Origin of the sequence: Candidatus Brevundimonas phytovorans (assembly GCA_029203145.1) — a bacterium.
Lineage (GTDB): Bacteria > Pseudomonadota > Alphaproteobacteria > Caulobacterales > Caulobacteraceae > Brevundimonas > Brevundimonas phytovorans.
In genome coordinates this window covers 2219236-2328202 of sequence record CP119309.1, presented here as the reverse complement: position 1 = coordinate 2328202, position 108967 = coordinate 2219236, and the positions used below count along the sequence as shown (strand labels likewise).

The 108967-nt window shown below is 68.8% G+C and carries 116 protein-coding genes and 1 other RNA gene (2 of these 117 running past the window's edge); 64 read left to right on the top strand and 53 right to left on the bottom strand.

Annotated features, from left to right (window positions below; translation table 11 throughout):
• Positions 1-1285, top strand: the 3' portion of a protein-coding gene (locus P0Y52_11480) for a TonB-dependent receptor (GenBank protein WEK57157.1). Its footprint begins 1049 nt before the window's first position; 1285 of the gene's 2334 nt are visible here — the last part of the coding sequence; its start codon lies off the left edge, out of view; it ends in the stop codon at positions 1283-1285.
• A 179-nt stretch (positions 1286-1464) separates the two neighbouring features.
• On the opposite strand, the gene P0Y52_11475 is transcribed toward P0Y52_11480, so the two are convergent.
• Positions 1465-1917 (bottom strand): DUF983 domain-containing protein, encoded by a 453-nt coding sequence (locus P0Y52_11475; protein ID WEK57156.1) that lies wholly within the window; start codon positions 1915-1917, stop codon positions 1465-1467.
• Between the two features lie 171 nt (positions 1918-2088).
• On the opposite strand from P0Y52_11475, the gene P0Y52_11470 reads away from it, so the two are divergent.
• Positions 2089-4971, top strand: a complete 2883-nt coding sequence (locus P0Y52_11470) for a hypothetical protein (GenBank protein WEK57155.1) — start codon at positions 2089-2091, stop codon at positions 4969-4971.
• A 106-nt stretch (positions 4972-5077) separates the two neighbouring features.
• Here P0Y52_11470 and P0Y52_11465 read toward each other — a convergent pair whose 3' ends face one another.
• From P0Y52_11465 to P0Y52_11455, 3 genes are all read right to left on the bottom strand, one after another.
• Positions 5078-5356, bottom strand: coding sequence for an HU family DNA-binding protein (locus tag P0Y52_11465; protein WEK57154.1), 279 nt, complete (start codon positions 5354-5356; stop codon positions 5078-5080).
• A gap of 114 nt (positions 5357-5470) precedes the next feature.
• Positions 5471-6262 carry a flagellar type III secretion system pore protein FliP gene (fliP, locus tag P0Y52_11460; GenBank protein WEK59488.1) on the bottom strand — a complete coding sequence of 264 codons (792 nt, stop codon included), beginning with the start codon at positions 6260-6262 and terminating at the stop codon, positions 5471-5473.
• A 203-nt stretch (positions 6263-6465) separates the two neighbouring features.
• On the bottom strand, positions 6466-6741 hold the full coding sequence (locus tag P0Y52_11455) for a flagellar biosynthetic protein FliO (GenBank protein WEK57153.1): 276 nt from the start codon (positions 6739-6741) through the stop codon (positions 6466-6468).
• Between the two features lie 144 nt (positions 6742-6885).
• Between P0Y52_11455 and flgB the strand changes: the two genes are divergently transcribed.
• The 4 genes from flgB (at position 6886) to P0Y52_11435 (ending at position 8656) form a co-directional block, all read left to right on the top strand.
• A complete protein-coding gene (gene flgB / locus P0Y52_11450; protein WEK57152.1) occupies positions 6886-7290 on the top strand; it encodes a flagellar basal body rod protein FlgB in 405 nt (134 codons plus the stop codon).
• A 13-nt stretch (positions 7291-7303) separates the two neighbouring features.
• Positions 7304-7729, top strand: a complete 426-nt coding sequence (flgC, locus tag P0Y52_11445) for a flagellar basal body rod protein FlgC (protein ID WEK57151.1) — start codon at positions 7304-7306, stop codon at positions 7727-7729.
• Between the two features lie 13 nt (positions 7730-7742).
• The gene (gene fliE, locus P0Y52_11440; protein ID WEK57150.1) at positions 7743-8048 is read left to right on the top strand and encodes a flagellar hook-basal body complex protein FliE; all 306 of its coding nucleotides are present in this window, start codon (positions 7743-7745) and stop codon (positions 8046-8048) included.
• A gap of 230 nt (positions 8049-8278) precedes the next feature.
• Positions 8279-8656, top strand: a complete 378-nt coding sequence (locus P0Y52_11435) for a VOC family protein (GenBank protein ID WEK57149.1) — start codon at positions 8279-8281, stop codon at positions 8654-8656.
• A gap of 191 nt (positions 8657-8847) precedes the next feature.
• Here P0Y52_11435 and P0Y52_11430 read toward each other — a convergent pair whose 3' ends face one another.
• Entirely contained in the window at positions 8848-9984 is a 1137-nt protein-coding gene (locus tag P0Y52_11430; protein ID WEK57148.1) for an acyltransferase, read from the bottom strand.
• Positions 9985-10126: 142 nt separating this feature from the next.
• On the opposite strand from P0Y52_11430, the gene P0Y52_11425 reads away from it, so the two are divergent.
• Positions 10127-10987 (top strand): tetratricopeptide repeat protein, encoded by an 861-nt coding sequence (locus P0Y52_11425; GenBank protein ID WEK57147.1) that lies wholly within the window; start codon positions 10127-10129, stop codon positions 10985-10987.
• A 7-nt stretch (positions 10988-10994) separates the two neighbouring features.
• Here P0Y52_11425 and folE read toward each other — a convergent pair whose 3' ends face one another.
• On the bottom strand, positions 10995-11582 hold the full coding sequence (gene folE / locus P0Y52_11420; protein ID WEK57146.1) for a GTP cyclohydrolase I FolE: 588 nt from the start codon (positions 11580-11582) through the stop codon (positions 10995-10997).
• A 153-nt stretch (positions 11583-11735) separates the two neighbouring features.
• Between folE and fliQ the strand changes: the two genes are divergently transcribed.
• From fliQ to P0Y52_11400, 4 genes are all read left to right on the top strand, one after another.
• Positions 11736-11999 carry a flagellar biosynthesis protein FliQ gene (gene fliQ / locus P0Y52_11415; GenBank protein WEK57145.1) on the top strand — a complete coding sequence of 88 codons (264 nt, stop codon included), beginning with the start codon at positions 11736-11738 and terminating at the stop codon, positions 11997-11999.
• A 7-nt stretch (positions 12000-12006) separates the two neighbouring features.
• Positions 12007-12777, top strand: a complete 771-nt coding sequence (gene fliR / locus P0Y52_11410) for a flagellar biosynthetic protein FliR (GenBank protein WEK57144.1) — start codon at positions 12007-12009, stop codon at positions 12775-12777.
• Complete coding sequence (gene flhB / locus P0Y52_11405) at positions 12770-13846, top strand: flagellar biosynthesis protein FlhB (GenBank protein ID WEK57143.1); 1077 nt, start codon at positions 12770-12772, stop codon at positions 13844-13846. The genes fliR and flhB overlap by 8 nt, the downstream gene beginning before the upstream one ends.
• 202 nt (positions 13847-14048) lie before the next feature.
• The gene (locus P0Y52_11400; GenBank protein WEK57142.1) at positions 14049-16142 is read left to right on the top strand and encodes an ATP-binding protein; all 2094 of its coding nucleotides are present in this window, start codon (positions 14049-14051) and stop codon (positions 16140-16142) included.
• A gap of 230 nt (positions 16143-16372) precedes the next feature.
• Here P0Y52_11400 and P0Y52_11395 read toward each other — a convergent pair whose 3' ends face one another.
• A complete protein-coding gene (locus tag P0Y52_11395) occupies positions 16373-16636 on the bottom strand; it encodes a hypothetical protein (GenBank protein ID WEK57141.1) in 264 nt (87 codons plus the stop codon).
• A gap of 107 nt (positions 16637-16743) precedes the next feature.
• Complete coding sequence (locus P0Y52_11390; GenBank protein ID WEK57140.1) at positions 16744-16932, bottom strand: hypothetical protein; 189 nt, start codon at positions 16930-16932, stop codon at positions 16744-16746.
• A gap of 195 nt (positions 16933-17127) precedes the next feature.
• Between P0Y52_11390 and P0Y52_11385 the strand changes: the two genes are divergently transcribed.
• The 4 genes from P0Y52_11385 (at position 17128) to P0Y52_11370 (ending at position 21562) form a co-directional block, all read left to right on the top strand.
• Positions 17128-17739: a superoxide dismutase gene (locus P0Y52_11385; GenBank protein WEK57139.1), complete on the top strand. Its 612-nt coding sequence runs from the start codon at positions 17128-17130 to the stop codon at positions 17737-17739.
• 168 nt (positions 17740-17907) lie between these two features.
• Positions 17908-18525 carry a 30S ribosomal protein S4 gene (rpsD, locus tag P0Y52_11380; GenBank protein WEK57138.1) on the top strand — a complete coding sequence of 206 codons (618 nt, stop codon included), beginning with the start codon at positions 17908-17910 and terminating at the stop codon, positions 18523-18525.
• Between the two features lie 139 nt (positions 18526-18664).
• Positions 18665-19060, top strand: a complete 396-nt coding sequence (locus tag P0Y52_11375; GenBank protein ID WEK57137.1) for a hypothetical protein — start codon at positions 18665-18667, stop codon at positions 19058-19060.
• Between the two features lie 105 nt (positions 19061-19165).
• Positions 19166-21562, top strand: coding sequence for an EAL domain-containing protein (locus tag P0Y52_11370; GenBank protein WEK57136.1), 2397 nt, complete (start codon positions 19166-19168; stop codon positions 21560-21562).
• Here P0Y52_11370 and P0Y52_11365 read toward each other — a convergent pair.
• A complete protein-coding gene (locus P0Y52_11365) occupies positions 21517-22647 on the bottom strand; it encodes an NADH:flavin oxidoreductase/NADH oxidase (GenBank protein ID WEK57135.1) in 1131 nt (376 codons plus the stop codon). The genes P0Y52_11370 and P0Y52_11365 overlap by 46 nt on opposite strands.
• 157 nt (positions 22648-22804) lie before the next feature.
• On the opposite strand from P0Y52_11365, the gene P0Y52_11360 reads away from it, so the two are divergent.
• Both P0Y52_11360 and P0Y52_11355 read left to right on the top strand, forming a co-directional pair.
• Positions 22805-22933, top strand: a complete 129-nt coding sequence (locus tag P0Y52_11360; GenBank protein WEK57134.1) for a hypothetical protein — start codon at positions 22805-22807, stop codon at positions 22931-22933.
• A complete protein-coding gene (locus P0Y52_11355; protein ID WEK57133.1) occupies positions 22933-23328 on the top strand; it encodes a hypothetical protein in 396 nt (131 codons plus the stop codon). Before P0Y52_11360 ends, P0Y52_11355 begins: the two co-directional genes overlap by 1 nt.
• 61 nt (positions 23329-23389) lie before the next feature.
• Here the strand turns inward: P0Y52_11355 and P0Y52_11350 are convergent, their stop codons facing one another.
• The 5 genes from P0Y52_11350 to P0Y52_11330 all read right to left on the bottom strand — a co-directional run bounded on the left by P0Y52_11350 (position 23390) and on the right by P0Y52_11330 (position 26994).
• A complete protein-coding gene (locus P0Y52_11350; protein WEK57132.1) occupies positions 23390-23815 on the bottom strand; it encodes a thioesterase in 426 nt (141 codons plus the stop codon).
• A 5-nt stretch (positions 23816-23820) separates the two neighbouring features.
• Complete coding sequence (gene grxD, locus P0Y52_11345) at positions 23821-24171, bottom strand: Grx4 family monothiol glutaredoxin (protein WEK59487.1); 351 nt, start codon at positions 24169-24171, stop codon at positions 23821-23823.
• An 88-nt stretch (positions 24172-24259) separates the two neighbouring features.
• The gene (locus P0Y52_11340) at positions 24260-25510 is read right to left on the bottom strand and encodes a hypothetical protein (protein ID WEK57131.1); all 1251 of its coding nucleotides are present in this window, start codon (positions 25508-25510) and stop codon (positions 24260-24262) included.
• Positions 25511-25641: 131 nt separating this feature from the next.
• On the bottom strand, positions 25642-25983 hold the full coding sequence (locus tag P0Y52_11335; protein ID WEK57130.1) for a hypothetical protein: 342 nt from the start codon (positions 25981-25983) through the stop codon (positions 25642-25644).
• A 111-nt stretch (positions 25984-26094) separates the two neighbouring features.
• Positions 26095-26994, bottom strand: a complete 900-nt coding sequence (locus tag P0Y52_11330) for a LysR family transcriptional regulator (protein WEK57129.1) — start codon at positions 26992-26994, stop codon at positions 26095-26097.
• Between the two features lie 56 nt (positions 26995-27050).
• Between P0Y52_11330 and P0Y52_11325 the strand changes: the two genes are divergently transcribed.
• Positions 27051-28202 (top strand): MFS transporter, encoded by a 1152-nt coding sequence (locus P0Y52_11325; GenBank protein ID WEK57128.1) that lies wholly within the window; start codon positions 27051-27053, stop codon positions 28200-28202.
• A gap of 30 nt (positions 28203-28232) precedes the next feature.
• Entirely contained in the window at positions 28233-28841 is a 609-nt protein-coding gene (locus P0Y52_11320; GenBank protein WEK57127.1) for a hypothetical protein, read from the top strand.
• A 31-nt stretch (positions 28842-28872) separates the two neighbouring features.
• Here P0Y52_11320 and P0Y52_11315 read toward each other — a convergent pair whose 3' ends face one another.
• A complete protein-coding gene (locus P0Y52_11315) occupies positions 28873-30519 on the bottom strand; it encodes a peptide chain release factor 3 (protein WEK57126.1) in 1647 nt (548 codons plus the stop codon).
• 204 nt (positions 30520-30723) lie between these two features.
• Here P0Y52_11315 and P0Y52_11310 point away from each other — a divergent pair, with 204 nt between their 5' ends.
• Positions 30724-30861 (top strand): hypothetical protein, encoded by a 138-nt coding sequence (locus P0Y52_11310; protein ID WEK57125.1) that lies wholly within the window; start codon positions 30724-30726, stop codon positions 30859-30861.
• Here P0Y52_11310 and P0Y52_11305 read toward each other — a convergent pair.
• From P0Y52_11305 to P0Y52_11295, 3 genes are all read right to left on the bottom strand, one after another.
• Entirely contained in the window at positions 30858-32384 is a 1527-nt protein-coding gene (locus tag P0Y52_11305) for a tetratricopeptide repeat protein (GenBank protein ID WEK57124.1), read from the bottom strand. The two genes, P0Y52_11310 and P0Y52_11305, sit on opposite strands and share 4 nt — an antisense overlap.
• A gap of 71 nt (positions 32385-32455) precedes the next feature.
• The gene (locus P0Y52_11300) at positions 32456-32836 is read right to left on the bottom strand and encodes a hypothetical protein (GenBank protein WEK57123.1); all 381 of its coding nucleotides are present in this window, start codon (positions 32834-32836) and stop codon (positions 32456-32458) included.
• A 324-nt stretch (positions 32837-33160) separates the two neighbouring features.
• Positions 33161-33493, bottom strand: coding sequence for a DUF1491 family protein (locus P0Y52_11295; protein WEK57122.1), 333 nt, complete (start codon positions 33491-33493; stop codon positions 33161-33163).
• A gap of 92 nt (positions 33494-33585) precedes the next feature.
• Here P0Y52_11295 and P0Y52_11290 point away from each other — a divergent pair, with 92 nt between their 5' ends.
• The 3 genes from P0Y52_11290 to P0Y52_11280 all read left to right on the top strand — a co-directional run bounded on the left by P0Y52_11290 (position 33586) and on the right by P0Y52_11280 (position 36322).
• Positions 33586-34425: a hypothetical protein gene (locus tag P0Y52_11290; protein ID WEK57121.1), complete on the top strand. Its 840-nt coding sequence runs from the start codon at positions 33586-33588 to the stop codon at positions 34423-34425.
• Between the two features lie 154 nt (positions 34426-34579).
• Positions 34580-34819 (top strand): hypothetical protein, encoded by a 240-nt coding sequence (locus P0Y52_11285; protein ID WEK57120.1) that lies wholly within the window; start codon positions 34580-34582, stop codon positions 34817-34819.
• Positions 34820-34972: 153 nt separating this feature from the next.
• A complete protein-coding gene (locus P0Y52_11280) occupies positions 34973-36322 on the top strand; it encodes an amidohydrolase family protein (GenBank protein ID WEK57119.1) in 1350 nt (449 codons plus the stop codon).
• A 197-nt stretch (positions 36323-36519) separates the two neighbouring features.
• Here the strand turns inward: P0Y52_11280 and P0Y52_11275 are convergent, their stop codons facing one another.
• From P0Y52_11275 to P0Y52_11265, 3 genes are all read right to left on the bottom strand, one after another.
• Positions 36520-37014, bottom strand: coding sequence for a hypothetical protein (locus tag P0Y52_11275; GenBank protein ID WEK57118.1), 495 nt, complete (start codon positions 37012-37014; stop codon positions 36520-36522).
• A gap of 73 nt (positions 37015-37087) precedes the next feature.
• On the bottom strand, positions 37088-37810 hold the full coding sequence (locus tag P0Y52_11270; protein ID WEK57117.1) for a DUF6456 domain-containing protein: 723 nt from the start codon (positions 37808-37810) through the stop codon (positions 37088-37090).
• The gene (locus tag P0Y52_11265; protein WEK57116.1) at positions 37807-38193 is read right to left on the bottom strand and encodes a chromosomal replication initiator DnaA; all 387 of its coding nucleotides are present in this window, start codon (positions 38191-38193) and stop codon (positions 37807-37809) included. The genes P0Y52_11270 and P0Y52_11265 overlap by 4 nt, the downstream gene beginning before the upstream one ends.
• A 373-nt stretch (positions 38194-38566) precedes the next feature.
• Here P0Y52_11265 and P0Y52_11260 point away from each other — a divergent pair, with 373 nt between their 5' ends.
• The gene (locus P0Y52_11260) at positions 38567-39268 is read left to right on the top strand and encodes a response regulator transcription factor (GenBank protein WEK57115.1); all 702 of its coding nucleotides are present in this window, start codon (positions 38567-38569) and stop codon (positions 39266-39268) included.
• An 87-nt stretch (positions 39269-39355) separates the two neighbouring features.
• Here the strand turns inward: P0Y52_11260 and P0Y52_11255 are convergent, their stop codons facing one another.
• The 3 genes from P0Y52_11255 to fliI are packed head-to-tail and all read right to left on the bottom strand — an operon-like array spanning position 39356 to position 42231.
• Positions 39356-40423: an endo-1,4-beta-xylanase gene (locus P0Y52_11255; protein WEK57114.1), complete on the bottom strand. Its 1068-nt coding sequence runs from the start codon at positions 40421-40423 to the stop codon at positions 39356-39358.
• A 37-nt stretch (positions 40424-40460) separates the two neighbouring features.
• Positions 40461-40874, bottom strand: a complete 414-nt coding sequence (locus P0Y52_11250; GenBank protein ID WEK57113.1) for a flagellar export protein FliJ — start codon at positions 40872-40874, stop codon at positions 40461-40463.
• A gap of 19 nt (positions 40875-40893) precedes the next feature.
• Positions 40894-42231, bottom strand: coding sequence for a flagellar protein export ATPase FliI (fliI, locus tag P0Y52_11245; protein ID WEK57112.1), 1338 nt, complete (start codon positions 42229-42231; stop codon positions 40894-40896).
• Between the two features lie 196 nt (positions 42232-42427).
• Here fliI and P0Y52_11240 point away from each other — a divergent pair, with 196 nt between their 5' ends.
• On the top strand, positions 42428-43837 hold the full coding sequence (locus tag P0Y52_11240; GenBank protein ID WEK57111.1) for a methyl-accepting chemotaxis protein: 1410 nt from the start codon (positions 42428-42430) through the stop codon (positions 43835-43837).
• A gap of 4 nt (positions 43838-43841) precedes the next feature.
• Here the strand turns inward: P0Y52_11240 and P0Y52_11235 are convergent, their stop codons facing one another.
• Entirely contained in the window at positions 43842-44753 is a 912-nt protein-coding gene (locus tag P0Y52_11235; GenBank protein WEK57110.1) for a DMT family transporter, read from the bottom strand.
• Between the two features lie 87 nt (positions 44754-44840).
• Between P0Y52_11235 and P0Y52_11230 the strand changes: the two genes are divergently transcribed.
• The 4 genes from P0Y52_11230 to P0Y52_11215 all read left to right on the top strand — a co-directional run bounded on the left by P0Y52_11230 (position 44841) and on the right by P0Y52_11215 (position 48296).
• A complete protein-coding gene (locus P0Y52_11230) occupies positions 44841-45323 on the top strand; it encodes an Lrp/AsnC family transcriptional regulator (GenBank protein ID WEK57109.1) in 483 nt (160 codons plus the stop codon).
• Positions 45324-45433: 110 nt separating this feature from the next.
• Positions 45434-46414: a cysteine synthase A gene (gene cysK, locus P0Y52_11225; GenBank protein WEK57108.1), complete on the top strand. Its 981-nt coding sequence runs from the start codon at positions 45434-45436 to the stop codon at positions 46412-46414.
• 70 nt (positions 46415-46484) lie between these two features.
• Positions 46485-47702 carry a DUF2336 domain-containing protein gene (locus P0Y52_11220; GenBank protein WEK57107.1) on the top strand — a complete coding sequence of 406 codons (1218 nt, stop codon included), beginning with the start codon at positions 46485-46487 and terminating at the stop codon, positions 47700-47702.
• Between the two features lie 165 nt (positions 47703-47867).
• Positions 47868-48296: a MucR family transcriptional regulator gene (locus tag P0Y52_11215; protein ID WEK57106.1), complete on the top strand. Its 429-nt coding sequence runs from the start codon at positions 47868-47870 to the stop codon at positions 48294-48296.
• Between the two features lie 282 nt (positions 48297-48578).
• On the opposite strand, the gene P0Y52_11210 is transcribed toward P0Y52_11215, so the two are convergent.
• The 3 genes from P0Y52_11210 to P0Y52_11200 all read right to left on the bottom strand — a co-directional run bounded on the left by P0Y52_11210 (position 48579) and on the right by P0Y52_11200 (position 51858).
• Entirely contained in the window at positions 48579-49697 is a 1119-nt protein-coding gene (locus P0Y52_11210; protein ID WEK57105.1) for a DUF2336 domain-containing protein, read from the bottom strand.
• The gene (locus P0Y52_11205; protein ID WEK57104.1) at positions 49694-50740 is read right to left on the bottom strand and encodes a hypothetical protein; all 1047 of its coding nucleotides are present in this window, start codon (positions 50738-50740) and stop codon (positions 49694-49696) included. The genes P0Y52_11210 and P0Y52_11205 overlap by 4 nt, the downstream gene beginning before the upstream one ends.
• A gap of 89 nt (positions 50741-50829) precedes the next feature.
• Positions 50830-51858, bottom strand: a complete 1029-nt coding sequence (locus P0Y52_11200) for an ABC transporter substrate-binding protein (GenBank protein ID WEK57103.1) — start codon at positions 51856-51858, stop codon at positions 50830-50832.
• A 782-nt stretch (positions 51859-52640) separates the two neighbouring features.
• On the opposite strand from P0Y52_11200, the gene rsgA reads away from it, so the two are divergent.
• Both rsgA and P0Y52_11190 read left to right on the top strand, forming a co-directional pair.
• Positions 52641-53726, top strand: coding sequence for a ribosome small subunit-dependent GTPase A (gene rsgA, locus P0Y52_11195; protein ID WEK57102.1), 1086 nt, complete (start codon positions 52641-52643; stop codon positions 53724-53726).
• Between the two features lie 92 nt (positions 53727-53818).
• Positions 53819-54145, top strand: coding sequence for a hypothetical protein (locus tag P0Y52_11190; GenBank protein WEK57101.1), 327 nt, complete (start codon positions 53819-53821; stop codon positions 54143-54145).
• Positions 54146-54223: 78 nt separating this feature from the next.
• Here P0Y52_11190 and P0Y52_11185 read toward each other — a convergent pair whose 3' ends face one another.
• The 4 genes from P0Y52_11185 to P0Y52_11170 all read right to left on the bottom strand — a co-directional run bounded on the left by P0Y52_11185 (position 54224) and on the right by P0Y52_11170 (position 59923).
• The gene (locus tag P0Y52_11185; protein ID WEK57100.1) at positions 54224-54421 is read right to left on the bottom strand and encodes a hypothetical protein; all 198 of its coding nucleotides are present in this window, start codon (positions 54419-54421) and stop codon (positions 54224-54226) included.
• A gap of 139 nt (positions 54422-54560) precedes the next feature.
• A complete protein-coding gene (locus P0Y52_11180; GenBank protein ID WEK57099.1) occupies positions 54561-56393 on the bottom strand; it encodes an ABC-F family ATP-binding cassette domain-containing protein in 1833 nt (610 codons plus the stop codon).
• 42 nt (positions 56394-56435) lie between these two features.
• Positions 56436-58220: a hypothetical protein gene (locus P0Y52_11175; protein ID WEK57098.1), complete on the bottom strand. Its 1785-nt coding sequence runs from the start codon at positions 58218-58220 to the stop codon at positions 56436-56438.
• Positions 58217-59923: a molecular chaperone HscC gene (locus tag P0Y52_11170; protein WEK57097.1), complete on the bottom strand. Its 1707-nt coding sequence runs from the start codon at positions 59921-59923 to the stop codon at positions 58217-58219. Before P0Y52_11170 ends, P0Y52_11175 begins: the two co-directional genes overlap by 4 nt.
• Positions 59924-60043: 120 nt before the next feature.
• On the opposite strand from P0Y52_11170, the gene P0Y52_11165 reads away from it, so the two are divergent.
• Together P0Y52_11165 and P0Y52_11160 are read left to right on the top strand one after the other, a co-directional pair.
• Complete coding sequence (locus P0Y52_11165; GenBank protein WEK57096.1) at positions 60044-60625, top strand: TetR/AcrR family transcriptional regulator; 582 nt, start codon at positions 60044-60046, stop codon at positions 60623-60625.
• A complete protein-coding gene (locus P0Y52_11160; GenBank protein ID WEK57095.1) occupies positions 60622-60960 on the top strand; it encodes an SMR family transporter in 339 nt (112 codons plus the stop codon). Before P0Y52_11165 ends, P0Y52_11160 begins: the two co-directional genes overlap by 4 nt.
• Positions 60961-61134: 174 nt before the next feature.
• Here the strand turns inward: P0Y52_11160 and P0Y52_11155 are convergent, their stop codons facing one another.
• Positions 61135-61494, bottom strand: coding sequence for an endonuclease domain-containing protein (locus P0Y52_11155; protein ID WEK57094.1), 360 nt, complete (start codon positions 61492-61494; stop codon positions 61135-61137).
• 79 nt (positions 61495-61573) lie between these two features.
• Between P0Y52_11155 and P0Y52_11150 the strand changes: the two genes are divergently transcribed.
• The 7 genes from P0Y52_11150 (at position 61574) to P0Y52_11120 (ending at position 68539) form a co-directional block, all read left to right on the top strand.
• Entirely contained in the window at positions 61574-62044 is a 471-nt protein-coding gene (locus tag P0Y52_11150) for a YcgN family cysteine cluster protein (GenBank protein WEK57093.1), read from the top strand.
• Positions 62045-62071: 27 nt separating this feature from the next.
• Positions 62072-64489 carry an ATP-binding protein gene (locus P0Y52_11145; protein WEK57092.1) on the top strand — a complete coding sequence of 806 codons (2418 nt, stop codon included), beginning with the start codon at positions 62072-62074 and terminating at the stop codon, positions 64487-64489.
• 98 nt (positions 64490-64587) lie between these two features.
• Positions 64588-65235, top strand: a complete 648-nt coding sequence (locus tag P0Y52_11140; protein ID WEK57091.1) for a hypothetical protein — start codon at positions 64588-64590, stop codon at positions 65233-65235.
• Positions 65177-66379, top strand: a complete 1203-nt coding sequence (locus P0Y52_11135) for a terminase family protein (protein WEK57090.1) — start codon at positions 65177-65179, stop codon at positions 66377-66379. Before P0Y52_11140 ends, P0Y52_11135 begins: the two co-directional genes overlap by 59 nt.
• 149 nt (positions 66380-66528) lie before the next feature.
• A complete protein-coding gene (locus tag P0Y52_11130; protein ID WEK57089.1) occupies positions 66529-67707 on the top strand; it encodes a phage portal protein in 1179 nt (392 codons plus the stop codon).
• Positions 67707-67931, top strand: coding sequence for a hypothetical protein (locus P0Y52_11125; GenBank protein ID WEK57088.1), 225 nt, complete (start codon positions 67707-67709; stop codon positions 67929-67931). Before P0Y52_11130 ends, P0Y52_11125 begins: the two co-directional genes overlap by 1 nt.
• Positions 67932-68113: 182 nt before the next feature.
• Positions 68114-68539, top strand: a complete 426-nt coding sequence (locus tag P0Y52_11120) for an HK97 family phage prohead protease (GenBank protein ID WEK57087.1) — start codon at positions 68114-68116, stop codon at positions 68537-68539.
• Here P0Y52_11120 and P0Y52_11115 read toward each other — a convergent pair.
• Both P0Y52_11115 and P0Y52_11110 read right to left on the bottom strand, forming a co-directional pair.
• Positions 68502-68837, bottom strand: a complete 336-nt coding sequence (locus P0Y52_11115; GenBank protein WEK57086.1) for a hypothetical protein — start codon at positions 68835-68837, stop codon at positions 68502-68504. The genes P0Y52_11120 and P0Y52_11115 overlap by 38 nt on opposite strands.
• Before the next feature lie 7 nt (positions 68838-68844).
• Positions 68845-69651 carry a hypothetical protein gene (locus P0Y52_11110; protein WEK57085.1) on the bottom strand — a complete coding sequence of 269 codons (807 nt, stop codon included), beginning with the start codon at positions 69649-69651 and terminating at the stop codon, positions 68845-68847.
• A gap of 110 nt (positions 69652-69761) precedes the next feature.
• Here P0Y52_11110 and P0Y52_11105 point away from each other — a divergent pair, with 110 nt between their 5' ends.
• From P0Y52_11105 to P0Y52_11085, 5 genes are all read left to right on the top strand, one after another.
• Complete coding sequence (locus P0Y52_11105; GenBank protein WEK57084.1) at positions 69762-70985, top strand: phage major capsid protein; 1224 nt, start codon at positions 69762-69764, stop codon at positions 70983-70985.
• 194 nt (positions 70986-71179) lie between these two features.
• The gene (locus P0Y52_11100) at positions 71180-71446 is read left to right on the top strand and encodes a head-tail connector protein (GenBank protein ID WEK57083.1); all 267 of its coding nucleotides are present in this window, start codon (positions 71180-71182) and stop codon (positions 71444-71446) included.
• Positions 71443-71745 carry a head-tail adaptor protein gene (locus P0Y52_11095; GenBank protein WEK57082.1) on the top strand — a complete coding sequence of 101 codons (303 nt, stop codon included), beginning with the start codon at positions 71443-71445 and terminating at the stop codon, positions 71743-71745. Before P0Y52_11100 ends, P0Y52_11095 begins: the two co-directional genes overlap by 4 nt.
• Positions 71742-72149 (top strand): DUF3168 domain-containing protein, encoded by a 408-nt coding sequence (locus P0Y52_11090; GenBank protein ID WEK57081.1) that lies wholly within the window; start codon positions 71742-71744, stop codon positions 72147-72149. The genes P0Y52_11095 and P0Y52_11090 overlap by 4 nt, the downstream gene beginning before the upstream one ends.
• Before the next feature lie 151 nt (positions 72150-72300).
• Positions 72301-72711 (top strand): phage major tail protein, TP901-1 family, encoded by a 411-nt coding sequence (locus P0Y52_11085; GenBank protein WEK57080.1) that lies wholly within the window; start codon positions 72301-72303, stop codon positions 72709-72711.
• Here the strand turns inward: P0Y52_11085 and P0Y52_11080 are convergent.
• Positions 72708-72962 carry a hypothetical protein gene (locus tag P0Y52_11080; GenBank protein WEK57079.1) on the bottom strand — a complete coding sequence of 85 codons (255 nt, stop codon included), beginning with the start codon at positions 72960-72962 and terminating at the stop codon, positions 72708-72710. The two genes, P0Y52_11085 and P0Y52_11080, sit on opposite strands and share 4 nt — an antisense overlap.
• 33 nt (positions 72963-72995) lie before the next feature.
• On the opposite strand from P0Y52_11080, the gene P0Y52_11075 reads away from it, so the two are divergent.
• From P0Y52_11075 to P0Y52_11065, 3 genes are all read left to right on the top strand, one after another.
• Positions 72996-73292 carry a GTA-gp10 family protein gene (locus P0Y52_11075; GenBank protein WEK57078.1) on the top strand — a complete coding sequence of 99 codons (297 nt, stop codon included), beginning with the start codon at positions 72996-72998 and terminating at the stop codon, positions 73290-73292.
• Positions 73289-73471, top strand: coding sequence for a phage tail assembly chaperone (locus P0Y52_11070; protein ID WEK57077.1), 183 nt, complete (start codon positions 73289-73291; stop codon positions 73469-73471). The genes P0Y52_11075 and P0Y52_11070 overlap by 4 nt, the downstream gene beginning before the upstream one ends.
• 98 nt (positions 73472-73569) lie before the next feature.
• Complete coding sequence (locus tag P0Y52_11065) at positions 73570-74097, top strand: phage tail tape measure protein (GenBank protein WEK57076.1); 528 nt, start codon at positions 73570-73572, stop codon at positions 74095-74097.
• A gap of 282 nt (positions 74098-74379) precedes the next feature.
• Here P0Y52_11065 and P0Y52_11060 read toward each other — a convergent pair whose 3' ends face one another.
• On the bottom strand, positions 74380-75081 hold the full coding sequence (locus P0Y52_11060) for a DUF805 domain-containing protein (GenBank protein WEK57075.1): 702 nt from the start codon (positions 75079-75081) through the stop codon (positions 74380-74382).
• A 161-nt stretch (positions 75082-75242) separates the two neighbouring features.
• Here P0Y52_11060 and P0Y52_11055 point away from each other — a divergent pair, with 161 nt between their 5' ends.
• The 8 genes from P0Y52_11055 (at position 75243) to P0Y52_11020 (ending at position 85458) form a co-directional block, all read left to right on the top strand.
• Complete coding sequence (locus P0Y52_11055; protein WEK57074.1) at positions 75243-75854, top strand: DUF2460 domain-containing protein; 612 nt, start codon at positions 75243-75245, stop codon at positions 75852-75854.
• 45 nt (positions 75855-75899) lie between these two features.
• Entirely contained in the window at positions 75900-76553 is a 654-nt protein-coding gene (locus P0Y52_11050) for a DUF2163 domain-containing protein (protein ID WEK57073.1), read from the top strand.
• A gap of 230 nt (positions 76554-76783) precedes the next feature.
• On the top strand, positions 76784-77161 hold the full coding sequence (locus tag P0Y52_11045) for a peptidase P60 (protein WEK57072.1): 378 nt from the start codon (positions 76784-76786) through the stop codon (positions 77159-77161).
• Positions 77162-77189: 28 nt separating this feature from the next.
• The gene (locus P0Y52_11040) at positions 77190-80819 is read left to right on the top strand and encodes a glycoside hydrolase/phage tail family protein (protein WEK59486.1); all 3630 of its coding nucleotides are present in this window, start codon (positions 77190-77192) and stop codon (positions 80817-80819) included.
• A 251-nt stretch (positions 80820-81070) separates the two neighbouring features.
• Positions 81071-81985, top strand: coding sequence for a DnaJ C-terminal domain-containing protein (locus tag P0Y52_11035; protein ID WEK57071.1), 915 nt, complete (start codon positions 81071-81073; stop codon positions 81983-81985).
• A 43-nt stretch (positions 81986-82028) separates the two neighbouring features.
• Positions 82029-83189, top strand: a complete 1161-nt coding sequence (locus P0Y52_11030) for a phosphoserine transaminase (GenBank protein WEK57070.1) — start codon at positions 82029-82031, stop codon at positions 83187-83189.
• 78 nt (positions 83190-83267) lie between these two features.
• Positions 83268-84563: an adenylosuccinate synthase gene (locus tag P0Y52_11025; GenBank protein ID WEK57069.1), complete on the top strand. Its 1296-nt coding sequence runs from the start codon at positions 83268-83270 to the stop codon at positions 84561-84563.
• An 88-nt stretch (positions 84564-84651) separates the two neighbouring features.
• On the top strand, positions 84652-85458 hold the full coding sequence (locus tag P0Y52_11020) for a response regulator (GenBank protein ID WEK57068.1): 807 nt from the start codon (positions 84652-84654) through the stop codon (positions 85456-85458).
• A gap of 157 nt (positions 85459-85615) precedes the next feature.
• On the opposite strand, the gene rpoH is transcribed toward P0Y52_11020, so the two are convergent.
• The 3 genes from rpoH to P0Y52_11005 form a co-directional block, all read right to left on the bottom strand.
• Positions 85616-86500: an RNA polymerase sigma factor RpoH gene (gene rpoH / locus P0Y52_11015; GenBank protein ID WEK57067.1), complete on the bottom strand. Its 885-nt coding sequence runs from the start codon at positions 86498-86500 to the stop codon at positions 85616-85618.
• 218 nt (positions 86501-86718) lie between these two features.
• Positions 86719-87393, bottom strand: coding sequence for a hypothetical protein (locus P0Y52_11010; protein ID WEK57066.1), 675 nt, complete (start codon positions 87391-87393; stop codon positions 86719-86721).
• A gap of 26 nt (positions 87394-87419) precedes the next feature.
• The gene (locus P0Y52_11005; protein WEK57065.1) at positions 87420-88421 is read right to left on the bottom strand and encodes an RluA family pseudouridine synthase; all 1002 of its coding nucleotides are present in this window, start codon (positions 88419-88421) and stop codon (positions 87420-87422) included.
• A gap of 79 nt (positions 88422-88500) precedes the next feature.
• On the opposite strand from P0Y52_11005, the gene P0Y52_11000 reads away from it, so the two are divergent.
• Complete coding sequence (locus P0Y52_11000) at positions 88501-89139, top strand: DUF2799 domain-containing protein (protein ID WEK57064.1); 639 nt, start codon at positions 88501-88503, stop codon at positions 89137-89139.
• Between the two features lie 196 nt (positions 89140-89335).
• Here P0Y52_11000 and fba read toward each other — a convergent pair whose 3' ends face one another.
• From fba to tkt, 9 genes are all read right to left on the bottom strand, one after another.
• Positions 89336-90400 carry a fructose-bisphosphate aldolase class II gene (gene fba / locus P0Y52_10995; GenBank protein WEK57063.1) on the bottom strand — a complete coding sequence of 355 codons (1065 nt, stop codon included), beginning with the start codon at positions 90398-90400 and terminating at the stop codon, positions 89336-89338.
• A 393-nt stretch (positions 90401-90793) separates the two neighbouring features.
• The gene (locus tag P0Y52_10990; GenBank protein WEK57062.1) at positions 90794-91987 is read right to left on the bottom strand and encodes a phosphoglycerate kinase; all 1194 of its coding nucleotides are present in this window, start codon (positions 91985-91987) and stop codon (positions 90794-90796) included.
• Between the two features lie 497 nt (positions 91988-92484).
• A complete protein-coding gene (gene gap / locus P0Y52_10985) occupies positions 92485-93492 on the bottom strand; it encodes a type I glyceraldehyde-3-phosphate dehydrogenase (protein ID WEK57061.1) in 1008 nt (335 codons plus the stop codon).
• A 115-nt stretch (positions 93493-93607) separates the two neighbouring features.
• Complete coding sequence (locus P0Y52_10980) at positions 93608-93853, bottom strand: CstA-like transporter-associated (seleno)protein (GenBank protein WEK57060.1); 246 nt, start codon at positions 93851-93853, stop codon at positions 93608-93610.
• Positions 93846-95933, bottom strand: a complete 2088-nt coding sequence (locus tag P0Y52_10975; protein WEK57059.1) for a carbon starvation CstA family protein — start codon at positions 95931-95933, stop codon at positions 93846-93848. The genes P0Y52_10980 and P0Y52_10975 overlap by 8 nt, the downstream gene beginning before the upstream one ends.
• Positions 95934-96068: 135 nt before the next feature.
• Positions 96069-97262 carry a formate-dependent phosphoribosylglycinamide formyltransferase gene (gene purT, locus P0Y52_10970; protein ID WEK57058.1) on the bottom strand — a complete coding sequence of 398 codons (1194 nt, stop codon included), beginning with the start codon at positions 97260-97262 and terminating at the stop codon, positions 96069-96071.
• Positions 97263-97266: 4 nt separating this feature from the next.
• On the bottom strand, positions 97267-97659 hold the full coding sequence (locus tag P0Y52_10965; GenBank protein WEK57057.1) for a VOC family protein: 393 nt from the start codon (positions 97657-97659) through the stop codon (positions 97267-97269).
• Entirely contained in the window at positions 97656-98513 is an 858-nt protein-coding gene (locus P0Y52_10960; protein WEK57056.1) for an alpha/beta hydrolase-fold protein, read from the bottom strand. Before P0Y52_10960 ends, P0Y52_10965 begins: the two co-directional genes overlap by 4 nt.
• 5 nt (positions 98514-98518) lie before the next feature.
• Positions 98519-100468 carry a transketolase gene (tkt, locus tag P0Y52_10955; protein WEK59485.1) on the bottom strand — a complete coding sequence of 650 codons (1950 nt, stop codon included), beginning with the start codon at positions 100466-100468 and terminating at the stop codon, positions 98519-98521.
• 144 nt (positions 100469-100612) lie between these two features.
• Here tkt and P0Y52_10950 point away from each other — a divergent pair, with 144 nt between their 5' ends.
• The 5 genes from P0Y52_10950 (at position 100613) to P0Y52_10930 (ending at position 103155) form a co-directional block, all read left to right on the top strand.
• A complete protein-coding gene (locus P0Y52_10950) occupies positions 100613-100870 on the top strand; it encodes a hypothetical protein (protein WEK57055.1) in 258 nt (85 codons plus the stop codon).
• The gene (locus tag P0Y52_10945) at positions 100870-101208 is read left to right on the top strand and encodes a cell division protein ZapA (protein WEK57054.1); all 339 of its coding nucleotides are present in this window, start codon (positions 100870-100872) and stop codon (positions 101206-101208) included. The genes P0Y52_10950 and P0Y52_10945 overlap by 1 nt, the downstream gene beginning before the upstream one ends.
• A gap of 205 nt (positions 101209-101413) precedes the next feature.
• A non-coding RNA gene (gene ssrS, locus P0Y52_10940) (6S RNA) lies at positions 101414-101574 on the top strand.
• A 217-nt stretch (positions 101575-101791) separates the two neighbouring features.
• A complete protein-coding gene (locus P0Y52_10935) occupies positions 101792-102337 on the top strand; it encodes a 5-formyltetrahydrofolate cyclo-ligase (protein WEK57053.1) in 546 nt (181 codons plus the stop codon).
• Entirely contained in the window at positions 102334-103155 is an 822-nt protein-coding gene (locus P0Y52_10930; GenBank protein WEK57052.1) for a TIGR00282 family metallophosphoesterase, read from the top strand. The genes P0Y52_10935 and P0Y52_10930 overlap by 4 nt, the downstream gene beginning before the upstream one ends.
• On the opposite strand, the gene P0Y52_10925 is transcribed toward P0Y52_10930, so the two are convergent.
• From P0Y52_10925 to P0Y52_10910, 4 genes are all read right to left on the bottom strand, one after another.
• A complete protein-coding gene (locus P0Y52_10925; GenBank protein WEK57051.1) occupies positions 103152-104549 on the bottom strand; it encodes a cytochrome P450 in 1398 nt (465 codons plus the stop codon). The genes P0Y52_10930 and P0Y52_10925 overlap by 4 nt on opposite strands.
• Before the next feature lie 68 nt (positions 104550-104617).
• On the bottom strand, positions 104618-104983 hold the full coding sequence (locus P0Y52_10920; protein ID WEK57050.1) for an indole-3-glycerol-phosphate synthase: 366 nt from the start codon (positions 104981-104983) through the stop codon (positions 104618-104620).
• Positions 104983-107193 (bottom strand): phosphoribosylformylglycinamidine synthase subunit PurL, encoded by a 2211-nt coding sequence (gene purL, locus P0Y52_10915; protein WEK57049.1) that lies wholly within the window; start codon positions 107191-107193, stop codon positions 104983-104985. Before purL ends, P0Y52_10920 begins: the two co-directional genes overlap by 1 nt.
• A 46-nt stretch (positions 107194-107239) precedes the next feature.
• Entirely contained in the window at positions 107240-108037 is a 798-nt protein-coding gene (locus tag P0Y52_10910; protein ID WEK57048.1) for a hypothetical protein, read from the bottom strand.
• A gap of 118 nt (positions 108038-108155) precedes the next feature.
• On the opposite strand from P0Y52_10910, the gene P0Y52_10905 reads away from it, so the two are divergent.
• Both P0Y52_10905 and P0Y52_10900 read left to right on the top strand, forming a co-directional pair.
• A complete protein-coding gene (locus P0Y52_10905) occupies positions 108156-108440 on the top strand; it encodes a hypothetical protein (GenBank protein WEK57047.1) in 285 nt (94 codons plus the stop codon).
• A 46-nt stretch (positions 108441-108486) separates the two neighbouring features.
• Positions 108487-108967, top strand: the 5' portion of a protein-coding gene (locus P0Y52_10900) for an aspartyl/asparaginyl beta-hydroxylase domain-containing protein (protein ID WEK57046.1). The gene runs 602 nt beyond the window's last position; only the first 481 of its 1083 coding nucleotides appear in the window; the start codon lies at positions 108487-108489; its stop codon lies beyond the right edge, outside the window.

The following is a 108967-nucleotide window of genomic DNA, read 5'->3' as shown; positions in this document are numbered from 1 at the left end:
CCGCACCCTGACCCAGGAACTGCGTCTGTCTGGCCAGCGCGACAGGCTGGACTGGTCAGCGGGCCTCTTCCTGTCGGACGAGACCCTGACCCGCCGCGACAGCCTGCTCTATGGCGCCGACTACGAGGCCTATGTCAGCCGTCTGCTGTCGCGCTCCGGCGCCAGTCCGCTGGGCGACCCGACCTATGTCTCGACCCTGACGGGTCTGGCCGTCGGACAGAGCTTCGTCGAGGGTGAGGGCCAACTGGACCGCTATCGCCAGAAGGCGCAGTCGGCGGCCCTGTTCGCCCAGGTCTCCTATGCCGTCACCGACCGCCTGACCCTGACCGGGGGCCTGCGCCGCACGCACGAGACCAAGGACATGAGCGCGGCCTATGAAAACACCGACGGCGGTCGCGCCTGCGCCGCCGCCCTGGCCAACAACGTGACCAACGCCACCCTCTGCCTGCCCTGGTCCAACCCGGCCTTCAATAACCTGAAGACGTCCGAGACGGTCAAGGATCAGGCCTGGACCGGCCTGGCCCGCGCCGAATATCAGGCGGCCGAGGGGCTGCGCCTCTACGCCGGCTGGTCGCGCGGTCGCAAGAACGGCGGCTTCAATCTGGACCGGGGCCAGACCAATCTGGTCCCCGACGCTTCGCGCGCCTTCGGGGCGGAAACCGCCGACGCCTGGGAGGCCGGGGTCAAGAGCGTCCTGCTGGATCGTCGCCTGCTCGTCTCGGCCGCCGCCTTCCGTCAGACCTACGACGACTTCCAGCTCAACACCTTCCTGGGCACCACCTTCCTGGTGCGTTCGATCCCCGAGGTGCGGGCCAAGGGCGTCGAGGCGGACTTCATGCTGACGCCGGTCGAGGGCCTGTCGCTGCAAGGCGGGCTCACCTATGCTCAGACCGAATACGGTCATGACCCCATCGCCGGCCTGCCGCTGCTGGCCGGGCGTCGCCTGAACTTCGCGCCCCTGTGGAGCGGGTCTCTGGCTGGGACCTATGAGCGGCCGGTGGGGGCGGGGCTGACCGGGCGCGTCACGCTCGCGGCCAAGTATTCGTCGGAATACAACACCGGCTCGGATCTCGATCCGGCCAAGAGCCAGCCGGGCTTCTGGCTGGTCGACGGCCGCGTCGCTCTGGCGAAGGATGAAGCCTGGAGCGTCGAGCTCTGGGGCCGCAACCTGTTCGATCAGGATTACCGCCAGGTGGCCTTCGGCGCGCCCTTCCAGTCGGGCACCCTCGGCGCCTTCCTCGGCGCGCCGCGCACCGTGGGCGTGACGCTGCGGGTGACGCGCTAAATCTCTTCCTTCTCCCCTTGAGGGAGAAGGTGGCAGGCAGAGCCTGACGGATGAGGGGTGACGGCGGCGCGGGTTGAAACCCAGCCTCGTCGCCCGTTCTCCGACTTCATGATCTTGCGCTGACACCCCTCATCCGAGCGCCTCCGGCGCCCACCTTCTCCCTCAAGGGGAGAAGGAAGCTAGCTCTTGTCGCGCGCTTCGTCCCGCGCGGCGCGCTCGGCCTGACCGCGCCAGCCATAGCCGTCGCCGTGCTTGCCGACGCTGGAGAAGACGGCTTCCTCGGCCTTGTGGAAATACTGTTCGGCCACCATCCAGCCCTTGAAGGGGCGCAGCACGCCCAGGCACATCAGGGCCAGGATCGGCAGGGTGACGATGAAATGCACCCAGATCGGCGGGTGGACGTTGAACTCGAAGATCATGAAGCCGATCATGCCGACGATCCCCACCGCCGACATGACGAAGAAGGCCGGGCCGTCCGCCGGGTCGGCGAAGCCATAGTCCAGGCCGCAGTTCGAGCAGTCCTTGCGGATGGTCAGATAGCCCTGGAACAGCGGCCCCACGCCGCAGCGCGGGCAGCGGCAACGCACGCCGGTCTTCAGCGGGCTGAGGGGCGGATAGACGGGGTCTGACACAGGAACACCTGACGGAACGGGGTGACGATAACGCCGATACCGCCGATGTCGCCCTTTCGCGCGCGCGTCGCAAGCGGGTGATTTGTCCTACCTGCCGGGCAAGGCCGGGCGGCGGATCGTTTAGCCGGCGTTAACCGCGATGAAAGCCCTTTCGCGCGAGGGTGCGCGCGTATGTCCGGGGCCACCGTCAGCAAGCGTGTTCTGAAGACGACCGTGGCGGCCGCCGCGGCGGGCGTCGTCGTGTTCGCGCCCCTGGCCCCGCATGCCGAGGGCGCCGCCGTCAGCAGCGGCCCGGTCGAGATCCGCGTCGGCGCCAACACCGGCTTCACCAAGATCGAATTCGCCGGGGCTGTCGGCGCGCGCGCCCGAGTGCGCCAGGACGGCCGCGCCGTCATCATCCGCATCGGCACGACCGCCGCCCCGGATGTCAGCCGCCTGCGTGTCGATCCGCCCAAGGGGGTTGAGAAGGTCGAGACCCGCTCGGTGCAGGGCGCGACGGAACTGGTCCTGACCCTGGCCGAGGGGGCGGGCGTCCGCTCCGGCGCCGCCGACGGCGCGGTCTGGCTCAACCTCTATGCGCCCGGCGCCGTGCCCGAGGGCGCCAAGCCCTCGGTCGTGCCCGCCGGCGGGGCCGTGCCTGTCGCCGCCGAGGTCAAGGATCAGGCGACCAGTCTGACCTTCGCCTGGGCCGCGCCGGTCGGGGCCGCCGTCTTCCGTCGCGGCGACGCCGTCTGGGTGGTGTTCGACGCCGCCGCCCGCATGAATATGCCCGCCGCCGCCAAGGCCGGCGACGCGGCCAAGGCGCGCTGGGCCGCCGGGCCTGACTTCACCGCTATCCGCATTCCCGCCGCCGAGGGCCAGACGGTGTCCGCCCGCGCCGACGGGGCGTCGTGGATCGTCACCCTGGGCGGAACCGCGCCGACCGTCAGCGGCGTCGAGATCGGCCGCGACGACAGCGCCCAGACCGCCCTGACCGCGCGCATGGCCGGGGCCACCAAGACTGTCTGGCTGACCGATCCCATGGTCGGCGACCGCTTCGCCGCCGTCACCGCCCTGGCCCCCGGCAAGGGCATGTCGCGGGGCCGCCGCACCGTCGATCTGACCCTGCTGCCCACCGCCCAGGGTCTGGCGGTCGAGACGCCGACCGACGACCTGACCGTCAAGGCCGAGGGCGACATCGTCACCCTGTCGCGGCCCAGGGGCCTGCGCCTGTCGCCGCCGACCGTGGGGCTGGAAGCCGCAGCCGCCGAAACCCACGCTCCGCGCGCCGCCGTCCGCCCGGCCCTGATCATCGCCGACTGGGCCGATCTGGGCGGCGACAGCTTCAGCAACCGTCACCGCATTCTCCAGACCGCCGCCGAACTGGAAAGCGGTCGGGCCGCCGAGGACCCGCGCGCGCCCATCGAATCCCGCCTGGCCTACGCCCGCTTCCTGGTGGGGCAGGGCCTGGGTTATGAGGCCATCGGCGTGCTCAACGCTCTGGTCAAGCAGACCCCGGCCATGCAGGGCGTGGCCGAGGTGCGCGGCCTGCGCGGCGCCGCCCGCGCCGCCATCGGCCGCTATGCCGAGGCCGAGGCCGACTTCTCCGCCGGGGCGCTGGCGGGCGATCCCTCGACCCGCGTCTGGCAGGGCTATATCGCCGCCCAGCGCAGCGACTGGACCACGGCGCGTCAGGCCTTCGCCGCCGGGTCCGGCGTGGTCGACAACTTCACCCCCGAATGGCGCGCCCGTTTCGGCACGGCCCACGCCCTGGCCGCCGTCGAGACCGGCGACCTGGCCGCGGCGACCGAACTGCTGGCCTATGTCTTCAGCCAGCCGGGCATTTCGGCGGCGGATCAACTGACCGCCCGTCTGGTCCAGGCCCGGCTGTTCGAACTGGAACAGAAGCCGGCCCAGGCCCTGGCCGTCTACAAGGCCATAGCACGCGCGCCGCTGGATGGAATTTCCACCCCCGCCCGCCTCGGCGTGGTCCGTCTGGAAATGGCCAAGGGGACGATGAAGCCCGATGCGGCGGCGGCCCAACTCGAAGCCCTGAAGTGGCGCTGGCGCGGCGACGGCACCGAACTGGCCGTGATCCGCAGCCTGGGCGAGCTGTATCTGTCGCAGGGCCGCTATCGCGAGGCCCTGACCACGCTGAAGGCGGCGGGTCGCAAGATCGTGGTCCTGCCCGGCGGCGATAAACTGCAGTCCGATCTGGACAACGCCTTCCGTGCTCTGTTCCTCGACGGCGCCGCCGACGGCCTGCAGCCGGTGCAGGCCCTGGCCCTCTTCTTCGACTTCCGCGAGCTGACCCCGGTCGGCGCCGACGGCGACGAGATGGTTAGGCGTCTGGCCCGGCGTCTGATCGACGTCGATCTGCTGGATCAGGCGGCGGAACTGCTGAAATATCAGGCCGACAACCGCCTCGACGGCGTGGCCAAGGCGCAGGTCTCGACCAACCTGGCCGCCGTCTATCTGATGAACCGTCAGCCGGAACAGGCGCTGCAAGCCCTGTGGTCGTCGCGCACCACGCTTCTGCCCACCGCCATGAACATCGAGCGCCGGGCGCTGGAGGCCCGCGCCCTGATGGAGCTGGGCCGCTACGATCACGCGCTGGAGGTCCTGGGCAAGGACGCCTCGCCCGCCGGCCGCGACGTGCGCGCCGAGATCTTCTGGAAGCAGCAACAGTGGGGCGCGGCCGCCGCCCTCTACGAACAGCGTCTGGGCGACCGCTACAAGGACGGCTCTACGCCGCTGACGGCGGACGAGGAGAACCGGCTGATCCGCGCCGGGGTCGGCTATTCGCTGGCGCGCGACGCGGGCGGCTTGAACCGTCTGTCGCGCAACTATTCAGGCTTTGCTGACAAGGCCCGTTCGGCGGGGGCCATCCGCATCGCCCTGGCTGGACTGGACGGCGCCGACGGCTCGGGCCGTCCGCAGGACTTCGCCGCCCTCAGCGCCGGGGCCGACACCTACGCCGGCTGGATCGCAGCCACCAAGGCGGAGTTCAGACAGAAAACGGGCGGAGACCGCCCTGCGACCCCCGCCCGTGCCCAGGTGGCCGGGGCCACCTGATTTTCTCTTTTAAGAGAGGCCCCTAACGCCTCGCACGCGGTGCGAGGCTACTTGAGGGGCAAAGCCGGACAGTTCGTGAAATCACGACCCCGTCTGGCCTAAAGGCTTAGCCGTTGACGGCGTCCTTCAGGGGCTTGGAGACGCGGAAGCGCACAGCCTTCGAAGCCGCGATCTTGATGGTCGCGCCCGTGGCCGGGTTGCGGCCTTCACGCTCGGCGCGCTCGGCGGTGTCGAACACGCCCAGGTTCGAGATGCGAACGTCCGAACCCGAAACCAGGCTCTTGTGGATGTTCTTGACGATAGCGTCGAGGACGCGCGTGGCGTCGGCCTGCGAGACACCAGCGTCCTTGGCGACGGCGGCGATCAGTTCGGCTTGAGTGGTCATAAGGGCTTTCCCAAAGGTGGTCGTCCGATTCCCGGACGAAGACCTGAGGATCAACACGCGTTTGCCTCAGCTTGGCAAGCCCGCATCACGCTCAAAGCCCCTGAGGCCGGGGACTTATCCCCCGCCGGCGCCTCTCTGGAAGCTCTCGACCAGGCTTCCGGCCACCAGCCGCCAGCCGTCCACCAGCACGAAGAAGATCAGCTTGAACGGCAGGGAGATGACCACCGGCGGCAGCATCATCATCCCCATGGACATCAGCACGCTGGCCACCACCAGATCGATCACAAGGAACGGAACGAAAAGAAGAAATCCGATCGTGAAGGCCTTCTTCAACTCGCTGATCATGAAGGCCGGCGTCACCACCCGCAGGGGCAGTTCCTGCACGTCCTTGGGGGGCTCGATTTTCGACAGTCGGGTGAACAGGGCGAGGTCGCCGCGATCCACCTGAGCCAGCATGAAGGTTTTCACCGGTTCCGACGCCGCATCGAAGGCCTGGGGCAGCTCCATCTGCTGATCCATCAGCGGTCGGATGCCCGAATCATAGGCGTCCTGCCAGGTCGGGGCCATGACGATGGCGCTGAGGAACAGGGCCAGGGACACCAGGACGGCGTTGGGCGGCGACTGCTGCATGCCCAGGGCGGTCCTCAGCAGCGACAGCACCACGATGATCCGCACGAAGCTGGTGGTCATGATGACGATCGAGGGCGCCAGCGACAGCACGGTCATCAGCCCGACCAGCTGCACCACGCGTTGCGTCAGGCCGGCGCCGGTCCCCAGGTCGATATTGATGGCCGACCCGTTCTGCGCCACCTCCTGCGCCAACGCGCCCAGCGGCCAGACCAGACAGAGCAGGGTGGTGATCAGCGACAGCAGGGCGGCGCGCTTCAACTCGGCGCGCGACGGCAGGGCGAAAACGCTCTCCCTCCCCGTCCCGGGGAGGGTGGCTGAGCCCGAAGGGCGAAGCCGGGTGGGGGCGCTTCGGCTATTCAAGCGTAGGCTGCTCAGGTCGAGATTGCTCAGGTGTTGAGTCCAGCATCGCCAGGCCCTCCCCACCCGGTCGCTGCGCGACCACCCTCCCCGGGACGGGGAGGGAGAGGCGTCGTGGCGGCTCATTTCGCATCTCCAGAACCGCGCGGCTCGATCAGCTCGCGGCCTTCGCCCAGCAGGATCAGCCGTTCCTCGGCGTCGACCCGCACCAGGACCAGACGCCTTGCAGGGTCCAGCACCAGGGTCTCGATCACCTGCAGCCGTCGCGCGCCCCGCTCGGCCTGAAGCTTCGCCAGGATCTTGGGCGCATAGCGGCGCGCCGCCCAGGCGGCGAGACCGATCAGGCCCAGGGTGATGGCCAGGCCGAACACCGCCCGGAACAGGTCGAGGAAATTCATGCGAAGTTCGAGCCCACACGGCGCCGGTATGCGCGCCGCTTCGCCCGCAGGTTTCGCGTCTCGTAGTTAACGCCGCGTTTAGGAACACGGAATATTAACCATGGAGGCGGCAAATTCTGCCGATCAACCGTTCGAGGGGCTTTCGTGTCCGTCACCGACATTCCGCTGCTGAACCAGATCAAGGGCCGTCTCGGATGGCTCGACGATCGTCAGCGCGTGATCGCCCAGAACGTCGCCAACTCCGACACCCCCGGCTTCATGGCGCGCGATCTGAAGGCGCCGACCGACTTCGCCGAGGCGATGCGCACCGGCGGCGGCCTGAAGATGGTCGCCACCAACGCCCGCCACATCACCCCGGCGGGGCAGACGGCGCGGTTCGAGTCGCTGAACGCGCCCGATTCCGAGACCACGCTCGACGGCAACTCGGTGGTGGTCGAGGAGCAGATGCTCAAGATGGCCGAGAGCCGCATGGCCTATGACGCCGCCATCGGCTTCTACCAGAAGTCCATGCAGATGATCCGCATGGCCGCCAAGAAGCCCGGCGCCTGAGGGAGACTGAACCATGCCTGATCCCGTCACCGTGACCCCGCGCAACACCGCCATGGGCGTCGCCGCCGGCGCGCTGAAGGCGCAGCAGTCGCGCATGCGCATCATCGCCGAGAACATCGCCAACGCCCAGTCGACGGCCCTGGTCGCGGGCGGCGAGCCCTATCGTCGCCAGACCCCGGTCTTCCAGGCGCGCAAGGTCGACGGCGCCACCGGCGTGGTTCTGGCCGAGGTCCGCCCCGATCAGAGCCCCTTCCGTGTCGAGTACGACCCTTCGCACCCGGCGGCCAACGCCGAGGGCTATGTCCAGCGGCCCAACGTCGACACCCTGGTCGAGGCCATGGACATGCGCGAGGCGCAGCGCGCCTATGAGGCCAATCTCAATGTCATCGAGACGGCGCGGAACATGGAGTCCCGCACCCTCGACATCATCAAGAAGTAAGAGGGCCTAGATCATGAATCCCATGATGGCGGCCAAGGCCTATGCAGCGGTTCAGGGCGGGGCCATGCCCACGGCCCCCAGCGCGGCTGCGGCGACGCAAGGCCCCGGCTTCTCCGAGCTGCTGCAAGGCGTGATGAACTCGACGACGCAGCAGACGCGCGGCGCCGAAACCCAGATGGCCCAGATGGTTCAGGGCCAGGGCAGCCTGATCGACGTCGTCACCGCCGTCTCGTCCGCCGAAGCCTCGCTGGAAACCGTCATGGCCGTCCGCGATCAGGTCATCTCGGCCTATCAGGAAATCATGCGGATGCCGATCTGACGGCTCCTGCCCTTTCCTCCCCATTTCATGGGGAGGGGGACCACGTAGTGGTGGAGGGGGCGACGCGACGCCGGACGTTTAGTCGTCGAACCTGATAACGTGGCGCCGCCCCCTCCGTCTCGGACGCTATCGCGTCCGATCCACCTCCCCATCGTTTCGCGACAGGGAGGAATGATGGTGGGATCGAACCCCCGCCCTCAGCGGTTCTCTCCTGAACAGGGAGAAACCTCATGCTCAAGAACAAGAACTCCTCGGCCATCGTGGCGGTGAAGGATCTGGATCGCGCCAAGGCCTTCTATTCCGACGTGCTGGAGCTGAATCTGGCCGACACCTCCAACGAGGGCATGCTGGGCTATCGCACCGGCTCGACCTGGCTGACGGTTTACAAGTCCGACTTCGCCGGGACCAATCAGGCCAACGCCGTGACCTGGGACGTCGGCGTCGAGCTGGACGACATCGTCGAAGGTCTGAAGGGCAGGGGCGTGACCTTCGAGCACTATGACGACATGGGCCGCCAGGGCGACATCCATGTCTGCGGCTCGATGCGTCTGGCCTGGTTCAAGGATCCCGACGGCAACATCCTGCATCTGGTCGGCTCGACGGGGTGACGGCGATCCTCCCCTGCGCAGCGGGGGAGGGGGACCATGCGGAGCATGGTGGAGGGGGCGGATACAGGCTGAGGCTTCTAGACCGGAGGACGGCGTGTGACGCTCGCCCCCTCCACCGCCTTGGCGGCTGCGCGCCGCCCTTCGGGTCGGCGGTCCCCCTCCCCCGTCGCTTCGCGACAAGGGAGGATCAATCACCCCTCCAGCGAGACCACCGGCGCCTTGATCTCGGCGTGGGCGCGGCCGCGCGCCTTCAGCCAGGCGCGGATGCGCTTCTGGATCGGGTTGTCGACCACGTAGTGGAACAGGAAGGCGAAGACGAAGGCCGCGCCGACGCCCATGACCCACAGACCCCAGCGCCAGATCTCGCCCAGGCTCAGCTTGTCGGCCAGGGCCTCGGCCAGGCCGAACCAGCCGATGCGGACCACTTCGTTGGAGATGAACATGGAGAAGGAGACAACCGCCGCCTGCTCGATCAGCTTCGACGGCTTCGTCACCGGCACGGCGCCCGCCGCCAGGATGATGATCGAGATCAGGGTCAGCGAGATCAGGGCGTGCTTGTCGAAATACTGCACCCCCGCCAGGCCGAGCGCCGCCAGCAACAGGGCCCAGCCGGCCAGACGCGGGTTGATCCAGACGCCTTGCGCAAACCAGGCCAACCCCATGCCGAGCACGAACAGCGGCAGGGCGCGCCAGATGCCGAGGTTCAGCGGCATCTGATAGACGGGATAGTTCAGGATGGCCCAGCACAGCTCATTGGCCGCCAGATAACCAACCACCACCAGCCCCAGCGCCAGCCACGGCCCGACCCGCGTCAGGCCGCGCAGCACCCAGGGGAAGGCCAGATAGCAGCCCAGCAGGGCCGAGATCGACCAGCTGGGCGCGTTCCAGCCCAGACCGCCATAGACGCCGAACGACTGGACCAGCGCCACCTGCGCCGGCAGCTGATCCCAGGCGAACCACTCGGGATGGCTGGGCGGCGCGCCGATGGCCGTGCCCAGCAGGACCATGGCCACCAGCAGGGCCAGCATGATCAGATGGGCCGGAAACACGCGCAAAGAGCGCTTGAGGAAGAAGTCCGTCTTGGACATCCGCCCGCCGCCGACCGCTGCGCCGTAAACCCGCATCAGCACATAGCCGCTGTCGATCAGGAAGAAGTTGGTCAGCAGGAAGCCGCCCCGCTCGAACACCGGATGCACCGCCTCGGCCAGAGGAACCGGCGCCGAGGCCTGGAAGTGATGCAGGATGATCAGTGACGCCACGATGAAACGCAGGGCGTCCAACCACCCGCCCCGCATGATCGGCGGCGGCTCATTATGGGACGAAAACATGCTCCAGCCCATGACGAGGCCTCCTTCAGTCGGGGGACTCGCAAGAAGGGGGCCGGTTTGCGGGTCGATCACCCTTTCAAAGCGTGACTGTAGTACGTTAGGGTAACGCTGTAATTTCTGAGGATGCGCCGCGGGGGCGAGCATGATGGTCTTGATGTTGAAGCGGGCGGCGGCTCTGGCGGCAGCCTCGCTCCTGATGGCGCTGGCTTCGCCAGCGGCGAGCGCTGCGGCGGGGCAGGCGGCCGGCGCCGAGGCGGCGAGCGAGCCCTCGGCGCCCAAGGTGAGCATCAACGTCGTGGATGGAGAGCTGTCGCGTCAGGAACGGCGCGACCTGCAGTTGCTCGAGCGCGCCATGCGCGATGTTCAGGCGCGCGGCTTCGCGGGGCTGGACCGGCATCTGGAGGGGTTGCGCCGTGCTCTCGACGGCGCGCCTGCCGCCTATCCCCAGATGGAGCAGCGCGGCAAGGGCGAGTGGATTCTGCGCTCGGACGACCTCGGCGAGACTATGGTGCTGGCGACCGTCATCCAGTCGATGGCCGGGGGCGAGGGCGTCAATACGGTGACGGTGCGCCGCCAGCCGAACGTCTATCCTCTTATCGCCTTGATCCTGGGCAGCGAAGCGGTGGAGCGGCGGCGTCTGGACGAGGCCGTGAAGGTTCTCGACCGCGGCCTGGCCTTGCAGGACGACGACTGGATGCTGCTGAAGGAGAAGGCGTCCGCGCTTCAGGCCGGCGGGCGTCATGACGAGGCTCTTGCGGTTCTCGATCAGGCCCTGGAGTCGGATTCGCTGCGCATCCTTTTGAATGCCGGGCCGCTGCATCGCGGGCGCGGGTTCAGCCTGATCGAGCAGGGGCGCCTCAAGGACGCCCGCGCAGCCTATGACGAGGCGCTGGAGCTTGACCCGGAAGACGAATACGCCAAGCGCCAGCTCGCCTACATCGACGCTTTGGAGGCCGGTCAGCCCCCTGTCGCGGGAAGCGTCATTCCGCCGCCCGCGACCTAGGGGCGGTTCAGCCCCGCACCAGCCGCAGGAATTCCTCGCGGGTGCGCGGGTCTTCGCGGACGGAGCCCAGCAGGCAGCTGGTGGACAGGCTGGCGCCGGGGACGTCGACGCCGCGCATGGTCATGCAGCTGTGCTCGGCCTCGATGACCACGCCGACGCCGTGGGGGCGCAGCACGTCCTGGATGGCGTGGGCGATGTCCGAGGTCATCTTTTCCTGGATCTGCAGGCGCCGCGCAAAGCCGCGCACCACGCGGGCCAGCTTGGAGATGCCGACCACGCGATCCGTGGGCAGGTAGCCGACGTGGGCCACGCCGACGACCGGCAGCATGTGGTGTTCGCAGAAGCTGACGAAGCGGATATTCTTCAGCACGACCAGTTCGTCGTAGCCGCCGACCTCCTCGAAGGTCTTCTCCAGATATTGGCGCGGCTCGACCTCATAGCCCTGGAACAGCTCGCGATAGGACTTGGCCACCCGCTTGGGCGTTTCCACCAGGCCCTCGCGGTCGGGATTGTCGCCCGCCCACTGGATCAGGGTGCGAACGGCGGCTTCGGCTTCGGCCTGCGAAACGGTGGGTTTGTGCGCGTGGTCAGTCATAGCGTGTCCATATAGCCGGGCGCGGCGATCAATCCAGTCGTCAGATCGCCATGGTCAGAAATGGAATGTACGTCCGGGCGGACAGATTGGGTTTCCTAAACGGCCTGTTAACCATCCTGTCGGCATTTTCTGCCCAGTTCCCGGGAGTGGTCGATGAACGGCGCGGAAGTTCTGGATATTGGCCGCGACGCCATCTGGCTGACGATTCAGCTGTGCGCGCCCGTGCTCGTGGTCGGCCTGGTGGTCGGCGTGACCATCGGTCTGTTTCAGGCCCTGACGCAGATTCAGGAACAGACCCTGATCTATGCGCCCAAGATCATCGCCATCTTCGTGTCGCTGCTGCTGTTCCTGCCGCTGATGGGGGCGCTGCTGGGCGGCTTCATGCGCGAGATCGCCGCCCGCATCGCCGGGATGTAGGCCGCACGTGGAGTCCTACGCCACCGCCGAACAGATCTGGGCCGGCGGGCTGATCTTCGCGCGCGTCGGCGCGATCCTGATGACCATTCCCGGCATTGGCGAATCCTATGTGCCGCCGCGCGTGCGCCTGTCGCTGGCCCTGCTGCTGTCGCTGGTGCTGTGGCCGCTGGTGGCCGGGACCCTGCCGGCCCTGCCGCCGACCCTCGGGGGCATGGTGGGCTGGATCATCCGTGAGGTCCTGACGGGTCTGGCCATCGGCATGATCCTGCGCAGCTTCATGACGGCTCTGGTCACGGCGGGCGAGATCATCTCGGCCCAGACGACCCTGGGCTTCGCCCAGACGGCCAACCCGCTTCAGGCCTCGCCCGGTTCGACCCTGTCGGCCTTTCTGATGCTGCTGGGGGTGACGTTGATCTTCGCCACCAACACCCACCACCTCTTCATCGCCGGCATCCTGGGCTCCTATGAGGCCATCTCTCCGGCCAAGCCGATGATCGCGGCCGACTTCGCCGCCATGGCGGTCAAGACGGTGGGCCAGAGCTTCATGCTGGGGGTCCAGCTGTCGGCGCCGGTCCTGGTCTTCGCCCTGATCTTCAACCTGGCGTCCGGCCTGGTGGCGCGGGTCATGCCGGCGTTTCAGGTCTATTTCGCCGCCGCCCCGCTCAGCGTCCTGCTGGGCCTTTCGATCTTCGCGCTGAGTCTGGGCGTGATGGGGACCATCTTCATCGACCGCTATCGCGCCCTGGCGCGGGTGTTCACGGGAGGGAGCCTTGGCTGAAGGTTCCGATCCCGAGTCGAAAACCGAAGAGGCCACCCCGCGAAAGCTTGAGGAGGCCCGAAAGAAGGGCGACGTCGCCAAGTCGCCGGACGTGGCGGCGGCCATGTCGCTGGCGGGCGCGACGGCGGTCCTGCTGATCGGCGGCGGCTATTTCTCGCGTCAGATGGCCGAGGACATGCTGCCCTTCCTGGCCGAGCCCCACGCCATGATCGGCGGCCTGCAGGCCGGGGCGGGGGTCGAGATCGGCATGCGCGCCGTCTGGGCCGTGACGCCCTTTCTGGCGGTCCTGATGCTGGCGGTCATCCTCGGCGGGGTGGGGGGCAACCTGGCCCAGTCGGGCTTCCTGTTCACCGCCGAGAAGATCAAGCCGAAGTGGTCGGCGGTCAGCCCCCTGTCCGGCTTCAAGCGCATCTTCGGCCCGGACGGCGTCGTCCAGTTCATCAAGACCTTCCTGAAGCTGATCGCCATCGGCGCCGTCTGCTGGATGGTGCTGAAGCCGCACACGCGCGAGCTGGAAAACCTGGCGGCCATGAGCCCGGCCATGATCCTGCCCTTCGCGCGCGACCTGGCGGCGTCGCTGATGATCTCGGCCCTGATCTTCCTGGGCTTTACCGCCGGGGCCGACTTCATCTGGCAGAAGTTCCGCTTCGCCAAGCGGATGCGGATGACCAAGGAAGAGACCAAGGAAGACTACAAGCAGACCGAAGGCGACCCCCATGTCAAAGGCAAGCTGCGTCAGATCCGCATGCAGCGCAGCCGCCAGCGGATGATGCAGGCCGTCCCGACCGCCACCGTCGTCGTCACCAACCCGACCCACTATTCGGTGGCCCTGCGCTATGAGCCGGATCAGGGCGACGCCGCCCCCATCTGCGTCGCCAAGGGCGTGGACGCAGTGGCCTTCCGTATCCGGGAAATGGCGAAGGAAAACGGCGTCCCGGTCGTCGAGAACGTGCCCCTGGCCCGCGCCCTCTATGCCGCGGTCGAGGTGGACGAGGTTATCCCGCGCGAGCATTTCGAGGCGGCGGCCAAGGTGATCGGCTTCGTCATGCAGGGACGGAAGCGGCGGTGAGGCGCGGGATCGAAGCGCTGCGCCTCTCCCTCCCCTTCATGGGGAGGGTGGCTGACGCGCAGCGTCAGACGGGTGGGGGCGGCTTGGCTGTTCAAGCGCTGCGCTTGTCTCGCCCGGCCCTCCCCACCCGGTCGCTGCGCGACCACCCTCCCCGAACGGGGAGGGAGAGGCGTCCCGTTAGGGCGCACGAACGAGCTTCGGTATGCTGATGGTTAATGATTCGCGCGGGCAGGACGCCATGACGATTTCCCGGCCGAAGGCGGCGACCACGCGCCGTCCGACCTTTGATCCCTTGCTGGTGGTGATGGCCCTGGGCTTCGCCCTGGCGGTGGCGGCCATGGTCTATCCGGCGTTCCGCACCAATGCGATGACGGCGCCGGGCCTGATCCTGATCTTTGCGGCGGGAGCCACGGCCCTGATCTGGCTGTTCGCCTTTGGCCGGGCCGAGGTGCGTCGCGCTCACGGCGACACCGCGGTCGAGATGCTGGACGCCATGGCCGAGCCCGCCGCCCTGGTCTGGCCGTCCGGTCAGGTCCTGGCCTACAACGCCGCCTGGGCCGAGGAGAACGGCGCCGTCACCGCCCTGCCGCGCGGCAAGTCGGCGCAGGCCCTCTACATGGCCTTCGCCCAGGCCCGCGAAGGCCATCAGGGCCGCGCCATCGTCCAGATCGGCGCCCGCGAGATCGAGGTCCTGATCGGTCAGGCGGGGCAGGGGCGTTTCCTGGTCCGCGCCGCCCCCGACGCCGTCCTGCCCGTGCCGCAGACCGCCCCCGTCGCCGCCCCCGCCAAGGTCAGCGGCGAGGCCCGCGCCATGGCCGCCGGCGCGCCCTTCGGCTCGACGGTCATCGCCGGCGACGACCTGTTCGCGGGCAAGGCCGAGGATTCCAACGCGGCCCTGGCCGTCCTGACCGGCCCGGCCGCCTCGGGCGACGCCGCCTTCGGCCATCTGTTCGACCTGGCGGGCGTGACCGAGGCCAGGACCAAGCTGGCGGCCGGGTCTTCCGGCCCGATCGAGCTGGTGGCCCGCGCCTATCCCGACCGCCACCTGCACCTCTATGTCGCCCCGGAAGGCGACAAGCGCCGCGTCTGGCTGTTCGACGTCTCGGCCCAGAAGTCGATGGAGCTGCAGCTGTCGCAGGCCCAGAAGATGCAGGCCGTGGGCCAGCTGGCCGGCGGCGTGGCGCACGACTTCAACAACCTGCTGACCGCCATACAGATGCAACTGTCCGAGCTGCTGGAGCGCCACCCGGTCGGCGACCCCTCCTATGACGGGCTGAACCAGATCCGCCAGACCGGCATCCGCGCCGCCGATCTGGTGCGCAAGCTGCTGGCCTTCTCGCGCAAGTCGACGGTGCGGCGCGAGCGTCTGGACCTGGGCGAACTGGTCGGCGAGTTCGCCGTCCTGCTGCGCCGCCTGCTGCGCGAGGACGTCCGTCTGGAGACCGACTATGGTCGCGACATGCCTCTGGTCCTGGCGGACAAGAGCCAGCTGGAAACCGCCGTCATGAACCTGGCGGTCAACGCCCGGGACGCCATGCGCGGCGTGGTCGAGCCGGGCGCGGGCGTGGTGACCATCAAGACCCGCCGCCTGACCGAAGCTCAGGCCCGCGACATGGGCTGGCGCGAGGCCGCCGGCGAGATCGCCCTGATCGAGGTCTCTGACACCGGCCCCGGCGTGCCGCCCGAACTGGTCGACAAGATCTTCGAGCCCTTCTTCACCACCAAGGCGGTCAACGAAGGCACCGGCATGGGGCTGGCCACCGTCTATGGCATCGTCCAGCAGGCGGGCGGCCACATCAGCGTCTCGAACCTCGACGGGGCCGGCGCCGCCTTCCGCATCTTCCTGCCCGCCGCCTCGGCCGAGGAACTGGTCGCCGCCCCGGTGGTGGAGAAGGCGGTCAAGGCCGCGCCGCGCGACCTGTCGGGCGCGGGCCGCATCCTGTTCGTCGAGGACGAAGCCGCCGTGCGCGGCATCGCCGCCCGCCTGCTGCGTCAGCGCGGCTATGAGGTGATCGAGGCCTGCGACGGCGAGGAGGCCCTGATCCTGGCCGAGGAATGGGCGGGTCAGATCGACATGATGATCTCCGACGTCATCATGCCGGGGCTGGACGGCCCGTCCCTGCTGAGGAAGGCGCGTCCCTTCCTCGGCGACGCCCCGGTCATGTTCATCTCGGGCTATGCCGAGAGCGACTTCTCGGACCTGCTGCAGGACGAGACCGGCGTCTCCTTCCTGCCCAAGCCCCTGGACATCAAGACCCTGGCCGAACGCGTGAAACAGGAACTCCACGCGGGCTGATCGCCGCTTCTTTCCTCCCCACTCGTGGGGAGGGGGACCGCCCTCGGGTCTTGCCTTCGGCAAGCCCAAGGACAGGCTGAGCGGTGGAGGGGGCGGCGCAGAGGCTTGCCGATCTGAGCATCCCTCGGACAAGGCGGCGCCGCCCCCTCCGTCTCGGCCGCTATGCGTCCGATCCACCTCCCCATCGCTGCGCGACAGGGAGGAAAGCGGTCGTCTCGCCCGAGATTTGGCTAGGCGTCGCCGCCGCTCCGGGATCGCTCGACCGTCGTGGTGGTTTCGCCATTGGGCCGGGTGGTCGTCGTTGTGGTTGTCGTGGTGGTTCGCTCCCACAGGGTGCAGTCCATCGACGAGCCGCCGCCGGGTTGCGATGTGGTTCGGCACTGGGCCTCGGCGGCGTCCGCTGAACGCACCGCCTCCGCCGGACCGGCGGCGCAGGCGGACAAGGTCAACCCGGTCGCCAGGACGGCGGCCATCATGGCGCAAGATTTCAGCATGGCGATGCTCCCCACAATTCCCGTTCTGGCCAGTCTGCCCGACCCGGCGCGCCGCGCAAGCGTCAGCCGTTCTTCCTTCCCCCTATGTCATGGGCAGGCAGGCCACCTCACACCCTCACATCGAAATGGCGCGGTTCGCCGTCGCGGCGTTCGCGGGCGGCGTCGTGCAGGGTGTCGGCCAGGTCGAGCAGGTGGTGACGGCGCAGGCGCGGGATGATCTCCAGCAATTGCAGCCTCAGGGTCTCGGCTTCGGCGTCGGTCAGGGGGGCGGGCCGATGGAGGGAACGAGCGGGCATGGCGATCCTCCTTTCGGGAGGGCTCTGGACGGTGTCAGGGCGACCCTTGGGAAACAGGTGTTTTGCCGGTCCGGTTCCCTATTCGGCGCTCGAGGGGCGAAAAACTGAACAAAGGCCGCGGTTAAGGCTTGGGTCTTTCGTGCGCGGCCCTAGATAGGGGCCAGACGAATTCAAACGCCGAAGAGGACGCTCCCCATGGCCTTCACCCTGCCCCCGCTGCCCTATGCCCACGACGCGCTGGAGCCCGTCATCGACAAGGAGACGATGAGCTTCCACTACGACAAGCATCATCAGACCTATGTCGACAACCTGAACAAGGCCGTGGCCGCCGCGGGCGTCGAAGGCCAGTCGTTCGACGAACTGTTCGCCAAGATGTCGACCCTGCCGGTCGCCGTGCGCAACAACGCCGGCGGCGTGTGGAACCACACCTTCTTCTGGGAAGGCCTGGCCCCGGTCGGCACGGGCGGCGCGCCCTCGGCTGAGCTGGCCGCCGCCATCGACGCCGACCTGGGCGGCATGGACGCCTTTAAGGAGGCCTTCAACGCGGCCGGCTTGGGCCGCTTCGGTTCGGGCTGGGCCTGGCTGATCGTGCAGGACGGCAAGCTGAAGATCATTTCGACGCCGAACCAGGACAACTCCCTGATGGACTTCGCCGAGGAGAAGGGCGCGCCCCTGCTCGTCGCCGACGTCTGGGAACACGCCTACTACCTGAAGTATCAGAACCGCCGCGCCGAGTTCCTGGCCGCCTTCTGGTCCATTGTGAACTGGAACAAGGTCAACGACCTGTTCGCCGCCGCCAAGGGCTGAAACGCCCGTCTGGCTTGACTCTGGAGGGGCGGGCCTTCATAAGCTCGCCCTTCTCGCATCGGGTTCCGGCCCGAGGCGCGGATTGACTACGGACGATGCGTGGACCGCCGTTGAGATCGCCGCTCCAATCGGGGAGGGGCCGGGCCGCATCAGCATGAAGAGTGACTTATGTCCAAGCGCCATAGCGCCAAGTACAAACTCGATCGGGTCATGGGTGAAAACCTGTGGGGCCGCGCCAAGTCTCCGGTTAACAAGCGCTCGTACGGCCCCGGCCAGCACGGTCAGCGCCGCAAGTCGAAAGTCTCGGACTTCGGCCTGCAACTGAAGGCCAAGCAGAAGCTCAAGGGCTACTACGGCAACATCACCGAGAAGCAATTCTCGGCCATCTACGATGAAGCCGGCCGCCGCAAGGGCAACACCTCGGAAAACCTGATCGGTCTGCTGGAATCGCGTCTGGACGCCATCGTCTACCGCGCCAAGTTCGTCCCGACCGTCTGGGCCGCTCGCCAGTTCGTCAGCCACGGCCACGTGACTGTCGACGGCAAAAAGGTCGACATCGGTTCGTACCGCGTCAAGCCGGGCCAGGTTGTCGAGATCAAGGAAAAGTCGCGCGCCATGGCTCTGGTGCTCGAAGCCCAGCAGTCGTCGGAACGCGACGTGCCGGACTACCTGGAACAGGGTGATCGCGGCTTCTCGGTCCGTTACGTCCGCGTGCCGGAACTGTCCGACGTGCCGTACCCGGTCAAGATGGAACCGAACCTGGTCGTCGAATACTACTCGTCCTGATTTCAGGCGTTCGACGATAGAGTTGATGGAAGCCCCGGTGCGAACCGGGGCTTCTTTCTTATTCAGGATCCGCTGTTCCCTTGCGGAGAGAAGCAGCGCATTCTGACCGGGTGGACAGGGTCCGCCCCGGAAGGCCGAGATGAGACGAATTCCCGCCCTTGGCGTTGTCGCCGCCGCCGTCGCTGTCGCCGCGCTCTCGGCCTGCGTCTCCACGCCGGTCGTCCAGACCGCCGACATGCCGGGTCAGCTGGAACCGGTTCACGCTGCGGCCTTCACCCAGGACATGGCGGTCTTCTGGGTCAGTTCGAACGGCTGCACCGGAAAGGACGACGTCAAACCCTTCGTCACCCGGCTGCGCGACAGCGCGGTCATCACCCTGCGTCGTCTGGATGAGGACCGCTGCCAGGACGTCAAGCCCGAGGGGGTGCAGTTGCAGTGGTCGTTCGAGGAACTGGGCCTGGAGCCCGGCGCCCAGGTCTCGGTCAACAACCCCTATATGCTGCGGCAGGACGTCAAGACGAACGCGGCGTCCTGAGCCCGATTGGCGCGGCTAAGGCTTCGTTAGCCATGCCGGACGACGCTGGATTAAGGTTTACGCCCCTAGGAAGGGGGCAGTATCTTTCCCTTCCCCCCGGGTTTCATGCGTATCGTCGATTGTCTGACCACCGCCCATAACCTGGCGCTGGTCGCCCTGGCCGCGCTTGTCTGCGTGCTGGGCAGCTGGATCACCATCAGCCTGTTGAAGCGGGTCCGCAGCACGCGGGCCGGGGCGCGCGCCGCCTGGGTCTTCCTGGGCGCGGTCGCGGGCGGGGCCACCGTCTGGTGCACCCACTTCGTCGCCATGATCGCCTATGAGCCGGGGACCCAGATCGCCTATGAGCCGGGTCTCACGGGCCTGTCGCTGCTGGTCGCCATCCTCGGCTCCGGGGCGGCGCAGCTGCTGGCCGCGCAACGCTTCCCCGGTTCCGGCCTGGCGGGCGGGGTCCTGTTCGGCCTGAGCGTGGCCGCCATGCACTTTATCGGCATGGCCGCCCTGGCCGTCGACGCGGTGATCCAGTGGTCGGTCCCCTATGTCGTCGCGGCCGTGGTCGGATCCGTGGCCTTCAGCGCCCTGGCCTTCAAGGCGGACAAGCTGCGGCCGACGACCGGCGGGCGCTGGCTGGCGATCCTGAGCCTGGTTCTGGGCATTGTGGTGCTGCACTTCACGGCCATGTCGGCCATGACCATCCTGCCCTTCGTGCCGCTGGACGGGGCGCTGACGGGGGATGACGCCAAGCACATCCTGGCCATCGGCGTGGCGGGCGTCGGCCTGCTGGTCCTCGGCGCCGGCGCGGCCAGCTACGCCCTGGACAGCCAGTCGCGGGTCCAGGCCGAGGTCCGGCTGCAACACCTGATCGAAGGCAGCGTGGACGGCATGGCGGTCGAGCGCGACGGCGTGATCATCGCTCTGAACGCCGCCCTCCTGACCCTGCTCGGCGCCGAGCGTGAGGCCGTGGTCGGTCAGAGCCTGTCGCGCTGGGCCGAGGACGCCGCCCGCGTGAATGACGGCGACATGGTCCAGTCGTCCCTGACCACCATTTCAGGCGAGGTTCTGCCGGTCGAGCTGGCGGCCAAGCGCGATCACGCCAGCGAGGGCGAGGTCATGCTCTATTCGGTGCGCGACCTGCGCGCCCGCCAGGCCCAGGAGCGTCGCATCGCTCACCTGGCGCGCAACGACAGCCTGACCGGCCTGCCCAACCGCGCCTCCTTCCTGGAACGCCTGAACCGGCAGACGGCGACGATCCGGCCGGGACAGACCCTGGCCCTGTTCGCCCTGGACCTGAACCGCTTCAAGGAGGTCAACGACCTCTATGGCCACGCCGTCGGCGACCAACTGCTGTGCCGTATCTCCGACCACCTGCGCGACGCCTTGCGGGACGGGGAGTTCGTGGCGCGTCAGGGCGGCGACGAGTTCGTGGCCATGGCGCCCGTGGCCTCGCGCGCCGAGGCTCAGGCCGTGGCTGAACGCCTGCGCGCCGCCGTCATCCGCCCCGTCACCATCGACCACGCCGACCTGTCGTGCGGCGCCAGCATCGGGGTCTCGCTGTGGCCTCAGGACGCTGACGACCTGTCGACCCTGATCAACAACGCCGACCTGGCCATGTATCGCGCCAAGGGCTCGCTGACGGTCGATATCTGCTTCTATGAGGCGGACATGGATCAGGCCGTCCGTGCGCGCCGCCGCGTCACCCAGGCCCTGCGCGAGGCCCTGGATAACGAACAGTTCGAGCTGCACTATCAGGTCCAGGCCTCGGTCGAGACCGGCAAGGCCACCGGCTACGAGGTCCTGCTGCGCTGGAAGGACGAGAGCGGCCGCAACATCCCCCCGTCCGACTTCATCCCGGTGGCCGAGGAGACCGGCCTGATCCTGCCGATCGGCGAATGGGTGCTGCGTCAGGCCTGCAAGCAGGCCGCCGCCTGGGCTGAGCCGCACCGCATCGCGGTCAACCTGTCGCCGGTGCAACTGGGCCACGTCGACCTGCCGCGACTGGTGCATCAGGTCCTGCTGGAGACCGGCCTGGCCGCCTCGCGGCTGGAGCTGGAGATTACTGAAACAGCCATGATCAGCGACATGGAGCGCACCACCCATGTCCTGCGTCAGCTGAAGGCGCTCGGCGTCACCATCGCCATGGACGACTTCGGCACCGGCTATTCGTCGCTTTCGACGCTGCGGGCCTTCCCCTTCGACAAGATCAAGCTGGACCGCTCCTTCATGACCGAGCTGGAGGGCGCGGCGCCCCAGTCGCGGGCCATCATTCGCGCCGTTCTGACGATCGGTGAAAGCCTGTCGATCCCGGTGCTGGCCGAGGGCGTGGAGACCGCCGAACAGCTGGCCTTCCTGCGGGCCCAGGGCTGCGACGAGGTGCAGGGCTATCTGCTGGGCCGACCCCAGCCGGAGGCCGACGCCCTGGCGAACGGCGCCGCCCTCGTGGCGACGCCGTCCGGCGCGGATCAGGCCGCCATCGACCCGTCAGCCAGGGCGCGCGCCATCGCATAGCCGGGCCAGTAGGTAGCGCCGGCCCGCTCATAGGGGTGGGGAAGGCCTTCCGGTTGGCTCAGGGCCACGGCGGCGTGGTGGCCCCAGTTGGGGTCGTCCAGCACGGCGCGGGCGATCGCGATCAGGTCGGCCTTGCCCTGAACCAGCAGGTCCTCGGCCTGTTGCGGGGTGACGATCATGCCCACCGCCATGACATTGGCCTCGGGCGCCGCCGCCTTGACCGCCTCGGCGAAGGCGACCTGATAGTTGGGCTGGTCGCCAGGGATGCGGGCCGTGGCGACATTGCCGCCGCTGGTCAGGTGCAGATAATCGTAGCCCATGGCGTGCAGGGCGGCGCCGAAGACCTGGGCCTCCTCGACCGTGATGCCGCCCTCGGTCCAGTCCGAGCCGTTGAAGCGCACGCCCAGCGCCTTGGTGCGGGGCCAGGCGTCGCGCAGGGCCTGGGCCACGCGCAGGGGGAAGCGCATCCGGTTCTCCAGCGAGCCGCCGAATTCGTCCGTCCGCTCGTTCGACAGCGGCGACAGGAACTGGGTCAGCAGATAGCCGTGGGCGGCGTGCAACTCGACCAGATCGAAGCCTGCCCGGTCTGCCCGTTTGGCGGAATCGACGAAGGCCTCGACCACCCGGTCCATGCCCGCCTGATCCAGCGCCGTCGGGGTGTGCCAGTCGGCCTTGAAGGGCTGGGCCGAGGCGGAGAAGGTCTCCCAGGCCTTGTCGGCGGGGGCTGGGCCGCCCCGGTCGATCCACGGCGGATTGGTCGAGGCCTTGCGCCCCGCGTGGGCCAGCTGGATGCCGATGGGCGTGTCGGAATAGGTGCGGATGTCGCGGATGATCCGGGCGAAGGCGGCTTCCTGTTCGTCGTTCCACAGGCCGGCGTCGGCCCAGGAAATACGCGCCGCCGGCTCGACGCCCGTGGCCTCGATCACCACCAGGCCGGCGCCCGACAGGGCCAGCCGCCCGATATGCTGGGCGTGCCAGGGCTGGGGCACGCCCTCGATGGCGGAATACATGCACATGGGGGCCACGACGATGCGGTTCTTCAGCGTCAGCGGCCCAACAGCGCGGGGGGTGAACAACAGGCTCATTCTGGATCTCTCGGTTCGGTCCCCCGACAGGCGGGATGGGGGCGGCCACAGTAGCTATGACTGTGGCTGTTTCATTCAAGTGCCGCCTTTCCGATTATTCACATGACCGCGAACGGCGACGCTGGCAGTTTGCGGCCAGCCAAGAAGGGGAACACCTATGCGCCGTCTCATCATCGCTCTCGCCGTCGCCGCCATCGCCGCGCCCATGCTGTCGGGCTGCATCATCATCGCCAGCGACAAGCCGACCACCCGCGTCATCCACTCGAACACGACCGAGTCCAACTGATGCGCCAGGCCTCCATCAGGGCCGCCGTCGCCGCCGTCGTCCTGCTGCCCCTGCTGGGCGGCTGCGTCATCTATTCGAGCGAAGGCGGCGAGCGGAAGGTCAACATCAACGCCGCCAGCCAGGTCTCGGAGACCGAAACCCTGGAAGCCGTCCGCAAGGTCGACTTCGACGGCCAGCGCCTGAACGTCGTGGTCGGCTCCAACGGCTGCACCGAGGCGTCCAGCTTCGAGGTCAAGATCAAGGATACGGACCCGGCCGAACTCAGCCTGATCCGCCGCACGCCCGACCTGTGCCGGGCCATCGTCCGCGAAGGCGTCGTCGTCAGCTGGACCTACGCCGAACTGGGCCTGACGCCGGGCGCCGTCGTCCGCGTGCTGAACCCGATCAGCCTGTAAGGCTTGCCCTTTCCTCCCCATTGCTGCGCAACAGGGAGGAAAGGGCAAGCTCAAGCCATCGCTAGACCGAAAACGGCCCCAGCATCTCCGCCGGGATGCGGGCGGGGCGCAGGGTTTCGGCGTCGACCAGACACCATTCCGAGACGCCTTGGGCGCACAGACGGCCTTGGCCGTCCTCGATGCGGACATAGCGGTTGAAGCGCGGCCCCTGCGGGTCGCCGACCCAGGTGCGGGCGACGACGCCGACTGAACCGGGCGCAATGCCGCGCAGGTAGTCGATCTCGTGCCTCAGCGCGACCCAGGACCACTTCGCCCGCGTCGCCGCGTCGAAGCGCGCGTTCCAGTGGGCTGTGCCTACGTCCTGCAGCCAGCCGACATAGACCACGTTGTTGACGTGGTTGTTCTCGTCGATGTGTTCCGGCCGCACGTCCAGAGGGACGACGAAGACCTCGCGGTCCTCACGCGGTTGCAGCTGCGGCCGGGCCATGAGGCTTAGGCCTCGCCGAGGGCGACGCCCTTCTCGACCATCAGGGCCTGAAGCTCGCCGGCCTGGAACATCTCGCGCACGATGTCCGAGCCGCCGACGAACTCGCCCTTCACATAGAGCTGGGGAATGGTCGGCCAGTCGGTGAAGCTCTTGATGCCGTCGCGCAGGGCTTCGTCCTGAAGCACGTCGACGCCGACGAAGGCCGCGCCGACGTGGTCGAGGATCTGCACCGCCAGCGAGGAGAAGCCGCAGCGCGGCGCGTCCGGCGTGCCCTTCATGAACAGGACCACGTCATGCTCGGCCACGGTCTGGGCGATGAAGGCGTGGACGGGGTCGGCGGCGGCGTCAGCGGTCATTTGATCGGTCACGGTAAGGGGCCTTTCAGCGAAGCCCGTCAGCTAGGCGCCCAATGGGGCCGGGTCAAGGCCGCTGCGGCGTAAGGGCTCAGGCGGTTTCCGGCGTCCGCGCGAGACGTTCGGCGCGCTGGGCCAGGGCAGGGGCGCCGTGTTCGCGGGCGGTGGCGGCGGCCTCGACCAGCACCAAACCCAGTTCGCGCGGCGCCTGGCCGGTCCAGCGGGCGCGGGCCAGGGCGATCCGGGCCATCCCGATCTGGTCGGAGACCCAGTCCAGCGGCGTCGACACCACCGAGGGCCGGGTCAGGCGACGACGCAGGCCGCTTTCGATCTCCAGCAGGGCGGTCAGGTCGCCGATTGATCCGGCGCGCGTGGCTTCCTGCGCCACGCGGCGCTCGTGGGCCAGGGCGCCCAGAACCAGTCCGCCGCCCTCGGTCAAGGCTTCGGCCTGGACCAGGACCAGCAGGGGCAGGGTCTCGCGCTCGGCCCGCAGCACCTGGATGGCGGCCCAGTCCAGCGGGCTGTGGTCGGGGGTGAACTGGTCGGCGGCGGCGTCGAACAGGGCGTGGGCCTGATCGCGGGCGGTGACGTCGTCGGCCACGGCCGCCAGGGCGGCCATGCCGGCGGCGCACAGGGCCAGGGCGCGGGCGCGGCTGAGGGGGCGCTGTTCGGGCGCGGCGGCCTCGACCAGGACGCGCAGATCCTGTCCGGCCTGATCCAGCAGGCGCGGGTCGCGGGTGGCCAGACCGGCCTCCAGCATCAGGGCGGCGCGGTCCAGCCGCAGTTCGTCCTCGACGGCGCGCTGTTGTCCCTTCAGCCCGTGCAGGGCGCCGTCCAGCAGGGCGGCTGCGGTTTGCAGCCCGGTCGTATCGCCCGCGATCGAGGCCTGACGCGCCCGCAGCCGCGCGTGCAGGGCGGCCACGGCGGCGGCGGTGTCGCTCCGTCGCGCGGTCGGCAGGGCGGCCAGCAGGGTCAGGACGGCGTCCAGCCGGGCCGGCTCGCCGCACAGGTCAAAGGCCAGCATCCCGCTTTGGGCCAGTTCCAGGGTGGCGCGGATCGTTTCATCGTCGTTGCGAGCGTGGCGGGCGGCGTCGCGGGCCGCGGCCTCGGCCCGTTCCAGACTGGCGGCGGCGCCGCAGCGGCGGGCGTGCTCGCGCCACAGGGCCGAGGCGCGCAAGCTCGCCTCATGCGGGCGCGGACAGGAGACGCGGCCGGCATCGACCGACTGCTGACGCGCCTCCACCTCGACCAGGCCCAGACCGATCAGCTCCAGCCATCCGAGGTCGTCGCTGTCGCGCGCCTTCTCGAACAACCGCCGCAGATCTCTGCCGAATTCGAACATCACTAGCCTTCGTCGTCCCGCTTCGGGATCGCGAGGGCGATCCTGTCGTCGCTCAAGCAAACGCAGCGCCGCGGGATGGGTTCGGCTTGAGCATATGCGCGAAATTTCGCGGGGCGCGGGCGAACGCCGGATCAGCCCAGGCGCGGGGTCTTCTGGCGACAGCGTTGCAGGACCGCGCGGGCGTCGCTCTCGCCCGCCGACAGGCGTTTCACCGAATCGAGCCGGGCGCGGGTCTGGTCGTTTTCAGCGGCGACGGGATCGCGCCCGGCGGCTGTCGCCGCCTGCATGGCCGCCAGCGACCAGTAGAGGGCGGCGTCATAGAGGGTGCGGCCATAACGGCTCTCGCCGCCCTCCAGCTCCGACGCCGCCTGGGTCAGGCCAGCGCACCGCACCGCCTCGTCATAGGAGACGAGCCGGGTCGTCTGGGGCGAACCCAGAACCGCAAGCGCGGCGGTGACGACAGCGATGACCATCCAGAACTCCACGGCGCCCCGAGAGAAAAGGCCCGGCGCCGCATGCTCCCTAGAGAACCACGGTCGTGTGTCGGATGAAAGACGTGTTCAGCCCAGCTTCAGGTTGTCGTCTCATCGATCCGGCGCCGGCGGCATGGCGCGGCCCTGATCCGCCAGCCAGCGGACGAAGGCGCGCCGCGCCCGCGACGGCTCGCCCGCGCCTGGAATGGCCGCCACCGCGCCGCCGTCGGCGGAAAAGCCGAACGGGGCCAGCAGCCGTCCGTCGGTCACAGCCTCCGCCGCCAAAGCCCAGGGCAGGACCGCCGCGCCCCAGCCCGACAGGGCCGCGTCCAGAACGAAATGCAGGTGGGCGACGGGGCGCTCAGAGGTGGCGGTCGAAGTCTGGCCGCTGAGCGCCGACCAGTCCTTCCAGCCGGCGGGGTGGGTGCGGGCGGTCAGGCGCGGCGCGTTCAGCACCGCCGCGCGCGCATCCCCGCCTGCGAGGGCCGGCGCGATGACCGGGCCGACGGCGTTGGCGATGACCACCTCGGCCTTGAGCGCGGCGATCCGCTCGGGGTCGAGCAGACGCAGCACCACGTCGGCGCCCCGATGGCTGACCGCATGGGGCGCCAGGTCGACCAGATGCACCCGAATCTCGGGATGGCGCCGCCCGAAGTCGGCCAGGCGCGGGATCAGCCATTTGACCGACAGGCTGGCGTTGACGGCGACATGCAGGTCCTGACCCGCGCTGCGCGCCCTGGCCACGGCCGCGGCGACGCCGTCGAAGGCGACGGTCAGGCCGGGCAGCAGGTCGCGCCCCGCCCGCGTCAGGCTCAGGGCGTGACGCGGCCCCTCGAACAGCCGCACCCCCATCTGGGCCTCCAGCGCCTTGACCTGACGGCTGACGGCGCTGTGGGTCACGTTCAGCTCGGCGCCCGCCAGGGTGGCGCTGCCGGTCCGCGCCATCGCCTCGAAGGCGCGCAAGGCGTTCAGCGAGGGCAGGGCGGCGCCGGGTGTGAGGTTTTCGAACATGCCCTTCCCGATAGGTCGCTTTCGTCCCGGCGGCAATGCGGCGACAGCCACGTCTTATGTCGTCCTCAACCCACCGCCTGATCGTTCCTGTTCTCGGCTTCGGCCTGATCGTCGCCTTCGCCTCCAGTTACTACCTGCTGGGGGTGCTGGCCGAGCCGCTGGCGGCGGGGACCGGGACCACGCCGTCTCTGGTGTTCGCGGGGCTGTCGGGGGCCTTCCTGATCTCGGCGGCGCTCAGCCCCTTCGGCGGACACTGGGTCGATCGGCGCGGCGGGCGCGAGGTTCTGACGGTCGCCTCCGTGGTCTTCGCCCTGGGTCTGGCGGGGCTGGGGCTGTCGCAGGGGCCGGTCAGCATGGTCGCCTCCATCCTGACGCTGGGGATCGGCATGGGGGTCGGCTTCTATGGTCCCGCCTTCGCGGTTCTGGTCGCCCTCCACGGCGAGGAGGCGAAAAAGCCGATCACGGCGGTGTCACTGATCGGGGCCTTCGGCGGGGCGCTGGGCTGGCCCCTGACCCTGGCCATGATCGAGGCGGTCGGCTGGCGCGGGGCCTGTTTCGGCTGGGCGGCCCTGCATCTGCTGGTCTGTCTGCCGCTGTATCTGACCCTGCTGCCCGATGGTCGCGCGGGGCCGCGGCCGTCGGCGGAGGCTGGGCGGGTGCGCTGGGACGGGCGAATGCTCCGGCTGGCGGTGCTGTTCGCCGGGGCCTGGTGGATCGCCACGGCCATGAGCGCCCACCTGCCGCGCCTGCTGGGCCGGTTGGGGCTGGAGCCGGCCCAGGCGGCGGTGGCGGCCAGTCTGATGGCGGGCGCGGCGGTGGCGGTGCGGCTGCTGTCCTTTCTGACCTCAGGCAAGGGTTCGCCCATTGTGGTGCTGCGGCTGGCCACCCTGCTGCATCCGCTGGGCGCGGCCATCGCCTTCTTCGGCGGCAAGTCCCTGGCCGGGGCCGTGTCTCTGGGGCAGGGGGCGGGCAACGGCCTGCTGTCCGTGGCCTCGGGCGTCCTGCCGCTGCACCTGTTCGGCAAGGAGAACTACGCCACCCGGCAAGCCCTGATCCTGACCCCGGCCCGCTTCCTTCAGGCGGCGGCGCCCCTCAGCTACGGCGTGCTGCTGGACCGCTCGGCGGGGTTGGCCCTGGCGGCCTCCAGCGTCGTCTGCGTCCTGATGTTCGCCATGACCTTCGGGCTGGAGCGGCGATCGAGCGTGTAAATCCGCGCCCGTTCGGCCATGACATGAGACATGTGGATTCGTCGTTTCGTCCAGCTTCAGCTGGGGCTTTGCCTGTTCGGTTTCTCCGCCGCCCTGATGGTGCGTGCGGGGCTGGGGCTGGACCCCTGGAATGTCTTTCATCAGGGCCTGTCGGCGCAGTTCGGGATCAGTCTTGGCACGGTGGTGATCGCCATGGGCGTGCTGGTCATGCTGATGTGGATTCCGCTGCGCCAGAAGCCGGGACTGGGCACGCTGAGCAATATTTTCGTCATCGGCCTGGCGCTGGACGCCTCCCTGGCCCTGCTGCCGACGGTCGAGGGGCAGGGCTTTCGTGCGGCGCTGATGGTGTCCGGGGTGCTGCTGAACGCGATCGCCAGCGCCGCCTATATCGGCGCCGGCATGGGGCCGGGACCGCGCGACGGGCTGATGACCGGCCTGAACCGGCGGCTGGGCTGGTCGATCCGCGTCTCGCGCCTGACAGTGGAGATCGTGGTTCTGGGCCTGGGCTGGCTTCTGGGCGGGACCATCGGCCTCGGCACCATCGCCTACGCCCTGGCCATCGGCCCGCTGATCCAGGTCTTCCTGCCGTGGTTCAACGCCACGCCGAAGCGCGACGTCAGCCCGGCGCCGTCCGCCTGAGCCTCAGGCGGTTCCGGCGGCGGGGCGAGACCTAGCCCCGCTCCTTCGTCTTGGTGAAGGCGATCCGGGGGAATCGTTCGGAGACGTAGCCGGTTTCCCACGACGACTTGGCCAGGAAGACCGGAGCCTGGTCGATGTCGACGGCCATCTGGGGGCGGTACTTGCCGGCGAAGTCGTCAAGGTCGGCCTTGTCCCCGGCCACCCAACGGGCTTCGGCGTAGGGCGACGGCTCGAAGATGACGTCGAGGTTGTATTCCTCGCCCAGACGGTCGGCCATGACCTCGAACTGCAGCTGGCCGACGGCGCCGACGATGAAGTCCGAGCCCAGTTCGGGGCGGAACAGCTGGGTCACGCCTTCCTCGGCCAGACCCTCCAGCGCCTTCTTCAGGTGCTTGGCCTTCAGCGGGTCCTTGACGCGGACGCGCTGCAGGATTTCCGGGGCGAAGTTGGGCAGGCCGGCGAAACGGATCATGCCGCTTTCCGACAGGCTGTCGCCGACGCGCAGCACGCCGTGGTTGGGGATGCCGATGACGTCGCCGGCATAGGCGTCCTCGGCCAGTTCACGGTCGCTGGCGAAGAACATGATGGGGGCGTTGACGCTCAGCTGCTTGCCGGTGTTCTGGACCTTCAGCTTCATGCCGCGCTTGAACGATCCCGAGGCCATGCGGAACATGGCGATGCGGTCGCGGTGGTTGGGGTCCATATTGGCCTGGACCTTGAAGACGAAGCCGGTGACTTCGTTGTGGCCCGGCTCGACCGAGATCTCTACGGGCGCGGGGGCGTTGCGGGTCTCGGGCGGGGCTTCCTTGCGGGCCGGCATGACCTTGGGCGGCGGCGCCCATTCGCCGATGGCGGCCAGCAGTTCGTCGATGCCGAAGTGGCGCAGGGCCGAGCCCCACAGCACGGGCGTCATGTGGCCTTCGAGGAAGGACTGGCGGTTGAAGGCGGGATAGCCGGCCTCGACCAGTTCCTGGGCCTCCATCAGGGCCTCGTGCTCGCCGGCCTCGAAGTATTGCGCGGCCTCGGCCAGGGGCAGGGGGGCGGGGTGGCCGGGGTCCTCGGCGGCGCCGGCGGGCTTCTTGGTATAGGGCTGGAACTTGCCGGTGCCCATCTCGACCATGCCGCGCAGACGGTTGCCGCTCTCGGCGGGCCACCAGATCGGGGCGGGGTCCAGTTGCAGACGGGACGCGATCTCGTCCAGCAGGGCCATCGGGTCCTGGGCTTCGCGGTCCAGCTTGTTGATGAAGGTGATGATCGGAATGTCGCGCAGGCGGCAGACCTCGAACAGCTTCAGCGTCTGCGGCTCGATGCCCTTGGCGGCGTCCAGCACCATGATGGCGCAGTCGGCGGCGGTCAGGGTGCGATAGGTGTCTTCGGAGAAGTCTTCGTGGCCTGGCGTGTCCAGCAGGTTGAACATCTTGGCCACGCCGTCGGACGTGGTGTGCTCGAACGTCATGACCGAGGCCGAGACCGAAATGCCCCGTTCCTTCTCGATCTTCATCCAGTCGGACTGGGTCCGCCGGTTCTCGCCGCGCGCCCGCACGGCGCCCGCCGCGCGGATGGCGCCGCCGGCCAGCAGGATATGCTCGGTCAGCGTCGTCTTGCCGGCGTCAGGGTGCGCGATGATGGCGAAGGTCCGGCGGCGGCCGGCCTCTTCAGGCAGGGTCAGTTTCGACATGGCGCGCACGTAGCGCGAGCAGCAACGAAAGTCACTCCGTGGCGTCCACAAGGGCAGGGCGTCGCCCCGGCCATCCGGTGGGATTCGTCATGGGATTTCACAATCCTGTGAAAGACCCTTCGCGAAGCGGGGCTTTTGGGGGCATGCTCGTTTCCGTGAGACGCCGGTCCATGAGTCCGTCGCCGCAAGGGAAAAGGAAACGACATGGCTTTGGTGCATCCGGGCAAGGTCCCGTCCGTCCGCGTCGAGCGGGAAATCCATCCGGCGATCTGTCTTCTGGCGGGCTTTGGCGTCATCACTCTGCTGGCGAGTGGCGTGCATTTGCTGTTCGCCCTGCTCTAGGATGTCTCCTCGGCGGAGGCCGCATCGACGTCTTCCTCCGCCGGTTCTTCGCCGCGCGCCTTTGCGAGCAGGGCGCGCACGGCGCCTGAACTGCCGTGCGGGTGGTTGGCCAGCGGTTCCAGCAGGGCGATCGCCTCGGCGTTTCGACCGCGCATCACCAAGGCATTGGCCAGGTCATACCGCGCCTCGCTCAACTGGGGCGCCAGCGCAAAAGCCTGATCCAGCACGGCGATATCGTTGTCATTGGGGTAGCCGGCGTCGCTTCGACGATTGCGGGCCGCCAGCATCAGGGTGATGTAGTTCAGGTCGTCCTGGCGATGAGCGCGCACCAGGAAGGCGCGCGCCTCGGCGGCCAGACGGTCGGCCTCGTCTGGGTCTTCGACATCCTGGATGGCCGCCACGCGGGCGCGGGCAAGATATTGCAGAGCCTCAACATGTCCGGGCTCCAGCGTCAGCAGACGTTGAAGCGGCGCTTCGGCGGCGGCCGGATCGCCGAAATGCAGTTCGGCATGACCCAGGGCCAGCAGGGCCAGGGGATCGTCCGGGTAGCGCGCGGCCAGGCGGCGCACCTCTGCGGCGGTGGCAGGACGCAGGTCGGCGGGGACGCCCAGCTTCAGGCGCTGGTTCAGCAGCAGCAGGTCATCAGCGGATTCCGGCATCGACGTGATCGTCACGGGGGCGGCGGGGATGGCCGCCGTGACGATCTGGAAGGACAGATTGCCGGTCGCATAGCGCCGCAGGGTGTCGCGCAGCCGGATCATGTTCAGGCCGGTCGCCCGCTCCATCGCTTCGACGGAATCGCCGCCCGCGCCGACGTCCAGCAGATAGGCCGACAGCATCTTCTGCCGCTCGGGATTGCTCATGAACCAGTGGGTCAGCAGCCAGGCCAGGGGGTAATAGGTCTCGCCATTGGCGGCGCGCTCCTGGGGACGGCGCGACAGAAGGTCCTTCATCTCCATCCACGGGGCGCTCATCAGCCAGGCCGCCCGATTTTCGTTGAAACGCCCCACGGTGAAACGATCAGCCTTGATCTCGACTGTGGCGTAGTATTCGGCGAAGCCTTCGACGAACCAGCCGGGATAGGCGTAGGAGAAGTTGTGCATCATGAAGTGATGCGCGTACTCGTGCTTCAGGGTGTCGACGTTCCGGTCGCGAATGGCGACGCCGAAGATGTCTTCGCCCGAGGCGCTGTAGAAGCCGGCCAGGCTGCTCGAAGCGCCCGGACGGACCTTGGCCAGTTCGGCCGAAGACGCCACCAGGTAGATCGGCAGTTTGCGCAGGGTCGGCGTGTCGCCCGGCAGGCCCATCCGATAGCGCAGCACGCGGTCGTAGGACTCCAGCTCCTGCACGAAGTCGCGCAACTGGCGGTCGCCGACATCGCTGTAAACGATGAAACGGTCGCTCTCGGCCTTGCGCCATTCGGCGTGGGCGGGCGCAGCCGTCGCCAGGGCGGCCGCCAGGACGGCGGCGAGGCCGGGCCTCGACCGACGGCGTTGGCTCGAAGTTATCTGATTGAAAAGCATAATGAGTTCCCCCGCCGCACTAGCCGGACGGGCTTACCCAAGGTGGTGACGCAAGAAAAGGGGGCGCGGCGTCAGGCCGCCATGCGTCCCCAGACGGCCTTGTCGGCGGCGACGGCGCTCAGGCGGCCGTGGGCGGCGCGGGACTGAAGCTGGCGCATGATCATCTCAGGCAGGGCGCAAAAGCGCGGCTCGACCAGTTCGGGCGCGCAGCCGGCGTCGGGGGCGGCGAACAGGGCGGCGTTCACGCCCTCGGTCTTGTGCGCGATCAGCCAGGCCAGACGCCGGGCGCGGGCCGGATCGTTCCGGTGCAGCATGGGGTCTTCGGCGAAGAGGTCGCAGCCCATTTCCAGCACATAGTCGAAGTCCAGCTTCTCGAAGCGCCGCACGTCATGGCTCGGGGCCGGGCAGGCCTCGTCCAGATCGAACACGACGTCGTTCAAGAGAAACAGCATGGGCCGTCCACCGCTACGCTGGGCCCTTCTGGCCCGATGAGACAGGCTTACCGGCGACTCGCTTGCGGTCCGGTTCACGAACGCGGTGAACGCGCGGTTAGGCATTATTTGTGGGGCCTACCGCCCTTCGGGCTGCTTGAGGCCTGATTCACGCTTGGGCTTATCGCGCTGCACGAGGCCCGTTGGAATCTTGGGATTTTGGCGCTGCTTTCCTCCCCATTGCATGGAGAGGGGGACCATGAAGTGGTGGAGGGGGCGACACGACGCTGACCATATGAAGCGCAAACTTGGACCGGGCGGGGCCGCCCCCTCCGTCACGGGCGCTTACCCCTCCTGCACCTTCTCCGTCAGGAAGTGCCGTCCCTGGCGGTCTTCGATCTCGACCACCCAGAGATCGGGATCATAGCGGCGCTGGCGTTCGATATAGGCGTCCAGCTCGCTCTCCATCTCGCTGACGACGGGCTGGATCCACAGGGGTTCGCCGTCCATGCCGGTGGCCTCGGTGAACAGGCGCGCCGTGCGCTCAGACGTGTTGTAGGCCTTGACGATGACGGCGCCGCCGCGCGGGTCGCCCTTCTTGACCACGGTGGCGTAGGCGCCCTCCAGTTCGGCGCGGCGGATCAGGGCGCCGGCCCAGACATCGGTGGAAAGAAGCAATTCGCTAACCCTGATTGGACACGGGACCGGAACCTTGCGGCCCTAGGGTCGAGCCCATGAGGATAGGCCTTTCCCCCCGAACCGCCAGCAGAATGCTGGCCGCCACGGTCGCCGCCATGACGCTGGCGGCCCCGGTCGGCGCGGCGCGGGCGGCGGTGACGGACGCCTTCTACGATCGCGCCTTCATGCTGGCCGCGCACCGCAAGTGCGGCCTGTTCGAGCCCCAACTGATCGCCGCTCTCGACGCCGCCGCCTGGCAGGCGCGGGGCGCGGCCCTGCGCGCGGGAACCTCGGCGGCCGATCTGTCGGCGGCGGCGGCGCGGGCGCAATCCAAGGCCGCGCGCACGGCTTGCGACGACGGCGACCTGGGCCGGGTGCGGGTGCGGGTGGAGGCGGGCTTCGCCGGCTGGTCGCGGGCGGCCCGGATGAGCTTCCCCGGCGATCGTTCCGCTTGGCGCGGCGACCGCTATGAAAGCCAGGCGATCGGCTGGCGTCTGGTGCAGGACAGCGCGACCGGCGGCTCGCCGGTGCGCTTCGGCCTGGCCGGAACCGGGCCGACAGCGACCACGCCGGTGGCGGTGGTCTCCTTCGTGGGCCGGCCCCGACCCTATGCCGCGCGGCTGGTCATGCGCGACCGGGACCAGGCGCCGCGCGTCTGGCTGACGGGCGGCGGTCTGCCGCCGGAATCGGTGCGCCGCGTCTTCTTCGCCGCCTCGGCCCAGGCCGCTGAACCGACCCTGCTGAGCGAGGGCGCGCGTCAGGGCGAGGTCTGGACCTTCTCGACCCAGGCCGCCGACGCCATCGCCCAACTGGACCCGCGCGAGACCTTCGTCATCCAGTTCCTGTTCCGCGACGACAGCGTGGCGGAAGCTCGCTTCGAGGCCGGCGATTTCGCCGCCGGCCGCGCCTTCCTGGCCATGGGCGCAATCTAGACGCCGTCCGCAGCGACCCTGGTTCTTCGTCCCACGAGCCGCCGTATAGAAGCCGCGTCGCGTCCTGAGCCTGCCACCCTGGGGCGCCAACATCGCACACCACATCGACGGTGATGTCCGCTCCCGACCCATTGCGGACCTACGAAAAATATCCTTGGCTGACGGTATGCTCAGAACCTACTCGATGCTCTCCCGCGCGGCCCAGCTTGTGGGAGTGCTGGTGCTTGCGGGTTCTCTCTTTCTTGCCATCGCCTTCCTGCAAGATGGCGACAAACCCGCCGCGCTTTTCTGCGCGACCATGACCCTGGCCTCAGCCGCCTTCATCGTCCTCGCAGGCTGGATGCGGAAGCGGATGAAGGCGTGGTCAGATAAGTTCCCACCTAGCGTCCGCTAACCACCCACAGCAGCCACGCCTTCAGAGCGCTTTCCAGGTCTGAGACCCATCGGCGCCGCCGAGGCTTCGACCTTGGCCTGAGGGAACTGTCCGAGGACACCTTCGTTCATCGAGCGGCGTGCGCGGCGCGGGCGCGGCTTCGGGAGGCGGGTGATGGGCCATCTGGATCGCAGGGCGGTTCTGGCCGGCGGGATCGTTTCGGGGGGTCTGGCCCTGGCGACGGGCGGGCAGGCATTTCAGGTCGATCGCCCGGCCGAGACCCTGTTTCGACAAGTGCGCGTGTTCAACGGGCGGTCCGCCGCCGTCTCGGGGCCCGCCGACGTCCTGGTGCGGGGCCAGACGATCGCGGCCGTGGGGGCCGGGCTGACCACAGGCGGCCGGGTGATCGACGGGCGCGACAGAACCCTGATCCCGGGTCTGATCGACATCCATGCCCATCTGGAATTCTACAACCTGCCAGCGCTCGAGTTCAGCAGCGCCGACCCCCATTATCTGCAGATTCGCCAGGCCGCCGCCGCGCGCGACTTCCTGATGTGCGGCTTCACCTCGGTCCGGGACGCCGGGGGGCCGACCTTCGGCCTCAAGCGGGCCATCGACGAGGGCTTCGTGGCGGGGCCGCGAATCTGGCCGTCGGGGGCCATCATCTCCCAGACCTCGGGACATGGGGAATCGCGGGCGATCAACCAGTTGCCGTCGCCGTGGAACCGCGAACTGACGGCGCATGAACGCGCCGGCTATCTGGCCGTGGCGGACGGCGTGCCCCAGGTTCTGGAAAGGGTGCGCGAGCAGCTGTTCCAGGGCGCCAGCCAGATCAAGCTGGCCATCGGCGGCGGGGTCAGCTCCAACTTCGACCCCCTGGACGTCACCCAGTTCAGCCCCGAGGAAATCCGCGCGGCGGTCGGGGCCGCCGAGGACTGGGGGACCTATGTGATGGTGCATGGCTATACGCCCCGCGCCATCAACCGGGCGATCGACTGCGGGGTGAAATGCATCGAGCACGGCCAGCTGCTGGACGAGGCCACGATGCGGCGGATGGCGAATGAGGGCGTCTGGCTCAGCCTTCAGCCCTTCCTGGAGGACGAGGACGCCATTCCCACGGCGCCCGGCTCGGCCAATGAACGGAAATATCGTCAGGTCGCCGAGGGCACGGACCGCGCCTATGGCCTGGCCCGGCGACTGGGGCTCAAGGTGGGCTTCGGCACGGACATTCAGCTCAATCCCAGGGGCGCCGTTCGCCAGGCCCACTATCTGCCGAAGCTGCTGCGCTGGTACGGGGCCGGCGAGGCGCTGAAGATGGCGACCCACGACAACGCCGCCCTGCTGGCCCTGTCTGGTCTGCGCAGCCCCTATGAGGGGCGCCTCGGCGTGATCGAGCCGGGCGCGCTCGCCGATCTTCTGCTGGTCAATGGCGATCCGGTGGCTGACCTCAACCTGCTCTCGGACCCCGCGCGGAACCTTGCCGTCATCATGAAGGACGGGGTCCTGGTCAAGGACGCCGCCTGACCCTGGCTCTGCCTCACGCCTGAAAGGTCGTATTGACATCTTCGTCAATTAATGCGCTTTGGGTGAGGCGATGGGGGTGTCCGGAAAGGCCTCTGATCGCGCCGGCTTGATGCGCCTGACCTGCAGGGCGCGTCACCTGATTGTGTGATCCCTCGACTTCGCCCGCTCCGGTTCGTCCGGGGCGGGCTTTTTATCGCCTAGTCCAGTCGGGTCTGGATACGCTTCAGCGGGGGAAGGCCTTTCAACTGGCTCCAGATCAGCACCGCCTTTCCGTCGCGCGGCGGGGCCACGGTGCAGGTAAAGCCCTGGAACGGCGCGCCGTCGCGCATCAGCAGCAGCACCCCCGGCGAGGGGACCTCTGCGCGGTAGGTGACGCCGTCCAGTTGATCGATCTCATCAAGGCGGGCGTGGATGGCCGCCACGTCGGTTTGCGCGCGGTTCGAGCCGAAATACATCATGCCGCCGTCGGCGCGGAACCGCAGATAGTCGTGGGGCGCCAGGGCGTAGTGGGCCTCGACCCCCGTTTCGCCCGCCGTCACCATCTGACCCTGCCACAGGCCCACGACGTCGGCGAAGCCGCAGGGGCGGCCCTCGGCCAAGGGCTCGGCTTCAAATCCCGACTGGGCTTGGGCCGGGGCGGAGCCGACCGCCAGGCCGGCCGCAGCCGCCGCGATGGAAAGGGCTTTGAGCATCAGTCTTCCCAACTGCGTGCGGATGAGGGAGCGCGCAATCTGTCACGGTCTTCGGGCTCTGGCGCGTCCTTTCTCAGCCGAGGCCATAGTGGTCGGCCAAGGCCTGCAGGCCCTGTTTCAGCACGGTCTTGCCCTGGCGGCGCCGCAGGGAGAGGGTCTGTTCCGCCAGTTGCAGCGACGTGCCGTGGATGCAGACGTGTTCGACCAGGGCGCGCAGGCACGGGCCGCAGGCGGAAAGCGCGGCCTCGACGCGGGCTGAGGCCGACAAGGCGCGATCGGTCGGCTCGACGCGGGCCGAGGAGCCGCCGCCGGCGCGAGGCAGGGCGTCCCAGCGCATGGTGAGCGAGGGGCTGCTGAGGGCCGTCTCGGCCTCCTGCCGCAGCCGCTCGCCCGCGGCGACCTCGGCAGGGCTGAGCCAGGGCCGGCCCGAGGCGTCCTTGCGCCGGGCCAGCCAGGCGATCGGGCTTTCCCCCAGATTGGCGCGGCGCAGGCTCAGGCGGCCGTCAGGCTCCATGACGGGGCGTTCGCCCTCGATCAGGCCGGGGCGGCCGGGCGGCGGCGAGGGCGAAAGCGAGGTGTTGGTCGCGGGCTGGGGGCGGGGCAGCCAGCCGCCGCCGTCGCGCCGCTTCAGGCCGGGCCGCTCGATCAGGGCGCGGAACGCCGTCTCGTCCAGGGTCAGCACCACCCGCCCGCGCCGGTCGCCGCCGAGCCGCAGGGGGTAGGCGGCGCCCGACTGGTCCAGCCAGGCGCCGGGACGGTCCAGCAGGGCGCGCGCCCGTTCCAGCAGCCGGCTCATCGGCCGCCGCCCGGCGTCGCGGCCAGGTCGATGGCGGGCAGTTCCGACACCGCGCGCAGACAGGCCTCCAGCCCGTCCATGACCGCGTCGTACCGATCGTTGTCGCGCGCATCCTCGGCCCAGCGGCAGGCGGTCGAGGCCGTGGCGCGGTTCAGGCCGAAGGCGTGGCCGACCCGCTCCAGCGGCCAGCCATAGGAGACATGGGCCAGATACATGGCCGACCAGCGGGCGCGACAGGCGCGGGGCCGCGTCCGCTCGCGCCGCAGCATCTCGGACGCCGGCGCGCCGAAGGCGTAGGCCGCCAGATGCAGGGCCGCGTCGGCGCGGATGCGGTCGCCCTCCGTCACCGGCACGCGATAGGGCTCGGCCCGATAGGATTCCATGTCGTCAGTTGCTCCCGAACGTCTTTTTCTGTGACCCCATCCTAGGGTCGGCGACGGGGTGGGCTAGGAATCTTGTCCTAATGCACGTCAGAATCGGACGCTTCGCCTTGTCGGGCGCGGGATTGGCTGTGGACGATTGGGTGCGCGACGGGGGAATGTTTCGCGCGTCAAGGGGGCATGTCGCGCCACATGGTTAATAAATTAACGAATCCTTGACTCGGGACTCTCGACGGCGATTCGCAAATCAGCCTAAGCGTTTCATATCGGGACCCGTTAACCCTTCTTAAGGTTTTGACCCGTTAACGTTGGAACAAGGTTACCCGGTCGTCGTCTTCTCGGCGGTCGCAGCCAAGCTTTGCCTGGAGGGGCATGAATGCGCGTCCTGCTGATTGAAGACGATCACGCCACCGCCCAGAGCATCGAACTGATGCTCAAGTCGGAAGGCTTTAATGTCTATACGACCGACCTGGGTGAAGAAGGCATCGATCTGGGCAAGATCTATGACTACGACCTCATTCTGCTGGACCTGAACCTGCCCGACATGAGCGGCCTCGAGGTTCTGCGTCAGCTGCGCGTCGGCAAGATCAATACGCCGGTCATGATCCTCTCGGGCACGCACGAGATTGAAACCAAGGTCAAGACCTTCGGCGGCGGCGCCGACGACTATCTGACCAAGCCCTTCCACAAGGACGAGCTGATCGCGCGCACCCACGCCGTGGTCCGTCGCTCCAAGGGTCACGCCCAGGCCATCATCCACACCGGCGAGATCGCCGTGAACCTGGACGCCAAGACGGTCGAGGTCGACGGTCACCGCGTGCACCTGACCGGCAAGGAATATCAGATGCTGGAGCTGCTCTCGCTCCGCAAGGGCACGACCCTGACCAAGGAAATGTTCCTGAACCATCTCTATGGCGGCATGGACGAGCCCGAGCTGAAGATCATCGACGTCTTCATCTGCAAGCTGCGCAAGAAGCTGGCGACGGCGGCGAACGGCAAGCACTACATCGAAACCGTCTGGGGCCGGGGCTATGTCCTGCGCGACCCGTCGGAAGGCGCGATCAACGTCGCCGCCTGATTGACCGCCTGAGCCTCCACTCAGGTCTGGAATTGGAAGCGCCCGCCGGGAAACCGGCGGGCGTTTTTTCTGTCTTGGCCTTCTCCCTCAAGGGGAGAAGGATGAAGCCAACGCGTGGAACATCGGATTGGCCCGGCCCGCCGCGTCGAACAGCAGGGGGCTGTCCTTGCCGTCGTCCTCGGACCCGCGCCGCAGCCAGCTGTCGGTGTCGCGCAGGCCCCAGACGGTGAAGGCGAACTGCTGGGCGCGGGGCAGGGCCATGAAGGCCTCCGCCAGTTCGGCGACGCGGGCGGTCTGTTGCGCGATCCGCTGCTGGCGCGGCTTCAGGTCGAACAGGCGGTTTCCGCTCCGTAGCGAGGCGTCCAGTTCGGCGACGTGGATGGGCAGGCCGAACTGGGCCAGCTCGCGCATGAAGGCGGCGGCCTGTCCTGCGGGAATATCGATGTCGAGATGGCTCTGCGTGCCCAGACCCGTGACCGGGGCGCCCGCCTTCAGCAGCCGTTCGACCAGCCGCAGATAGGTGGCGCCCTTCACCGGATTGTTCTCGAGGTCGTAGTCGTTGAGGAAGAGGACCGCTTCGGGCGCGGCCAGCCTCGCCTGCTCGAAGGCGCGGATGATATAGGCGTCGGTCCCGCCCAGACCCTCGCTCCAGACGCAGTCGCGCAAGCCCTTGCCGTCGTGCGTCACCGGCTCGTTGACCACGTCCCAGCCGACGATCTGGCTGCGCCAGCGGCCAGCGACTTCGGCGATATAGCGGTCGTATTCGGCGGCGAAACGGGCGCGGTCGCCGGTCAGGGCTTTGAACCAGGGGTGGTCCTGCGCGTACCAGATCAGGGCGTGGCCAAAGAGGCGCAGGCCGTGATCGCGGGCGAAGACGGCGATGCGGTCGGGCGCGTCGAAGCGCAGCGAGCCGTCGGCCTGGAGGATGTACTCCATCTTCATCTCCCACTCGGGCGTGAGCTGGGAGACGTGATCGGACGCCAGCCTGACCCAGGCCGGGTCCGACAGTTGGCCCGTCATGCAGGCCGTGCCGACGGGGAAGGGGGCGAGGGATTTCAGCGGGCGGACGGGGCCGCTCGGAACCGGCGTGGCCGCTTCGCCGGGACCGCAGGCAGCGAGGGCGAGCGTCGAGGCTAGCAGGGCGCGGCGCGACATATCCTCTCCCGCGCGCGGGGGAGGATCTAGAGGCGTGTCAGCCCCCCGCACGGCGCCTCAGGCCCATTTCGTCGAAGGCGGCGGTTTCGCGTTTGGCGGCGGCGAGCAGCTTGCTGAGGCGGGTCGCCTCGGCGACGTGCTCGAACTTCTTCAACTCCTCGAAGGCGCTGGTCAGGGCGTCGCGGGCGCCTTCTTCCTCGGCGCCGACAGCGGCGACCAGGCCTTCGGCGTCAGCGCGCTTCAGCGCCCAGCCCTTGAGGTAGGCTTGCAGCATCATGCCGGAGGTCGGGTCCAGACGGGCGTTCTGGCGCTCGATCTCGACCTCGGCGTCCAGCACGGCGACGCGCATCTCGGCCTCGGCCTTGCGGGCGGCGACCTCGGCCAGACGCTTCTGCAGCGTCTCGACTTCGTAGTTGGAGATGCGGATCAAGGATTGAGCCCAGGCGGTCATAAGGTGTTCCAGATCACGGTTAGACCATTCCTTGGTTCAGAATGGTTTCCAGACGGTCAAAGCTTTCGCTCAAACTGGTGTGGTCGTCCTTGTCCTGGCCGAGGAAGTCCTCGAGCGCGGGGTTCAGGGCGATGGCGCGGTCGACGATGGGGTCGGCCCCGGTGCGGTAGGCGCCGATCTTGATCAGCTCTTCCATGTTGGCATAGGCCGACAGGCACTGACGGGCGCGGCGGTTCAGTTCACGCTCGGGCGGGGTCTGACAGCCGGGCAGGGTCCGGCTGACCGACTTCAGCACGTCGATGGCGGGGAAGCGGCCGCGCTCGGCGATCTTGCGGTCCATGACGATGTGGCCGTCGAGGATGCCTCGCACGGCGTCGGCGATCGGCTCGTCATGGTCGCCGCCGTCCACCAGAACGGTGAACAGGGCGGTGATCGGCCCGGCCTCGGTACCGTCGGGGCGGATCGGGCCGGGACCGGCGCGCTCCAGCAGCTTGGGCAGTTCGGTGAAGACGGTGGGCGTATAGCCCTTGGTCGTCGGCGGCTCGCCTGCGGCCAGACCGATCTCGCGCTGGGCCATGGCGAAGCGGGTGACGCTGTCCATCAGGCACAGGACTTCCAGCCCTTGGTCTCTCAGGTATTCCGAGATGGCCAGGGTCATATAGGCCGACTGGCGCCGCTTCAGCGCCGGTTCGTCCGAGGTGGCGACGACGACGATGGCGCGCTTCAGGCCCTCTTCGCCGAGGGTCTCCTCGATGAACTCGCGGACCTCGCGGCCCCGCTCGCCGATAAGGCCGACGACGACGACGTCGCAGGTGGCCTGCTTGGCCAGCATGGACAGAAGCACCGACTTGCCCACGCCCGAACCGGCGAAGATGCCGAGGCGCTGACCCCGGCAGGTGGTGGTGAAGACGTCCATCGAGCGCACGCCCAGATCCAGCCGCTCGCCCACCCGGCCGCGCGAATGGGCCGGGGGCGGCGAGGCGCGCAGGGGGTAGGGGACGGCGCCTTGCGGCAACGGCCCCAGACCGTCGATGGGCAGGCCGAAGGCGTCGATGATGCGGCCCAGCCAGGCCGTCGTCGGGCGCACGCTGGCGGCGGTGTCGATGATCTTGATGTCGGCGCCGGGGGCCACGCCCTCGACCGGACCGAAGGGCATCAGCAGGGCCTTGGCGTCGCGGAAACCGACGACCTCGGCGGGCAGGGGGGCTTGTCCGCGCCGCTCGATCTCGGCCCGGGCGCCGACCGCCAGACGCGACAGGCCGCCGCGCGATTCGATCAGCAGTCCGCTGACGCCCGCCACCTTGCCGGTGACGACCAGCGGGTCGATCGCTTCGACGGCGGCGACGAGATTGCGCAAAGAAACGGCCCCTGAAGACGGCGTCGGGGTGGTCCGAACGCAGCGCCTCTATCCGTTAACGGATGCCTCATCGTGGTTAACGAGCGGTGAAGTCGGGCTACGGGTTGGCCCTTAGATCGCGCCGCAGAAAAAGGAAGGTTTCAAATTTTACACTCCAGGCGCAATCAACCGAAGCTATCGCTGGGGAGCGGGCTGGATGTTCGGCAACAAACGCCACAAGCAGATGGAGCAGAAGCTCCATGATCTGGATAGTAAGCTGGCCGCCATCGGCCGGTCCCAGGCCCTGATCGAGTTCGATCTGGACGGGGTCATACTGGACGCCAACGACAACCTGCTGAAGACCATGGGTTATCGTCTCGACGAAATCAGGGGCCAGCACCACCGCATCTTCATGGACCCTGCCGAAGCGGCCAGCCCGGCCTACGCCCAGTTCTGGCAGGATCTCAACGCGGGGCGCTTCGTCGCCACCAAGTTCCGCCGTCTGGCCAAGGGCGGGCGCGAGGTCTGGCTGCAGGCCAGCTACAACCCGGTCATGGGCCCCGACGGCCGGCCCAGCAAGGTGGTCAAGCTGGCGGTGGACATCACCGAGGCCGAACAGGAGGCCGCCCGCCGCGAGGCTGCGCGGCTGGAGGCCGAGGCGGCCCAGAACGGCCTGGTCGAGGCCCTGGCGGGCAGCCTGTCGCGGCTGTCGGACGGCGACCTGACGGCCCTGATCGAACGCGACATGGACGGCGCCCACGGTCGGGTGAAGGACGACTTCAACAATGCAGTCGACTGCCTGCGCCAGACCATGAACCAGGTGCTGCACGCCGTGTCCGGTCTGCGCGGCGGCTCGGACGAAATCTCCACCGCCTCGGACGACCTGTCGCGCCGCACCGAGCAGCAGGCGGCTTCGCTGGAAGAAACCGCCGCCGCCCTCGACGAGATCACCGCCACGGTGAAGCGCAGCGCCGAGGGCGCGCGCCAGGCGGCGACGGTCGCCGGCGAGGCGCGCGGCCAGGCCGATCGCTCGGGCCTGGTGGTGCGCGAGGCGGTCGCGGCCATGGACGGCATCCGTCAGAGCTCGAACCAGATCAGCGACATCATCGGCGTCATCGACGAGATCGCCTTCCAGACCAATCTGCTGGCCCTGAACGCCGGCGTCGAGGCGGCGCGGGCGGGCGACAGCGGGCGAGGCTTTGCGGTCGTCGCCTCCGAGGTCCGCGCGCTGGCGCAGCGGTCCGCCGAGGCGGCCAAAGAGATCAAGGCCCTGATTTCCGCCTCCGCCGCCGAGGTGGCGCAAGGCGTCAAGCTGGTCAATGAGGCGGGCGCCTCGCTGGAGGGCATCGCCGGCAAGGTGGGTGAGATGGACGCCCTGGTGGCCGAGATCGCGGCCTCGGCCCAGGAACAGTCCTCGGGTCTGGGCCAGGTCAATGCGGCGGTGAACCAGATGGATCAGGTGACGCAGCAGAATGCCGCCATGGTCGAGCAGACCACGGCGGCGGCGGCCAACCTGAAGACCGAGGCCGAAGGGCTGGCCCGCATGGTCGGGCGCTTCCGCACGGGCGAGGCCGGGGCGCCGACCGTGCTGGAAGAGCAGCGGGCGCGGCTGCGGGCCGCCTTCTGATCCGTCAGGCCGGGGCGCCGGGTTCGCTGAGGTCGGGGGACTGGCCCCTCGGCGCGGTCAGGACGGCGCCGATGGAGGCGGCGATGATGCAGCCGATCGCCAGCCACTGCAGAGGGCTGAGCTGTTCGTGCAGCAGAACCATGCCCGCCACGGCGCCGATGGCCGGCTCGACGCTGAGCAGGACGCCGAAGGTGCGCTTGGGGATGTGACGCAGGGCGATCATCTCCAGCGAATAGGGCAGGGCGCTGGACACCAAAGCCACGCCGAGACCCAGCAGCAGGACCGAGGGCGCCAGCAGGGCCGCGCCCGCCGTCGAGACGCCGAAGGGCAGGATGACCAGGGCGGCGGTGCTCATGCCCAGCGCCACCGACTGACCCGCGTGCATGTGCGACAGGCGCTTGCCGAAGACGATATACAGAGCCCAGCACAGGCCGGCGAAGGCGGCGAAGCCGACGCCGACCGGGTCCAGCCCCTCGACCCCGCTCCAGATCGGCAACAGCAGGGCCAGGCCGGCGACGGCCAGGCCGACCAGGGCGAAATGCACCAGCTTGCGGGAATGGATCAGGGCCAGGGCCAGCGGACCGCTGAACTCAATGGCGATGGCCAGGCCGAGCGGAATGGTCCGCAGCGCCATGTAAAAGCTGAGGTTCATCAGTCCCAGCACCAGGCCGTAGAGCAGCACCCGTCCGGCGTCGGCGCGGGTCAGCCGGAACCGCCACGGCCGCCAGACGGCGATCAGGACCAGGGCCGACAGGCCGACGCGCAAGGTCGCCGTGCCCTCCGCCCCGACGAGCGGAAACAGGCCCTTGGCGAAGGAGGTGCCGACCGCCAGCGACACCATCCCGCCGACCAGGGCGAGATAGGGCAGGGCGGCCGAAAGGCGCGGCGAATCCAGGGACAGGGTGGGGGTGGACATCGGCCGGGAACCTAGTGAAAAGCCGCCTGTGTTTCTCGCTGAAATCTGCTGATAGAATGCAAGAAAGCATCATCAGGGTGAATTCAAATGCAGGAAACTGTCGCTCTCGATGACTTCGACCGTCGTCTGCTGGATCTGGTGCGGCGTGACAACCTGCAGCCCGCGCGGGTGCTGGCCGAAAAGGTCGGGCTATCGGAATCGGCGGTGTCGCGGCGGCTGCGGCGTCTGCGCGACGACAGGGTCATCGTCGCCGACGTGGCGGTGATCGACGAGGGGCGGCTGGAGCGCGCCCTGACCATGCATGTCCTGGTCGAGATGGAGCGCGAGGGGACCGCCGTGCTGGACGCCCTGATCGCCAGCCTGACCGCCCGTCCCGAGGTCCAGGCCGCCTGGTATGTGACCGGCGAGACCGATTTCGTCCTCTATGTCCGCGTGCCGACGATGGAGGCCTATGAGGTCTTTACGCGTGAGGTGCTGAACGACGACGCGCGGGTGCGGGCCTTCAAGACCCTGATCTCGATCCGCGAGGTCCTGCCCTTTGATCCGGCGCGGCGGCGATTGGCGGGGTGAGGGTCTATAGCTGCGCTTAAACGGCGGTGAGAAATCCTGTGAGGCGCGATCTTGCCTCGGGCGTATAAGGGCTGTCACTTAGACGAAACTCGCCGCACGGAGATCTCCCCATGTCCGACACCGCCTACGACGCCAGCCGCCACAAGAAGGCCGGACGCGGCCGGGTCTATGACAGCATCATCGACACCATCGGCGACACGCCCCTGGTGCGGCTGCCCAATCTGACGGCGGAGTATCAGCCCAAGGCCACCGTGCTGGCCAAGCTGGAGTTCTTCAACCCGATCGCCTCGGTCAAGGACCGCATCGGCGTGGCCATGGTCGAGGCCTTGGAGCAGGCGGGCAAGATCAAGCCCGGCTCCGTGCTGATCGAGCCGACCTCGGGCAACACCGGCATTGCTCTGGCCTTCGTGGCGGCGTCCAAGGGCTACAAGCTGATCCTGGTCATGCCCGAGAGCATGTCGATCGAACGCCGCAAGATGCTGGCCCTGCTGGGCGCCGAACTGGTGCTGACCCCGGCGGAGCAGGGGATGAAGGGCGCCATCAGCATGGCCCAGGATCTGATCGCCCGCACCCCCGGCGCCGTCAGCCCCTCGCAGTTCGAGAACCCCGCCAACCCGGTCATCCACGAGGTCACGACCGCCGAGGAGATCTGGAACGACACGGCGGGCGCGGTGGACATCGTCGTCGCCGGGGTGGGCACCGGCGGCACCATCACCGGCGTCGGCCATGCGCTGAAGGCCAGGAAGCCCTCGGTGAAGATGATCGCCGTCGAGCCGACCGCCTCGCCGGTCCTGTCGGGCGGCGCGCCGGGGCCGCACAAGATCCAGGGCATCGGCGCCGGCTTCGTGCCCTCCATCATCGACCGCGCCGTGATCGACGGGGTCGAACAGGTCTCAAACGACGAAGCCTTCGACATGGCGCGCAAGGTGGCGCGGGTCGAGGGCGTGCCGGTCGGCATCAGCTCGGGCGCGGCCCTGATCGCCGCCTTCCGCCAGGCCGCGCTGGACGAGAACGCCGGCAAGACCATCGTCGCCATCATCCCCAGCTTCGCCGAACGCTACCTGTCCACGGCCCTGTTCGAAGGGCTGTAGGTCAGTAGAAAAAGGCAGGTTTTTTCGCCCTCACGCGCGGTTAACCGGCTCGCGCTAGGGTAGCGTGACCATGTCTGTACCGGCCGCCATTCCTGTCCCCGACCGCCCGCCCGGGTCGTCGAAAGCGCGCCAGACGCTGCTGCGGCGGCTGGCGGACGTCGTCTGCCTGCCCGCCAGCCGGGTTAACGCCTTTGAGCGGGCGGTGACGGGCGACCTGCTGGTGGACCTGCTGCGGCTGGCCTCCGTCGAGGAGCGGCGGCGGGTGGCGGTGCGGCTGGCCCCGCTGGCGGAACTGCCCGACAGCCTGGCGCGACTGCTGCTGCGCGACGAGCCCTCGGTGGCCGGACCGCTGATCGAGCAGTGCGCCTCGCTGACCGACGTGGACCTGATCGGCTGCGCCCGCGACGCGGGCATCGCCCATCGGCTGCTGATCGCTGAGCGGCGCGGCCTGTCCGAGGTCGTGACCGAGACGCTGCTGAGCTTTGGCGAGGACGCCGTCATCGAGGCGGTGCTGAAGAACGCCTCGGCGCGCCTGGCTCAGGGGGCCATCGAGGGCGTGGTGGCCCTGAGCCGTCAGAGCCGGGGGCTGTGCGCCCCCTTGCTGAAGCGGGCGGAGCTGAGGCCGTCGGGCGCCTATGTCATGTTCTGGTGGTGCGGACCCGAGGAGCGGCGGATCGTCCTGCAACGCTTCGCCGTGTCGCGCGAAGTGCTTCAGGACAGCGTCGAGGACTTGTTCGCCCTGGCCGCCGCCGAGGGTTGGTCAGACCCGGTGACGCGCAAGGCCCTGCAGTTCATCGAGCGGCGCCAGCGCAACCGCGCCGCCATCGACAAGAGCCCCTATAGCGGCCTGGAAGCGGCGGTCGCGGCCGCCGGCGACGGCGGCATGACCCGCGACCTGGTCAGCGAGATCGGCCATTTGTCGGGGATCAAGCCCCTGACCTCAGCCAAGATCATGGGCGACGCGGGCGGCGAGCCCCTGGCCATTCTGTGCAAGGCCACCGGCCTGTCGCGCCTGGATCTTCAGGCCCTGTGGCGAGGCCTGCGCCGCCCGGAGCTGACCACCGACGGCGAGGTCCATCCCGACTGGGAGCGGGTGCAGATCACCTATGAGATGCTGGCGGTCGATCGGGCCCAGACAGTGCTGCGTTACTGGAACTGGTCCCTGTCATCGGCCCTGACGCCGGCCCTGTTGCGCGCCATCCGCGAGGGCGACGAAGAGCTGCTCCACGAATACTCCGTGGCCGAGCGCGGAGCCATGCTGGCGCTTGCGGATAACTTCGGTCGATGAAGGCTCGCGACTGATCTTGTCATGAGATCAGTAGACGAAAGCGCCATTTCAGTGATGGCCTATGCTTGCATTGCCATTATCGCCAAACATACGTATGAAACCAATCTCCGACGGGTCGGGTCTGATCAGTCGAATGCGTTTGGCTCATGAAATAGGCGACCCCCCATGGAAGAAAAACCCGAACTGCTCGAAATGACGGCGGACATCGTGTCGGCCTATGTGAGCAACAACACCGTCTCGGCCGAGGCCGTTCCCGGCCTGATCGCTCAAATCCACGCGGCTCTGTCGGGCGTGTCTTCCGGTCCCGTCGAAGTCGAGCCCGAGCCCAAGGAACCGGCGGTTCCGGTGCGCAAGTCGATTACGCCTGACTTCCTGATCTGCCTGGAAGACGGCCGCAAGTTCAAGTCGCTGAAGCGTCACCTGCGCACCAAATACAATATGAGCCCCGAGGAATACCGGGCCAAGTGGGGTCTGGCCAAGGACTACCCCATGGTCGCCCCGAACTACGCCAAGGCCCGTTCGGACCTGGCCAAGCAGATGGGCCTGGGCCAGGGCGGCCGCAAACCGGCCCGCGCCACCCGCGCCAAGAAGTAAGACCCGACCTTTTCAAGGTTGGCGCAGCGCCCGTCTTCCGAAAGGAAGGCGGGCGTTTTGGCATTTTTGGGGCGCTAACGCCCTTCGGGTTGCTGGAGCGGATTGAGTAGGCGCGGCTTTCTCCCTCCCCTTCATGGGGAGGGTGGCTGAGCCCAAAGGGCGAAGACGGGTGGGGGCGCTTCGGCAAGTCAGACGCCGCGTTCGGTATCGCCACGCCCTCCCCACCCGGTCGCTATCGCGACCACCCTCCCCATGAAGGGGAGGGAGAGGCGTTGCGCTTCTTTAAGCCGCGTGCATGGCCTTGCGCATGCGCCAGAAGCGCAGGGTGCGCTGGGCGGCTTCGTGGGTCAGGTCGTTGTACATGCCGGCATAGGCGCGGGCCTTGCCCATGGCGTCGCCGTCGGTGTTCAGCAGGACGACGGCGTAGGTCAGGAACAGGGCGCGATCCAGGTCGGCGGCCTTGCAGACCACGGCCAGGGCGTCCAGTTCGCGCCGCTCGACGATCTGGCGGGCGGTGTGGAAGTCGATGTCGGCCAGGCGCGACAGGGCGATCAGGAAGGAGGTCCGGCTGCCCGAGCGCAGGAAGCGGGCCAGGACCGGCGGGGTCAGCTGGCTGGCGACGTTCAGTTCCTCGACATAGGCCAGGCTCTCGGCATAGTCGGGCGGCAGGGCGCCGTCGTCGGTGGCCACGCGGGTGCGCCCCGCCGTCAGCGCGGCCTCCAGCAGGGCCGGGTCCATACGGGCGTTCTGTTCCAGAATGCGCTGACGCAGGCGGGCCTCGACCTCGAAATACATCTCGTTCAGCAGATCGGGCGGCAGGTTGGCGCGCTCGACCGTGGGGGCGTGCAGGGCCGGGTTGGCGCGGGCGCGCTCGACGGCGGCCTCGCAGGCCGCGCGCGAAAGCTGGGCGCCGTCGTTGCCCAGCAGGACGCCGAGCGTCTCGTCGTCGCCGCGCTCGACGATGGCGTCGGACACCGCCTCGGACACCGAAGCCCGCTGGCTGACGGCGCGCATATGGCCCTGACCGCGCGAGCGAATGACCTGGATCAGGTCGGCCTCGGTCAGCACCGGCGAGGCGCGCAGCACGGGCTGGGCCACGTCCTCGGCCTCGTCGTTGGCCAGGCGGCGGATCAGTTGGCGGGGGGCGTCGGGCGCGGCGGCGAAGCGCTCGGCCAGTTCAGCGCGGACGGCGACCTCCATGGCGTCGGTCAGGTCGCTGAGCACCGAGCCATAGAGGGCGCTCTCGGCCTCGCTGCGCTCCGGCGCGCCGAAGAAGGTGTCGGTCAGTTCGCGCAGCAGGGCGCGCCGCTTCTCGCTGGACGTCTCCTGCGCCAGGGCGATCAGGTCCGGCAGACGCGAGGCGGCGTCGACAATGGGGGGCAGGGCGGCGCCGTCGCTCATGGCTGGTCTGTGACTTCGGTGTCAGGGGCGGCCTGGAGGCGACCGTTGGAATTGCGGATCAGGGCGGGCTGGGCCGGGGGGGCGGCCAGGTCGGTCGAGGCCGGCGGCGTCGTCAGCTCGACGGGCAGACCGTCCAGATAGACCGCCGGCGGCAGCGGCGTGGCGTCGGGCTGACGACCGGCCTGGCGGTGCAGGGAATAGTAGCGGGCGCCTTCCTGAGGCGCGGCCTGGAGGGGCTGCGGCGGCTGAGCCTGAGCCTGAGCCTGAGCCTGAGCCTGAGCCTGAGCCTGATTCTGGGGCGGCGCCGGAGTCGGGACGCGGGCTGGGGCGGTCGCCGGGGCGGGAGACGGCTCGCTCGGGGCGGCTCGCTGCAGCCGGAAGATCGGGGCGTCGCGGCGGGGCGCCATGGGGTCGAAGGCCGGGGCGTCGGGCGCGGGGGCGACCGGCGCGGCCGCTGAGGCCTCGGCGACCGGAGCGGGCATGGGCTCAGGCGGAGGCGCGGGGGCGGCGGGCGCAGCCGCCGGAGCGGGGGCGGGTTGGGCGTAGGCGACGGGCGGCTGCGGCGTCGGTTGGACGGGGGGCGGGGCCGCATAGGTCGGGGCCGCGACCGGGGGCGCATAGACGGGCTGAGGCAGAGCGCGGGTCGGCGCCGGCGGTGTCAGGTCGCGCGTCCACGGCGTCGCAGTCGGCGCAGCGTAGGCGGCGGGCGGCGGGACCGGGGCATAGACGGGGGCGTGGGGGCCGAGCCAGGCGCTGGCCGGCGTCAGATTCTGCGCCGGGGCGGTGTCGGGCATCCGGCCGAAGCCGCCGTGGGGGATGATGGGGGCGCGGCGGCGCGGCGCGTCGGCGGTCGGGTTGGCGGCATAGACGACCGGGGCGGCGGCTCCGACGGCGGCGTCCGGTGCGGCGGCGCGGGGGGGGGCGCTTTTGGTGGGCCAGGCGAGGTAGCGCTGACCCGCGCCGTCCTGGGCCGCGGCGGGCGCGGCGACGCCCAGGGCGCAGGCCCCGGCGGTCAGGATGGCGGTGATCGGCGGGCGTCGCACGGACGGCCTCCTGCATGAGACGGCGTTGAGGCGACAGCCTAGGCCGTGACGGCTTAATCCGCTGCTAACGCCGGGGTGGGGGCGGCGCCTTAGCTGCGGCCCGGCAGGTATTGGGCGGTGAAGGCCTCGCGCCAGTCGGGGGCGGCGGGGAAGGCCTCGGCGCTCTGTTCGGCGAAAGCCTGCCAGCGCTCGGGCGTCATGGCCCCCAGGCCGTAGAGGGCCGCGTCGCCGCCGTCGACCACGGCCTCGGTCTTCAGACTGTCGCGCGCGGCGTTCAGCAGGCGCTGGGTCAGGTCGGGGTTGGCGCGGCGGATCAGGGCGTCGCCCTTGGCCCCGTCGCCGTGGACATAGTCGCGCCAGCCCTCGACCGAGGCGGCGATGAAGTCGCGCAGGGCGCGGGCGTTGTCGCGGGCGAAGGCGTTGGGGGCCAGCACCAGGCCGCCATAGGAGGGATAGCCGTCGTCGGCGGGGATCAGGACGCGCGGCGCAATCCCGGTCTCGCGCGCGATCACGGCGGGGTCGCCCGCCGTCAGCCGCCCGACCAGCACCGCCTTCGGATCGGCCAGGAAGGCCTTGAGATTGTCCTCGGGCGCGCCGGGCCGGGCCTGGTCGGCGGTCAGCTCGAAGCGGGCGCGCAGCCAGTTCCAGAAACCGGCATGGTCGGCCGGGCTCATCAGGATGGGCCGGTCGCGCAGGGCCGACAGGGCCTCCAGCGGCTGGTTGGGCCGGGCCATCAGGACCACCGGGTCCTTTTGCAGGAAGGCGGCCACGGCCTTGACCGGGGCGCGGTCGGCGATCAGCCGCAGGGGGGCGAAGCTGTCGGCGCCCACGGCCAGTTCGACGGCGCTGGCGGCCAGCAGGGCCGGGACGTCGGCGCCCGCCGCCCCGGTCAGGATCTCGACGTTCAGGCCGCGCCGCTCATAGGCCCCGGTGGCGATGGCCTGATAGAAGCCGCCGTGGGCGGCGTTGACCGGCCCCCCGGCGGCGAGGCGCAGACGCACGCGACCCGCTTCGTCCACCGGCGCCTCGGCGCGGCCGCAGGCCGACAGGCCGCCCGCGGCGGTCAGGCCGGCGGCGCCCAGCAGCAGACTGCGGCGGGAGAACAGATCGAAGGTCATTGACTGAGGTTTAGGGATCGGCGGCGCACTTGGAAAGGTCGGCGGCGCCGCACCGCACCCTGGAATTGAGCGAGGGGACGCGATCCTGAACCGCCCGAGGGCCGTCCGTGATCCCGTCCCCTCGCCAAGTCCGGGTTGGACCTGGCCGGTTGGGTCAGGGCCTGGCCATTTTCCGAAGCGAAGATCTGAGTTTGAACGCGAAGCGTCCAAACCGATTTCGCTCTGGCGCCCCGGGCGAACCCGGCGGCGGCGGCTGGTCTCCTGGCGGCTCCTGGCTGCGTCGGGCGCGTCGTCGGGACGCGTCGTCTTCAATCCCGGCCCGGTTCTCCACAACCCCTGCGCCGAGGCGCTGAAAGGTCGGGAGCCTGTGGCCCTGCCTCGGTGTTTTCCGGTCCTCCGAAGAGGCCTGGAACCCTGGGTCAGAGAGCCGGACCGACCCGCTTGAAACCCCGCCGTCATTGCTGATCTGGGGTTTTCCGCGCCGCCGTGTCCCTCGGCCTGATGAGGTTCCGACGAACGAGGATTTCTGGCAAGCGGGTGATTCGGCGGCCTGTGGGCAAGCAGCCGCCGGTCTGTGGGCAAGTCCGGCGTCGGCTGTGGACGGAAGGAAATCGTGACGCTGAATCAGCGGCGTGCGGCGTCCACAGGAATGCAGGGGCGGCGACCGGCGCCCAAGTTCCGCGCCGTCCCAGCCATCTGACAGGTGACGGCGACGCCTGACGGGCTCATAGAGGTCGCAGAAATCCGGCGGCAGACGGCCCGGCGATAGGGATGCCCGTGACTTGATCGAACAGTATGGATGGTCCGACCTGCTGGCGGCGGCCTTTGCGCCGCACGCGCGTGCGGGCCACACCCCCGGCCGGGTCGTGCTGCAGCAGCGTGACGGCTATCTGGTCGTCACGGATGCGGGCGAGGTGCGGGCCAAGGCGTCCGGTCGTCTCCTGCATGAGGCCAAGGAGCTGGGCCACCCCGCGGTGGGCGACTGGGTGGCGCTGTCGCAGAATCCGCAGGAACGCACGGCCACCATCCACGCCATCCTGCCGCGCCGCACCGCCTTTGTCCGCCGGGCGGCGCACAGCACGCGCGGCCTGCAGATCATCGCCGCCAACATCGACGTGGCCTTTATCGTCACCTCGATGAACGCCGACCTTAATCCGCGTCGGATCCAGCGCTATCTCGCCGCCGCCTGGCAGAGCGGAGCCAGGCCCGTGGTGGTGCTGACCAAGTCCGACCTCAGCGACGCCCCTCAGGCGGTGGCCGACGACCTGGCCGCCCAGATCGCCGCCCTGGAGACCGGCTGTCCGATGCTGCTGGTCTCGGCGCGTGAGGGCGTGGGGCTGGAGGCCCTGCTGTCCGAGGTCAAACCTGGCGAGACCTGCGTCCTGATCGGCTCGTCCGGCGTCGGCAAGTCCACCCTGGTCAACGCCTTCCTGAGCGAGGACCGGATGGCGACCCAGGCCATTCGCGAGTCGGACGACCAGGGACGCCACACCACCAGCCATCGCGAGCTGATCCGTCTGCCCGGCGGCGGCATGATCGTGGACACGCCCGGCATCCGCGAAGTCGGCCTGATCGACGCCGAGGAGGGGGTCAACGCCGCCTTCGACGACATCGAGAACCTGCCCCAGGACTGCAAGTTCAGCGATTGCAGCCACGCCAACGAGCCGGGCTGCGCCGTGCGCGCGGCGCTGGAGAGCGGGGCGCTGGACCCCGACCGCTGGGCCCATTTCCAGAAGCTGAAGCTGGAGCTGGCGGCGGCGGAAGAGAAGGCGGACCGCGTGGCCAAGGACGCCGAGCGCCGCCGCCTGGCGGGGCTGCAGAAGCATTACCGCGCCACCAAGCGCAATGACCGGGGCCTGCGCGACTAATCGACCGCGATCACCCGATCGTTTGCCGAAATCAGGCGGCGTCGGCGGGCAAACCGTTTAGGGGTGAGGTTCCACCCCCAAGAGAGATGACTATGCCCGCTTACACAATCGTCACCACCAGCGCGACCGAAGGCAGCGAGGCGGCCGAGGTCAATACGCTGACGGACGACTTCGCCGACCAGAGCGAAGCCGTAGGCTATTCGCGCCGCATGGCCGAGGAGATGATCGGCATGGCCGGTCAACTGCTGCTGGACTTCGACTACAGCAATGTCGGCCTCTATGACGGCGACCTCCTGGAGGAAGACCTGGACCCCGAGCACCCGGCCTTCATCGGCATGTGGGTGCTGGACGCCGAGGGCGCCGCCTTTGTCTCCGCCGAGGACTTCCTGGCCGAGGAGGCCGAGGGCGAGCCTGCCTGACGCCGTTCAGACGGGGTCGTCAGGGGCTTTGCAGCGCTTGACGGCCCCGAGCCGTCCCCTGAGACGGCCTCGCCGCAGTCAGGCGGCTTTGCGCGCGTGGGCGTAGAGGGTGGCGATGGTCGTGTCGGTGGTGAAGACATGGGCCGAGACGGCGCCCGGATGCTGGGCCATCAGACTCGCGGCTTCGTCCTGGGCGGCCAGGGGACACTGGGCCTCCAGCACCTCCATATGGAGCGCCGACGCGCTGTCGGATTCGATCAGGCAGAAATAGGTCACGGATACCTCCCGAGCCAAAACAGGCGGGAGTGTGCGGCGTGCGTCACCGCTCTCTTCCAGTCGCGGGCGCCCAAGATAGCCTGGCCCGCGATGAGGGGAGCATACCCCGTCATCCACGGCCAAGCCTAATCGCGGGGCCTCAGCCCGCCAGGGCGGCCTTCTTCTCTTCCAGTTCCAGCCATTCCATCTCGGCGGATTCGAGGTCGGCGCGCGCCTTGTCGGCGGCCTTCATAGCGGCGTCGAAGGCCTTGGGGTCGCGGGTGTAGAGGGACTGGTCGGCCAGGATGGCGTCCTGCCTGGCGATCTGGCCGGGCAGGGCTTCCAGCAGGGCTTCCAGTTCTTTCAGCCGGTGGGCGTCCTTGAACGACAGCTTGCCGGGCTTTTTTGCGGGGGCGCGGTCAGAAGGCTCCGCCTTCTCGACCCGACGCGCCCCTTCGTCGGCGGCCTCCTTGTCCTGCGGGCGCGGATTTGAGCCGGGCTGGAGGAAGCCGGGGTTCTGACGGATGAAGTCGGTCCAGCCGCCCGGGGTTTCGACGATGTCGCCGCGCCCGTTCATGGCGATGGTGGAGGTGGCCAGACGGTCGACGAAGTCGCGGTCGTGCGACACCAGGATCAGGGTGCCGTCATAGGTCTCGAGCAGCTCTTCCAGCTTGTCGAGGGTGTCCATGTCGAGGTCGTTGGTCGGTTCGTCGAGAACCAGCATGTTGGCGGGCTTGGCCAGGGCGCGGGCCAGCAGCAGGCGGTTGCGCTCGCCGCCCGACAGGGTCGAGATCGGCTGACGCAGCTGGGCCTCGGAGAAGAGGAAGTCCTTGGCGTAGGCGGCGACGTGCTTGGAGAAGCCGCGCACGATGATGCTGTCGCCGCCGCCCGGCGTCAGGGCGTCCCACAGGGTCATGTCCGACTTCAGCCCCTCGCGCGACTGATCCAGATAGACGGGTTCCAGGTTGGAGCCGAGTTTGACCGTGCCCTCGTCGGGGGCCAGTTCGCCCAGCAGCACCTTGACCAGGGTGGTCTTGCCCGCGCCGTTGGGGCCGACGATGGCCAGCCGGTCGCCGCGGATGATGCGGGTGGTGAAGGGCTTGAAGATGACGCGGTCGCCAAAGACCTTGGACACGCCCTTGAGGTCGGCGACCAGCTTGCCCGAGGTCACGCCGGAATCGACGCCGAGATAGAGCTCGCGCGGTTGGTCCTTGGCCCGTTCGGCGTGTTCGGCGCGGAGGGCTTGCAGGGAGCGGGCGCGGCCTTCGTTGCGGCTGCGGCGCGCGGTGATGGAGGAGTAGAAGGTCGCGGTCTCGCGCTCGATGGTCTTGGACAGGCGGCGCAAGGATTCGGCCTCTTCCTCCATGACCTTGGTGGACCATTCGTCAAAGGCGTTGAAGCCCTTGTTCAGGGTGCGGACGCGGCGGTTTTCCAGCCAGTGGACGGTATTCGTCACCTTGTTCAGGAAGGCGCGGTCGTGGCTGACGACGAGGACGGCGAAGCGGGCCTGGACCAGTTCGTTTTCCAGGAGTTCGATGGCCAGGATGTCGAGGTGGTTGGTCGGCTCGTCCAGCATCAGGACGTCGGGTTCTTCGGCGAAGGCCTTGGCCAGGGCGGCGCGGCGCGTCTCGCCGCCCGACAGGCCGACAGCGGGCTTTTCCGGGTCGAGGCCGAAGGTGGCCAGCCAGCTCTCGGCGGTCCAGCGCTCGGCGCCGCCGGACGAGGCGTAGTCCAGCAGGGTGTCGCCCTTCACGTCCGGCTCTTGCGGGACATAGGCGAAGCGGGTGCCGGCCTGGACCGAGCGGTCGCCCGAGTCCTGCTCGATCAGGCCCATGACGATCTTCATCAGGGTCGACTTGCCGGCGCCGTTGCGCCCGACCAGGGCGGCGCGGCTGCGCGGTTCAACCGCCAGATCGACGCCGTCGAACAGGGGACGTTGACCGTCCTGGAGACGGACATCTTTAAGTGCGACGAGGGGGGGTCTGGCAGCCATGGCGGGGCCTATAGCCTGCCCCGCGCCCGATCGCCATCGCAGTTAGGCGAAGCGGTCGGCGGACTTGCGGCGTTGGCGCTTTTTCTGCGGCCAGTGAGCGAGAAGCAGGTCGCCGAGCGTCGTCAGCGCCAGAATCCCTCCGATCCAGGCGCCGCCCCAGGCGAAGACGGAGGTTTTCAGGTCAGGACTCTCCAAGAAGTTCATGAATGTCAGGAAGACGCCAATCGGGGTCGCCCATCGGCGTATCCCGACCATCATGGGCGATTGATATGGCGAAGCGATGATGCCGAGCGCCGCCGCGATACTCAGCACGGCGAGGGCAAGGGGGGCCATCCAGAAGTGGAGAGAAGAATAGGCGAGAAGTGCGCCTGCCCCCGCGACGCCGGCCAGTAGAAGGCCGGCTCGGCCTCTTGCTGGAAGACGATCGGGCCAGCGTCGTGTGAGATGTAGGCCGCCGACGCCGAAGATAGGCATGGCGATGAGCAGCGCCGCGACGAGGGGCAGGTGTCCAGCGACACCCGCGCCGCAAATCGATGCCAAGGACAGAACGACTGGAGGCCAGGTCCAGAACCAGCGCAGACGCAGGCTCCAGGGTTCAGCATCCGTCACGATCAGCGCCCAAACGCCGAGGGCGAGGCCGGTCAGCACGACGAGAGCGGTCAGGATCAGGTCGATGTTTTCGGATGGGTTTGGAGGCGCTGCGGCGGCCAGCAGCAGGGCTGCTGTCGCAGGGGCCCAACCCGAAGAGGCCCAGAGGGGGAGGGCGCTTTGTCGTCTTGAAATCCGCCACCGCGGAAGGACGAAGACGTAGTGAAGGATCAGTACGGCGGCTAGGCTCAGGGCCAGGCCAAGGAATGCGCCAGCAAGCAAGCCTGTAGAGCTTGGGCCCTTGGGGTCTGCGCCGGCCCAGCCGAGGAAGCCGAACAGAAGGGGGATGCCGATGACGGTCCAGAGGGCGCCGCTGTCGAATCTTGGGCGAGATAGATAGTCCCGCCACCAAGCGATTGTCTCAGTGTTCAGATAGGCTTGGAGATGGGGGAAGTCGTGATCCAACTGGGCCAGCAACTCGGCGACCCGGGGCTTGACGCCGAAAGACAGTCTCGCTTGTCGGCGAGCCTGTGAAGTCATCGGCTGGCTGAGGAGAGTGAAGGCCTCATGGCTGCTGGCTGACGGGTTGCGCAGACGACGGATGGTCTCGAGGTCCTCGCGGTGTTGCAGGGCGCCCAGCCCGGGGTTCCAGTGGTCGCCGACGGGGCGGTGGTCCCAGCCGAAGAAGGTGATGGTCGGCTCCAGCAGGGCGCCGATGCCGGGGCCGCGTTGCCCCGCCAACTGGCCCAGCCAGTGCTCGGTCGACTCGTGCACGTCCAGGGCGCCCAGGGCGGGCGAGCGGAAGACGGCGACCAGGGCGGTCAGGATGGCTTCGTCATGGGGCGTCGGCTGACGCAGGGCCTCGGACAGGGCGTCGCAGCGGCGCTGGTGCTCGGCGCGTTCGGCGCGGTCGCGCTCGATCTCGGCGACCAGGGCCGGGTCCTGTTGCGGGGTTTGGTCCAGGGTCGAGACCGAGGCCGTGTGGTCAGCCCCGCCTTGGACGGGGGCAGGGGCGGCGTCCAGCCCCTCGACCGCGTCGTCTTCGGGCCAGGCCTGCCCCGACCAGGCGGCGTGGCGGGCATGGTTCATCGCCTGTTCGAAGGCCGCGCGAAGAGCCTGAAAGCCTTGCGGATCGTCCTCGGGATGGACGATCTTGAGCCGCCGGGCGTAGGCGCGCCGAATTTCGCGCTCGTCGGTGGAAGGGGAGATCGCCAGTTCGCGCCAGATGGAGCCGCTCACAGCCAGGTCGCGCCTTCGAACTGGTCGAGGACCTGGGTCAGTTCGGCGCGGCCGTGTTCGATTTCGCGCGGATCCTGGCGCTCCAGGATGAAGGTGAAGCGGTCCATGTGCTGGCCGATGAAGTGGCGCTGGTCGCCGAGGGCGTCCTCGTAGCAGCGGGCGGCGCGGGCCAGGATGACGCGGTTGAGGTCGGCGTCGCGCGGGTGGTGCTTGAGCGCGGCCAGGGCCTCGCGGCGCTTGAGGAAGTCGGGGCCGGACATGACGTCCTCGTCGGCGATGACCAGTTCGCGGCGCTCGCCGGTCTTGGGCACGTGGACGTCGACCTCGAGCAGGCCGTTGATGTCGTAGGAGAAGCGGACCTCGATGGCGATCTCGCCGGCCGGGGCGGCGGGGACGGCGACATCCAGCTCGCCCAGGCGGATGTTGTCGATCACGGCGCGGGACTCGCCCTGATAGATGGGCAGTTTCACCTGTCGCTGGTTGGCCTCCATGGTCGAATAGACCTGGACGCGGCTGGCCGGGATGACGGTGTTGCGTTCGATGATGGGGGAGAAGACGCCGTGGCGGACCATGCCGCCGGGGCCGCGTTCGCTGACCTCGACCCCCAGGCTGTAGGGGCAGACGTCGGTGAGGACGACTTCCTTCAGCGCCGTGTCGCGCGACTTCAGCCCGGCCTGGATGGCGGCGCCCAGGGCCACGGCCTGATCGGGATCGACGGCCTTGGAGGGGAAGCGGCCGAACATCCGCGTCAGGGCGCGGCGCACGACCGGCATCCGCGTGGCCCCGCCGACCATGACGATCTCCTGCAGGCCGTCGGCGCGCAGGCCCGCGTCGCGCAGGGCGCGCAGCACCGGATCGCGCAGCCGGGTCAGCAGGCCGGAGCACATCTCCTCGAAGGCGTCGGCGGTGAAGGCGTGCTCGAAGCCTTCGTCCTTCCAGGTCACGGCCATGGTGGCGGCGGCGCCCTCGGTCAGGGCGCGGCGGGCGCGTTCGGCGGCGGCGCGGATACGCTCGCGCAGCAGGGGATCGGCGCGATCCTGGGCCGAGAGGCGGTCGCCGACGGCCTTGCCGAAGGCCTCGATCAGAAGCTGGTTGAAGTCCTCGCCTCCGAGGCGGTTGTCGCCGGTGGAGGCGCGGACCTCTATGACGCCCTCGAAGATCTCCAGCACCGAGACGTCGAAGGTGCCGCCGCCGAGGTCGAAGACCAGGAAGCGGCTCTCGTCGTCCAGTTCGTGGATGCCGTAGGCGAGGGCGGCGGCGGTCGGTTCGTTCAGCAGGCGCTCGACCTTGAGCCCGGCCAGTTCGCCCGCGCGGCGGGTGGCCTTGCGCTGCTTGTCGTTGAAATAGGCGGGGACGGTGATGACCGCCTCGGTCACCGGCTGGCCCAGATAGGCGGCGGCGTCGTCGGCGAGACGGCGCAGGACCAGGGCCGACAGTTCTTCCGGCAGGAAGCTCTGCTTGCCCAGCCTGGTCGCGCGGCTGGCGCCCATGTAGCGCTTGAAGGCCGTGGCGGTCAGGCTGGGGTGGGTCGATTGCCGCTCGCGCGCGGCCAGACCGACCAGGACGTCGCCGGTCGTGTCGTCCAGGCTGACGGCGGAGGGCGTCAGCAGGTGGCCCAGGCTGTTGGGGATCAGCTCCGCCTTGCCGTCGCGCCAGACGCCGACCGCGCTGTTGGTCGTTCCCAGATCAATACCGATAATCACGCTGGCCCCCGCCTGATGCTGCGCTTGTCTTAGCGGTCTGGCCCGTCGCGCATCAAGTCGAAGTGCGGTGTTCGCTGAAATTGAATTGGATGGAAACCGTCCGGTTGGTATGTAGCGGCCATGGACGCCCAGACACGCCGCCGCGCGCCGGAAACCACCCGCGCCGAGATCATCGACATGGCCATCGAGGTCGCCGCCGATCAGGGGGCGATGGGGCTGACGCTGGACGCGGTGGTCGCGCGTCTGCCGTTCAGCAAGGGCGCCTTGTTGCATCACTTTCCGACCAAGCTGGCCCTGCTGGAAGGGGTGATCGATCACCTGGCCGGTGAGATGACGGCTCAGGTTCTGGATGAGGCGGCGCGCGATCCCAACCCCTATGGCCGCAATGCGCGGGCCTATCTGCGGGCGACGGTCAATGACCCGGTGACGGAGCGCGACGTCAGCATCGGCCGGGCGGCGCTGGTGGCCTGCGCCGTCGAGCCCGGTCTGATCAAGCGCTGGCGATCCGCGATGCAGGCCCTGGCCGAGGACGATCCGGTTGATCCGGCGGGCAGGGACGACGCCCTGATGCTGCGGCTGATCGCCGACGGCTTGTGGATGAGCGACCTGTTCGGCACGCATGAGGTGTCGCCCGACCAGCGCAAGGCCCTGTTGTCGCTGCTGACGCCGGGGAGCCTGCTGTCGGAGGCGGGCGAGGCATGAACCCCGTGACCTGGGCGGCGCTGCTGGGCGCCATCGGTCTGGAGGTGCTGGGGACCACGCTGTTGCAGTCGTCGCAGCAGTTCACCCGGCCGTGGCCGACGGCGGGGCTGGCGGTTTGCTATGCGGCGGCCTTCTACCTGCTGACCATTGCGCTGAAGCAGATGCCGGTGGGGCTGGCCTACGCCATCTGGAGCGGGTTGGGCGTAGTGCTGATCTCGCTGATCGGCCTGGTCCTGTTCAAGCAGAAGCTGGATGCGCCGGCCGTCATCGGACTGGTGATGATCGTGGGCGGGGTGGTGGTGATCAACGTCTTTTCAAAGAGCGTGACGCATTGAATCTTCGATCCTCCCCTGCGTAGCGGGGGAGGGGGACCGCGACGGCGTAGCCGGCGGGGTGGAGGGGGCGAGCGCTGGACGCAGCGCGATGGTCTTTGAACGCCCGTCTGTAGCCGCCCCCTCCACCATGCTGCGCATGGTCCCCCTCCCCCGCGAACGGGGGAGGATCGGGGGCTAGCGTGTGCGGGACAGAACCAAGGTCCAGACGGAATGAGCGACGGCGTCTGCATCGCGCAGGACATCGGCCGCAGAGTACCGGACGACTTCGATCCCTTGTGAGCGCAGCCAGGCGTCGCGTCGGTCATCGTGGGCGGGCGTTTGTCCTGTGCCGTGGATCAGGCCGTCGACTTCGACCGCCAGGCGCAAGCGGGCGCAGTAGAAGTCGAGGATATAAGGGCCGATCGGGTGCTGGCGGCGGAAGCTCGGCAGGCCGTCGCGGCGCGGACGCAGGCGCGTCCAGAGGGCGGCTTCGGGCGGCGTCATCGCACGACGCAGACTCCGGGCGCGTTTTTCTGTAAGGAGCGGCGCTCTCATGGCTCAGCGTATGCACAGTTCCGCCCCCTCCACCATGCTGCGCATGGTCCCCCTCCCCCGCGACGCAGGGGAGGAGTGAATGGAACGTCCCTTCTGGGAAACCAAAGCGCTGACCGAGATGTCGGCGACCGAGTGGGAGAGCCTGTGCGACGGGTGCGGCCTGTGCTGCGTCATTCGCTTCGAGGACGAGAACACCGGCGAGATCGTGCCGACGCGGGTGCACTGCAAGCTGTTCGACCCGGACAAGTGCACCTGTTCGGACTACGCCAACCGGCAGGCGCATGTGCCGGACTGTATCAAGCTGACGCCCGGCAAGATCGCGGGGCTGCGCTGGCTGCCGCCGTCGTGCGGCTATCGCCGGGTGCATGAGGGGCGCGGTCTGGCCTGGTGGCATCCGCTGATCTCGGGCGATCCGGAAACGGTGCATACGGCGGGAGTTTCGATCCGTCGGCAGACGATTTCCGAGGCGGCTCTGGCGACCGAGGAGGACGCCCTGGATTTCGAGGCGCCCGAGTGGATGCTGGAGCGCGGCGGGGACGCTAACGAATAATTTGCCGAGCGGGGTTAGGGGAGAGTGATGGGGATCGTGGCGGCGCGAGCAGGAGACAAGGACAGGGCGGAACGCGATGCGTTCGACCGGCTGGCCGCCATCGCCTGCGCCGCGTTCAACGCGCCGCACGCCATGATCACAGTGCTGGACGAGGACCGGGCCGTGTTCCGGTCTGGCGTGGGTCTGGACGAGGTCAGCGTGCCGCGCCTCCAGAGCGTCAGCCATGTTCTGGCCGAGATGGGGCCGGACGCGGTGCTGGTGATCGAGGACACCCTGGCTACGTCTGCGACCTGCGACCACCCGATGGTGATCGGCGCGCCGGGAGTCCGCTTCTTCGTCGGGGCGACCGTTTGCGCGGCGGACGGACAGCCGGTGGGCGCCATCGGGGTGCTGGACGTCAAGCCCCGCCCCGCCCCGGACGAGGCGCAGCTGAGGCTGATCCGCGAGCTGGCGGGCCTGGCCGGCGACCTGTTGAAACACGCCGAGGCCGTGCGGCAGGAAGCGGCGCGTCTGGAGACGCTGCGGCTGGCCGAGGACATGGTGGGGGTCGGGCGCTGGCGCTATGAACTGGCCACGAGCGAAGTGACCTGGTCTGACGAAATCTATCGCATTCACGGGGTCGAGCCGGGGGCCTTTGCACCCACTCTGGACGACGTGTTCGGCCATTATCACGCCGACGACCGCAACGAGATCCAGCGGCTGGTCGCGCGGGCGCTGAGCGCCGGGGACGGCTACAGCTTCAAGCTGCGGCTGCTGGGCAAGGACGGCCTGGAACGGGTGGTCGCCGCCGAGGGCGCCGCCGAAAAGGACGCCACGGGCCGCGTCATCGCCCTGTTCGGCGTCTTGCAGGACGTGACCGAACGCGAGCGGCTGTTGCGGGCGGCCCAGACCAATGAGCGGCGCTATCGCCTGCTGGCCGAAAACACCGGCGACGTCATCACCCGCGTCAAGATGGACGGGTCGAGCAAGTATATCTCGCCGGCCATCCAGCAACTGCTGGGCTGGACCTTTGAGGACATGAGCGGCCAGTCGACCGACTATGTCCACCCCGAGGACCGGCAGCAGGTGCTGGACGCGATCAGCGCGGCGGTCAGGACGGGCCGGCCGACGCGGCTGGAGCACCGGGCGGTGCACCGTCAGGGCCATACGGTCTGGGTGGAGTCCGCCTTCAAGGCGCTGACCGACGAGCACGGCCAGGTCGACGACGTGGTGGTGGTCATCCGCGACATGACCCAGCGCAAGCTGCTGGAGGACGAGGTCATCGAGGCCAAGGAGCGGGCCGAGAAGGCCGCCCAGGCCAAGAGCGAATTCCTGGCCAACATGAGCCACGAGCTGCGCACCCCGCTGACCAGCGTGATCGGCTTTTCGGGCCTGTTGCAGACCTCGGAGGCCTTGCCGGCCGAGGAGCGGACCTATGTCGAGCGCATCGCCACGGCGTCCGAGGCCCTGTTGGGGGTCATCAACGACATTCTCGACTATTCCAAGCTGGAAGCGAACGCGATCGAGATGGACCCCGAGCCCTTCCCGGTCGCGGCCCTGGTCGAGGGGGCCGCGGCCATCGTCGAGGGGCAGTGCGTGGCCAAGGGGCTGAGCCTGAAGGTCGAGGTCGACGCGGCCATGCCCGAAGTCCTGACCGGGGACGCCGGGCGGCTGCGCCAGGTCATGCTGAACTTCCTGTCCAATGCGGTGAAGTTCACCGGCAAGGGCGGGGTGACGCTGCGGGTCGGCGGGGCGCCGGACGCCGAGGGCCGCTGGCGGCTGCGGGTGGCGGTGACGGACACCGGCATCGGCATTCCGGCCGAGAAGATCGAGCAGTTGTTCGAGCGTTTCACCCAGGCCGACGCCTCGACCACGCGGGTCTATGGCGGGACCGGGCTGGGGCTGGCCATTTCGCGTCGGCTGATCGAGATCATGGGCGGCGAGATCGGCGTGGACAGCCGGCCGGGCGAGGGGGCGACCTTCTGGTTCGAAGCGCCCCTGGCGATGGGCGGCGCAGTCGGGCGGTTGGCCAGCGGCGACGACGCCATGCCGGCGCCGGGCGGCATGGCCGGAGGACGCATCCTGATGGCCGACGACGCGCCGGGGAACCGGGAGCTGGTCAGCGCCATCCTGCGCGGACTGGGGCTGGAGATCGACACCGTCTGCGACGGGGCCGAGGCGGTGCAGGCCATGCAGACGGGCGCCTATGACCTGGTGCTGATGGACGTGCACATGCCGGTCATGGACGGGCTGACGGCGACGCGGGAAATCCGGCGGATGCAGACGGGGACGGGGCGGCGCACGCCCATCCTGGCCCTGACGGCCAATGTGCAGGCGGATCAGGTGGCGCGCTGCCTGGACTGCGGCATGGACGGGCATCTGGCCAAGCCGATCCAGATTCCCGAGCTGGCGGGGGCCCTGGCCCATTGGCTGGCGGGCGGCGATCGGGCGGCGCTGGCGAGCTGAGGCGATGTTTTCCTCCTCATGAAATGGGGAGGTGGCGCGGACGCGTAGCGGCCGTGACGGAGGGGGCGACGCTGTCGTGTCCCGGAGTTAGCGCTCAAATGATCGACGTCGGCGTCGCCCCACCACTTCGTGGTCCCCCTCCCCATGAAATGGGCAGGAAAGAGAAGTCATCCTCCGCCGGCTATCGCAGTGGCGGGCGGCAAACCCTGAAATTTCCCGGGATTGATCCGTTCTCGCGGCTGTTCGCCAGCCTGAGGACGCTGGTCCGCTATGGTTTGGGCATGACGGGAAATAGGGACGAGGCGGGGGCAGCCAAGGCGAGCCCTGAATGGCTGGACCGGGTGTTCGACCAACTGCAGGCCGCGACCGATCAGGCGATCGCCGTGGTGGTCGCCGCCGAGGCGCCGGCCGACGTGGCCGAGGCCGAGAAGCGGGCGCGGGCCGTTGGCGTTCTGGCGCGGACGGCCAAGGCGGTGGCGGCCCTGAAAGTCAGCCTGTCCCGCAAGAGCCGGAACCCCGAAGAGGATGAAATGAGCGAAGACGATCGTGACATCAGCGACGCCGACCTGGCCGGGCTTCAGGCCGAATTCTACGCCCGTGTCGATCATCTGGTCGCAGCGTTTGAACGCAAGTCAGCAACTGCGGGACTGGGTCGAGAGCCTGCCGCGCGAGCAGCTGGCGGCAGCCTTGAGAGCGGGTCTGAAGGCGACGCCGAGGCTGAACGACGAACAAATCTGGCCGCCTGACGCTGACTGGCGCACCTGGGTGCTGCTGGGCGGGCGGGGGTCGGGCAAGACCTTTGCGGGCGGGTTCTGGATGAACGAGCTGGCGCGGCACAAGGATTGGACCTTCGCCCTGGTCGGGCCGGCGCTGCACGACGTGCGCGAGGTCATGGTCGAGGGGCCGTCGGGGCTGAAGGCGCAGGCGGCGCGGGACAATCGGCCGCGCTGGGAGGCAGGGCGGCGACGGCTGGTCTGGCCGTCGGGTTCGGCGGCCTATGCCTTCTCGGCCGAGGACCCGGACAGTTTGCGCGGGCCGCAGTTTCATGCGGCCTGGGCGGACGAGTTCTGCGCCTGGCGGCACCCGGAGGCGACGCTGTCGAACCTGAGGTTCGGCTTGCGGCTGGGGGAGGATCCCAAGCTGGCGATCACCACGACGCCGAGGCCGATTGCGGCGCTGCGGCGGTTGCTGGCCGAGCCGGGGGTGGCGCGGGCGCGGCTGGCGACGGCGGCCAATGCGGACAATCTGTCGCCCGGTTTTCTGGGCCACCTGAAGGCCCTCTACGCCGGGACGCGGCTGGAGGCGCAGGAGATGGAGGGGCTGATCGTCGAGGCCGACGGGGCCCTGTTCCGAGCCGAGGATCTGGCGCGGGCGCGGGGCGCGAGACCGGCGAAGTTCGAGCGGGTGGTGGTGGCGGTGGACCCGCCGGCCAGCGCCCACGGCGACGCCTGCGGCATCGTGGTCGCGGGGCGGAAGGACAAGGTCGGCTACGTGCTGGCCGACCGTTCGGCGCGCGGCCTGTCGCTCGCAGGATGGGCGCAGCGGGTGGCGGAAACGGCGGCGGAGTTCAAGGCTGACCTGGTGCTGGCCGAGGCCAATCAGGGCGGAGAGATGGTGCGGACCCTGCTGGCCCAGGCGGACTGCGAGGTTCAGATCAAGCTGGTGCACGCCAGCCGGTCGAAGAAGGCGCGGGCCGAGCCGGTGGCGGCGCTTTATGAGCAGGGGCGGGCGGTTCACTGCGGCGCGTTTCCGGCGCTGGAAGAAGAGATGATGGCGCTGGGGAGCGAGGCGGCGGGGGCGAAAAGCCCCGACCGGGCGGACGCCCTGGTGTGGGCGCTGACCCATCTGCTGCTGGCCGGGAAGACGCAGCCGAGACTGCGGGCGCTTTAGATTTTTCCTCCCTGTCGCGCAGCGATGGGGAGGTGGCGCGGCGCCGAAGGCGACGTGACGGAGGGGGCGGCTCGACGGGAGACGTTTGCGTCGCCCCCTCCACCGCTACGCGGTCCCCCTCCCCATGGAATGGGGAGGAAAGATAGATCATGGAGATATCAATGGATTGGCGACGACCGTTTGGTCGGCGGCGCGTTGGCGCGCCTGAAACCAAGGACAGCCGGACGGGGCCGCTGATCGCCCTGACCGGGGCGGGTCGGGCGCGGTGGACGCCGCGGGACTATGCTCATCTGGCCGAGGAGGGGTTTGCGAAGAATGCGATAGCCTATCGCTGTGTGCGGATGATCGCGGAGGCGGCGGCGTCGACGCCCTTGATGGTCATGGTCGGGGGCGTGCGGACGACTGAGCATCCTCTGGCGCGGCTGCTGGCCAAGCCCAATCCCGAGCAGTCGGGCGGGGAGCTGATGGAGGCGCTTTACGGCGCCTTGCAGACGGCGGGGAACGCCTATGTCGAGGCGTCGGGGGACGCCGATGGCGATGGGGCGCCGGACGAGTTGTGGGTGCTGCGGCCGGACCGGGTGAAGGTGGTGCCGGGCCGCGCGGGCTGGCCCGAGGCCTATGAGTATGCGGTCGGCGGACAGGCGGTGCGGATCGCGCGGCATGGCGACGGCTGGTCGCCGGTCATGCATCTGAAGCTGTTTCACCCGACGGACGACCACTACGGATTTTCACCGTTGGAGGCGGCGGCCTTCGCCATCGACGTGCACAATGCCTCGGGGGCCTGGAACAAGGCGCTGCTGGACAATGCGGCCAGGCCGTCGGGGGCGCTGGTCTATGGCGCCAGGGACGGCGAGCGGCTGACGGGCGAGCAGTTCGAGGCGCTGAAAGCCGAGCTGGGCGAGGCCCATGCGGGGGCGAGGAACGCCGGGCGGCCTCTGCTGCTGGAAGGCGGGCTGGACTGGAAGCCGATGAGCCTGACGCCGCACGACATGGACTTCATCGCCGGCAAGCACGCGGCGGCGCGGGAGATCGCGCTGGCCTTCGGGGTCCCGCCGCAGCTGCTGGGGATCCCGGGGGATGCGACCTACGCCAACTATCGCGAGGCCAACGCGGCCTTCTGGCGCGGGACGGTGATCCCGCTGGTGAGGAAGGCGGCGGGGGCGATGACGGGCTGGCTGGGCGGGCGGTTTGCGGACTGCCGCATCGAGGCTGATCTGGATGCGGTTCCGGCGCTGCAGGTCGAGCGCGACGCGCTGTGGGCGCGGCTGAATGCGGCGAGCTTCCTGACGGACGAGGAGCGTCGGCGGATGGCGGGGGTGGGCGAGTGATGGACGCGGTGAAGAAGGCGCCCGTCGCCCTGATCGCGGCCCTGCTGGTGCAGACCATCGGCGGGTTGGTCTGGGCCGGCGGGGCGGCGGCGCGGATCGCGACCCTGGAGCAGAGGGTGGGCGAGCAGAGGCTGGTCGCCGAGCGGTTGGCGCGGGTGGAGGCCCAGGGCGAGGCTGTGCGGGCGACGGTGGATCGGATCGAACGTCGGCTGGAGGAGAAGTGATGAGCGATCATCCGATCCTCCCCTGCGGAGCGGGGGAGGGGGACCATCCGCAGGATGGTGGAGGGGGCGGAACGGCCCTGCATGATTTCAGTGTTGAAGGTCGGGGCCTGTCGCTGAAGTCGAGCGTGAAAGCCGCCCCCTCCACCGCTGCGCGGTCCCCCTCCCCCGCAGGCGGGGGAGGATTGCTGTGGATCGAAGGCTATGCCTCGTTGTGGGGCGCGGCGGACCTGAACGGGGACGTCGTGGCGCGCGGCGCCTTCGCCGACAGCCTGCGCAAGACCGGCGCGGCGGGGGTGAGGATGCTGCATCAGCACGAGGGCCGGGCGGTGGTCGGCGTCTGGGACGAGATGGTCGAGGACGAGCGCGGCTTGCGGGTGCGCGGGCGCCTCCACGACTGGTCGGGAGAGGCGCGCTACGCCCAGGCGCTGACGCGGGCGGGGGCGCTGGACGGGCTGTCGATCGGGTTCCGTGCGGCGAAGGCGCGGCGCGAGGGGCGCTTAAGGGTGCTGAGCGCGGTGGAGCTGTGGGAGGTGTCGCTGGTGACGTTTCCGATGCTGCCGGGGGCGCGGTTCAGACCGGTCGTGAGCGGAAGCGGCGCAGCAGGATGAAGAGGACGGCCAGGGTCGGGAGCAGGATGGCGAAGCCGGCGGCGTAGCCGATCAGGACGGGGTGATCCGATCCGGCGGCGACGGCGCCGCGCTGGAAAGCCGCCTTCACGAGCGAGGCGGGGACGGCAAGCAGGAAGACGACCACGAAGACGCCGGCGGCGAGGCGCCAGCGGGACGTCTTGACGGCCTTGTGATGCGAAAAGGCGCCGGGCGGGAACAGGGCGAGGAAGAGGGCCAGCAGCAGCGGCTGCAGGAGGCTGGGCCAGAGGTCGGCGAGGGTGAAGATCGGGGCGGGCATGACGACCTTATCTAGCCTTGGAGGTGTCGATTTCCTGAATTCGGGCGCCCTCGACGGTCCAGATCTTGTCGCCGGCGGCGACGTAGATCGGCAGGCGGTTGAGCAGGGAGAGGAAGACGTGAACCTCGAGCGGCTGGGGGGCGACCAGCACGCTGGTCACGAGGGCGGCGGGCTGGCCGTCTTGACCCGCCTGGCGGCGGTCCATGTTAAGGCAGCCGTTGGACAGCTGTTCTCGTTTTTCGACGGTGCGTCCGTCGGCGCTGATGTGGAAGCGGTAGTGGCCGCCCATGGGGACAATATTGGCGTCGTTGGTGGCGGCCAGGAGCCAGACCAGCCAGCCGTCGCTGTCGGGGTCGTCCAGCACGACCGTGTTGAAATTGGCCGTGCAGCGCAGGGCGCCGATGTTGGCGGTGGCGGTGTTGCGGGCCAGGTAGTGCGCGATCTGATCGTCGGGGAGGGCGGCGTCCGTCGACTTGATCGCCGGGCCCGCGCGACCGTTCTTGTCGACGAGGATGTCGTAGCCGGGAAGAGGCGCGGCCGGGTCGCCACGCAGGAAGCGGACGAGTTGGGCGTCGTCCTGCTCGACGACGATCCAGCCGATCAGGCCGTGATCCGTCGCGCCGTCCAGTTGGGCAAGCAGCACGTCGGTGGCGCGCCAGGCGGCGCGGTCCTGAATGAAGATGGCCGAGCCGATCGTGCCGGTCCGCTGAAGGGGCCAGGCCTCGACCTGGGCCGGGCGGGCGTCGTCCGCGGCCCAGGCGGCGGGAGCGAGGCTCAGCGACAGGGCGGCGAACAGGGACAACAGCGGCCGCATGGGCGATCCTTTTCGGAGGCGTCCTGCGCGGCGGCAGAAACAGGGCGCGACTCGAAGCGGGTCGCGCGCCGAGCGTAACCGCATATCGCGGTTCTTCAAGCGGAGAGAGCATGAAAGAGACCAAGACCGCCTCGGCATCGCCCGAGGCGCGCGCCGCCCTGCATGAGATGATGGCGGCGTTCGAGGCGTTCAAAGGGGCGAACGACGCCCGTCTGGACGAGATCGAGAAGAAGGCGTCGGCGGACGTGCTGCTGGAGGAGAAGGTGGCGCGCATCGATCAGGCGGTGGCGGGGGCGCAGGCGCGTCTCGACCGCGCGCTGAGCGAGGGCCGTCGTCCGATGTTGGGCGCCGAGCCGCCCGCTGTGGCGGCGCCGGAGGCCAAGGCGGCTTGGGACGGCTATATGAAGTCGGGTCAGGCGCATGGCCTGGAGCTGAAGGCGGGGCTGTCGTCGGCGTCGAACTCGGCGGGCTATGTCGTGCCGCCGGAGACCGAGCGGGCCATCGAGCGACGTCTGATGGCGGGCTCGCCGATGCGCGAGATCGCCACGGTGCGCACGGTGGGTTCCGGCGTGTTCCGCAAGCCGGTGTCGACGGCGGGCGTGACGGCGGGCTGGGTCGCCGAGACGGCGGCGCGACCGGAGACGGACCCGGCGACCTTGAGCCTGCTGGAGTTCTCTTCCGCCGATCTCTACGCCTGTCCGGCGGCGACGCAGAGCCTGCTGGACGACGCCCTGATCGACCTGGACGAATGGCTGGCGGCCGAGGTCGAGGACGCCTTTGCGGCGCAGGAGACGGCGGCCTTCGTCAGCGGCGACGGGGTCAACAAGCCCAAGGGCTTCCTGGCCTATGCGACGGCGACCGAGGGCACGCAGACCTGGGGCCAGATCGGCACGGTGGCCTCGGGGGCGGCAGGCGCTTTCGCCTCGACCAGTCCGGCGGACAAGCTGATCGACCTGATCTATGCGCCCAAGGCCCAGTATCGGCCGAACGGCCGCTTTGTCATGAACCGCCGCACGGTCTCGGCGGTGCGCAAGTTCAAGGACGGGGACGGTAACTATGTCTGGTCGCCGGCGACGCGACCGGGCGAGACGGCGTCGTTGCTGGGCTATCCGGTCACCGAGATCGAGACCATGCCGGATGTGGCGGCCAACAGTCTGTCGATCGCGTTCGGCGACTTCTCGCGCGGCTATCTGATCGTGGATCGCGCGGGGGTGCGGGTGCTGAGGGACCCCTATTCGGCCAAGCCCTATGTGCTGTGCTACACGACCAAACGCGTGGGCGGCGGGGTGCAGAACTTTGATGCGATCAAGCTGATGAAGTTCGCGGCTTCGTAGTCGTGGAGTGAACGGGTCGTCCTTCTCCCCTCCAGGGGAGAAGGGGGCTCGCGGCGCGAGACGGATGAGGGGGACGGGTGCGCGTGCGCGACGTCGGCCGTTTGCCTTCTGAGCCCTACCCCTCATCCGAGCGCCTCTGGCGCCCACCGTCTCCCCCAAGGGGAGAAGGAAGCAGATCATTGGGAGAATTAATCATGAGCGCACCCGTGACCCTCACGGAGGCGAAGCTGTTCCTGCGCGTCGAGCATGAGGCGGAGGACGGGCTGATCCAGACCCTGATCGACGCCGCACGGGCGCGGGTGGAGGGGGAGGTGGGGTTGGCCCTGGCCTCGACGTCGCCTGCGCCGCTGCGGTTGGCGGTGATGATGCTGGTGCTGCGGGCCTATGAGCGCGGCGAGGGCGAGATGAGCGTGGCGCCGGTCGAGGGGTGGATTGCGCCCTATCGCGTGGTGCGGCTGTGAAGGTCGTCGCGAGCCTGGTGCGGCCGGTGGAGGCGGAGACGCCCTATGGCGGGCGGGTGGTCAGCTATGAGCCGGTCGGGTCGTTGTGGTTGGAGCTGGGTGCAAGGCGTCGGCGCGAGCGGACGGAGGGCGGCGTGACGCGCGGGGTGGAGACCTTGAGCGCCACGGTGCGAAGCGATCCGCGGCTGGCCGAGGGGCTGGTGGTGCGGTTCGGCGGGGCGGACTGGGGCGTCTTGGGCCTGGAAGCGGATCCGAAGGCGGCGGGACGAGTGCGGCTGAACCTGGAGCGGGCGCGATGAGGGATCATGAAGGGGCGCTGGTGAAGGCGCTGATCGCGCGTCTGAAGGGCGACGCGGCCTTGCAGGCGCTGCTGGGCGATCCGGTTCGGGTCTGGGACCAGCCGCCGGAGGAGCCCGCGTTTCCGCATCTGCTGATCGGCAAGGGCGAGAGCCGGGGGTTGAACGCGGACGGCGGCGGGGTCGAGCATCGGCTGACCCTGACCTGCGCCAGCCGCTTTGCCGGGATGGAAGAAGCGCGGGCGGTGGCGGCGGCGGTGCGGGCGCGGGTGGCGGACGCAGCGGTCGAGGCCGACGGGGTGAGGGCGGTCAGCCTGGGCGTGACATTCACCGATGTGTTTCGCAGCGCGGACTTGAAACGGGCGTGGGCGGTGATGCGGCTGCGAGCCGTGACGGAAGAGATTTGAGGCTGAATTGATCCTCCCCTGCGCAGCGGGGGAGGGGGACCATGCGCAGCATGGTGGAGGGGGCGGCTGGGGACTGTGCGTGGGGCTTGCCCCCTCCACCGCTTCGCGGTCCCCCTCCCCCGTCGCTGCGCGACAAGGGAGGATTGAAGACATGACGGCGCAACGCGGCAAGGACATCTTGCTGAAGATCGAGGGCGCGGCGGGCGTCTTTACGACGGTGGCGGGGCTGAGGGCGCGGACGATTTCGCTGAACGCCAAGACGGTGGATGCCACCGACGGCGACAGCGCCGGGCGCTGGCGCGAGCTGCTGGCGGGAGCCGGGGTCAAGTCGGCGGCGGTGTCGGGGCAGGGGATCTTCCGCGATGCGGCGTCCGACGCCCTGATCCGCGAGGCCTTCTTTGAGCAGGCGGCGAAGACATGGCGGCTGATCGTACCGGACTTCGGGGTGCTGGAGGGGGCGTTCATCGTGGCGGCGCTGGAATACGCCGGCGAGCACGAGGGGGAGGCGAGCTTTGCGCTGAGCCTGGCGAGCGCGGGCGAGATCAGTTTCGCGGCGCTCTAGAAGCGGCGGAGCGTGGACCAGTCGACTTTGACGAACCACATTTCGGTGTCGCTTCGGCAGGGCGCATCAACGAGGCCAAAGCCAAGTTCGCCCTCAACCTCGAAGTCCTCTGGCTCGAGAATAACAACCCGGTCGCCGACTTTGGCGCCGACTGAACCAGCGAGGGGTTCGAAACGCTGGCCATCAAGCCAGAGACCCCATGCCTGATCGCTGTCCGATAGTGCGTTGAAGTCAGTCTGAAGTTTCAACATGGCGCGATGCTATCGCGTGGGGGTGAGAGTGCAATGGTTTCACCGAACGGCGTGCGGGGCGAGGCGACGGCGGTGCTGGCGGGGGCGGAGCGGAGGCTGTGTCTGACGCTGGGGGCCTTAGCCGAGATCGAGACGGGGCTGGGCGTGGCCGGGATGGCGGCGCTGGCCGAGCGGATGCGGATGTTGTCGGCGCGGGATCTGATGGTGGTGCTGGCGGCCTTGCTGCGCGGCGGCGGCGAGGCGGTGTTGGCGGACGGTCTGGCGAGCGCGGCTGTTGATCCGCGCGAGGCGGCGGAGGCGGTGGCGAAGGCGTTTGCGGCGGCCGCATGACTCCCCAGGACCGGCAGTGGGGTGAGATGTTGCAGGCGGCGGCGCGGATGGGCGTGGGGCCGGAGGGGTTCTGGAGGCTGTCGCTGAAGGAATGGCGGATGCTGACGGCGGGGCCGGTTCAGGCGGCGCCCCTGGGGCGCGGCGAACTGGAGCGGATGCACGAACGCTGGCCGGATTGAGCAGAGTGTCGGAGGGGGCGTCTCGACGGGAGAGGGCGGCGTCGCCCCCTCCACCACTTCGTGGTCCCCCTCCCCATGAAATGGGGAGGAGTGTTGGAATGACGGACAGTTTCAGGCCCGACGGGATCGACGCCGTGCCGGTGAAGGCGGCGGAGGCGGCGGCGGCGCTGGAGGCGCTGAGGGAGCCGGCGGAGCGGGCGGCGGCCTCGATCGAGGAGGCGTTCGGGCGGGCGGGCGAGAGCCTGACGCGGTCGCTGACGCGGGCGGCGGCGGACGGGGAGGTGACCCTGGCCGAGCTGGCGCGGGCGGTGCTGAACGCGGTCAATGCGGCGGCGGGTTCGGGGCGGGGCGGGGGCCTGTCGGACGCGATCTCGGCGGTGATGAACAGTTTCGGCGGGGCGCGGGCCGAGGGCGGGCCGGTGCTGGGCGGCGGGGCCTATCTGGTCGGCGAGCGCGGGCCGGAGGTGTTTCGACCGGCGGGCGCGGGCAGCATCGAGCCGATGGGCGGTGCGGGCGTGACGGTCAATGTCAGCGTGGACGGCGGGGCGCAGGGGCTGTTGCGGTCCGAGGCGCAGATCGCTCGGATGCTGGCACGGGCGACGGCCCTGGGCGCGCGGCGGATGTAGCGGGGCTGAGGCTGCGGAGCGCTACGCGGTTCGTGATAGCCACCAAAAACGTGGCTCAAGCAGCAAGGCGCCGTGCGCCGAGCGATAGCCACCAAAAAGAACGAGGCTCAAGCAGCGAACCGCCGCGCGGTTCGCGATAGCCACCAAAAAGAACGAGGCTCAAGCAGCGAACCGCCGCGCGGTTCGCGATAGCCTCAAAAAGCGTGGCTCAAGCAGCGAAGCGCCGCGCGCTTCGCGTTAGCCACCAAAAGAATGGGGCGCTCCGAAGAGCGCCCCTTGGTCTTATTCGCCCTTGGGATTGGGGCCGAACCTGTTGTCGCCGCGCTGGCTGTCGGTGATCCCGATCCAGAGCAGGAAGGCGATGTTGACCAGGAACATGACGGCGAGGCCGCCCATCATGGAGCCCAGCATGGAGAGGGCCACGGCGGGGTCTTCGCTCTCGAAGGCGCCGGGGTTGGTGATGATGGCGGTGCCGACGGCGCCGATGATCATGACGAAGCCGACGACGTTGGCGACCCAGGGAATGACGGCGAACCAGCCCGACTTGCCGATGTCATGCAGGCGCTTCACCACAATCGCGAGGTTGGGCCAGATCATCGCCAGCGACAGGATGAGGCCGAGGAAGGGGATCCAGCCGGTCACGACGCCGGCGCCGAGCAGAATCAGCCAGCTGATCCAGAAATGCTGGCGGCGCAGACGGCCGTTGAACGAGAACAGGGCGCTGGTGAAGTCATAGCCGCCGCCGGTGTCGCGGGCAGTGTAGGCCGAGCTGGCGGCGGCGCCGAAGGCGGCGGCGGGATCGCCGGCCAGGACCATGATCTGGGTCGCTTCCAGGCCTTCCGGCACGAAGTCGACGCGGGCGCCGGCGCGGATGGTTCCGCCCGCCTGGATGGCCGACCGGGCGAAGCCGTAACGGATGCTGTCGTCGCCGCTGATCAGGCCGGTGCCCGACACGTCGTCATAGCTGAGAATTTCACCGCGCACTCGGAAGTCTCCTGAATCTGAACGGCCCCTGCCGCTTTGACGCGAGCATGGCTGAGCGCCGGTTTTCAGACAAGTCGAAGCGTGACCTTGGGACAGGATTTCTGCGAGCGGATCTCATCTTGTTCCAAAATGACGCAGTTTCAAATACATGCGAGGGATCAATGGCCTTTCACGAGGTGCGTCTGCCGGCGCGGCTGGCGTTCGGGTCGACCGGCGGGGTCGAGCGGCGGACAGAGATCACGATGCTGGGGTCCGGGTTCGAGCGGCGCTCGACGCCCTGGGCCGAGGGGCGCCGGCGCTATCTGATCGGGGCGGGGCTGCGGTCGCTGGACGACATGGCGGCGCTGACGGCCTTTTTCGAGGCGCGACGCGGGCGGCTGTACGGGTTCCGGTTCCGGGACTTCGCCGACTTCAAGAGCTGTGCGCCGGGCGAGGCGGTGGCGGCGACGGATCAGAGGATCGGCGTCGGCGACGGGACGCGGCGCAGCTTTGGCCTGAGCAAGGCTTACGGCGACCATGAGCGACGGATCAGGAAGCCGGTCGAGGGCTCGGTGCGGGTGGCGGTCGGCGGCGTGGAGACGAGCGGGTTTGAGGTCGATGCGGCGACGGGGGCGGTGACGCTGGCGGCGGCGCCGGCCTCGGGCGCGATGGTGACGGCGGGGTTTGTGTTCGACACGCCGGTGCGGTTCGACGCCGACCGGATCGAGGTGACGCTGGAGAGTTTCGGCGCGGGGCGGATGGTGGCCATGCCGTTGATCGAGGTGCGGGTCTAGGCGGCGCGTTTTCCTCCCCACGCGTGGGGAGGAAAGAGGGGAACGATGAGAGACATACCGAACGAATTGGCCGACCGCATCGAGAGCGGGGCGGCGACGCTGTGCCATGCCTGGGTGCTGAGGCGGGCGGACGGCGTGGTGATGGGGTTCACCGATCATGATCGGGACCTGAGCGTCGAGGGCGTGGTCTGTCGCGCCGGCAGCGGCTGGACGGCGGGGGCGGGCGAGGCCGAAGCGGGACTGGCGGCGGGGGGGCTGTCGGCGTCGGGCGGGCTGGATGATGCGGCCATCACCGAGGCGGATGTGGCGGCGGGTTTGTTTGACGGCGCGAAGATCGCGCTGTGGCGCGTGGACTGGGCGCGGCCGGAACTCGCGGCAAGGCTGTGGGCGGGAACGCTGGCGCGGATCAGGCGCGAGAATGGGGCTTTTATCGCCGATCTGGACGGACCGATGGCGGCGCTGGAGCGGGTGGTGGGGCGGACCTATGGCCGGACCTGCGACGCGGTGCTGGGCGACGGGCGCTGTGGTCTGAGCGCGGCGGCGATTGGTGGCCGGAGCTGCGACAAGCGGTGGGCGACCTGTGCGGGCGTGTTCGGCAACGGCGTCAACTTTCAGGGCTTTCCCGACATTCCGGGCGACGACTTCCTGACGGCGCGACCGGCGGGCGCCGGGCGCAATGACGGGGGGAGCCGGCGATGAGCGTGTCTGAGCCGATCCTCCCCTGTCGCGAGGCGACGGGGGAGGGGGACCATGCGGAGCATGGTGGAGGGGAGGAAATCGGCCAGGGTGGTCTGGAGAGGGCGTGGGTGCGTCCGCCCCCACCACCACTGCGTGGTCCCCCTCCCCCGCCAAGCGGGGGAGGATCGAAAGATGCTGTTCTGGACGCCGCGCGGGGGTGGCTGGGGACGCCCTATCGGCATCAGGCCAGCGTGAAGGGCGAGGGGGCGGATTGTCTGGGTCTGGTGCGCGGGGTTTGGAGAGAGGTGATGGGCGACGAGCCGGAGGCGCCGCCGGCCTACCGACCCGACTGGGCCGAGGTCGGGGGTGAGGAGACCTTGCTGAAGGCGGCAAGGCGGCGGCTGGTGGAGGTTCCGCTGGCGATGGCGGGGGCCGGGGATGTGCTGCTGTTTCGGATGAGCGCGGGATGTCCGGTCAAGCACTGCGCCATCCTGAGCGACGATGACGGGCCGGAGTGGAAGATGATCCACGCCTATTGGGGGCGGGCGGTGGTCGAGAGCTGGGTGGGGCCGTGGTGGCGGCGAAGACTGGTCGCGGCGTTTCGCTGGCCGGTGAAGACGGGGGGCTGAGGATTTGGCGCAGGTCGTATTGAGCACTGTGGGCCAGCAGGTGGGCGGGCCGATCGGGCAGTTCATCGGCTCGACCATCGGCCGGGCCATCGACAACCGGGTGATCGCCAGCCTGTCGCCGGCGCGGCAGAAGGGGCCGAGGCTGGAGGCCTTGAGCCTGCAGTCGTCGGCGGACGGGGCGCCGATGGCCTGTGTGTTCGGGCGGGCGCGGGTCGTCGGTCAGGTGATCTGGGCCGCGCGGTTTTTGGAGACCAAGAACAAACGGTCGGGCGGCAAGGGCGGGCAGAAGACGGTCGAGTACGAATACTCGCTGAGCTTCGCCGTCGGGCTGGGCGAGGGGCCGATCGACGGGGTCGGCCGGGTCTGGGCCGACGGCCAGCCGCTTGACCTGACCGGGGTGACGATGCGGGTGCATCGGGGGACGCAGACGCAGACGCCGGACCCGCTGATCGAGGCGGTGGAAGGGGCGGTCTCGGCGTTTCGCGGCACGGCCTATGTGGTGTTCGAGGACCTGCCGCTGAGGCCGTTCGGCAATCGGGCGCCGCAACTGGCGTTCGAGGTGTTTCGTCGGCCGATGGGCGTCGAGCGGCGGCTGGAGGACCGGCTGGAGGGAGTGTGTCTGATCCCTGGAGCGGGGGAATTCTGTCTGGCGACCGAGACGGTGATGCGGCGCGAGGGACTGACGGAGAGCAGGCCTGAGAACGTCAACAACGCCGAGGGGCGGGCGGATATCGAGGTGTCGCTGGATCAGTTGACGGCCCAGGCGCCGAACCTGAAGCGGGTCAGCCTGATCGTCGGCTGGTTCGGCGACGACGTGCGGGCGGGACATTGTCAGGTTCGACCCGGTGTGGATCGGCGCGACAAGATGACCAAGCCGATGCGCTGGCGCGTGGCCGGGCTGGAGCGGCATGAGGCGCATCTGGTGTCGCAGGTCGACGGCGGGCCGGCCTATGGCGGGACGCCGTCGGACGAAAGCGTGCGCCAGGCGATCCGCAGCCTGAAGGCGCGGGGGGTGGAGGTGACGCTGTATCCCTTCGTCTTCATGGACTGCCCTGGCTATCCGTGGCGCGGGCGCGTGGCCGGGACGGACGGCGCAGGGGCGGCGGCGGAGGTGGCGGCCCTGTTTGGGACGGCGAGCGGCTGGGGGTTGAGGCGGCTGGCGCTGCACTATGCGCGGATGGCGGCGGAAGAGGGGGCGGACGGCCTGCTGATCGGCTCGGAGATGCGGGGGCTGACAGGGACGCGGGATGCGGGCGGCGGCTTTCCGGCGACGGCGCAGTTCAAGGCGCTGGCGGCGGAGTGTCGGGCGATTGTCGGGGCGGGGGTGAAGCTGAGCTACGCCGCTGACTGGTCGGAGTATTTCGGCTGGCAGAAGGACGGCGAGGCGCGGTTCCATCTGGACCCGCTGTGGGCCGATCCGAATATCGATTACGTCGGCATCGACTGGTATCCGCCGCTGGGCGACTGGCGCGCGGGCGACGGCGGGCTGGATGCGGAGGCGTTCGAGGGGGCGGCGGACCCGGGCTATCTGGCGATGCAGGTCGCGGGCGGCGAGAACTTCGACTGGTATTACGCCAGCGCCGAAGATCGGGCGGGGCAGGTGCGGACGCCGATCAGCGACGGGGCGCATGGCGAGGACTGGCTGTATCGACCCAAGGACCTGAAGGGGTGGTGGTCGAACGCTCACCATGAGCGGGTCGCGGGCGTGCGGTCGGCGACGCCGACGGCCTGGGTTCCGGGGATGAAGCCGATCCGGCTGACCGAGTTCGGCTGTGCGGCGGTGGACCGGGGCGGCAATGCGCCGAACCTGTTCCAGGACCCCAAGAGTTCCGAGAACGCCCTGCCGCCCTTCTCGACGGGGGCGCGCGACGACCGGATGCAGCGGCGGGCGCTGGAGGCGGTGCTGACGCATTTCGAGGACGTGCAGAACAATCCGGTGTCGAGCGTCTATGGCGGGCGGATGGTCGAGAGGGCGGACGCCTGGTGCTGGGACGCGCGGCCGTTTCCGGCCTTTCCGGCGCGCGGCGGCGTGTGGGCTGACGCCGGGGCCTGGCGGGCCGGGCACTGGCTGAACGGGCGCATGGGCGGCGAGGCGGCGGATCTGGTCGCGGCGGTGCTGAAGCGCGGCGGGCTGGCGGAGGAGGCGTTCGAGATCGGGGCGCTGGACGGCGAGATCGCGGGCTATGTGATTGATCGACCGATGCGGACGCGGGATGCGCTGGAACCGCTGCTGGCGGGTCTGGGCGCGACGGCGGCCGAGCGGGGCGGGCGGATCGCGGTGCTGAGCGAGACGGCTGTGGGGCTGACGCTGACGGCGGAGGCCTTGGCCCTGCCGGATGAGGGGGCGAGCGTCACAGCGGATCGGTCGCTGGAGCCGCGTCCGGGCGCGGCGCGGGTGCGCTTTATCGACGAGGCGGCGGACTATCAGACCGGGTCGGTGGTGGTGCGCGGCGCGGGCGACGGCGGCGGGGTCGATCTGGAACTGCCGGCGCTGGCGCGGCGTACCCTGGCGACGACCGGGGGCGAGACGGATCGGTTGACGGTGAAGCTGGGGCCGCTGGAGGCCTTGCGGCTGGAGCCGGGCGAGGTGGTGCAGGTCGAGGGGCGGACGGGCGACTGGCGCGTGACCCGGCTGGATGTGGACGAGCAGCCGTCGGCGGTGCTGGAGCCGGTGATGGTCGTGCGGGCGGACGAGGCGCCGACGGACTGGCGGCCCGGCGACGGGCCGGCGGTGGTCGGGGCGCCCTTGCTAAGGTTGCTGGACCTGCCGCCTCTGCCGGGGGCGGAGCACGACGGGCGGCCTGTGGTGGCTGTGGCGGCCGAGCCCTGGACGCCGATGACGGTGCATGGGGGGGAGAGCGTGGACGCCCTGACGCCGCGCGTGACGGTGGAGCGACCGGCGACAGTCGGGGCGCTGGTCGAGGCGGTCGGGCGCGGCGTGGTCGGGCGCTGGGACGAGGTGAATGCGTTGATGGTGCGCGTCGAGGGGCGGGCCCCGGAGAGCCTGACGGCGGGCGGGGTGTTAAGCGGCGGCAATGCTGTGGCGCTGGAGACGGCGGCGGGCTGGGAGGTGGTGCAGTATCGGCGGGCGGACCTGATTGAAGGCGAGGTCTGGCGGCTGAGCGGTCTGTTGCGGGGGCAGCAGGGGAGTGAAGACGCGAGCGTAGCGGGGGCTGTGGCCGGGGCGGTCGTGGTGTTTCTGGAACGCGACATGGCGCGGGCTGAGGTGGCGGCGGGCGAACGGGGGCTGCCGAGGGTCTGGCGGGCGGGGCCTGCGGGCGCGGCTCCGGGCGGGGCGGGGTTCAGCGAGGCGGACTTTGTCTGGACCGGGCGAGCGGCGCGGCCTTGGCGACCGGCGCATCTGCGGGTGGCGGTCGAGGGCGGCGGGCGGCGGCTGTCGTGGACGCCGCGGGTGCGGGTCAACGGCGAGGGCTGGGAGGCCGAGCCGGTCGAGGTCGACCCGCGCCGGTTCCGGGTGCGGGTGCTGGACGGCGCGGCGGAGAAGCGGGTCTGGGAGGCCCAGGGGCTGGAGGCGGTCTATGCGGCGGCTGAACTGGCGGCGGACTGGCCAGGCGGGCTCGGCGAAGGCGCGCGGTTCGCCGTGGCGCAGTGGGGCGACGGCTATGGCTGGGGGGCTGAGGCGGTGGCCGAGCTGTGAAGCGCGTCCTTCTCCCCCGAGGGGAGAAGGTGACTCGCGGAGCGAAACGGATGAGGGGGACGTTGGCTTCGTGCTCATCGTCGCCGTCCAGCCTGCTGAACACGCCCCCTCATCCGAGCGCCTCCGGCGCCCACCTTCTCCCCCTAGGGGAGAAGGGCAAGGTGAGGCTTTGTGCTGCTGCCCCTTCCAGCGGGGGGGCGCATGGCTTAACTGACGCTCTGGTCTTTTACTGATGTTGGAGCGAACTCGACGTGGCTGGCGATCCCTACAAGGAACTGGGCGTAGCCAAGGGCGCGAGCGCGGACGAGATCAAGAAGGCGTTCCGCAAGCTCGCCAAGGAGCTGCACCCGGACAAGAACCCCGGCGACAAGGTGTCGGAGGAGCGGTTCAAGCGCATCACGGCGGCCTTTGACCTGCTGGGCGACGCCGAGAAACGGGCCAAGTATGATCGCGGCGAGATTGACGCTGACGGCCGTGAGCAGTTTCGCGCGCCGCCGGGTGGCGGCGGTCGCTCGGGCGGCTCGGGCGGCTTTGGCGGGTTCGGCGGGTCGGGCGGTCGCGGCGGGTTCGAGGACATCGACCTGGAGGAGTTGTTCGGCGCCTTTGGCGGCGGCGGGCGCACGGCGGGGCGCGGCGGCTTCGGCGGCGGCAAGGGCCAGGACGTGCGGGCGACGCTGGACATCAGTCTGGAAGACGCCATCGCCGGGACGACGCGCCGCATCCAGTTTTCGGACGGGCGGATGCTGGACGTGGCCATTCCCAAGGGGGCGTCCGAGGGCCAGGTGATCCGGCTGAAGGGGCAGGGGGCGCCGGGACGCGGCGGTCAGGCGGGCGACGCCCTGATCGAACTGAAGATCGCGCCGCACCCGGTGTTCAAGCGCGACGGGGCGGACCTGACCATGGACCTGCCGGTGTCGGTGCCCGATGCGGTGCTGGGCGGCAAGATCCAGGTGCCGACGCCTGAGGGCGCGGTGATGATGACCATTCCCAAGGGCTCGAACAGCGGCAAGATTCTGCGGCTCAAGGCGCGCGGCGCCTATGCGGCGGGCAAGCGCGGGGACCTGTTGGCCAGGCTGGTGGTGACGCTGCCGGACACGCCGGACGACGACCTGATCCGGTTCGCCACCGAGTGGCGCGACAAGCGCCCCTATAAGCCCGGACGCTGAGCCGACTTCATACCTCTCCTCCCCAAGCTGGAACGACGACGCCATGATCGCCAAGCCTGACGCCAAGCCTGCTCGCCCGTGGTTCTCCGCCGGTCCGACGGCCAAGCGTCCGGGGTGGTCGCTGGCGGGCCTGCCGACCAATCTGCTGGGACGCGGCATCCGCGCGCCGGAGGTGGTGGAGCGGTTCGCCTACGGCTTGCGGCTGACGCGGGAGGTGCTGGCGCCGCCCGAGGATTACGTGCTGCTCTATACGCCGGGCTCGGATACGGGCGCGGTCGAGGCGGCGCTGTGGGGGATGCTGGGCGAGCGGCCGGTGCAGGTCGTGGCCTATGAGAATTTCGGCCAGGTCTGGGCGACCGATGTGCGGGATCACCTGAAGCTGGAGCCCGAGGTGCTGACGGCGCCCTGGGGCGAGTTGCCGGACATGACGCGCGTCGATCCCAAGAAGGACGTGGTCTTCCCGTGGAACGGCACGACGTCGGGCGTGCGCATGGATAACGCAGACTGGATTTCCGACGACCGCGAGGGGCTGACCATCTGCGACGCCACCTCGGCGGCGTTCGCCATGGACCTGCCGTGGGACAAGCTGGATGTGACGACCTTCAGCTTCCAGAAGGCGCTGGGCGGCGAGGCGGGCATCGGCGTCATGGTGCTGTCGCCGCGCGCCGTGGCGCGGCTGGATACCTATCGGCCCGAGCGGTCGATCCCCAAGTTGCTGCGCCTGACGGACAAGACCGGCTTTGATCGGACCCTGGCGGACGGGGTGGTGATCAACACCTATTCCATCCTGACCATCGAGGACTGGATCGACGCTCTGGAGTGGGCCAAGGGCGCGGGCGGTTTGCCGGAGCTGATCCGCCGCACCGACCGAAACTATGCCGCCCTGGCCGAATGGGTGGAGCGGACCGAATGGGTCGCCATGCTGCCGGATCGCCCGGAAATCCGCTCGACCACCTCGGTCTGCCTGAAGTTCACCGATGCGCGCATCGCGGCGATGGACGAGGCGGGGCAGAAGGCGTTTGTGAAGCGGTTCAAGGCCTTGCTGGAAGACGAAGGCGCGGTGTTCGACATGGAGCCGCACCGTTACGCCCCGCCGGGCCTGCGTCTGTGGTGCGGTTGCACGGTCGAGACGGCGGACGTGGTGGATGCGACCCCGTGGCTGGAATGGGCGTTTGCGACGGCGGTCAGTGAACTGAGCGCATAAATCTGCGCTGTCGGGGCGACTCCGGACGATTCAGGGGTTATAGGCTCCCACCGCATTCTGGATTGCGGAGAAACGATCTTGGCGAACGTCGCAGTAGTCGGCGCCCAATGGGGCGACGAGGGCAAGGGCAAGATTGTGGACTGGCTGTCCAATCGCGCCGACATGGTGGTGCGGTTCCAGGGCGGTCATAACGCCGGCCATACGCTGGTCGTCGACGGCAAGGTCTACAAGCTGGCGCTGCTGCCTTCGGGCGTGGTGCAGGGCAAGCCCTCGATCATCGGCAACGGCGTGGTCGTCGATCCCTGGCATCTGGTCGGCGAGATCGAGAAGATCGTCGCCCAGGGCGTGGCCATCAGCCCCGACATCCTGACCATCGCCGACAACGCCTGTCTGATCCTGCCGATCCACCCGGCCCTGGACGTGGCGCGCGAAGCAGCCGCCAGCGCGCCGGGCGCCAAGATCGGCACGACCGGTCGCGGCATCGGCCCGGCCTATGAGGACAAGGTGGGCCGTCGCGCCATCCGCGTCTGCGACCTGGCCAACGAAGACGACCTGAAGATCAAGATCGACCGTCTGCGCTCGCACCACGATCCGCTGCGTGCGGGGCTGGGGCTGGAGCCGATCGATCCGGCGGCGCTGCTGGCGCAACTGCTGGAGATCGCGCCGAAGATCCTGCCCTATGTGAAGCCGGCCTGGCGCGTGCTGGATCAGGCCCAGAAGGACGGCAAGCGCGTGCTGTTCGAGGGAGCGCAGGGCGCCTTCCTGGACGTGGATCACGGCACCTATCCCTATGTGACGTCGTCCAACACCGTGGCCGGTCAGGCGGCGGCGGGTTCGGGCATCGGTCCGCGCGGCGTCGGCTATGTGCTGGGCATCGTGAAGGCCTATACGACCCGCGTCGGCGAAGGCCCCTTCGCCTGTGAGCTGAATGACGAGGTCGGTCATCACCTGGCCACCGTGGGCCGCGAGGTCGGCGTCAATACGGGCCGGGCGCGTCGCTGCGGCTGGTTCGACGCCGTGCTGGTGCGCCAGTCGGTGGCCATCAACGGCATCGACGGCATCGCCCTGACCAAGCTGGACGTGCTGGATGGTCTGAAGACGCTGAAGATCTGCGTCGGTTATCGCATCAATGGCGAGGTTCTGGACTATCTGCCGTCCAGCCTGAAGGCTCAGGCCTCGGCCGAGCCGGTGTTCGAGGAGTTGGAAGGCTGGAGCGAAAGCACGGCCGGGGTCCGCACCTTCAAGGACCTGAACGCCCATGCGCTGAAATACGTGCGCCGGATCGAGGAACTGATCGGCGCGCCGGTGGCCCTGTTGTCGACCAGCCCCGAGCGGGACGACACCATTCTGATGCGCGACCCGTTCCAGGGGTAGGGCCCGGATGAGGGGTGGTGTCCCGATAAGGGAAACGGCCCCTTAACCCCCTGAGTTTACTTTCTTGGCTCCAGTATGGAGCCGAGCCGTGTTCGCTTTAGACGCCAAGACGATGCAGAAGATCGCCCCGGTCGTGCGCCGGGTGCTGATCGTCGACCCCAATCCCGCGGCCGCGCGGCTGCTGTCTGACCTGCTGAAGGGCTTCGGATCGCGCGATGTCGCGGTCGAGAGCGATGAGGCGCGGGTGATCGATCTGGCGCGCGAGATGGAGCCGGGGCTGATCCTGACCGAGCGTTCGGGACCGCGACTGGACGGCGAGGCTCTGGCGCGACGTATCCGACGTTCCAGCCTGTCCTGCCGCCGCGTGCCGATCATCATGGTTACGGCCGAGGCCACCGCCAGCACCATAAAGGGCGCGCGGGATTCCGGCGTTCACGAGTTTCTGAGGAAGCCCTTCACCAGCGGCGACCTGTTCCGTCGGGTCGAGAACCTGGCCACCAAGCCGCGCGACTGGGTCGAGGCGGTGGGCTACATCGGGCCTGATCGTCGCCGCTTCAACTCCGACGACTATGCCGGGCCGGGCAAACGCAAGGCGGACAAGCCGGCGTCGGCGGCCGAGGCGGTTGTGGCGGTCAAGGATCAGGCGATGCGAATCCTGAACTCGGCCCTGACCCAGTTCGACACCGATCCCATGCAGGCGGTACGCGCCATCAAGCAGCAGGCCGAGACGCTGAAGGCCCTGGCCATCAAGACGGGCGACGCCTCGCTGGCCATTGCGGCGGCAGGTCTGGAAACGACCTTGGCGGCGGGTGCGCCGACCAAGGCGATCCTGGCTGGGCCGGTGGCGGCGGTGCTGGCCCTGGCATCGCCCGATAGCCTGACGCGGGCGGGCTGACGGTTCGATTCTGGAACGCCTCATCCTCGCTGGACGCGAGGATCGGGCTGTCGGCGCTATTTCGACGGCTTGAAGAAGTGCTGACACCCCTCATCCGTATCGCTGCGCGAGCCACCTTCTCCCTCAAGGGGAGAAGGGGTGAGATTTATGAGCGCGCTTACGCGTCGACCAGATTCCGCTCTTCAGCGGCGGCGCGCATGGCTTTCTGCAGTTTCTCGAAGGCGCGGACCTCGATCTGACGCACGCGTTCGCGGCTGACGCCGTACTGGCCGGCGAGTTCTTCCAGCGTGACGGGATCGTCCTTGAGGCGGCGTTCCGTGAGGATGTGCTTCTCGCGCTCGGTCAGTTCCTGCATGGCTTCTTCCAGCAGGCTCATGCGGATGGATTTTTCCTCGGAATCGGCCAGAGCCGTTTCCTGAGACACCGCATTGTCGTCGGCCAGCCAGTCCTGCCACTCGCTTTCGCCGTCGGCGCGCAGGGGCGCGTTCAGCGAGGCGTCGCCGCCGAGGCGGCGGTTCATGTTGGTGACTTCTTCCTCGGACACGCCCAGCTTGGTGGCGATTGCGGCGAGGTGTTCGGGACGCAGGTCGCCCTCTTCAAACGCAGAAATCTGGCTCTTGGCCTTGCGCAGGTTGAAGAAGAGCTTCTTCTGCGCGGCGGTGGTGCCCATCTTCACGAGCGACCAGGAGCGCAGGATGTATTCCTGAATCGAGGCGCGAATCCACCACATGGCGTAGGTGGCCAGGCGGAAGCCCTTGTCGGGATCGAATTTCTTCACGGCCTGCATCAGGCCGACGTTGCCCTCTGAAATCACTTCGCCGATCGGCAGGCCGTAGCCGCGATACCCCATGGCGATCTTGGCCACGAGACGAAGGTGAGAGGTGACGAGGCGGTGGGCCGCTTCGGGGTCCTGGTGCTCGCTCCAACGCTTGGCGAGCATGAACTCCTCGTCCTTGGTGAGCATCGGAAACTTGCGGATTTCCGTGAGATAGCGCGACAGTCCCTGTTCAGGCGACATCACCGCGAGTGTCGAGTTAGCCATTAGACGTGGTCCCTCCGACCGAAAGCAAAGAGCAGGCGCCACGGCTCTGACCACATGCGTGCGCCATCGCCTCACCCCTCAACCGATCAGATGGGTATGGGTTGCCGCCTTGTGTAGAGGCGGATCGTCACACGAGAGCGTGACTGTGGCTCCCAAGCCACCCGTATCGGGTGAAGGCTTATTAGCACAGTGTGTGTTGCGGATCAAATCGCCGGGATTTAATGGAAATCCACGTGAAGATGGTCGTCGTGGCGGGCCGCCTGGCATCCCGCGAAGCGAAGTTTGGGGTGGCCCCAGAAGCCCAGCCGGCGTTCCAGATGCGGTTCGATCAGAATCCGTTTCACGCGAGGGTCCGCCGCCAGATGCCGGATCAGGGCCGAGGTGCGGGCTTCGTCCAGCCGCCAAGGCCGGTCGGCAGGAGGATCGGGCTTCTCCGCCGAGCCCTTGCGGCCGTCGGGGCAGGCGATCTCCTCACCCGGCCGGGGCGGTTCGGCGGGCCAGAAGCCGCCGTACCGTGACGTATCGGGGAAGCGCTGAAGCGGCTTGCCGGCGGAGTCGGTGTAATAGAGGGCCAGATCAATCTGGCGCCCGTCGCCGTGGCTGCGATGGGGCGGGAGGGGCGTTATCCCTGCGGCGCCGGATGCATCCATGAAGCGCAGCTTCTCGCCGGGATAGAGGTCGGCCATGTAGCGTGCTGATTCGACGAGGGCGTCACGCGCGGCGGGGCGCATGAAGTGCCGATCCTTGCGGCAGTAGTAGGTTTCTGTCGGTTCGAGCGGCGTCGAACCGTTGCAGGGCAGGGAAACCAGACCCGCGGCATTGGGCTGTGCGGAGCCTGCCTTTCCCTGCCAAGGCTCGGGCGCGGCGCCGCAGGCCGAAAGCAGGAGCGTCATGGCGATAGTGGCTGCCGGGAGTTGCTTCACAGCGCTGACAAAAGTTCTTCCAGCCGCCGCATATCCTCGGGCGGGGCGGTTTCGAAGCGCAGGGCCTGACCCGTCACCGGGTGGACGAAGCCGAGGACGGCGGCGTGCAGGGCCTGGCGGGTCAGGCCGACCTCGGCGACGGCGGCGCGGACGGGGGCGGCGGGGCTGCCCGAGCCGTAGACGGGGTCGCCGAGCAGGGGCGAACCCTTGGACGCCAGGTGGACGCGGATCTGGTGGGTGCGGCCGGTGTGCAGGGTGCAGGCGACGCGGGCGGCGAGCGGGGCGCTGGAGGCCTTGGCGGGCTGGCCGAAGGTCTTCTGCACCACATAGTCGGTGATGGCCTCGCGACCGCCGCTTTTGAGTACGGCCATCTTCTTGCGGTCGCTGTTGGAGCGGCCGATCTGGGTCTGGATGCGGCCCTTCTCGGGGGAGGGCGCGCCGCGCGTCAGGGCGATGTAGGTGCGCTCGATGTCGTGGGCGGCGAACAGGGCGGACAGCCCTGCGTGGGCGCGGTCGGACTTGGCGGCGACCATGACGCCCGAGGTGTCCTTGTCGAGGCGGTGGACGATGCCGGGGCGGGCCACGCCGCCAATGCCTGACAGGGTGTCGCCGCAGTGGGCCAGGAGGGCGTTGACCAGGGTGCCGGTCTCGCAGCCGGGGGCCGGATGGGCGGCCATGCCGGGGGCCTTGTCGATGACGATCAGGTCGGCGTCCTCGAACAGAACCGTCAGGGGGATGGCCTCGGGCTGGGGCGTGGCGGCCACGACCGGCGGCATGATGACAGCGTAGAGGCCGGCCTGCGCCTTGGCCGAACCGCTGGTGATCGGCTGGCCGTCGCGGCGCACGGCGCCCTCGGCCAGCAAGGCCTGAAGCCGGGCGCGCGAAAGGGTGGGGAAGGCGGCGGCCAGGGCCTTGTCGAGACGGACGCCGGGCGCGTCGATGCGCGCCTCAAGCATTTCTGCGTCGTCGTCTTCCGTCAGCAAGGGTTCATCGGCCATAGGGCGAAATAGCATGGCTTGCGGGGCGAGGCTTCATCGGTCCTTGGTCGCAGCTCGAAATGCCTTGGGAGAGGCCGGGATGAAGTTTTTGATCGCCGCCGCTGTCGCCGCTACGGGCGTGGTTCTGCTGTCGGGTTGCGCCACCATGAGCGAGGACCAGTGCCTGGTCGGCGACTGGGGCGGGCAGGGTTGGCGCGACGGGGCGGCGGGGCATCAGGTCAGTCGCGTGGACGACCATGCCAAGGCTTGCGCCAAGTATGGGGTGGCGCCGAACATGAGCGCCTATCTTTCGGCGCGGGACGACGGACTGCGGACCTATTGCACCTGGGAGAGCGGTTTCCGGCAGGGGCGGCAGGGGAACAGCTATGGCGGGGTCTGCTCGCTTGCCGAAGAGCGTGACTTCCTGCCGGCCTATCAGGACGGACGGCGAATCTATGTCGTCGAGCAGGCGGTGTCCTCGGCGGAAAGCGCGCTGAACGCGGCCGTCAGCCGGATCAACGACCGCGAGGACAAGCTGGAGGCCAAGCAGCGCGAACTGCGGCAGGACGGCCTGACGGACGAGCAGCGCGAGCGCATTCGCGAGCGTATCCGCGAGGTGCGCGGCGAACTTCAGGAGGCGCGCCGCGATGCGCGACAGGCCGAGGAAGAACTGCGCTACGCCGAAATCGAGGCGCGGGCGGTGATCGGCGCCGTCGGCGGGCGCTACGGGGTGTGGTGATCAAAGAGCGACTAATCCTCCCCCGAGGAGCGTAGCGCAACGGGGGAGGGGGACCATGCGCAGCATGGTGGAGGGGGCGAGGTCTGGCGTCGCCTCCTGCTATTGAACGCTGCGTCTGTGGCCGCCCCCTCCACCACTATGTGGTCCCCCTCCCCCGCAAGCGGGGGAGGATCGAGAGCGGGCGGCGATGAGCTGATCAGCCGATGCGCGGGTCCAGTTCGCCGGCGGCGTAGCGCTTGGCCATCTGGGCGGTGGACAGGGGCTTGATCTTGGACGCCTGGCCTTCGCAGCCGAACTGCTGGTAGCGCTCGATGCACAGCTTGCGCATGGCTTCCTTGGCGGGCTTCAGATAGGCGCGCGGATCGAACTCGCTGGGCTTCTCGGCCAGAACCTTGCGGATGGCGCCGGTGATGGCCATGCGGTTGTCGGTGTCGATGTTGATCTTGCGCACGCCGTGCTTGATGCCGCGCTGGATCTCTTCGACCGGCACGCCCCAGGTCTGGGGCATCTGACCGCCGTAGGCGTTGATGATGTCCTGCAGGTCCTGCGGCACCGAGGACGAGCCGTGCATCACCAGGTGGGTGTTGGGCAGGCGGCGGTGGATTTCCTCGATCACGTTCATGGCCAGGACGTCGCCGTCGGGCTGGCGCGTGAACTTGTAGGCGCCGTGCGAGGTGCCCATGGCGATAGCGAGGGCGTCGACCTTGGTGGCCTTGACGAAGTCGACGGCCTGATCCGGGTCGGTCAGCAGTTGCGAGTGGTCCAGCTTGCCTTCGAAGCCGTGGCCGTCTTCGGCCTCGCCCATGCCGGTTTCCAGCGAGCCGAGCACGCCCAGTTCACCCTCGACCGAGACGCCGCAGGAGTGGGCCATCTCGGTGACGCGACGGGTGACGTCGACGTTGTATTCATACGAGGCGGGGGTCTTGGCGTCTTCTTCCAGCGAGCCGTCCATCATCACCGAGGTGAAGCCGTACTGGATGGCGGTGGCGCAGGTCGCCGGGCCGTTGCCGTGGTCCTGGTGCATGCAGACCGGGATGTGCGGATAGAGCTCGGCCAGGCCGTCGATCAGCTTGGCCAGGATGATGTCGTTGGCGTAGCTGCGGGCGCCGCGCGAGGCCTGGATGATGACCGGGGCGTTGACCTCGTGGGCCGCCTCCATGATCGCCAGACCCTGCTCCATGTTGTTGATGTTGTAGGCGGGCAGGCCGTAGTCATGTTCCGCCGCGTGGTCGAGCAGCTGTCGCAGCGTGATGCGCGCCATGGGTAGTCTCCTGAACCGATATTGTTTTGCGAGGCTTTAGCCCGGAGGGGCGAGGAAGTCACGCCGGGTTACAGGACCAATGCGGCCCCGCCTTGCCAATCAGGGCGAGATGCGGCAGGCGTTGCATAACGCAGGTCTGTCGAGGGTAGGGTATGCGACGAATGGCAATCATTGCGGTCTTGACGCCGCTTCTGTCCGGGTGCGCTCAGGGCGTCAGCATGGACTGGCGGGGCACGGCGCAAGGTATGACGCAGAGCGCCTGCCGTCAGTCGTCGCGCTGCGATCTGCCGGTTTGCAGCGCTTCGCCAGCCGAGGCCGCAGGGCGCGACGCCTGCGATAATCCCTATCCCGGCGGCGGCGCGCGACGACCGGGCGCCGCGCGCTAGAGGCCGGTCAGACCCGCAGGGCCTCGACGCCCGGCAGGACCTTGCCTTCCATCCATTCCAGGAAGGCGCCGCCCGCGGTGGAGACGAAGGTCATGTCGTCGGCCGTGCCGGCGTGGTTCAGGGCCGAGACGGTGTCGCCGCCCCCGGCAACGGCGACCAGCTTGCCGGCCTTGGCCAGTTCAGCGGCGTGCTGGGCGGCGGCCACGGTGGCCTTGTCGAAGGGCGGGACCTCGAACACGCCGAGCGGGCCGTTCCAGATCAGGGTCTTCGACAGGTCCATGGCGCGGGCCAGGCGGGCGACGGTTTCAGGACCGGCGTCCAGGATCAGGTCGTCGCTGGCGATGCGGTCCAGGGCGCGCACGCCAGACTCGATGCCCGGCTTGACGCCCTTGGCCACCACGACATCGACCGGCAGCAGCAGCTCACAGCCCTTCTGACGGGCTTCCTCGATGATCTCGAGCGCGGTGGCGGCCAGGTCTTTTTCACAGAGCGAACCGCCGACATCGACGCCCTGGGCGTGCAGGAAGGTGTTGGCCATGCCGCCGCCGATGGCCAGGTAGTCCAGCTTGGCGACCAGGTTCTTCAGCAGGTCCAGCTTGGTCGAGACCTTGGCGCCGCCGACGATGCCGATGACGGGCTTCTGCGGGCTGCCGAGAGCGGCGTCGAGCGCCGAGAGTTCGCGGGCCATGGCGCAACCGGCGTAGGCGGGCAGCAGGCGGGCCAACCCTTCCGTCGAGGCGTGGGCGCGGTGCGCGGCCGAGAAGGCGTCGTTGACGTAGAGGTCGCCCAGTTCGGCCAGTTGGGCGGCGAAGGCCGGGTCGTTCTTTTCCTCGCCCTTGTGGAAGCGGACGTTCTCCAGCAGCAGCACGCCGCCCGCGTCGAGGTCGGCCACGGCCGCCTTGGCCTCAGCGCCCACGCAGTCGTCGGCGAAACGGACGGGGCCGTGCAGCAGCAGTTCCAGCGGCTCGACCACGGGGCGCAGGCTCATCGACGGCACGCGCTCGCCCTTGGGACGGTCGAAGTGGGCCAGCAGCACCACCTTGGCGCCCGCCTCGCGCAGGCGGTGGATGGTCGGCAGGGCGGCCTTCAGACGGGTGTCGTCCGTGACCTTGCCCCCCTCCATCGGCACGTTGAAGTCCACGCGGACCAGAGCGGTCCGGCCGGACAGGTCAGCGGCATCGTCGAGGGTGCGGAAGGTCATGCTCTACTCGCTTTGCCTATCGAGACAGGCTTCGGTCCAATGGATTTGTTTAGAAATTTTAGGCGGGCTTTGGTTGCTCACCCAGATCGCAAGGCGGAAGACGTTGCCACCCGCGGACCATCGGGCCGCCAGAGTGCTGTTTTCTCCGCTCTGCGAGAGACCATTGAGAGTATCCATCAAGGGGGTGCCTCTGATGTCACTCTCACCTTTCACCAAGCGGGTGAATTCATGGAACCCGCCCGGAAGGTCTTGGCTGACTGCAACCACCCGATTTTTGCAAATCTGGATGCTAGTCCCATGACTGTTCCACGCGACCTCATCACCCCATCCCTGTTCTAGGGCTGCAACTGATGTGCCTGCGCCGAGGATCCTAAGTGCAACGCTACGTTCATCGCCGATTCTGATGCCAGCGATCTTGGTGGAATCATCAGCTAGGGCAGCCTCCCCGCACGTTAGCCCAAGAAAGGTAACGGCGAGGAGAACTGCTCTGCTTCGCATTACAGGAACTTGGCCATCACCAGGGCGGTGTCGGCCATGCGGGTCGCGAAGCCCCACTCGTTGTCGTACCAGGTCAGGACGCGGGCCAGCTTGCCGTCGACGACCTGGGTTTGCGGCAGGGCGGCGGTGGACGAAGCCGCAATGTGGTTCAGGTCGATGGAGACCAGCGGGTCGGTCGTCGTGGCCAGAACGCCCTTCATGGCGCCGTCGGCGGCGGCTTGCAGGGCGGCGTTGATTTCCTCGACCGTGACTTCACGACCGGCGACGACCTTCAGGTCGACGACCGAGACGTTCGGGGTCGGGACGCGGATCGACGAGCCGTCCAGCTTGCCCTTCAGTTCCGGCAGGACCAGGCCCAGGGCCTTGGCGGCGCCGGTCGAGGTCGGGATCATCGACAGGCCGGCGGCGCGACCGCGGTACGGGTCCTTGTGCATCGTATCCAGCGTGGGCTGGTCGCCGGTGTAGGCGTGGATGGTGGTCATGTAGCCGCGCTCGATGCCGAACAGGTCGTTCAGCACCTTGGCCACCGGGGCCAGGGCGTTGGTGGTGCACGAGCCGTTCGAGACGACGATGTCGTCGGCGGTCAGGGTCTCATGGTTGACCTTGAAGACGATGGTCTTGTCGGCGTTGTCGGCGGGGGCCGAGACCAGGACGCGCTTGGCGCCGGCCTTCAGGTGGGCCGAGGCCTTGTCCTTGGAGGTGAAGATGCCGGTGCATTCGAAGGCGATGTCCACCTTCAGCTCGGCGTGGGGCAGGTTGGCCGGGTCGCGCTCGGCGGTGACCTTGATCTTGCCCGTGCCGACGTCGATCCAGTCCTCGCCCGAGGTCACGGTGCCGGGGAAGCGACCGTGCACCGAGTCATAGCGCAGCAGGTGGGCGTTGGTCTCGACCGGGCCCAGGTCGTTGATCGCCACGACCTCGATGTCCGTGCGGCCATGCTCGACGATCGAGCGAAGCACGAGGCGGCCGATGCGGCCGAAGCCGTTAATGGCGACGCGAACGGTCATGGGGGAGGTCTCCTGAGCAAGGGCGATTTCGATTGGGAGCCTTACTCGGACGATCGGCGCTGTGATTCAACCCCGTCGCCATAACAAGGTGTGTTCGGACGTAACCGTCGGGCTGTCAGCAGCAGCGGAAAGCGCCGCCCGCGCCGAAGCGTCTCTGCTCATGCAGGCGGAAGAAGGCGGTGCGGTCCAGCGGCGGCTGGTCGGGATGCGTCGCCTCGGCGTGGGCGACATAGACCTCATAGTCGGGCTGGCCGACCATGAGGCTGGCGGTGCGGCGGGCGTCCTTGCCCCACCGCACCAGTGTGTCGCGGCAGACGCAGAGCAGGTCTGCGTTGTCAGCCGGGGCAGAGGGTCTAGGCACGGGCCGTGTCCATGGCTTCGTCCTCCAGCGTCAGCTCATGGGCGGCGGGCTGCTCGACCACGGTGGGCTGGCTGTTCTGGCGGGCCTTGAGGCAGGCGCGGACGCCATAGACCACCATGGTCAGGACCACGAACAGGAAGCCCGCCGTCAGGGCCGAGTTGACGTAGTCGTTGATGATGATCCGGTGCATGTCGCCCGCCGTCTTGGCCGGGGCCAGCAGGTCGCCGGCGGTCAGGGCGTCCTGATACTTCCGGGCATGGGCCAGAAAGCCGATCTTGACGTCGGGGTGCAGCAGCTTCTGGAAGCCCGCCGTCAGGGTGCAGATCAGCAGCCAGACCGCCGGGATGGCCGTGGCCCAGGCGAAGCGCTCGCGCTTCATCTTGAACAGGACGACGGTGCCCAGGATCAGGGCGACGGCGGCCAGCATCTGGTTGGCGATGCCGAACAGCGGCCACAGGCTGTTGATGCCGCCCAGGGGATCGACCACGCCGGTGTAGAGGAAGTAGCCCCACAGGCTGACCGTCAGGGCCGTGGCCACGACGTTGGCGGTCCAGGACTTGGTCTCGCGCATTTTCGGCACGGCCACGCCCAGCAGGTCCTGGATCATGAAGCGGCAGACGCGGGTGCCGGCGTCGACCGTGGTCAGGATGAACAGGGCCTCGAACAGGATGGCGAAGTGGTACCAGAAGGCCATCATGGCCTTGCCGCCGATGATGCCCGACAGGATGTGGGCCATGCCGACGGCCAGGGTCGGGGCGCCGCCCGCACGCGACAGGATGGAGTGCTCGCCCACGTCGCGGGCCAGTTGCTCCAGTTCAGCCGGAGTGATGTGGAAGCCCCACTGGGCCACGGCGGCGGCGGCGGAGGCGGCGTTGTCGCCGATGACCGAGACCGGGCTGTTCATGGCGAAGTAGACGGCCGGGTCCAGCACGGTGGCGGCGATCAGGGCCATGATGGCCACGAAGCTCTCACACAGCATGGCGCCATAGCCGATCAGCGGGATCTGGTTCTCGTTCTCCAGCAGCTTGGGCGTGGTGCCCGAGGAGATCAGGGCGTGGAAGCCCGAGACGGCGCCGCAAGCAATCGTGATGAAGAGGAAGGGGAAGAGGGCGCCGGCGAAGACCGGGCCGCTGCCGTCGATGAAGGGGGTGATGGCGGGCATCTGCACGTGGGGGCGCACGATCAGGATGCCGACGGCCAGGGCCAGGATGGCGCCGATCTTCAGGAAGGTGGACAGGTAGTCGCGCGGCGCCAGCAGCAGCCAGACCGGAATGACCGAGGCGACGAAGCCATAGGCCATCATGGCGATGGCCAGGGTGGTGCCCGACAGGGTGAAGGCCGGACCCCAGAAGGGATCAGCTGCGATATGACCGCCGCCGATGATGGCGAGGATCAGCAGCACCACGCCGATGACCGAGACCTCGCCCACGCGGCCGGGCCGCAGATAGCGGGTGTAGAGGCCCATGAAGACGGCGATGGGAATGGTGGCGGCCACCGTGAAGGTGCCCCACGGGCTTTCAGCCAGGGCCTTGACCACGACCAGAGCCAGAACCGCCAGAATGATGACCATGATCATCAGCACGCCGACCTGGGCGATGATGCCGGGGATGGGGCCCATTTCGGTGCGGACCATGTCGCCCAGCGAGCGACCGTCGCGGCGGGTGGACATGAACAGGACCATCATGTCCTGCACCGCCCCGGCCAGAACCGCGCCGACCAGAATCCACAGGACGCCGGGCAGATAGCCCATCTGCGCCGCCAGCACCGGCCCGACCAGAGGCCCTGCGCCCGCGATGGCCGCGAAATGGTGGCCGAACAGGACGTTGCGGGGCGTGGGAACATAGTCCAGCCCGTCGTTATGCCGCACCGCGGGCGTGGGCCGTTTCGCGTTCAGCCCCATGACCTTTCCGGCCAGGTAGCGGGCGTAGAAGCGGTAGGCGATGGCGTAGACGCAAAGCGCCGCCACCACGATCCAGACGGCGCTGATGCTCTCGCCCTGATGCAGGGCGATGACGGCGAGGGCGATCGCCCCCAGAATGGCGATGGCGCCAAAAATCAGCGCGGTCTTGAGCTTGCCCATGACGAACGGTCCTCCGGGTCGACTAGGCTGCGACCTTTCGGCATTTCTGGACCCATTAGGGGCTCGACGACAACCGACTAAAGTCGAAGGTCGGCGCCTTTATTTTACAGTCAGGGCAAGCTTTGCAGCGGATTTTCAGGGTTTGACGACGCGAACCTTGCTGGCCGCCTCGGTCGCCCGCTGGCGCGCCTGATCCGTGTCCGAGCCGCGGGCGAGCGCCACGCCCATGCGGCGGCGCTCAAAGGCCTCGGGCTTGCCGAACAGGCGCAGGTCGATGGTTGGCGCCGACAGGGCCTCGGCCACGCCTTCATAGACCACGCCCTCGGCCTCCAGGCCGCCATAGATGACGGCGCTGGCGCCCGGCTCGCGCAGGGTGACGTCCACCGGCAGGCCGAGGATGGCGCGGGCGTGCAGGGCGAACTCGCTCATGGTCTGGGTCGCCAGCGTCACCAGGCCGGTGTCGTGCGGGCGCGGCGAGACCTCGGAGAACCAGACCTTGTCACCGGTCACGAACAGTTCGACGCCGAAGACGCCGAGGCCGCCCAGGGCGTCGGTCACCTTGCCGGCGATGTCCTGCGCGGCCTTCAGCGCAGCCTCGCTCATGATCTGCGGCTGCCAGCTTTCGACATAGTCGCCCTTCTGCTGGCGATGGCCGATGGGGGCGCAGAAGTCCGTGCGCACCGCGCCGTCGCGCAGCGACCGCACGGTCAGCAGGGTGATCTCATAGTCGAAGTCGATGCGGCCCTCGACGATGACCCGTCCGCCCGCGACCCGGCCCGAGCCTTGCGCATAGGTCCAGGCCTCGGCGACCTGATCGGCGCTCTCGACATAGGACTGGCCCTTGCCCGAGGACGACATCACCGGCTTGACGAAGCAGGGGAAGCCGACGGCCTCGGCCCCCGCCGCCAGTTCCTCGGCGCTGCCCGCAAAGGCGTAGGGGCTGGTCGGCAGGCCCAGTTCCTCGGCGGCCAGACGGCGGATGCCCTCGCGGTTCATGGTCAGCTGGGTGGCGCGGGCGGTGGGGATGACGCGGGCCAGCCCCGCCGCCTCGACGGCCGCCAGAACCTCGGTGGCGATGGCCTCGATTTCCGGCACGATGATGTGCGGGGCCTCGGCCATGATCAGGCCGTTCAGCACCTGGGGATCGGTCATCGGAATGACGTGGCTGCGGTGCGCCACCTGCATGGCCGGGGCGTTGGGGTAGCGGTCCACCGCGATCACCTCGGCGCCCAGACGCTGCAGCTCGATAGCCACCTCCTTGCCCAGCTCGCCCGAGCCGAGCAGCATGACGCGCGTGGCGTGGTCGGTAAGCGGCGTGCCGATCTTCATGGGCTCAGGCTCCGGTAGCGGGTTCGATCAGGTCCCAGGCGTTGCCGTAGAGGTCTTCGAAGACCACCACCTTGCCATAGGCCTCGTGACGGGGCGTTTCGCGGAAGACGACGCCGGCGTCCAGCCAGGCGGCGTGGTCGCGCATCAGGTCGTCGGTGTAAAGGAACAGCCAGACGCGGCCGCCCGCCTGATCGCCGATCTGGGCGACTTGGCTAGGCGTCGCGGCGCGGGCCAGCAGCAGGGAGGTCTGGCCCCCTTTGGGCGTAACGCGGACCCAGCGCTTGCCGCCGCCCATGTCGGTGTCTTCGCTGAGCTCGAAGCCCAGCCTGCCGACGAAGAAGGCGATGGCCTCGTCATAGTCGCGGACCAGCAGGCTGACGGCGCCGAGATGGCTCATGGTGCAGGAACCGCATAGAGGCGGCGGAAGGCGTCCAGAGCGGCGCCGTGATAGATGCTGGCGTGGCTCTCGGTCGGGCGCGGGGTGAAATCCCATTTGACGCCGGGCAGGGCGTGATCGCGCAGGTTGGCGGTCAGGACATCCATCGGCGCCTGCATCTCCTCGCCCTCGTCGCCGAGCGTCAGGATCAGGGTGCGCGGATCGTTGGCGTGGTCGCGCAGATGCGCCCCCGACTGCCGCGCCAGCTGGCCGCCGTCCCACCACAGGCTGGGGCTGACGGCGACATAGGCGTCGAACATCTGCGGTTCCTTCAGGAAGGTCTCGACCACGAAGAGCCCGGCCAGGGACTCGCCCATCAGGGCCGTCTCGCCGCTGGTGCGGAAGCGGCCTTCGATGAAGGGCATGACTTCGTCGGACACGAAACGACGGAAGCGGTCGGACTGCCCTTGGGTCGGATAGCGGGCGATGAGTTCGGCGTTGTCGGTCGGCAGGGCCAACTCGTTGCGGCGGTCGACCGAGGCGATGCCCACCACGATGACGTCGCGGGTGGTGCCGACGATGGTCCCCAGCTGGGCGATGCCCGAGATGTGGTGGAAGTCCTGATCCTGACCGCCGTCGAGGACGTAGAGTACCGGATAGGTCTGGCCGCTGCGCTCATAGCCGGGCGGCAGCCAGACGTTGATCTCGCGCGTTTGGCCCATGACGGCGGAGGGCAGGGCGTAGGACTGGCCGATAACGATGGGCGTCTCGACCGCCACGGGGGCGGTCGCTTGGGCCCCGGCCGTCTCGGCGAGGGCGGTTGCGCCGCCCGCCATCGACAAGCCGAAGCTCAGGATGAGGGCGAGGCGGCGCACGAGGCTTACAGCCGGGCCTTGGCGGCTTCGACCACGGCCTCGGCGGTGATGCCGAACTCGCGGTAGAGGACTTCGGCCGGGGCCGAGGCGCCGAAGCCGGTCATGCCGACAAAGCCGCCGTCTTCGCCGATGAAGCGTTCCCAGCCCTGCTTGATCGCGGCTTCCACGGCGACGCGGACGGTGCCGCGGCCGATGACGGCGTCCTGATAGGCCTTGGGCTGCTGCTCGAACAGTTCGAAGCAGGGCACCGAGACCACGCGGGTCGGCACGCCTTCGGCCTCCAGAGTTTCAGCCGCCTTCAGCGCCAGGGCGACTTCGGTGCCGGTGCCGAACAGGGTGACTTTCGCGGCGCCGTTGGCGGCCTTCAGCTCATAGGCGCCCTTGCGTGACAGGTTTTCGCCGGCGTCGGTCAGACGGACCGCCGGGGTTTTCTGACGCGACAGGCACATGCCCGACGGCGTCTTCTTGTGCTGCAGGGCGACCTGCCAGCACTCCAGCGCCTCGACGGTGTCCGCAGGGCGGAAGACCATCAGGTTGGGGATGGCGCGCAGGGCCGCCAGATGCTCGACCGGCTGGTGGGTCGGACCGTCTTCGCCCAGACCGATCGAGTCATGGGTCAGGACGTGAACCACGCGCACGCCCATCAGGGCGGCCAGGCGGATCGCCGGGCGGCTGTAGTCCGAGAAGACCATGAAGGTGCCGGCGTAGGGGATGACGCCGCCGTGCAGGGCCATGCCGTTCATGGCCGAGGCCATGCCATGCTCGCGCACGCCCCAGTTGACGTAACGACCGGCGTAGTCGGGCGCGTCGAGGATCTGGGTGTTCTTGACGAAGGTGTTGTTCGAGCCGGTCAGGTCGGCCGAGCCGCCGATCAGTTCGGGGATGGCGTTGAACACCGTCTCCAGCGCCTCGCCCGAGGACTGGCGCGTGGCCAGGGCAGGCTGGCTCGAAACCAGTTCCTTGAGCTTGGCGTCCAGGGCCTCGAAGGCGCCGGTCGGCAGGTCGCCGGCCATGGCGCGGGTGAAGTCGTCACGCTGGGCGTGGTTCAGCAGGCGAGCTTCCCACGATTTGCGCGTCTTGGCGCCCTGCTTGCCGACCTTGGCCCAGGCCTTCTGGACGCCTTCCGGCAGGTCGAAGGGCGCGAAGGGCCAGTGCAGAGCCTGACGCGTGGCGGCGATCTCGGTCGCGCCCAGGGCGGCGCCGTGGGTCTTGTGGCTGCCTTCCATCGTGGCGGCGCCCTTGCCGATCTTGGTCTTGCAGGCGATCAGCGTCGGCTTGGACTGCTTGGTCGCCCAGGCCAGAGCCTTCTGGATCTGCTTGTGGTCGTGGCCGTCGATGGCCTTGACCGCCCAGCCCGAGGCCTTGAAGCGGGCCAGCTGGTCGGTGGCGTCCGACAGGGAGACCTTGCCGTCGATGGTGATCTCGTTGTCGTCCCACATGACGCACAGCTTGTTCAGCTTCAGGCGACCGGCCAGGGCGATGGCTTCCTGCGACACGCCTTCCATCAGGCAGCCGTCGCCGGCGATGACCCAGGTGCGGTGGTCGACCAGATCCGAGCCGAAGCGGGCGGCCAGGTGGCGCTCAGCCAGGGCGAAACCGACCGAGTTGGCGATGCCCTGACCCAGGGGGCCGGTGGTCGTCTCGATGCCGGTCATGTGACCATATTCCGGGTGGCCGGCGGTCTTGGCGCCCCACTGGCGGAAGTTCTCCAGCTGTTCCCTGGTCGCGTCCTTGTAGCCCGTCAGGTGCAGCAGGCTGTAGATCAGCATCGAGCCGTGGCCCGCCGACAGGATGAAGCGGTCGCGGTCGGCCCAGTCGGGGCGGCTGGCGTCGAACTTCAGGAATTTCGAATAGAGGACGGTGGCGACGTCGGCCATGCCCATGGGCATGCCGGGGTGGCCGCTCTTGGCCTTTTCGACGCCGTCCATGGCCAGGACGCGGATGGCGTCCGCCATCTGCTTGGGCGAAGGCTTGGCGAATGCAGCTTGGGCGTCGGTCACGGCGAGACCTTTCCTCAGGAAACAGGATATAGCGGGGCGGCGCCGCTTTACCCCGACGCGCGCACAGGTTCTATACGGAATCTGGACGAAAGGACCCCAATGGACGCCGTTACGGCCGCAAAGACACGCATCGACAAGGCCCTGGCCCTGCTGGAACGCAGGGTGCTGGAGCTGAAGGCGCGTCCGGCCACCGCCCCCGCCATCACCGATGACGACCTGTTCGCGCCGCGGGCGTCGAACGCCGCCGACCTGGTGCGCATCGCGGAACTGGAGGCCGCGGGCCGTGACGCGGCCGAGGCCCTGGGCCGCGCGGCCGAGGCCGTGCGCGAGGTTCTGGCCGAACAGGAGGCGCGCTGATGGCGACCGTTACAGTAGAGGTCAACGGCCGTTCCTACGCCGTCGGTTGCGCCGACGGCCAGGAGGAGCGCGTCCGCATCCTCGCCCGCCAGTTCGACAGCCATGTGCGTCAGATCGCCGGCGACGTCGGCCATGTCGGCGACCTGCGCCTGTTCCTGATGGCCTCGCTGATGCTGGCCGATGAACTGCACGAAGCGCGGCAGCGGCTGGAGAACGGCCAGGGCCCGGCGGCCCAGGACGGCCCGCAAAAGGCCGCGCCGCCGCCCGCCGGAGACGGCGTGGCCGAGGCGCTGAACGCGGTTGCGGCGCGTATCGAGAAGATCTGCCAGACGATCTGAACCTGCTCTTTCCTCCCTGTTCGCGGCGCGAATGGGGAGGTGGATCGGCGGCGCAGCCGACGAGACGGAGGGGGCGACTCCACGTCAGCCCTCTGCGCCGCCCCCTCCACCGCTACGCGGTCCCCCTCCCCACGAATGGGGAGGAAAGAGTGAGCGGTTCGCCATTGTTGAAACGCTTCGGACCGCCTATCTTGTCCAACGGCGGGTCCTGCTGCGGCTCACGTCGAAGACAACATATCCTTCTGACCTTAATTCACTCTAAGGGATCTGTCCCTGACCGGGCTCGAGGGCTTGGTCATATGGAGCCCACCTGGCTACCCAGGTCGAGAGGATTTAAACGTTCTTCACGGCTCTCGCGGCGCCGCCACCCTCACTCTTTTTTGCACTATCGCTCGCCGCGCGGCGGCTCGCTGCTTGAGCGCGGTTGTGCGCTATGCTCGCGATGCGGTCGCTCGCGGCTTGAGCGCCTTTTTGCGCTATCGCTCGGCCCGCGGGGCCTTGCTGCTTGAGCGCGAGTGATCCTCCCCTGCGAAGCGGGGGAGGATTGATGGGTGTTCTCGCGCAAGTCGGCTAGAGAATCCTCATGATCTCCAAACACGAACTCCGCGCCTCGATGCGCGCCCTGCGCAAGCGGCTGGCCGAGGCCGATAGCGAAGCCGCCGAGCGCGCCGCCGGGCACGCCGAGGCCCTGCCGTCCGGCGAAACCGTCGCCCTTTATCGCGCCATGGGGTCGGAGCTGGACACGGACGCCCTGGCCGTCGCCCTGCATCAGGCGGGGCGACGCCTCTGCCTGCCGGTGGTGATCGAGCGCGACGCGGCCATGATCTTTCGCGCCTGGACGCCGGGCGAGCCGCTGGAGCTGGACGCCGCCGGCTGTCCCGCGCCCCTGCCGCTGACCGAGACTGTCACGCCTGACCTGATCCTGACGCCGCTGTTGGCCTTTGACGCCCACGGCGGGCGGCTGGGGCAGGGCGGGGGCTATTACGACCGGACCTTCGCAGTCCTGCCGAATGCGGTGCGCGTCGGCTTCGCCTATGCGGGGCAGGAGGTCGAGCGCTTGGCGCTGGAGCCTCATGACATGCGCCTGCATGGCGTTTTGACCGAGAAGGGCTATAGAGCCGTCCAATGAGACTGGCATTTTTCGGTGACGTGGTCGGCAAGTCCGGGCGCGATGGGCTTTCGGATCATCTTCCGGGGCTGAGGCGCGACCTCAAACTCGACTTCGTGGTGGTCAACGCCGAGAACGCCGCAGGCGGCTTCGGCATCACCGAGAACACGGCGCGCGAGATCTTCGCCGCCGGGGCCGATGTCCTGACGTTGGGCAACCACAGCTGGGATCAGCGCGAGGCCCTGACCTATATTGTGCGCGAGCCGCGCCTGATCCGCCCCGCCAACTATCCGCGCCTGATGGACGCGCCGGGTCGCGGCGCCGACGTCTTCGTGACCGCCGACGGCCGTCGGGTGCTGGTCATCAATGTCCTGGGCCGCATCCACATGGACCCGATGGACGACCCGTTCAGCGCCGTGGAGCGCGAGCTGGAGGCTGCACCCCTGGGCGTCGTCGCCGACGCCGTCATCGTCGACATGCACGCCGAGGCCACCAGCGAGAAGATGGGCATGGGCCACTTCTGCGACGGCCGCGCCAGCCTGGTGGTCGGCACCCACACCCACGTCCCGACCGCCGACGCCCAGATCCTGCCCCACGGCACGGCCTATCAGACCGACGCCGGCGGCTGCTGCGACTATGACTCGGTCATCGGCAACGACAAGGAAGAGCCCCTGCGCCGCTTCACCACGCGGCTGTCCGGCGGACGCTACGTCCCCGCCAGCGGCCCGGCCACCATCTGCGGCGTCTTCGTCGAGACCGACGACCGCACGGGTCTGGCGACGCGGGTCGAAGCCATCCGCGTCGGCGGGCGTCTGAGCCAGGCGATCCCGCAGGTCTAGGCTGCGACTGGCCGGTCCCGCCGCGCCCTCAGCCGCAGCCGCATGGTCCGTTGGCTGCGCAGCGTCACCTGATGGACAGGGCGGGGTTCGACCGGGGTGATGGCCTCGACCTCGGCGACCTTGAGGATTTCGGCCAGGGCGATGATGGCCTCCTGCATGGCGAAGGCGGCGCCGATGCAGATGCGCGGACCGCCGCTGAACGGCAGCCAGGCGTAGCGGTCGATCGACTTGCGGTTCTCGGGCAGGAAGCGTTCGGGGCGGAAGGCGTCGGGTTCGTCCCACAGCTTTTCGTGGCGATGGATGACCCAGGGCACGATCAGCACGCTCTGACCGGCCTTGACCTCATGCCCGCCGATCACGTCGTCGGCCACGGCCTGCCGGATCATGGCCGGGGCGGGCGGAAACAGGCGCATGGCCTCCTCGATCACCGCCCGGTGCCAGTGCAGGTCGCGAAGTCCTGCGGCGCTGCGGTCCCAGCCGTCGGCTTCCGCCTTCAGGATATCGGCCACGCGCTTGTCGCGGCTGATCAGGTGCAAGGTCCAGCCCAGGGTCCGCGCCGTCGTCTCATGCCCGGCCAGAATGAAGGTCAGGATGTTGGACGCCACCTCGTGGTCCGACAGACCCGAGCCGTCGCCCTCCTCGTCGCGGGCGCTGAGCAGGGCGGTCAGCAGGTCTTCGGGGGCGTCGCCGTCCTGTTCGATCCGCGCCCGGCGCCGCGCCACCAGGGCGTCGACGCGGTCCTTGAAGAAGCGCGCGTCCCCGCCCGAGGCCACCCGGCCCAGGCGCGGTATCCAGTCGGGGGCCTTTAGCGCGTCCAGCGGGCTGATCCGCGCCCCGACCGCCAGGAAATGGTTCAGCGCCTTCTCGAAGCCCGCCGCGTCGCCGTCCAGATCGTCCGAGAACAGCGCCGCCGACAGGATGTCGAAGGTCAGCCCGCTCATCTCGCTGTCGATGTTCAGCACCCGCGCGCCGTGTTCCAGCCGCCAGCCCTCGACGCGGCGGCGGCAGACCCGGTCCATGGCCTCGGCGGTGCGGGCCGTATGGGCGGGGGTGAACAGGGGGGCCATGATGCGCCGGGCGCGCCGCCACTGTTCGCCCTCGGTCAGCAGCAGACCGTCGGCCAGCATGGGGCCCAGCACGCGGCGTTGCAGGTCGCCCTTCTCATAGTTGGCGGCGTTGTCGGTCAGGACGTGGCGCACGCCCGCCGGATCGCTGACCACCAGGGTCTTGCCCAGCGGCGAGGCCCCGTCGATGTAGAGTTCGGTGAAGTGGGCCTGGCTCCAGATCTGGAGCGGATCACGCCAGCTCTGCCACAGGAAGTGCGGCAGGCTCATCCTCTGGGTCCGGCGCGGCGGCGTCCAGGGGCGGAAAGTCGAGGCGGCGGCGTCGGTCATGGAGCGCTCCTTCTCAGGCTCGCTTCATATGTATTGACTATAGTGTCAAAAAGAAGGGGCTTCGCCTCTTATTGCGAGGGCGCCGCGTCGCGCATCATCGTTGTCTGCTGGGCTTCCAGCGCCCGCAGTCGGCCTTCCTCGGCGCGCAGGTCGCCGGTCAGCTGGCCTTTCAGCGCGGGGTCGGTGGTCGTCGCCAGCAGGGCGCGGGTGTCGGCGACGGCCTGACGGCGCGCCGCGATCAGGCGAGCCAGTTCGTCGCCGGCTTCGGCGGAGGGGCGGGACGCCGCTTCTTCTTCGGTGGTCTTCAGCGCGGCGGCCTGCCGGGCGGCTGAGGCGTCGCGCAGGGCGTGCTGAACCGGGTCGCCGCCCTCGAAGTCGCAGGCGGCCGTGAGGGCCGCGCCAGCGACGACGAAGGCGACGGCGCGCAGGCGCATCAGCCTTCGATCCAGTTCGGCATCCAGCCTTCGTGGAACTCGCGCAGGTGGGCGACGGGGATACGGTAGAGCTCGCCCTTCGGACCCGAGGAGGCGAAGTCCGCGCCCTTGGCGACGCCGACGACCGAGGCGTGCAGACCGGCGTCCTTGGCTTTCGCCAGCAGGGCTTCGGCGTCCGACACGGCGACCAGATAGCGGGCCTGATCTTCGCCGAAGAGGAAGGCGTGGGCGTGGGTCGCGCTGGAGGCGTTCAGCTCGATCCCGACGTCCGAGGCCAGGGCCAGATCGGCGGCGGCGCCGACCAGACCGCCGTCCGACAGGTCGTGAACGACCGTCAGCTCGCCGCCCTCGATCAGACCGCGCACGAAGTCGCCGGTCTTCTTTTCCAGCTTCAGGTCGACCGGCGGCGGGGCGCCGTCTTCGCGGCCCAGAACCTCGCGCAGATAGATGGACGAACCCAGCTCGCCGTGCGTCTGGCCGATCAGGACCAGGACATCGCCCTCGGCCACGCCGCCGAAGCCGGTGGTCACGTCGTAGTTGGTCAGCAGGCCGACTGCGCCGACCGTCGGGGTCGGCGGAATGGCGACGCCGTTGGTCTCGTTATAGAGGCTGACGTTGCCCGAGACGACGGGGAAGTCCAGCTCGCGGCAGGCCTCGGCCATGCCGTCGGTGGCGCGCACGATCTGGCCCATGATCTCGGGGCGCTGCGGGTTGCCGAAGTTGAGGTTGTCCGTGATGGCGATGGGGCGCGAGCCCACAGCCGTCAGGTTGCGCCAGGCCTCGGCCACGGCCTGCTTGCCGCCTTCATAGGGGTCGGCCTGGACATAGCGCGGGGTGCAGTCGCTGGTCACGGCCAGACCCTTGTCGGTGCCGTGGACGCGGACCACGCCGGCGTCGGCGCCGGTCGAGGAGTCCTGCAGGGTATCGGCCATGACGTGACGGTCGTACTGTTCCCAGATCCAGCGCTTGGACGCCATGTCGGGGCAGGCGATGACCTTGAGGACCGCGTCGTTCCAGCTTTCCGGGGCCGGGACCTCGGCCGGGTCGAGGCGCGGCTGCAGTTCGGGCTGGACCCAGGGGCGGTCATAGAGGGGGGCGTCGTCGAACAGCGGGGCCAGCGGCACGTCGCAGACGACCTCGCCGTGGTGACGCAGCACCAGATGGCCGGTGTCGGTGGTCTTGCCGATGACGGCGAAGTCCAGACCCCACTTCTGGAAGATGCGATAGCCGACGTCCTCGAAGCCCGGCTTCAGGACCGCCAGCATCCGCTCCTGGCTTTCCGACAGCATCATCTCATAGGCGGTCATGCCTTCTTCGCGCTGGGGCACCTGGTCGAGGTCCAGCTCGACGCCGACGCCGCCCTTGCCCGCCATCTCCACGGACGACGAGGTCAGACCCGCCGCGCCCATATCCTGAATGGCGGCGACGGCGCCCGAGGCCATCAGCTCCAGCGTGGCCTCGATCAGCAGCTTCTCGGCGAAGGGGTCGCCGACCTGGACGGTGGGGCGCTTGGCCTCCGACTCGTCGTCGAACTCGGTCGAGGACATGGTGGCGCCGTGGATGCCGTCGCGGCCCGTCTTGGAGCCGAAGTAGACCACGTCATGACCGGCTTTCGGCGCGGCCGAGTAGTAGATCTCGTCGGCCTTGGCGATGCCCACGCACATGGCGTTGACCAGGATGTTGCCGTTGTAGCCCTTGTGGAAATTGGTCTCGCCCGCGACCGTCGGCACGCCGACGCAGTTGCCATAGCCGCCGATGCCGGCGACCACGCCCTTGACCAGATGTCTGGACTTCTCGTGCGAGGGATCGCCAAAGCGCAGGGCGTTCAGCAGGGCCACCGGGCGGGCGCCCATAGTGAAGACGTCGCGCATGATGCCGCCCACGCCCGTCGCCGCGCCCTGATAGGGCTCGATATAGGAGGGGTGGTTGTGGCTCTCCATCTTGAAGATGCAGGCGTCGCCGTCGTCGATGTCGATGACCCCGGCGTTCTCGCCCGGACCGCAGATGACGCGCGGTCCCGTGACCGGGAACTTCATCAACTGCTTCTTGGAGGATTTGTAGGAGCAGTGCTCGGACCACATGACCGAGAAGACGCCCAGCTCGACTTGGTTGGGCTCGCGACCCAGCCGGTCCAGCAGGACCTGATACTCGTTCGGAGCCAGACCGTATTCAGCGGCCAATTCTGCGGTGGTCTTTTGCGGAGCGCTCATGGGCGGGGCTTCTAGCCGGGTCTGAGCCTCCTGTCAGCCCGTCCCTTCAGCGGGCGCGCTCGATCCCGCGTTTCAGGCCGAAGACCAGGATGACGGCGGCGACCACCAGCAGGAAGGCGGCGCCCAGGGCGGTGAAGCCAAGCACCGGATTCCGCTCCTGTTCCGCGACGAAGGCGCCGACCAGGCCCCAGGCGATGGGCAGGGGGTAGGCCAGGGTGCGCAAGCTCGCCGTCACCGCCGCCCCGACCAGCACCACGGCCACAATCGCCGCGATGGCCCAGCCGGTCGGCGACAGAAAGGCCGGCAGGGCGTCAAAGGCCGTCGCCGTGGTGATCAGGTTCAGCGGCGCGGCCACGGTCAGCCATCCGGCCAGCGCCGCCAGGGGCCAGATCAGGAACCAGCGGTCGCGGTCCATCGGGCCGGTCGAACGGATGGTCTTGCCGCTGGCCAGTATCGGAACCAGCAAGGCCAGCAGCGAGGCGAAGATGATGATCACGCTGGCCGCCTTCAGGTTCAGGGCCGCCGCGACGATCCATAGACCGATGCCGAAGAAGGCGACGACCGACGGCCAGCCCATTCGATTGATTAGCACGCTCTCGCCCGTCTGGGGGAGGGCCTGTCTTCCGGCGTAGATCAACAGGCCCAGATAGAGCGCGCCCCAGATGGAAAAGGCGTAGCCCGCCACACGTAGCGTCTGATTTCCGTCCGCCGCGAACTCGGCCTGCGACAGGCCGAAGCCGCCCAGGCTCTGCACGACCGGAACCGCGACGGCGAAGACGGCGGCGGCCAGCACCACCAGTCGACGGGTTCTCTGGGCGGGGGTGGGGCGTTCGATGGCGGACATGGCGGCGATCCCGGTGAAGCTTCACCTTCACTACGCGCCAGCGACCGGAATGGTTCATCGGAACCGCCGGGCTTGCGCCCCGCTTAGATCAGGAGACGCTAATCAAAGGAGACGCGCCATGGCCGACCCCGACAACCTGCCGGAAGACCCGGCCCTCGAAACCGACGAGGTCAAGACCAACCGCGCCCTGGAACAGGGCCTGGGCGTCGGCGCCCGCGAACTGGCCGCGATCGGGGAATCCGGCGAAGCGGGCACGTTGGAGCGCGCGCTCGATGAAGACGGCGAACCGATCGAACCTGAGATCGAGGCCGACGAACTGGGCCGCAGCGCCAGCGTCCTGGACCGCGGCAGGACCGGCCGCGCCGACGACAAGCAACAGTTGGACAAGGCGTCCGACGCCTGACCCGACGGCCCTTGACGGCGTTGATGCGGCATCGTTCCTTCGTTCCATGAGCGATGTTCGTCTGAACGATACCCAGGCCCTGCTTGCGCAAGCACGCGCTGCGCGTGAGCGGGCAGATGTTGCTGCTCTGGGCGTCGCCGCCGATGCGTTGCTGCGCCTCCATCCGCGCGAGCCTCGCGCCCTGGTGCTAAAGGGCGACGCCTTGGCGGGGCAGGGGGATCATCGTTCAGCCATGACCTTCTACGGCGCCGCCCTGGCCCACGGGCGCCTCATCGATTCGCCTCCGCCTGATCTGCGCGCGGAACTGGACCGCGCGGCTCGCGCCCAGGCCGAGGGGGTGAAGCGGTTCGAGCAGGGGCTGCGTGACGGGCTGCAAGCGCGCGGCTTCGATCCCGCCTCGTCCAGCACGCGGTTCGCGGCCTCGCTGGACCTGATGACGGGCAGGCGGCGGCTCTACTACCAGCAGCCTAAATTCTACATGCTTCCGGGCCTTCCGCAGATCGAGTTTCAGTCGCGCGAGACGATCT

Bases quoted from the DNA above. Each gene is read 5' to 3' on its own strand.
- P0Y52_11115 (WEK57086.1), bottom strand. From the start codon at position 68,837: ATGCCCGCCCCGATCTTCACCCTCGCCGACCTCTGGCCCAGCCTCCTG.
- P0Y52_11180 (WEK57099.1), bottom strand. From the start codon at position 56,393: ATGGCTGCCAGACCCCCCCTCGTCGCACTTAAAGATGTCCGTCTCCAG.
- P0Y52_11190 (WEK57101.1), top strand. From the start codon at position 53,819: ATGCCCGCTTACACAATCGTCACCACCAGCGCGACCGAAGGCAGCGAG.
- P0Y52_11260 (WEK57115.1), top strand. From the start codon at position 38,567: ATGCGCGTCCTGCTGATTGAAGACGATCACGCCACCGCCCAGAGCATC.
- cysK (WEK57108.1), top strand. From the start codon at position 45,434: ATGTCCGACACCGCCTACGACGCCAGCCGCCACAAGAAGGCCGGACGC.
- P0Y52_10975 (WEK57059.1), bottom strand. From the start codon at position 95,933: ATGGGCAAGCTCAAGACCGCGCTGATTTTTGGCGCCATCGCCATTCTG.
- P0Y52_11220 (WEK57107.1), top strand. From the start codon at position 46,485: ATGTCTGTACCGGCCGCCATTCCTGTCCCCGACCGCCCGCCCGGGTCG.
- P0Y52_11230 (WEK57109.1), top strand. From the start codon at position 44,841: ATGCAGGAAACTGTCGCTCTCGATGACTTCGACCGTCGTCTGCTGGAT.
- fliQ (WEK57145.1), top strand. From the start codon at position 11,736: ATGAACGGCGCGGAAGTTCTGGATATTGGCCGCGACGCCATCTGGCTG.
- P0Y52_11310 (WEK57125.1), top strand. From the start codon at position 30,724: ATGGCTTTGGTGCATCCGGGCAAGGTCCCGTCCGTCCGCGTCGAGCGG.
- P0Y52_11215 (WEK57106.1), top strand. From the start codon at position 47,868: ATGGAAGAAAAACCCGAACTGCTCGAAATGACGGCGGACATCGTGTCG.
- P0Y52_11395 (WEK57141.1), bottom strand. From the start codon at position 16,636: ATGCTGAAATCTTGCGCCATGATGGCCGCCGTCCTGGCGACCGGGTTG.
- P0Y52_10925 (WEK57051.1), bottom strand. From the start codon at position 104,549: ATGACCGACGCCGCCGCCTCGACTTTCCGCCCCTGGACGCCGCCGCGC.
- P0Y52_10905 (WEK57047.1), top strand. From the start codon at position 108,156: ATGGCCGACCCCGACAACCTGCCGGAAGACCCGGCCCTCGAAACCGAC.
- P0Y52_11390 (WEK57140.1), bottom strand. From the start codon at position 16,932: ATGCCCGCTCGTTCCCTCCATCGGCCCGCCCCCCTGACCGACGCCGAA.
- P0Y52_11240 (WEK57111.1), top strand. From the start codon at position 42,428: ATGTTCGGCAACAAACGCCACAAGCAGATGGAGCAGAAGCTCCATGAT.
- P0Y52_10935 (WEK57053.1), top strand. From the start codon at position 101,792: ATGATCTCCAAACACGAACTCCGCGCCTCGATGCGCGCCCTGCGCAAG.
- P0Y52_11455 (WEK57153.1), bottom strand. From the start codon at position 6,741: ATGAATTTCCTCGACCTGTTCCGGGCGGTGTTCGGCCTGGCCATCACC.
- P0Y52_11265 (WEK57116.1), bottom strand. From the start codon at position 38,193: ATGGAATCCTATCGGGCCGAGCCCTATCGCGTGCCGGTGACGGAGGGC.
- P0Y52_11030 (WEK57070.1), top strand. From the start codon at position 82,029: ATGATCGCCAAGCCTGACGCCAAGCCTGCTCGCCCGTGGTTCTCCGCC.
- P0Y52_11435 (WEK57149.1), top strand. From the start codon at position 8,279: ATGCTCAAGAACAAGAACTCCTCGGCCATCGTGGCGGTGAAGGATCTG.
- P0Y52_11340 (WEK57131.1), bottom strand. From the start codon at position 25,510: ATGTTCGAATTCGGCAGAGATCTGCGGCGGTTGTTCGAGAAGGCGCGC.
- flgC (WEK57151.1), top strand. From the start codon at position 7,304: ATGCCTGATCCCGTCACCGTGACCCCGCGCAACACCGCCATGGGCGTC.
- P0Y52_11335 (WEK57130.1), bottom strand. From the start codon at position 25,983: ATGGTCATCGCTGTCGTCACCGCCGCGCTTGCGGTTCTGGGTTCGCCC.
- P0Y52_11290 (WEK57121.1), top strand. From the start codon at position 33,586: ATGCTGGCCGCCACGGTCGCCGCCATGACGCTGGCGGCCCCGGTCGGC.
- P0Y52_11000 (WEK57064.1), top strand. From the start codon at position 88,501: ATGAAGTTTTTGATCGCCGCCGCTGTCGCCGCTACGGGCGTGGTTCTG.
- P0Y52_10920 (WEK57050.1), bottom strand. From the start codon at position 104,983: ATGCGCCTGCGCGCCGTCGCCTTCGTCGTCGCTGGCGCGGCCCTCACG.
- P0Y52_11150 (WEK57093.1), top strand. From the start codon at position 61,574: ATGGAACGTCCCTTCTGGGAAACCAAAGCGCTGACCGAGATGTCGGCG.
- P0Y52_11315 (WEK57126.1), bottom strand. From the start codon at position 30,519: ATGTCGAAACTGACCCTGCCTGAAGAGGCCGGCCGCCGCCGGACCTTC.
- P0Y52_11165 (WEK57096.1), top strand. From the start codon at position 60,044: ATGGACGCCCAGACACGCCGCCGCGCGCCGGAAACCACCCGCGCCGAG.
- P0Y52_11200 (WEK57103.1), bottom strand. From the start codon at position 51,858: ATGACCTTCGATCTGTTCTCCCGCCGCAGTCTGCTGCTGGGCGCCGCC.
- P0Y52_11235 (WEK57110.1), bottom strand. From the start codon at position 44,753: ATGTCCACCCCCACCCTGTCCCTGGATTCGCCGCGCCTTTCGGCCGCC.
- folE (WEK57146.1), bottom strand. From the start codon at position 11,582: ATGACTGACCACGCGCACAAACCCACCGTTTCGCAGGCCGAAGCCGAA.
- P0Y52_10990 (WEK57062.1), bottom strand. From the start codon at position 91,987: ATGACCTTCCGCACCCTCGACGATGCCGCTGACCTGTCCGGCCGGACC.
- P0Y52_11280 (WEK57119.1), top strand. From the start codon at position 34,973: ATGGGCCATCTGGATCGCAGGGCGGTTCTGGCCGGCGGGATCGTTTCG.
- P0Y52_10965 (WEK57057.1), bottom strand. From the start codon at position 97,659: ATGAGCCATCTCGGCGCCGTCAGCCTGCTGGTCCGCGACTATGACGAG.
- P0Y52_11275 (WEK57118.1), bottom strand. From the start codon at position 37,014: ATGCTCAAAGCCCTTTCCATCGCGGCGGCTGCGGCCGGCCTGGCGGTC.
- tkt (WEK59485.1), bottom strand. From the start codon at position 100,468: ATGGCGGACGCCATCCGCGTCCTGGCCATGGACGGCGTCGAAAAGGCC.
- P0Y52_10910 (WEK57048.1), bottom strand. From the start codon at position 108,037: ATGTCCGCCATCGAACGCCCCACCCCCGCCCAGAGAACCCGTCGACTG.
- P0Y52_11470 (WEK57155.1), top strand. From the start codon at position 2,089: ATGTCCGGGGCCACCGTCAGCAAGCGTGTTCTGAAGACGACCGTGGCG.
- rpoH (WEK57067.1), bottom strand. From the start codon at position 86,500: ATGGCTAACTCGACACTCGCGGTGATGTCGCCTGAACAGGGACTGTCG.
- P0Y52_11255 (WEK57114.1), bottom strand. From the start codon at position 40,423: ATGTCGCGCCGCGCCCTGCTAGCCTCGACGCTCGCCCTCGCTGCCTGC.
- P0Y52_10945 (WEK57054.1), top strand. From the start codon at position 100,870: ATGGCGACCGTTACAGTAGAGGTCAACGGCCGTTCCTACGCCGTCGGT.
- P0Y52_11385 (WEK57139.1), top strand. From the start codon at position 17,128: ATGGCCTTCACCCTGCCCCCGCTGCCCTATGCCCACGACGCGCTGGAG.
- purT (WEK57058.1), bottom strand. From the start codon at position 97,262: ATGAAGATCGGCACGCCGCTTACCGACCACGCCACGCGCGTCATGCTG.
- P0Y52_11085 (WEK57080.1), top strand. From the start codon at position 72,301: ATGACGGCGCAACGCGGCAAGGACATCTTGCTGAAGATCGAGGGCGCG.
- P0Y52_11365 (WEK57135.1), bottom strand. From the start codon at position 22,647: ATGAGCCTGTTGTTCACCCCCCGCGCTGTTGGGCCGCTGACGCTGAAG.
- P0Y52_11160 (WEK57095.1), top strand. From the start codon at position 60,622: ATGAACCCCGTGACCTGGGCGGCGCTGCTGGGCGCCATCGGTCTGGAG.
- P0Y52_11400 (WEK57142.1), top strand. From the start codon at position 14,049: ATGCTGATGGTTAATGATTCGCGCGGGCAGGACGCCATGACGATTTCC.
- P0Y52_11250 (WEK57113.1), bottom strand. From the start codon at position 40,874: ATGACCGCCTGGGCTCAATCCTTGATCCGCATCTCCAACTACGAAGTC.
- P0Y52_11465 (WEK57154.1), bottom strand. From the start codon at position 5,356: ATGACCACTCAAGCCGAACTGATCGCCGCCGTCGCCAAGGACGCTGGT.
- P0Y52_11425 (WEK57147.1), top strand. From the start codon at position 10,127: ATGATGGTCTTGATGTTGAAGCGGGCGGCGGCTCTGGCGGCAGCCTCG.
- P0Y52_11140 (WEK57091.1), top strand. From the start codon at position 64,588: ATGATCGACGTCGGCGTCGCCCCACCACTTCGTGGTCCCCCTCCCCAT.
- P0Y52_11330 (WEK57129.1), bottom strand. From the start codon at position 26,994: ATGTTCGAAAACCTCACACCCGGCGCCGCCCTGCCCTCGCTGAACGCC.
- P0Y52_11325 (WEK57128.1), top strand. From the start codon at position 27,051: ATGTCGTCCTCAACCCACCGCCTGATCGTTCCTGTTCTCGGCTTCGGC.
- P0Y52_11305 (WEK57124.1), bottom strand. From the start codon at position 32,384: ATGCTTTTCAATCAGATAACTTCGAGCCAACGCCGTCGGTCGAGGCCC.
- P0Y52_11065 (WEK57076.1), top strand. From the start codon at position 73,570: ATGACGGACAGTTTCAGGCCCGACGGGATCGACGCCGTGCCGGTGAAG.
- P0Y52_11050 (WEK57073.1), top strand. From the start codon at position 75,900: ATGAGAGACATACCGAACGAATTGGCCGACCGCATCGAGAGCGGGGCG.
- P0Y52_11360 (WEK57134.1), top strand. From the start codon at position 22,805: ATGCGCCGTCTCATCATCGCTCTCGCCGTCGCCGCCATCGCCGCGCCC.
- P0Y52_11005 (WEK57065.1), bottom strand. From the start codon at position 88,421: ATGGCCGATGAACCCTTGCTGACGGAAGACGACGACGCAGAAATGCTT.
- gap (WEK57061.1), bottom strand. From the start codon at position 93,492: ATGACCGTTCGCGTCGCCATTAACGGCTTCGGCCGCATCGGCCGCCTC.
- P0Y52_11270 (WEK57117.1), bottom strand. From the start codon at position 37,810: ATGAGCCGGCTGCTGGAACGGGCGCGCGCCCTGCTGGACCGTCCCGGC.
- grxD (WEK59487.1), bottom strand. From the start codon at position 24,171: ATGACCGCTGACGCCGCCGCCGACCCCGTCCACGCCTTCATCGCCCAG.
- P0Y52_11155 (WEK57094.1), bottom strand. From the start codon at position 61,494: ATGAGAGCGCCGCTCCTTACAGAAAAACGCGCCCGGAGTCTGCGTCGT.
- fba (WEK57063.1), bottom strand. From the start codon at position 90,400: ATGGCGCGCATCACGCTGCGACAGCTGCTCGACCACGCGGCGGAACAT.
- P0Y52_11300 (WEK57123.1), bottom strand. From the start codon at position 32,836: ATGCTGTTTCTCTTGAACGACGTCGTGTTCGATCTGGACGAGGCCTGC.
- P0Y52_11075 (WEK57078.1), top strand. From the start codon at position 72,996: ATGGTTTCACCGAACGGCGTGCGGGGCGAGGCGACGGCGGTGCTGGCG.
- P0Y52_11105 (WEK57084.1), top strand. From the start codon at position 69,762: ATGAAAGAGACCAAGACCGCCTCGGCATCGCCCGAGGCGCGCGCCGCC.
- purL (WEK57049.1), bottom strand. From the start codon at position 107,193: ATGAGCGCTCCGCAAAAGACCACCGCAGAATTGGCCGCTGAATACGGT.
- P0Y52_11055 (WEK57074.1), top strand. From the start codon at position 75,243: ATGGCCTTTCACGAGGTGCGTCTGCCGGCGCGGCTGGCGTTCGGGTCG.
- P0Y52_11355 (WEK57133.1), top strand. From the start codon at position 22,933: ATGCGCCAGGCCTCCATCAGGGCCGCCGTCGCCGCCGTCGTCCTGCTG.
- P0Y52_11145 (WEK57092.1), top strand. From the start codon at position 62,072: ATGGGGATCGTGGCGGCGCGAGCAGGAGACAAGGACAGGGCGGAACGC.
- rpsD (WEK57138.1), top strand. From the start codon at position 17,908: ATGTCCAAGCGCCATAGCGCCAAGTACAAACTCGATCGGGTCATGGGT.
- P0Y52_11350 (WEK57132.1), bottom strand. From the start codon at position 23,815: ATGGCCCGGCCGCAGCTGCAACCGCGTGAGGACCGCGAGGTCTTCGTC.
- P0Y52_11210 (WEK57105.1), bottom strand. From the start codon at position 49,697: ATGAGCGACGGCGCCGCCCTGCCCCCCATTGTCGACGCCGCCTCGCGT.
- P0Y52_10950 (WEK57055.1), top strand. From the start codon at position 100,613: ATGGACGCCGTTACGGCCGCAAAGACACGCATCGACAAGGCCCTGGCC.
- P0Y52_10930 (WEK57052.1), top strand. From the start codon at position 102,334: ATGAGACTGGCATTTTTCGGTGACGTGGTCGGCAAGTCCGGGCGCGAT.
- P0Y52_11080 (WEK57079.1), bottom strand. From the start codon at position 72,962: ATGTTGAAACTTCAGACTGACTTCAACGCACTATCGGACAGCGATCAG.
- P0Y52_11370 (WEK57136.1), top strand. From the start codon at position 19,166: ATGCGTATCGTCGATTGTCTGACCACCGCCCATAACCTGGCGCTGGTC.
- P0Y52_11130 (WEK57089.1), top strand. From the start codon at position 66,529: ATGGAGATATCAATGGATTGGCGACGACCGTTTGGTCGGCGGCGCGTT.
- P0Y52_11320 (WEK57127.1), top strand. From the start codon at position 28,233: ATGTGGATTCGTCGTTTCGTCCAGCTTCAGCTGGGGCTTTGCCTGTTC.
- P0Y52_11070 (WEK57077.1), top strand. From the start codon at position 73,289: ATGACTCCCCAGGACCGGCAGTGGGGTGAGATGTTGCAGGCGGCGGCG.
- P0Y52_11090 (WEK57081.1), top strand. From the start codon at position 71,742: ATGAGGGATCATGAAGGGGCGCTGGTGAAGGCGCTGATCGCGCGTCTG.
- P0Y52_11110 (WEK57085.1), bottom strand. From the start codon at position 69,651: ATGCGGCCGCTGTTGTCCCTGTTCGCCGCCCTGTCGCTGAGCCTCGCT.
- P0Y52_11375 (WEK57137.1), top strand. From the start codon at position 18,665: ATGAGACGAATTCCCGCCCTTGGCGTTGTCGCCGCCGCCGTCGCTGTC.
- fliE (WEK57150.1), top strand. From the start codon at position 7,743: ATGAATCCCATGATGGCGGCCAAGGCCTATGCAGCGGTTCAGGGCGGG.
- P0Y52_11010 (WEK57066.1), bottom strand. From the start codon at position 87,393: ATGACGCTCCTGCTTTCGGCCTGCGGCGCCGCGCCCGAGCCTTGGCAG.
- P0Y52_11125 (WEK57088.1), top strand. From the start codon at position 67,707: ATGGACGCGGTGAAGAAGGCGCCCGTCGCCCTGATCGCGGCCCTGCTG.
- P0Y52_11430 (WEK57148.1), bottom strand. From the start codon at position 9,984: ATGTTTTCGTCCCATAATGAGCCGCCGCCGATCATGCGGGGCGGGTGG.
- P0Y52_11100 (WEK57083.1), top strand. From the start codon at position 71,180: ATGAGCGCACCCGTGACCCTCACGGAGGCGAAGCTGTTCCTGCGCGTC.